The 93,395-nt window shown below is 59.3% G+C and carries 77 protein-coding genes; 20 read left to right on the top strand and 57 right to left on the bottom strand.

Annotated elements, in window-relative coordinates; all coding sequences use genetic code 11:
- Positions 1–313 precede the first annotated feature (313 nt).
- From QRN50_RS01085 to QRN50_RS00950, 28 genes are all read right to left on the bottom strand, one after another.
- Positions 314–1,717, bottom strand: a complete 1,404-nt coding sequence (locus QRN50_RS01085) for a flagellar hook-length control protein FliK (RefSeq protein ID WP_011268437.1) — start codon at positions 1,715–1,717, stop codon at positions 314–316.
- A 112-nt stretch (positions 1,718–1,829) separates the two neighbouring features.
- Positions 1,830–2,186, bottom strand: coding sequence for an Hpt domain-containing protein (locus tag QRN50_RS01080; protein WP_011268438.1), 357 nt, complete (start codon positions 2,184–2,186; stop codon positions 1,830–1,832).
- A 34-nt stretch (positions 2,187–2,220) separates the two neighbouring features.
- Positions 2,221–3,927 (bottom strand): fused response regulator/phosphatase, encoded by a 1,707-nt coding sequence (locus tag QRN50_RS01075; protein ID WP_011268439.1) that lies wholly within the window; start codon positions 3,925–3,927, stop codon positions 2,221–2,223.
- Complete coding sequence (locus tag QRN50_RS01070; RefSeq protein ID WP_004408073.1) at positions 3,887–4,234, bottom strand: STAS domain-containing protein; 348 nt, start codon at positions 4,232–4,234, stop codon at positions 3,887–3,889. The genes QRN50_RS01075 and QRN50_RS01070 overlap by 41 nt, the downstream gene beginning before the upstream one ends.
- Positions 4,235–4,318: 84 nt before the next feature.
- Positions 4,319–4,768, bottom strand: coding sequence for a flagellar export protein FliJ (gene fliJ / locus QRN50_RS01065; RefSeq protein WP_002554288.1), 450 nt, complete (start codon positions 4,766–4,768; stop codon positions 4,319–4,321).
- A gap of 6 nt (positions 4,769–4,774) precedes the next feature.
- Positions 4,775–6,133: a flagellar protein export ATPase FliI gene (gene fliI, locus QRN50_RS01060; RefSeq protein ID WP_011268440.1), complete on the bottom strand. Its 1,359-nt coding sequence runs from the start codon at positions 6,131–6,133 to the stop codon at positions 4,775–4,777.
- Positions 6,123–6,941, bottom strand: coding sequence for a flagellar assembly protein FliH (fliH, locus tag QRN50_RS01055; protein WP_024643117.1), 819 nt, complete (start codon positions 6,939–6,941; stop codon positions 6,123–6,125). The genes fliI and fliH overlap by 11 nt, the downstream gene beginning before the upstream one ends.
- Before the next feature lie 15 nt (positions 6,942–6,956).
- On the bottom strand, positions 6,957–7,973 hold the full coding sequence (fliG, locus tag QRN50_RS01050; RefSeq protein ID WP_011268442.1) for a flagellar motor switch protein FliG: 1,017 nt from the start codon (positions 7,971–7,973) through the stop codon (positions 6,957–6,959).
- Entirely contained in the window at positions 7,966–9,750 is a 1,785-nt protein-coding gene (gene fliF / locus QRN50_RS01045) for a flagellar basal-body MS-ring/collar protein FliF (RefSeq protein ID WP_004408062.1), read from the bottom strand. Before fliF ends, fliG begins: the two co-directional genes overlap by 8 nt.
- 15 nt (positions 9,751–9,765) lie before the next feature.
- Positions 9,766–10,095 (bottom strand): flagellar hook-basal body complex protein FliE, encoded by a 330-nt coding sequence (gene fliE / locus QRN50_RS01040; RefSeq protein ID WP_003344011.1) that lies wholly within the window; start codon positions 10,093–10,095, stop codon positions 9,766–9,768.
- Positions 10,096–10,337: 242 nt separating this feature from the next.
- Positions 10,338–11,750 carry a sigma-54-dependent transcriptional regulator gene (locus QRN50_RS01035; protein ID WP_004408060.1) on the bottom strand — a complete coding sequence of 471 codons (1,413 nt, stop codon included), beginning with the start codon at positions 11,748–11,750 and terminating at the stop codon, positions 10,338–10,340.
- Complete coding sequence (locus tag QRN50_RS01030) at positions 11,750–12,964, bottom strand: sensor histidine kinase (RefSeq protein WP_024643116.1); 1,215 nt, start codon at positions 12,962–12,964, stop codon at positions 11,750–11,752. The genes QRN50_RS01035 and QRN50_RS01030 overlap by 1 nt, the downstream gene beginning before the upstream one ends.
- A gap of 122 nt (positions 12,965–13,086) precedes the next feature.
- Complete coding sequence (gene fleQ, locus QRN50_RS01025; protein WP_003316803.1) at positions 13,087–14,562, bottom strand: transcriptional regulator FleQ; 1,476 nt, start codon at positions 14,560–14,562, stop codon at positions 13,087–13,089.
- Positions 14,563–14,739: 177 nt separating this feature from the next.
- Positions 14,740–15,036 carry a flagellar protein FliT gene (gene fliT, locus QRN50_RS01020; protein ID WP_003316802.1) on the bottom strand — a complete coding sequence of 99 codons (297 nt, stop codon included), beginning with the start codon at positions 15,034–15,036 and terminating at the stop codon, positions 14,740–14,742.
- 24 nt (positions 15,037–15,060) lie between these two features.
- Positions 15,061–15,450, bottom strand: coding sequence for a flagellar export chaperone FliS (gene fliS, locus QRN50_RS01015; RefSeq protein WP_003316801.1), 390 nt, complete (start codon positions 15,448–15,450; stop codon positions 15,061–15,063).
- A gap of 123 nt (positions 15,451–15,573) precedes the next feature.
- On the bottom strand, positions 15,574–17,025 hold the full coding sequence (gene fliD / locus QRN50_RS01010) for a flagellar filament capping protein FliD (RefSeq protein ID WP_004408053.1): 1,452 nt from the start codon (positions 17,023–17,025) through the stop codon (positions 15,574–15,576).
- Between the two features lie 83 nt (positions 17,026–17,108).
- Positions 17,109–17,501 (bottom strand): flagellar protein FlaG, encoded by a 393-nt coding sequence (locus QRN50_RS01005; protein WP_004408051.1) that lies wholly within the window; start codon positions 17,499–17,501, stop codon positions 17,109–17,111.
- 72 nt (positions 17,502–17,573) lie between these two features.
- The gene (locus QRN50_RS01000; protein ID WP_003417847.1) at positions 17,574–18,422 is read right to left on the bottom strand and encodes a flagellin domain-containing protein; all 849 of its coding nucleotides are present in this window, start codon (positions 18,420–18,422) and stop codon (positions 17,574–17,576) included.
- A 327-nt stretch (positions 18,423–18,749) separates the two neighbouring features.
- On the bottom strand, positions 18,750–19,676 hold the full coding sequence (locus tag QRN50_RS00995) for a ketoacyl-ACP synthase III (RefSeq protein WP_004408049.1): 927 nt from the start codon (positions 19,674–19,676) through the stop codon (positions 18,750–18,752).
- A 306-nt stretch (positions 19,677–19,982) separates the two neighbouring features.
- Complete coding sequence (locus QRN50_RS00990) at positions 19,983–22,889, bottom strand: TIGR00180 family glycosyltransferase (protein WP_053275546.1); 2,907 nt, start codon at positions 22,887–22,889, stop codon at positions 19,983–19,985.
- A gap of 114 nt (positions 22,890–23,003) precedes the next feature.
- Positions 23,004–26,576, bottom strand: coding sequence for a glycosyltransferase (locus tag QRN50_RS00985; RefSeq protein WP_096104517.1), 3,573 nt, complete (start codon positions 26,574–26,576; stop codon positions 23,004–23,006).
- Positions 26,577–26,665: 89 nt separating this feature from the next.
- The gene (locus tag QRN50_RS00980) at positions 26,666–28,258 is read right to left on the bottom strand and encodes a flagellar hook-associated protein 3 (protein ID WP_003404348.1); all 1,593 of its coding nucleotides are present in this window, start codon (positions 28,256–28,258) and stop codon (positions 26,666–26,668) included.
- A 13-nt stretch (positions 28,259–28,271) separates the two neighbouring features.
- Positions 28,272–30,332 (bottom strand): flagellar hook-associated protein FlgK, encoded by a 2,061-nt coding sequence (gene flgK / locus QRN50_RS00975; protein ID WP_003404346.1) that lies wholly within the window; start codon positions 30,330–30,332, stop codon positions 28,272–28,274.
- Positions 30,333–30,342: 10 nt separating this feature from the next.
- The gene (gene flgJ / locus QRN50_RS00970; protein ID WP_024639346.1) at positions 30,343–31,587 is read right to left on the bottom strand and encodes a flagellar assembly peptidoglycan hydrolase FlgJ; all 1,245 of its coding nucleotides are present in this window, start codon (positions 31,585–31,587) and stop codon (positions 30,343–30,345) included.
- A 10-nt stretch (positions 31,588–31,597) separates the two neighbouring features.
- Positions 31,598–32,707 (bottom strand): flagellar basal body P-ring protein FlgI, encoded by a 1,110-nt coding sequence (locus QRN50_RS00965; protein ID WP_003404340.1) that lies wholly within the window; start codon positions 32,705–32,707, stop codon positions 31,598–31,600.
- Between the two features lie 13 nt (positions 32,708–32,720).
- Complete coding sequence (gene flgH / locus QRN50_RS00960; RefSeq protein ID WP_011268457.1) at positions 32,721–33,434, bottom strand: flagellar basal body L-ring protein FlgH; 714 nt, start codon at positions 33,432–33,434, stop codon at positions 32,721–32,723.
- 84 nt (positions 33,435–33,518) lie between these two features.
- Positions 33,519–34,307, bottom strand: a complete 789-nt coding sequence (flgG, locus tag QRN50_RS00955; RefSeq protein ID WP_003412455.1) for a flagellar basal-body rod protein FlgG — start codon at positions 34,305–34,307, stop codon at positions 33,519–33,521.
- 46 nt (positions 34,308–34,353) lie between these two features.
- Positions 34,354–35,094 (bottom strand): flagellar basal body rod protein FlgF, encoded by a 741-nt coding sequence (locus QRN50_RS00950; protein ID WP_003316785.1) that lies wholly within the window; start codon positions 35,092–35,094, stop codon positions 34,354–34,356.
- A 283-nt stretch (positions 35,095–35,377) separates the two neighbouring features.
- On the opposite strand from QRN50_RS00950, the gene QRN50_RS00945 reads away from it, so the two are divergent.
- On the top strand, positions 35,378–35,569 hold the full coding sequence (locus tag QRN50_RS00945) for a hypothetical protein (protein WP_024639345.1): 192 nt from the start codon (positions 35,378–35,380) through the stop codon (positions 35,567–35,569).
- Here the strand turns inward: QRN50_RS00945 and QRN50_RS00940 are convergent, their stop codons facing one another.
- The 7 genes from QRN50_RS00940 to cynS form a co-directional block, all read right to left on the bottom strand.
- Positions 35,570–37,318 carry a flagellar hook-basal body complex protein gene (locus tag QRN50_RS00940; RefSeq protein WP_096126795.1) on the bottom strand — a complete coding sequence of 583 codons (1,749 nt, stop codon included), beginning with the start codon at positions 37,316–37,318 and terminating at the stop codon, positions 35,570–35,572. It lies immediately after the preceding gene.
- Between the two features lie 197 nt (positions 37,319–37,515).
- Positions 37,516–38,844: a flagellar hook protein FlgE gene (flgE, locus tag QRN50_RS00935; RefSeq protein WP_003404334.1), complete on the bottom strand. Its 1,329-nt coding sequence runs from the start codon at positions 38,842–38,844 to the stop codon at positions 37,516–37,518.
- A 25-nt stretch (positions 38,845–38,869) separates the two neighbouring features.
- Positions 38,870–39,559: a flagellar hook assembly protein FlgD gene (gene flgD, locus QRN50_RS00930; RefSeq protein ID WP_003404333.1), complete on the bottom strand. Its 690-nt coding sequence runs from the start codon at positions 39,557–39,559 to the stop codon at positions 38,870–38,872.
- 15 nt (positions 39,560–39,574) lie between these two features.
- On the bottom strand, positions 39,575–40,015 hold the full coding sequence (gene flgC, locus QRN50_RS00925; protein WP_002554316.1) for a flagellar basal body rod protein FlgC: 441 nt from the start codon (positions 40,013–40,015) through the stop codon (positions 39,575–39,577).
- A gap of 3 nt (positions 40,016–40,018) precedes the next feature.
- The gene (gene flgB / locus QRN50_RS00920) at positions 40,019–40,426 is read right to left on the bottom strand and encodes a flagellar basal body rod protein FlgB (protein ID WP_003370068.1); all 408 of its coding nucleotides are present in this window, start codon (positions 40,424–40,426) and stop codon (positions 40,019–40,021) included.
- A 278-nt stretch (positions 40,427–40,704) separates the two neighbouring features.
- Entirely contained in the window at positions 40,705–41,178 is a 474-nt protein-coding gene (locus QRN50_RS00915) for a nuclear transport factor 2 family protein (protein ID WP_004416966.1), read from the bottom strand.
- 10 nt (positions 41,179–41,188) lie between these two features.
- Positions 41,189–41,656 carry a cyanase gene (gene cynS, locus QRN50_RS00910; RefSeq protein WP_003404332.1) on the bottom strand — a complete coding sequence of 156 codons (468 nt, stop codon included), beginning with the start codon at positions 41,654–41,656 and terminating at the stop codon, positions 41,189–41,191.
- Positions 41,657–41,729: 73 nt separating this feature from the next.
- Here cynS and cynR point away from each other — a divergent pair, with 73 nt between their 5' ends.
- On the top strand, positions 41,730–42,644 hold the full coding sequence (cynR, locus tag QRN50_RS00905) for a transcriptional regulator CynR (RefSeq protein WP_054091707.1): 915 nt from the start codon (positions 41,730–41,732) through the stop codon (positions 42,642–42,644).
- 93 nt (positions 42,645–42,737) lie between these two features.
- On the opposite strand, the gene cheR is transcribed toward cynR, so the two are convergent.
- Both cheR and QRN50_RS00895 read right to left on the bottom strand, forming a co-directional pair.
- Positions 42,738–43,565, bottom strand: a complete 828-nt coding sequence (gene cheR, locus QRN50_RS00900) for a protein-glutamate O-methyltransferase CheR (RefSeq protein WP_003347319.1) — start codon at positions 43,563–43,565, stop codon at positions 42,738–42,740.
- A gap of 51 nt (positions 43,566–43,616) precedes the next feature.
- Positions 43,617–44,543 (bottom strand): chemotaxis protein CheV, encoded by a 927-nt coding sequence (locus QRN50_RS00895; protein WP_003316772.1) that lies wholly within the window; start codon positions 44,541–44,543, stop codon positions 43,617–43,619.
- Between the two features lie 77 nt (positions 44,544–44,620).
- Between QRN50_RS00895 and flgA the strand changes: the two genes are divergently transcribed.
- From flgA to QRN50_RS00875, 4 genes are all read left to right on the top strand, one after another.
- Positions 44,621–45,379 carry a flagellar basal body P-ring formation chaperone FlgA gene (gene flgA / locus QRN50_RS00890; RefSeq protein ID WP_011268462.1) on the top strand — a complete coding sequence of 253 codons (759 nt, stop codon included), beginning with the start codon at positions 44,621–44,623 and terminating at the stop codon, positions 45,377–45,379.
- 161 nt (positions 45,380–45,540) lie between these two features.
- Positions 45,541–45,855, top strand: coding sequence for a flagellar biosynthesis anti-sigma factor FlgM (gene flgM / locus QRN50_RS00885; protein ID WP_003404324.1), 315 nt, complete (start codon positions 45,541–45,543; stop codon positions 45,853–45,855).
- A gap of 49 nt (positions 45,856–45,904) precedes the next feature.
- Positions 45,905–46,372 carry a flagella synthesis protein FlgN gene (locus QRN50_RS00880; protein ID WP_003404322.1) on the top strand — a complete coding sequence of 156 codons (468 nt, stop codon included), beginning with the start codon at positions 45,905–45,907 and terminating at the stop codon, positions 46,370–46,372.
- A gap of 82 nt (positions 46,373–46,454) precedes the next feature.
- Entirely contained in the window at positions 46,455–47,201 is a 747-nt protein-coding gene (locus QRN50_RS00875; protein WP_003404320.1) for a flagellar brake protein, read from the top strand.
- 62 nt (positions 47,202–47,263) lie between these two features.
- Here the strand turns inward: QRN50_RS00875 and QRN50_RS00870 are convergent, their stop codons facing one another.
- From QRN50_RS00870 to QRN50_RS00860, 3 genes are all read right to left on the bottom strand, one after another.
- Positions 47,264–48,685 (bottom strand): MFS transporter, encoded by a 1,422-nt coding sequence (locus tag QRN50_RS00870; RefSeq protein WP_011268463.1) that lies wholly within the window; start codon positions 48,683–48,685, stop codon positions 47,264–47,266.
- A 54-nt stretch (positions 48,686–48,739) separates the two neighbouring features.
- Positions 48,740–49,981: a glutamine synthetase family protein gene (locus tag QRN50_RS00865; RefSeq protein ID WP_161936290.1), complete on the bottom strand. Its 1,242-nt coding sequence runs from the start codon at positions 49,979–49,981 to the stop codon at positions 48,740–48,742.
- A gap of 202 nt (positions 49,982–50,183) precedes the next feature.
- Positions 50,184–51,095, bottom strand: a complete 912-nt coding sequence (locus QRN50_RS00860) for a methyltransferase domain-containing protein (RefSeq protein ID WP_054091705.1) — start codon at positions 51,093–51,095, stop codon at positions 50,184–50,186.
- Positions 51,096–51,487: 392 nt separating this feature from the next.
- On the opposite strand from QRN50_RS00860, the gene QRN50_RS00855 reads away from it, so the two are divergent.
- On the top strand, positions 51,488–52,297 hold the full coding sequence (locus QRN50_RS00855) for a glycosyltransferase family 2 protein (protein ID WP_011268466.1): 810 nt from the start codon (positions 51,488–51,490) through the stop codon (positions 52,295–52,297).
- 63 nt (positions 52,298–52,360) lie between these two features.
- On the opposite strand, the gene QRN50_RS00850 is transcribed toward QRN50_RS00855, so the two are convergent.
- The 3 genes from QRN50_RS00850 to QRN50_RS00840 all read right to left on the bottom strand — a co-directional run bounded on the left by QRN50_RS00850 (position 52,361) and on the right by QRN50_RS00840 (position 55,731).
- Complete coding sequence (locus tag QRN50_RS00850; RefSeq protein ID WP_003404311.1) at positions 52,361–53,056, bottom strand: sensor histidine kinase; 696 nt, start codon at positions 53,054–53,056, stop codon at positions 52,361–52,363.
- Positions 53,053–54,654, bottom strand: coding sequence for a tetratricopeptide repeat-containing response regulator (locus QRN50_RS00845; protein WP_011268468.1), 1,602 nt, complete (start codon positions 54,652–54,654; stop codon positions 53,053–53,055). The genes QRN50_RS00850 and QRN50_RS00845 overlap by 4 nt, the downstream gene beginning before the upstream one ends.
- 402 nt (positions 54,655–55,056) lie before the next feature.
- Complete coding sequence (locus QRN50_RS00840) at positions 55,057–55,731, bottom strand: TIGR04211 family SH3 domain-containing protein (RefSeq protein ID WP_003316760.1); 675 nt, start codon at positions 55,729–55,731, stop codon at positions 55,057–55,059.
- 452 nt (positions 55,732–56,183) lie between these two features.
- Here QRN50_RS00840 and ppnN point away from each other — a divergent pair, with 452 nt between their 5' ends.
- Positions 56,184–57,557 (top strand): nucleotide 5'-monophosphate nucleosidase PpnN, encoded by a 1,374-nt coding sequence (gene ppnN / locus QRN50_RS00835; RefSeq protein ID WP_024639339.1) that lies wholly within the window; start codon positions 56,184–56,186, stop codon positions 57,555–57,557.
- Between the two features lie 51 nt (positions 57,558–57,608).
- Here ppnN and QRN50_RS00830 read toward each other — a convergent pair whose 3' ends face one another.
- The gene (locus QRN50_RS00830; RefSeq protein WP_011268470.1) at positions 57,609–58,478 is read right to left on the bottom strand and encodes a helix-turn-helix domain-containing protein; all 870 of its coding nucleotides are present in this window, start codon (positions 58,476–58,478) and stop codon (positions 57,609–57,611) included.
- 153 nt (positions 58,479–58,631) lie between these two features.
- Between QRN50_RS00830 and pobA the strand changes: the two genes are divergently transcribed.
- From pobA to QRN50_RS00810, 4 genes are all read left to right on the top strand, one after another.
- Positions 58,632–59,816 carry a 4-hydroxybenzoate 3-monooxygenase gene (gene pobA, locus QRN50_RS00825; protein WP_024659438.1) on the top strand — a complete coding sequence of 395 codons (1,185 nt, stop codon included), beginning with the start codon at positions 58,632–58,634 and terminating at the stop codon, positions 59,814–59,816.
- Positions 59,817–60,020: 204 nt separating this feature from the next.
- Positions 60,021–61,346 carry an MFS transporter gene (locus tag QRN50_RS00820; RefSeq protein ID WP_096127362.1) on the top strand — a complete coding sequence of 442 codons (1,326 nt, stop codon included), beginning with the start codon at positions 60,021–60,023 and terminating at the stop codon, positions 61,344–61,346.
- Positions 61,347–61,653: 307 nt separating this feature from the next.
- On the top strand, positions 61,654–65,052 hold the full coding sequence (locus QRN50_RS00815; RefSeq protein WP_285427491.1) for a toxin VasX: 3,399 nt from the start codon (positions 61,654–61,656) through the stop codon (positions 65,050–65,052).
- Entirely contained in the window at positions 65,049–65,741 is a 693-nt protein-coding gene (locus QRN50_RS00810) for a permease (RefSeq protein ID WP_192873919.1), read from the top strand. The genes QRN50_RS00815 and QRN50_RS00810 overlap by 4 nt, the downstream gene beginning before the upstream one ends.
- Before the next feature lie 47 nt (positions 65,742–65,788).
- Here QRN50_RS00810 and QRN50_RS00805 read toward each other — a convergent pair whose 3' ends face one another.
- The 7 genes from QRN50_RS00805 to QRN50_RS00775 form a co-directional block, all read right to left on the bottom strand.
- Positions 65,789–68,026 carry an ATP-binding protein gene (locus QRN50_RS00805; RefSeq protein ID WP_032657005.1) on the bottom strand — a complete coding sequence of 746 codons (2,238 nt, stop codon included), beginning with the start codon at positions 68,024–68,026 and terminating at the stop codon, positions 65,789–65,791.
- Positions 68,023–68,637 carry a biliverdin-producing heme oxygenase gene (locus tag QRN50_RS00800; RefSeq protein WP_024652807.1) on the bottom strand — a complete coding sequence of 205 codons (615 nt, stop codon included), beginning with the start codon at positions 68,635–68,637 and terminating at the stop codon, positions 68,023–68,025. The genes QRN50_RS00805 and QRN50_RS00800 overlap by 4 nt, the downstream gene beginning before the upstream one ends.
- Positions 68,638–68,988: 351 nt before the next feature.
- The gene (locus QRN50_RS00795; protein ID WP_011268477.1) at positions 68,989–71,022 is read right to left on the bottom strand and encodes an LTA synthase family protein; all 2,034 of its coding nucleotides are present in this window, start codon (positions 71,020–71,022) and stop codon (positions 68,989–68,991) included.
- Between the two features lie 10 nt (positions 71,023–71,032).
- Entirely contained in the window at positions 71,033–71,653 is a 621-nt protein-coding gene (locus QRN50_RS00790) for a hypothetical protein (RefSeq protein WP_024641199.1), read from the bottom strand.
- Positions 71,650–72,948 carry a sialidase family protein gene (locus QRN50_RS00785; RefSeq protein WP_011268479.1) on the bottom strand — a complete coding sequence of 433 codons (1,299 nt, stop codon included), beginning with the start codon at positions 72,946–72,948 and terminating at the stop codon, positions 71,650–71,652. The genes QRN50_RS00790 and QRN50_RS00785 overlap by 4 nt, the downstream gene beginning before the upstream one ends.
- 38 nt (positions 72,949–72,986) lie before the next feature.
- Positions 72,987–73,532: a cytochrome b/b6 domain-containing protein gene (locus QRN50_RS00780; protein ID WP_011268480.1), complete on the bottom strand. Its 546-nt coding sequence runs from the start codon at positions 73,530–73,532 to the stop codon at positions 72,987–72,989.
- A complete protein-coding gene (locus QRN50_RS00775; RefSeq protein WP_003406383.1) occupies positions 73,532–73,795 on the bottom strand; it encodes a PepSY domain-containing protein in 264 nt (87 codons plus the stop codon). The genes QRN50_RS00780 and QRN50_RS00775 overlap by 1 nt, the downstream gene beginning before the upstream one ends.
- A gap of 167 nt (positions 73,796–73,962) precedes the next feature.
- On the opposite strand from QRN50_RS00775, the gene QRN50_RS00770 reads away from it, so the two are divergent.
- Entirely contained in the window at positions 73,963–74,625 is a 663-nt protein-coding gene (locus QRN50_RS00770) for a response regulator (RefSeq protein ID WP_003406384.1), read from the top strand.
- Positions 74,622–75,995 carry a sensor histidine kinase gene (locus QRN50_RS00765; protein WP_024652803.1) on the top strand — a complete coding sequence of 458 codons (1,374 nt, stop codon included), beginning with the start codon at positions 74,622–74,624 and terminating at the stop codon, positions 75,993–75,995. Before QRN50_RS00770 ends, QRN50_RS00765 begins: the two co-directional genes overlap by 4 nt.
- A gap of 11 nt (positions 75,996–76,006) precedes the next feature.
- Here QRN50_RS00765 and amaA read toward each other — a convergent pair whose 3' ends face one another.
- Entirely contained in the window at positions 76,007–77,293 is a 1,287-nt protein-coding gene (gene amaA, locus QRN50_RS00760) for an L-pipecolate oxidase (protein ID WP_060400487.1), read from the bottom strand.
- Positions 77,294–77,335: 42 nt separating this feature from the next.
- Positions 77,336–78,826 (bottom strand): L-piperidine-6-carboxylate dehydrogenase, encoded by a 1,491-nt coding sequence (amaB, locus tag QRN50_RS00755; RefSeq protein ID WP_003406390.1) that lies wholly within the window; start codon positions 78,824–78,826, stop codon positions 77,336–77,338.
- A 255-nt stretch (positions 78,827–79,081) separates the two neighbouring features.
- Between amaB and QRN50_RS00750 the strand changes: the two genes are divergently transcribed.
- From QRN50_RS00750 to QRN50_RS00740, 3 genes are all read left to right on the top strand, one after another.
- On the top strand, positions 79,082–80,329 hold the full coding sequence (locus QRN50_RS00750) for a 2-aminoadipate transaminase (RefSeq protein WP_024661224.1): 1,248 nt from the start codon (positions 79,082–79,084) through the stop codon (positions 80,327–80,329).
- Positions 80,330–80,352: 23 nt separating this feature from the next.
- On the top strand, positions 80,353–81,744 hold the full coding sequence (gene hglS / locus QRN50_RS00745) for a 2-oxoadipate dioxygenase/decarboxylase HglS (RefSeq protein WP_060400486.1): 1,392 nt from the start codon (positions 80,353–80,355) through the stop codon (positions 81,742–81,744).
- 1,099 nt (positions 81,745–82,843) lie between these two features.
- Positions 82,844–84,172 carry a DUF3100 domain-containing protein gene (locus tag QRN50_RS00740; RefSeq protein ID WP_096127482.1) on the top strand — a complete coding sequence of 443 codons (1,329 nt, stop codon included), beginning with the start codon at positions 82,844–82,846 and terminating at the stop codon, positions 84,170–84,172.
- Between the two features lie 24 nt (positions 84,173–84,196).
- On the opposite strand, the gene QRN50_RS00735 is transcribed toward QRN50_RS00740, so the two are convergent.
- Positions 84,197–85,108, bottom strand: a complete 912-nt coding sequence (locus tag QRN50_RS00735; protein ID WP_003314779.1) for a LysR substrate-binding domain-containing protein — start codon at positions 85,106–85,108, stop codon at positions 84,197–84,199.
- Between the two features lie 129 nt (positions 85,109–85,237).
- Between QRN50_RS00735 and QRN50_RS00730 the strand changes: the two genes are divergently transcribed.
- Entirely contained in the window at positions 85,238–86,614 is a 1,377-nt protein-coding gene (locus QRN50_RS00730) for an L-serine ammonia-lyase (RefSeq protein ID WP_024650715.1), read from the top strand.
- Between the two features lie 140 nt (positions 86,615–86,754).
- On the opposite strand, the gene QRN50_RS00725 is transcribed toward QRN50_RS00730, so the two are convergent.
- The 3 genes from QRN50_RS00725 to QRN50_RS00715 are packed head-to-tail and all read right to left on the bottom strand — an operon-like array spanning position 86,755 to position 90,328.
- The gene (locus QRN50_RS00725; protein WP_011268489.1) at positions 86,755–87,912 is read right to left on the bottom strand and encodes a M20 aminoacylase family protein; all 1,158 of its coding nucleotides are present in this window, start codon (positions 87,910–87,912) and stop codon (positions 86,755–86,757) included.
- 4 nt (positions 87,913–87,916) lie between these two features.
- Positions 87,917–89,434 carry an aldehyde dehydrogenase family protein gene (locus QRN50_RS00720; RefSeq protein WP_096127481.1) on the bottom strand — a complete coding sequence of 506 codons (1,518 nt, stop codon included), beginning with the start codon at positions 89,432–89,434 and terminating at the stop codon, positions 87,917–87,919.
- 3 nt (positions 89,435–89,437) lie between these two features.
- Positions 89,438–90,328, bottom strand: coding sequence for an NAD(P)-dependent oxidoreductase (locus QRN50_RS00715; RefSeq protein WP_003406412.1), 891 nt, complete (start codon positions 90,326–90,328; stop codon positions 89,438–89,440).
- Between the two features lie 161 nt (positions 90,329–90,489).
- Here QRN50_RS00715 and QRN50_RS00710 point away from each other — a divergent pair, with 161 nt between their 5' ends.
- Positions 90,490–91,395 carry a LysR family transcriptional regulator gene (locus tag QRN50_RS00710; protein ID WP_024660739.1) on the top strand — a complete coding sequence of 302 codons (906 nt, stop codon included), beginning with the start codon at positions 90,490–90,492 and terminating at the stop codon, positions 91,393–91,395.
- A gap of 104 nt (positions 91,396–91,499) precedes the next feature.
- Positions 91,500–92,735: a zinc-dependent alcohol dehydrogenase gene (locus tag QRN50_RS00705; RefSeq protein ID WP_011268492.1), complete on the top strand. Its 1,236-nt coding sequence runs from the start codon at positions 91,500–91,502 to the stop codon at positions 92,733–92,735.
- Positions 92,736–93,395: the final 660 nt, after the last annotated feature.

Below are 93,395 nucleotides of genomic sequence, written 5' to 3'. Positions count from 1 at the left end.
CTTCGGGGGTCACACCACTCCGCGTGGGAATGCAGTTCGTGACGCTCTGCGTCACACGGCGGTTTTTCTTTGCCAGGTGGATTGAGGTTCGACTCAGGGCACCTTTTCGTCCCTCGGCGACCTACTTTGATGGGGCCAAAGTAGGCAAAACCTTTCGCTCCGGCTTCCGGCCCGACTTCGTCGGGTTCCTTCGCCCTGTCACTTACGTCGCACTCTGCGTCGTCAGTGCCATCGCGCTCAAAAAGCATTTCTGCGCCAAGACGTGCAGGCAATGCATGACGTCGCGTCGCGGTTGCCATGTGACGCAGGAGCCTCACGCGTAATAATCGATCTCACTGGTGCCGATCACACGTGCTGCTGGCTGGCTGACCGGGATGGCCGCATCGACGCCTGCGATTTCATCGGAGCTATCGCCGGAGCTCATGCCACCGCCACGACCGCTGCGCTGGGAGCGGCTAGCCTGTTCCTGAGCCTGTTGCTGGGCCTGCTGTTGCGACTGATCGGAGACATTGACGTCGACGTTGCCAAGCCCCTGCTGCACGAATGACTCACGCAACTTCGACATCTGACTTTCCAGCGCATCACGTACGCCCATATGGGCGCTCATGAATGTCACCTGGGTCTGCTGTTCAGGCGCCATGTTGATACGGATATCAAGACGACCGAGTTCGGCAGGTTCCAGCTTGATATCGGCGGTCTTGAGGTTCTGGCTCGACAGGTACATGACGCGATCGACGATGCCTTCGGTCCAGCCGCTTTGATGCATGGCCAACGGTTGGTTCATCAAGGGTGCGGCAGGTGCAGCCGCTGCGCGTGCAGGTTGCGCGGCCTGACTGAGCGCTGCGAGGCGATCGGCAAAGTTGTCGACGCGAGTATCACCGGCGGCGCCTTTGACATCCTTCAGCCCCTCGCCGATCAAACCGCTGAACGACTTGTCACTGCTTTCGGTGCTGCCGCCTTCGGACGGAAGCTGCTCGCTCAGGACCGACAGGTTATTGACGATATTCTGATTCGGGTCAGCTTCAGCATTGCTCGGCGTCGCCTTGTTGGCAGCCTGGGCATTCTGCGCAGCCAGTTGAGTCTTGGCAGTGGCGTTTTCCAGCGCCAGCTGCACAGCATCCAGACCATCAAGCGGATCGGCGTCCGGATCGAAGGCTTCTTTAGCCACTGCTGGCGGGGCCGCCTGCGTAGTGGTGAGCGCCGAGACCGCTGGCGCAGTGACAACTTGTGCACTTGGCGCCTTGGCTACAACAGGTGCCGCGGGAGCCTGTGCGGTCATTGCCTGCAATGCCGGATCAAGGACGGGATCGACGATCGCCTGGCCGTCATTCAGCGCCGGATCGGCAGAGGCCTGCGCATCATCCTGCTTCGAGTCAGAATGGGCTGCGTCATCATCTGCAGCAGCCGGCCTGGCTGGCAAATCATTGCCGCTATCGGCAACGCCAGACTTGTCGGCGGCATTTGCCTGATCGCTTGCAGGCTTGTCCTTGCCGGCGGCAACCTTGTCCTTGTCAGGCGCGGTCTTGTCGCGGGCTGGCTTTACTGGCGCATCTTCGCGCGCAGGCACGGTGTCTTTCGCCTGCTTTGCATAGACATTGGAAAAGCTGGAGGCCCCGTCCTTGCTGCTGTCAGCAGACTTGACCGCATTGTTGGCCACACCGGACCTGGCGGTCACAGAGGTTGTGGCCTGAAGAAGCGCATTGGTAGCAAGGGGCATTTCGGTCTCCGCATCAGCTGCTGGTTATCGCCTTACCGAAATAGTTAGCAATATACGGGCCAGTTATCTAATGATTCCCCATAGCGGGGATCGAGGGTATGACTCTAAGGGCTCAGATGACGAACAGCTGCCGCTCGGAATTGAACAGCCCGCGAATCGTCATGTATTCGCTATCGATCGTGCCAATCAATTCTGCCAGACCTGCGAACTGCTCCTGACGGGCCTGCTCCTCGAGCTGACGGCACAGCTCGGAAAGCTGCAAGGCCCCCATGTTGCTGCTGCTGCCCTTGAAACTGTGAGCGGTAAGGCTCAACTCCTGAAAGTCAGGATTGCGGGACCCGGCAGCCAGACGCAGCTGCGCGATACGCTGCTCGGAATCCTTGAGAAAGACATCCAGCAAGGTTGGATATTCGTCTTCCATGACCTCCTGCAAGGTATTCAACACGCTGTAATCCAGATGAATCGACACTTGTTCACTCCTTGATCAAGACTCCAGGCGGGGATTATGCCACTCCCTCCCAGGAAAATTCCACGCAGGCGGTCCTGCCATCCCTGGACCACCTGGCCTCGCGACTCAACTCACAGACCAGATGCAGCCCGCGACCATACAGTTCATTGCCGGCAGGCGTCAGCGTCCGGGTCTTTTCCACATCAAATCCCTGGCCGCTGTCCTCGACACCGAGGGTCAGCCGACCGCCCTGCGCGACCGTTTCAACCTGCAGGGTCATGCGGATGAAGCCGGACTGCAGCCTGTCGAGGCGTTCTGCCCGCTGCTGATAATAGAGCGCGAAGCCTGCTGCGTCGTGCTTGAGCGCCGAATCCAACCCTAGCACACCATGCTCCAGCGCATTGCTGTACAGCTCGCCGAGCACCATATGCAGTGCAGCGCCCTGATCACGCAGGCCGTGAACCTCCAGCAGCAATTGCAGTACGTAAGGCAGGGGGTTGAAACGCTTGAGGGTCGAGGCGCGAAACTCGAAGCTGGCCGACCAGTCCAGCGGGCTGGAGGCGCCGCTGTCCGAATACATCATGGCAGGCAGACTTTGCAGCGGCGCTTCGACAGCGCTGACTTCCAGCAGACTGACATCGTCACGCGCCTTGCCGCCAAATTCGTTGAGCGCCTCGAGGATCTCTTCGATCAGCAACTGCGGTTCGCGATTGGCCGACAGAACCTGTCGCAGACGCTGCGCACCGAACAGCTCCTCCTGACTGTTACTGGTGTCGAGCACGCCGTCGGACAACAGAAATATGCGGTCACCCGGCGCCAACGGATACACGTCGGTGCGCGCGTCGAAGGCATCGACGCTCAATACGCCCAAGGGCAGATGATTCGAGGCCAGCGGCACATGCTCGCCCTGTGCGCCGCGCAGCAGGTAGCCGTCCGGCAAGCCGCCGCTCCATACCTCGACCTGCCGCTGCGGCAGATTGATACACAGCAGCGTCGCACAACAAAACATGTCGACCGGGAGGATGCGTTTGAGCTTGGCGTTCATTTCACGGAGGATTTCAACCAGGCCATAGCCCTTGGCTGTCATGCCATAGAACACTTCTGCAAGCGGCATCGCGCCAACGGCAGCCGGCAAGCCATGTCCGGTGAAATCACCGAGCAGCACCTGCATGTGCCCGGCGGGGGTGTAAGCAGCCAGCATCAGGTCGCCGTTGAACAGTGCGTAGGGGGACTGCAGGTAGCGGATATTGCTCGCCCCCAGGCAACCGGCGTGGGCGATCTGATCGAACACCGCCTTGGCGACACGTTGCTCATTGAGCAGATATTCATGGTGCCTGGCGATCTGGTCACGCTGCTGGCGAACAGTCTCGTGCAATACCCGCAAACGGTTCATGGCGTTGAGCTTGGCGGCCAATACCAGCGGGTTGTAAGGCTTGGACATAAAGTCGTCACCACCAGCGTCCAGGCAGCGTGCAAGCGCCTCGCCTTCGGTGAGCGAGGTCAGGAAAATGATCGGCACCAGCGATTCGCCGGCCATCGCCTTGATCCTTCGCGCGGCCTCGAAACCATCCATGACCGGCATCATGGCGTCCATCAGAATCAACTGCGGGCTTTCGGCCTCGAAGATGGCAACCGCTTCGACACCGTTGCCCGCGCTGAGGACCCGGTGACCCTGCCGCGCCACGATGGTTGACAGCAGCAAGCGGTCACTGGTGCTGTCATCAGCGATCAGAATGCACAGTTTGTTCGGGGCTGGCTGCACTGGGTATGCTCAATTCGAACAGCTTCGAGAAATTGGAAATGGCCAGAATCTTCAGCACATCAGGCGTGCAGTTGACCAGGCGTACCAATGCCTTGTCACCTCCGGCGTGATCGCGCAGCAGCAACAGCATGCCCAGCGCAGAACTGTCCAGATAATGCGTACCGCGCAGGTCGACCACGTAGTTCAGCGACTGCGGATAGTCCTCATAGGCAGTGCGAAACGCCTGATGGGAATTGAAATCGAAACGCCCTTCGATATAAAGGGTCAGCGTCTGGCCATCGGCAGAACGTTCGGAAGTGACAGTCATGGGAACCTCGAGGTGTTTCATCACCGAGACATTGATAGCGTAGACCAGCCAGAGAGATCACTGCGGGTCTGATTGAGTCAAACGTCAGAATTGTTCATGACGAGGCAGGCGCTGCGACAACTCGTCGAGCAATTTCTGCTCGCGCTTGTCTTCCAGCCTGCGCGCCTCGTCCATGTACCGCTGCACCAGCTTGCGCAAGCCCTCTACCCGCGCGTAGCAATCCTGCCAGGCGCTGCGCGCCCGATCCAGATTGGCTTTGTGCCATTCAAGACTTTTGTATTGCTGGGCAACGGCGACATCGAGCTGACTGAGAAAGCGTTGATAACCCAGCAGCCACTGCCCGGAAACCCCGGCACTGCCGCGCTGCAACCATTGTTGCTGATAATCCTGACGAAACTGGTCAAGTTCCTGCAGCTTGTTGTTGGCAAGATTGACCTGCCCCTGGAAGTGCCCAAGGCGCTGGGCGGCAGTTCGCTCGGCAGCCTCTGCCATCTCGACCACCGGCGCCAGACGCGCCGCTCGACTCTGCGCCATGGGTTATCAGCCGCCAGGCGCTGGTGCGAAGATCGACGCCAGCGCCTCGCTGCTGCCCTGCATGCTTTCGTTCTCGCGCAACGCCTGACGCTGATAGCGCACCAGTACCGGATGCAGCGCGATCGCCATGTCCGTCTCGCGATCACCACCGGCCACGTAGGCGCCGACGCTGATCAGATCGCGCGTCTGCTGATAACGCGACCACAACTGTTTGAAATGCTGCGCACGCGCCATGTGTTCGGGGCTGACCACGGCGGGCATGACCCGGCTGATCGACGCTTCGATATCGATAGCCGGGTAATGCCCCTCTTCGGCCAGACGCCGGGACAACACGATGTGACCGTCCAGCACACCGCGCGCCGAGTCGGCAATCGGGTCCTGCTGGTCATCGCCTTCGGAGAGCACGGTGTAAAACGCGGTAATAGAACCACCGCCCTTTTCAGCGTTGCCGGCGCGCTCGACCAGTTTGGGCAAGCGGGCAAACACTGATGGAGGATAGCCCTTGGTGGCCGGCGGCTCGCCAATGGCCAGCGCGATTTCCCGCTGAGCCTGAGCAAAACGGGTCAGGGAATCCATCAGCAACAGGACATTCTTGCCCTTGTCACGAAAGTATTCGGCGATTCGCGTGCAATACATCGCTGCGCGCAAACGCATCAGAGGCGCATCATCGGCTGGCGAAGCGACCACCACCGAACGCTTCAGGCCCTCCTCGCCGAGGATGTGCTCGATGAACTCCTTGACCTCACGGCCCCGCTCCCCGATCAGGCCGACGACGATGATGTCCGCTTCGGTGAAGCGCGTCATCATGCCGAGCAGCACACTCTTGCCCACGCCCGTACCGGCAAACAGCCCGAGACGCTGACCGCGACCCACCGTCAATAAACCGTTGATGCACCGAATGCCGACATCCAGTGGCTGACTGATGGGGTCACGCTTGAGCGGGTTGATGGTCGGGCCATCCATCGGCACCCAGTCTTCAGCCTTGATCGGCGAGCGACCATCCAGCGGACGACCGGCACCATCAAGCACCCGGCCCAGCATGCTCATGCCCATCGGCAGACGACCGGTATCGGCCAGCGGCACAACCCGCGCGCCAGGCGCGATGCCGGCCACGCTGCCGACCGGCATGAGAAACACCTTGCCACCGGAAAAACCCATCACTTCAGCTTCGACTTCCACCGGGTGATGGCTGTCGTCATTGATAACCACACACCGGCTGCCCATTGCCGCGCGCAGGCCCTCGGCCTCAAGCGTCAGACCCACCATGCGCAGCAGCCGACCTTCCACTACGGGCTGGGCAGGCAGGCTGATCGACTCGGCATAGGAACCGAGGCGCTTGGCGAAACTGGTGCGATCAAGGCGCATCGAGGGTGTCCGCGTCAGATTCTTCAGCATTGGAGGCTTTGCCTGGCGAAACATCCAGATCAACGCTCAGATCCGCTGCAGCAGGATGAGTGACCTGTTCATGCAACTGGTCGTGCATCTTGGAAATCGCCAGGGCAATGCGTGTTTCGACGCTGGCGTCGATACGGCTATGCTCGGTTTCGATCCGGCAACCGCCCGGCAGCAAGTCTTCGTCTTCGACGATCTTCCACGACTCCTCGTGACGTTCACGCATGGCCTTGACCAGCAGGAAGTCCTGAGGGTTTATGAAAATTCGCACATTCTGCGCGCCCATCGGCAATAGCTTGAGGGCATCGCGCAGCACGCCGGCAATCTGTGCCGAGTCCGTGACCAGCTCGCGCTGAATGACCTTACGCGCGATGTGCTCGACGAGGTAAATGACGGCCTTTTCGATCTGGGTGTCCTGCTCGGCGATAGGTGCCAGCAGGTTACCCATCAGTTGTTCCAGGCTGGCAACTTTTGCCGCAAGAACGACCTCCGCCTCCTGACGCACTTTTAGTTGAGTGCTGTGAAAACCTTCCTTTTCACCGGTGGCGAAGCCTTCGTTCCAAGCCTCCTGGCGGATGCTTTCCAGCTCTTCCAGAGTCAGTGGCTGGACTTCATCCAGCGGCACTTCTTCCATCTCGGCCGGTTCGTCGACCAGCTCGGGTTCCGGTTCAGGTTCGGGCTCCACGTGTGGATCGAAGCTGGGCAGCGCCCAGATGTCGAGCAACGCGGCGTCCTTGGCGCGAATGAGGTCGCTGGCCGATTCTTTATTGGAACTGGACATGAGTCGGCTGAATCCTTAGATCATTTCCTCGCCACCCTTGCCACCGAGTACGATCTCGCCGGCCTCGGCCATACGACGCGCAATGGTGAGGATTTCTTTCTGGGCGGTTTCCACATCGCTGACACGCACCGGACCTTTTGCTTCCAGATCGTCGCGCAACAGCTCAGAGGCACGCTTGGACATGTTCTTGAAGATTTTTTCCTTGATGCCTTCGTCCGAGCCCTTGAGCGCGAGTACCAGCACGTCCGAGGATACTTCGCGCAGCAGCGCCTGGATACCACGGTCGTCGACATCGGAAAGATTGTTGAAGACGAACATGAGGTCCTCGATCTGCACCGAGAGGTCTTCGTCGACCTCGCGGATCGAGTCCATGAGCGAACCTTCGATCGAGCTGTCGAGGAAGTTCATGATATCGGCCGCACGCTTGATACCACCCAGTGTGGTACGCGACGTGTTGGCGTTACCGGAGAACTGCTTCTCGAGAATCTGGTTCAATTCCTTGAGAGCCGCTGGCTGTACGGTGTTGAGCGATGACACGCGCAGGATGATATCGAGGCGGACCTTGTGATCGAAATGCCCAAGCACCTCGCCCGCCTGATCGGCGTCGAGGTAGGCGACCACGATGGCCTGAATCTGCGGGTGCTCGAAACGGATCACGTCGGCGACGGCACGCGGCTCCATCCACTTGAGGCTGTCCAGACCGCTGGTATTGCCACCCAGCAGGATCCGGTCGATCAGGCCGTTGGCCTTGTCCTCGCCCAGTGCCTGGGTCAGCATCTTGCGGATATAGCCATCGGAACCGACGCCAAGGCTGGTCTGATCACCGACGATGTCGACGAACTCGCTCATGACCTCTTCGACCTGCTCGCGATGCACGTTGCGCATCTGCGCCATCGCTACGCCCACTTTCTGGACTTCCTTGGGGCCCATGTGCCGGAGCACCTGAGCCGCATCGGTTTCGCCCAGCGAGAGCAACAGTACAGCCGCTTTTTCAACTTTGGAGAGTTTGGCTACCATGGCTCGTTCATTCATCAGTGTTGATCCACTCTTTCACAACCTGAGCCACACGGCCAGGATCCTCAGCCACCAAACTCTTGATTGCGTTCAGCTGTGCGTCATAGCCTTCGGTCGGGCTCGGCAGCAGAATGCTCTGCGGGCCGCCCAGGCTTACGCGATCGTTGGACAATTCGCCGTCCAGACCGCCCATGCCACCCAGTTCGGCGTCGCCACCGAAACCTGCCAGTTCCTTGCGCTTGCCGTTGGTGATGTTGTTCAACACCGGGCGCAGTACACCGAACACCAGGATCAGGATGAAAATCACGCCCACCGCCTGCTTGACGATGTCCCAGAACCAGGGTTGCGAATAGAACGACGCCTCAGGCAGCACTTCAGCGCGTTCGCTGGAGAACGGCACGTTGATCACGCTGACGCTGTCACCGCGGCTGGCGTCGAAACCCACGGCATCCTGTACCAGACGCGTGAAGCGAGCCAGATCCGCCGCGCTCCACGGAGCACGCGTCACTTCGCCATTGGCCGCGTTGGTCTTGACCATGTCGTCGACCACCACCGCGACCGACAGGCGGGTCAGACGGCCCTGCTGCTGCTTGGTGTGACTGATCGAACGGTCCAGCTCGAAGTTCTTGGTCGACTGCACGCGCTTGTCGGCGGGGTATGGCGCCAACGCGGGCTGACCGGTGGCCGGGTCCATGATCTGCTGACCATTGGCATCCAGCAGTGGCTGGCCTGGCGCGATGGGGCCGGCAGCACCGGCGGCACCACCTCCAGCAGTCTGCGGAGCCGTCGCCGGGCCGGGTGGCTGGTTGCTCAGCGCACCTGGAACGCCGCCCGAGCTTGAGCTGCTGGAACGTTGTTCATTGACCGACTGCTCGCTGCGCAAGGCAGGCTGGTCGGGGTTGAAGCTTTCGGCAGTCGATTCGACAGCGCTGAAATCAACCACTGCCGAGACCTCGGCCTTGTAGCGATCATTGCCCAGAATCGGCTGCAGAATGTTCTGCACGCGCTGGGTCAGCATGCCTTCCATGCGACGGCTGTAGTCGAATTGCTTGCCGGCCATGGTCAGTTCGGAGTTTTCCGCCTGATCGGAAAGCAGAGTGCCCTTCTGGTCGACGACGGTAATCTGCGACTTGCTCAGCTCGGGAACACTAGTGGCCACCAGATTGATGATGGCCATGACCTGACTCGGCTCCAGCGAACGACCGGCGTACAACTCGACCAGTACCGATGCACTTGGCTTGCGGTCATCACGGACGAACACCGAGCTCTTCGGAATGGCCAGGTGCACGCGGGCACCCTTGACGTTGTTCAACGCAGAAATGGTACGCGCCAGTTCGCCTTCCAGCCCGCGACGATAACGCGTGGCTTCCATGAACTGGCTGGTGCCAAGGCCCTGATCCTTGTCGAGGATTTCGAAGCCGATGTTAGCGTCGTTCTGTACCACACCCGCCTGGGCCAGTTGGATACGCGCACGCTGCACATCATCGGACTTGACCAGCAGCGCACCGGAGTTCGGCTCGACGGTGTAGTTGATGTTCGCCGCAGTCAGGGTGTCCATGATCTGCTTGCTGTCCATGCCCGCCAGACTGCCATAAAGCGGACGATAGTCAGGCTGCTGGGACCAGAGCACCACGGCGAAGCCGATGGCCACGCTCGCGGCAAGACCGACCATGAGGCCGATCTGACGCAGCATGGTCATTTCGGAAAGATTTTCCAGAAAAGACATACCGAACAACGGTTTTCTTTCGGAATCGCCCGTTCTTGCAGGAACGGTATCGGCAGCTGCTTCGGCCATGACTCAGTACGTCCCTTAAACCGGCATCTGCATGATGTCTTGGTAAGCTTGAACCAGCTTGTTGCGCACCTGGGTCAACGCCTGAAAAGACACGCTGGCTTTCTGCGACGAAATCATGACGTCGGTCAGATCCACGCCGCTCTTGCCGACTTCAAATGCATTGGCCAACTGGCTGGAAGCCTGCTGGGTCTGCGCGACCTTGTTGACGGCCTGACCAAGCATGTCAGCGAAGCTGCTGGCACCGGCTTCCTGCGCACCGGACACGGGCTTGGGCGCAGACATCGCATCCATCTGCATGGCCCGCATATCCAACATCAAGCGATTAAATTCAACACCTTGGCTCATGGACATATCTCTCGTAAGGCCCGCAAATTTTTGACACTGATTCAGCGGGTACAGAAGGTATAGCAACAACGATGCCAGCTAGATGGCGGCTATTTGCCACACCAGATGAGTGCATCATGTCGCTTGACACGAGTTCGCGCCGGGCCGCCCGTATCTACGGGGCGCCGGGATTATTTCAGGCTTGTATCACAGCAAAAATATTCAGTGACCGCCGATCGGGAGCGGCGATCCGTGTGTCTGGCTCACGTGGCAAACAGATAGGCTTCCACATCCATTCCGGCGTCACGCATCTGCGCCAGCTTGTAGCGCAATGTACGCGGGCTGATACCCAGGCGTTCTGCAGCCTCCTTGCGACGTCCCCGTTCAGAACGCAGGGTGTCGATGATCATTTGAAACTCGTGACGCCTGAGGTCATCGCCCAGCGCGCCGACAGATTCCGGACTGACGCCGGCACCTGCATTCTCCGCGGTGGTGCCAGTCACTGCCCCTGCAGCCTCGACAGAGGCAGCAACAGGCAGGCTGGTAACCGGCCCGGACAGACAGAAATCCTGTGCCTGAATCACCCCGCCCTGCTGCAGAATCAAGGCCCGCTGTACTGCGTTATCCAGCTCCCGCACATTCCCGGGCCATGGATAGCTCACCAGACACTGCTGCGCTTCGGCGGAAAGACGAACCGGCGCGTGCTTCATTTTATTGACGTGCTTGGCCAGAAGCCGCTCGGCCAACGGCAGAATATCGGCAGTCCTTTGACGCAACGCCTGCCATGCCAATGGAAATACCGACAGGCGATAAAACAGATCTTCACGAAAGCGCCCCGCCGCCACTTCACCCGCCAGATCGCGGTTGGTGGTCGCCACGACGCGGATATCCAGAACGATCGGCTTGCGCGCCCCTACGCGTTCGACTTCGCGTTCCTGCAACACACGTAGCAATTTGGCTTGCAGTCCCAGCGGCATTTCGGAAATCTCGTCCAGCAGGATCGTCCCGCCGTCAGCCTGCTCGAACTTGCCGGCCTGCGCCGCAATGGCGCCGGTAAACGAACCCTTTTCATGGCCGAATAACGTGGCTTCCAGCATATTGTCCGGAATCGCTGCACAATTGATCGCAATAAAAGGCTTATCGGCACGGGGCGAGTTTTGATGAATGAAACGCGCCAAAACCTCTTTACCGGTCCCGGACTCGCCGGAGATCAGCACGGTGGAGTCGCTTTTCGCCACGCGGCTGGCAAGGTTCAGTAACTGGATACTGGCGGGCTCGACCGCAATCGGCCCGTCGCGCTCGGCAGGCTCCAGACGACCCAGTGCATGCCGCGCAACCAGCGCGATCAGCGCCTTGGGCTCGAAGGGTTTGACCAGGTAATCCGCAGCCCCCTGGCGCATGGCATCGACAGCGCGCTCGACTGCGCCATGCGCCGTCATCAACAGCACCGGCAATTGCGGATGGCGGCTGCGTAACAGACTCAGCAATTGGTGGCCGTCCATGCCCGGCATGTTGACGTCACTGATCACCAGGCTAAAGGGCGTTGCCTCGGCAGCCACCAGTGCTTCTTCGGCGGAACCGACCGCCTGATAGTCATAACCGGCCAGCTCGAGGGTTTCCCCAAGCGCTTCCCGGAGCGAACGGTCATCCTCGACCAGCAGCACATTGATCGGCATCAGTGATTACCTGTCGAACTGGAAGCCGGGATCAACGGCAGACTGACAATGGCGCAGGTACCACGGCCGACCCGCGACAAATAATCCACGCGCCCCTGATGCGCACGCGACACCGCCGTCACCACGGCCAGGCCAAGCCCTGTGCCGGTGGTCTTGGTCGTAAAGAACGGCTCACCGATGCGCGCCAGCGCGGCCTTGTCAATGCCGCTGCCGTTATCGCTGAAGCAGATTCGCAGTTGGTTGCCGCGACTGTAGGCGTGAATTTTCAGCAGCGTCCGGCCAGCGCTGGCCTGGACGGCGTTTTCAATCAGATTGAGCAGTGCGCCGACCAGTGTGTCGCGATTACACAGCAGCTCGCCATCGATGCTGTCGCACTGCCAGCGCACCGCCACGCCCTGAACATGCGTCGCAGCCGCATTTTGCAGCGCCTGAAACAGAGCACCGGGCGTCAGGCGATCCGTCAGCGGCAGTTCGCCGCGGGCGAACACCAGCATGTCGCGAACCTGATGCTCCAGCTCATGTAAACGATCCTTGAGCCGCGCAGCGAAACGCTGCTGGGTTTCCACCGGCAGTTCCTGCTCGGTCAAATGGCTGGCGTAGATCATGGCAGCGGACAACGGCGTACGAATCTGATGCGCCAGAGAGGCTACCATACGCCCCAGTGAAGACAGGCGCTCGTGACGGGCCAGCTGTTCCTGAAGATGACGGGTTTCGGTCAGGTCATTGAGCAATACCAACTGACCTGGCTCGGCATCCAGCGAGCGTGTGGCAATCGAGAGCCTGCGACCGTCCTTGAGGGAGACTTCGTGGCCGTCGTCCTCTCGGGGTGCAAAGCAGCGGCTGATCACATGACGCCAGAGCATGCCCAGCAGCGGCTGCCCGAGCAGATCGATTGCAGCGGGATTGGCCTCGCGCACGACGCCCATGCCATCAATGACGATCACCCCGCCGGGCAGCAGATCAAGCAGATTCTGCAGGCGGTTGGCCAGGCGTTCTTTTTCCGCCAGCTCCTGAAGACGCTGGGCGCCGGCATGTGCCAGTTCGCCCTTGAGTTCGGTGACGCGCGCTTCAAGCACGCCATAGGAATCGGTCAATTGCGCCGACATTTGATTGAACAGCGAGAATGCGTGCTCAAGCCCCTGACGACTTTCCAGCTCCGGGGAGTACGGAGCCTGAACAGATAGGGCGGAAGTCAGTTGGGCGGCCTGGGACATGATTCATCTCTCTCGTGGCGAACCGTCAGTAAACGGTGTGTTAAGAGAGACTTAGCAATCCCCGTGCCTAAAAAAAACCCCTGAAAAATCAGAGGCTTGGTTTTTGGCACAAAAAACCGGCGTCAATCATCTGCCTGTTCATCGCCCTCACGACGGCTCATACCGTACTTGCGCATCTTCTCGACCAGCGTCGTACGACGAATGCGCAAGCGCTCCGCAGCGCGGGCAACGATACCGTTGGCATCGTCGAGCGCCTGCTGAATCAGGCCCTGTTCCAGACCACCGAGGTAGTCTTTCAGATCTAGCCCTTCAGGCGGCAGCATCGCGCCAGAGGCGAAGTTCGGCGTATTGCTGTTGATCGCCACACGCTCTTCGATCTCGCTGCGCATGCTGTCGACCATCTGCTCGTCTTCGTCGTCGACGTAGCGAAACTTCTTTGGCAGCTCAGCCACGCCAATCACACCGTACGGATGCATGATCGCCATGCGCTCGACCAGATTGGCCAGCTCACGGACGTTGCCCGGCCAGGCATGGCGACACAGCGACATAATGGCTGCGGAGTTGAAGCGAATCGAACCGCGCTTCTCGTGCTCCATGCGCGAAATCAATTCGTTCATGAGCAGCGGGATATCTTCGACACGCTCGCGCAACGGCGCCATTTCGATCGGGAACACATTGAGACGGTAGTAAAGATCTTCGCGGAAGCTGCCCAGCTCGATCATGGTCTCGAGATTCTTGTGCGTCGCGGCGATGATGCGCACATCGATGCTTTGCGTCTTGTTGCTGCCCACACGCTCGAACGTGCGCTCCTGCAGGACGCGCAGCAGCTTGACCTGCATCGGCAGCGGCATGTCGCCGATTTCGTCGAGAAACAATGTGCCGCCGTTGGCCAGCTCGAAGCGACCTGCACGGCTGGTGATCGCACCGGTAAACGCGCCCTTCTCGTGTCCGAACAGCTCGCTTTCGAGCAGCTCGGCCGGAATGGCACCGCAGTTGACCGGCACGAACGGCGCATCACGACGCTTGGAGTGGTAGTGCAGGTTACGCGCAACCACTTCCTTGCCAGTGCCCGACTCGCCCAGAATCAGTACGCTGGCATCGGTGTCGGCGACCTGCTGCATCATCTGCCGCACGTGCTGAATCGCGCGGCTGGTACCTACCAGACTGCGGAACAGGTTCGGTTCACGATGACGGCCGCGCTCGCGGGCCTGATCGTACATCTCGCGATAGACCTGGGCACGGTGCAGCGAATCGAGCAGCTTGCTGTAGCTGGGCGGCATTTCGAGTGCAGAAAGGACTCGCCTGCGCAAATCCTCGGGCAATTCGACAGAGGAATTTTCGCTCATCAGCAGCACAGGAAGGAACTCATCCCATGCTGCGATGGTCTTAAGAAGCCCTTGCAGGCTGCCCGGCGCGTTTACGCTGCCGACCAGTACGCAGAGTACTTCTCGTGGAGACGCCAGAGAGCCGACCACCTGCTGCCAGTCCTGACTGGAACAGGAGAGATTTTCTTCGCCAAGAAAATTCAGGATAACCGCCAGATCCCGGCGGCGCTGGCTATCGTCATCGATTAGCAGAATCTTGATTTCACGCCACATGCAATAGCAACTTCCCTAGTCAACTCAATGCCCATGATTGGGGGGCAGCTTGGCTTCTCAGCTGTATAAACCTTGAGACGCCAGAAAATAGTAAACATCACTAGTTAAGTCAAAAAAACGGACACAGTCAAATTTATGGCGAAATTCTTGTCGAACAATAAAAATGACAATTAAACATTAACCAAACAGATGGTATACCTTCGTCGCGCTCTTCGCATTCTGGATTTGAGTCATTTCTTCGACAACCGCTTGACGCTCACCGGTTGCAACATCAATCAGCTGCCTGTAGACACCCAATAACTCCTCAAGGTTGCTGCGCAGTGCAGGTTCGTCGTCGGGCGCTTCGCTGACCACCGCGTCAACACACTCGCGACACGCCAGGTCCAGCTTGACGATAGCCTCCCAGTCACGATCTGCCAGCGCGCCTACCAAGGCTTCGCGGGTTTCTTCGATACGCTTGAGCGCAGCACTCATTATTGTTCTCCTCAGGCCAGCAGATTATTGCAAGGTGCCGATAGCGTCCCAGCCTTCCTTGACGGTGATCAACAGGCCGGCGACTTCATCGAGCATCTTCTGATCATTACGGGCGTTGGCTTCCGCCAGACGCGTCATCATGTAGTGATAGAGGCTGTCCTGCCTGACCAGCGCATCGCTGGGCGAGTTTTCCAGATCAAGCCCCTCACGCAGGCCGCCCACGATGTCGATGGCCTTGCTGATGAGCACGCCCTTGCTGGCGATATCCCTGCGCGCCATGGCGCCCTTGGCCTGAGCAATGCGGTCGAGGCCACCTTCCATCAACATTTGAACCAGACGATGAGGACTGGCCTCCGAGGTCTGAGCCTGGGAGCCGATCTTCTGATACTGCCGCAACGCTAACATCGGATTCATAATGGGCCTCGTAACAAATCCAGAATACTGATACTCAAGCTATCGACGCAGTGCGCAGAAACTTTAGCCCAAAAGCAAGAACCCGACACAGCGTCGGGTTCCTGGTACTTCTGCACTGGTTTTTTACGAGGCGTTTTTCTGCGCGTTCATCGCTTCAAAAATCGAAGTAATGCTTGAAGCAGTTGCCTTTAACTGCCCGACGACCAGGTCCATTGCGTTGTATTTCTTGGTGAGGGTTGCCGTCAATGTCGTAATACGACGGTTGAGCGCCTCCTGATCACTGGCCAGTCGCGTCTGCACCTTATTAAGACTGGTGGTCTTGCCAGCCAGAACGCCGTCAGCTTTCGTGTATGGCTCAAGCGCCTTGTTCATGCGCGCAATCAAACCATCCGAGGTTGTGCCATCAGCATTGGTCACACCGGTGAACATCGCCTGAATCTGGCTGCCCAGCTTCTTGTCGCTCAGCGCTGTTGTGAGTTCGGTCGTGCTCAACGTCAACTTGCCGTCAGACTGTTGAGTCTTGATCCCCAACTGCGCCAGGGAACTCAAACCGGCATTCGACGTAGCCGTGGAAATCTGGTCGCGTATCGTTGCCAGCAGTGCACGCGGGGTGGAGTCGCCGGTCAACGCAGCGGCAGCGTAAGTGCCATCACTGCCGACAGTACCCTTGGTCAACGACGACACCAGTGAAACCAGCGTGTTGTAAGAGTCGACGAATGACTGCAATGAGGTTTTCAGACCATCGGTGTTGGTGGCTACCGTGACCGTGGTCGATGCCGAAGCAGCAGAAGAAGCGCTGGGCGCGACCAATTCGAATGTCAGACCGGAAATCGCCGTACTTACGGTATTGGTCTTGCTGGTCAGACTCAGGCCATCGACCGTGAATGCGGCGTCCTTGGCGACAGCGGTAATCGCACCAGCGCCGGTACTGGATTCACTCATCAACTTGGTGCCATCGATGTTAAGTGCTTCCTGGCCGGAAGCACCCGTCACCGAAATGTCACTGCCCTTGCCGGTGGTCGTCGAACTGAACACCAGCCTGGAACCGTTGTTGTCGTTGATGATGTTGGCGGTGATGCCTTTACCCTGCAGCGTCGAGTTGACCTTGTCGCGCACTTCCTGCAGCGTCGAGGTCTTGTCGATCGCCACGTTGTAATCAGTGCCATTTTGAGTGATTTTCAGAGTACCACTCGGAATAGCACTCGCCTGCGTCGAGTCCAGCGCGGCGGTAGCCACCTTCGAAGGTGTTGCCAGCTGGCTTATGTTAATCGCGTAGGAGCCGTTAACTGCCGTGTTGCCCGCTGTGGCCTTGACCACCGATTCATTGGCAGACGTGGCAGCAAAGCCCTGGAAAGCAGGCGTGGTGGAGCTGGCCAGGGTGTCCAGTGTTTTCTGAAACGCAGCCAGCGCAGACGTCAACTGACTGACACCCGACAGGGATGCAGTCGTGGAGGCGCTCTGCTTGTCGATCTGGTTTTGCTTGGGCGCTTTTTCAGCACCGACAAGACCTTCGACGATGGCGGAAATTGCCAGACCCGAACCCAGGCCTGTTGTAGAGGTAATCGGACTTGCCATGGTGCTTCTCCCTTCAAGAATGCCGCGGGGTTCGCCGCCCTTTCAAAAAGCGAATGACCCAACAACACATACCGTACCGGCGATCAGGCCTTGGCGCGGAACAACAAACTGTTCGCATCACTCAGGCTATCGGCCAGCTTCAGGATTTCTGCATTGGGAATCTGTCGTACTACTTCACCGGAATCGCTTGCAATCACTTTGACAATGACTTTGCCAGAATCTTCGTCAATCGAAAACTCGAGATTGCGCTTTACCGCGTGAAAGAACTTCTGGATGTCCTCGGCGGCTGCCTTGACTTTGGCATCGTCTTTGGAATCATCCTTGTGCAGACCGGAGCCTTTACTTTCAGCCGTGGCGGCAACACGCTCGACGGGCGCCTTATCGGCAGGCTTGTCAACGGACGCGTCCGCCACGGGGGCCTGACTCGCCGGTTGAACGGCCGGATAAGTCACGCTCAACTTCACACTCATATCCATGACCATCACCTCAGAAAGTAAAAAAGCGAGAGAGCACTGTTAAGTACTCCCCCGCTAAAACTCACGCTGATATTACTGAAGCAGTTTCAGTACAGCGGATGGCAGCTGGTTAGCCTGAGCCAGAACAGAGGTGGAAGCCTGTTGCAGAGTCTGTTGCTTGGTCAGCTGTGCAGTTTCAGCAGCGAAGTCGGTATCCTGGATACGACCCAGTGCAGCACTGGCGTTTTCGTTGATGTTCTGCAGGTTGGAGATGGTGCTGGTCAGACGGTTTTGTGCAGCACCGAGATCAGAACGAGTGCTGTTGATGGTCTGCAGCGCCGAGTCGATAGCGGCCATTGCAGCAGAGAAGTTAGTCTCTGCAGCAGCACTGTCGGAACCGACGATGGTGATGGCCGAACCGACACCCAGGGTGTTTGCGTCAAAGCTGGCGCTCAGAGTCAGAGTGATCTGGTTCGAGGCGCCGGAGTTGGAGCCAACCTGGAAAGTCATGGTGCTGGCAGAACCGTCGATCAGGTTTTTGCCGTTCAGGTTGGTACTCTGAGCGATACGGGTCAGTTCCGAACTCATCTGAGTGAATTCTTTGTTCAGTGCAACGCGGTCAGTGTCGCTGTTGCTGTCGTTTCGCGACTGAACAGCCAGTTCACGCATACGTTGCAGAATGTTGGTCGACTCTTGCAGCGCGCCTTCAGCGGTCTGGGCAATGGACATACCGTCGTTGGCGTTTTTGATCGCCATGGTCTGACCTTTGATCTGCGAGTTGATCTTGGTGGCGATGTTCAGGCCAGCAGCGTCGTCTTTGGCGCTGTTGATTTTCAGACCGGAAGACAGACGAGTCATCGAGGTCGAAAGGGCGTCGGAAGCGCGACCCAGGTTCTTCTGGACGTTCAACGATGCTACGTTGGTGTTTACTGTTAAAGCCATGATGAATTCCTCGTTGGTTTGGTACTACGTGGCTTCCGGCCCCTGCAAGCGCCGGGTGTGCCTAGAGAACCTTCGTAATAGTTATCGTCGCGATGGCAGGTTGCTTGAGTGTTTTTTTTTAATATTTTGCCATCACCGTGACACCCCTTATAAAACAAGGGTTTGGGGCGTAATCCCACGGCGGGAAAGAGAGAAATTCACGGCAGTCAGAAGTGGCGGCAGGCGAGCGCATTGCACCACGAAGTTCAAAGTGTGACGCAGATCACTATTTAATTTAAAAACGCCTGGGGTTTTATCCGCAGGCGTTCTTTGTAAGGCGAGGTGAACTCAGTCTTTATAGATAATTGCAGAGCCCCAGGACAACCCCACACCAAAACCACTCAAGGCAACCCGCTTCCATGAAGAACCGAGCACATGCTTTTCGATCAGCAGCGGAATGCTGGATGACACGGTGTTGCCGGTTTCGACCATGTCCTTGAGAAACTTCTCGGGTTTGTCTTCGAAGCGCCGCGCGACCGCATCGACGATCGCCGCACTGCCCTGGTGAATACAGAAGGCATCGATATCGTCCGGGGTCAGATCCGACTCGCCCAGTAGCTCATGCAAATGCGCCGGGACTTTCAACAGTGCAAAGTTGAACACCTGGCGACCGTTCATGAAGAAAACGCCGTTGCTGACCTTCAGATGTGGCGCACCGGAACCATCGGTACCGAACTTCGCCTTGCCCAATTGCCATTCGGCACCCTCGCCCATCCAGGTGGCTGTCGCCGCGTCACCGAACAGCATGGTGGTGTTGCGGTCTTCCTGATCGACAATTTTCGAATACGGATCGGCAGTGATCAACAGGCCATTTTTCAAGCCTGCCGCCTCCATGAAGCCCTTGATCGCATAAATGCCGTACACATAGCCGGAACAGCCCAGCGATATGTCGAATGCAGCGACGTTGGTCGACAGCCCCAGCTTGTCCTGAACGATGGCTGCGGTATGCGGCAGCCCTTCCTCGTCGCCATTCTGGGTGACGACGATCAGCACATCGATGCTTTCGCGCTTGAGCTGCAGGTTATTGGCAAACAGCGTGTTGGCCGCCTCAACGCACAGATCCGAGGTTTCCTGGCCGGCGTCTTTGCGCGGCAGGAAGGTGGAGCCGATCTTCCCAAGGATGAATTCTTCATCCTTGCCAAATCTGGCGCCTTGAGCGTAGTTATCAACACCTGCAACAGGCACGTAACTCGCTATGCTTTTAATGCCAATCATCATGGCTTCCCGATGAGTAAACAGGTCATTTTTCGTCCCGACGAAATCGGGGCGCTACCGAATAGGGTGATTTACGGACATTTTCAGGGCGCTTGGCAGGTTAAAGCAAGTCAGGCGCATGTCGCTCCCTGTAAAACAATACAGTGGAGATGCACTTTATGACCCGCAGGTCACTCTTGAGTGCATGCTTTAGGATAATTTGCGTCGAGGGAACATGCACTTGATGCTTGCCGGCAGCTTCCTGCGAAGAAGCCTTCAAAGTGACTAACCGGCCGCGAAGCAGCCGGTTTTACGGGGGTGAACGACTCAAACGGCCAGAGTGAAGCCTTTGCCGTGGAGATCCAGATTGACGTTGTAGGCTTCATCCTGCGCGAACTGCGATGACCACTTGTCCATCAATGCTTCGCGCGCCTGCTGCGGGGCATGCAGCACACCGGAATGCACCACCTGCACATGCGGCGTCCATACGGTCAGGTAGCCGGCTTGCGCAGCCTTGAGGCACAGGTCGACATCGCCCAGCGCTTCGGCGAATGCCTCCTCATCAAGACCACCCACTGTGTTGTACAGCTCCTTGGCAATCATCAGGCAGGCCGATGACACGGCAGAGTAGTTCTGCTCGACCACCAGACGCTGCATGTAGCCGGTGGCGGTCTTCGGCTCACCGACAAACCCCGAACCCACACCGCCATTGAGGCCCAGCACCAGACCGGCCTGAGTCACTGCGCCTTCGCCATCCACCAGCTTGGCGCCTACCACGCCCACTTCCGGGCGCTGCGCCTGGTTGAGCAGTGATTCGATCCAGCCGACATTGACGATCTGACTTTCAGCATCCAGCAGGATCAGGTATTCGCCACCGGCTTCCTGGCTGATCAGATTGCGCAGGGTCGCGGGACTCATGCGTTGTTCGGTACGGAATACCCGCACGCGACCCGACACCTGCTCCTGCCGGTCAAGCCAGGTCGACAGTTCGGCAGAGGTGCTGGCGTTGTCACCGATCAGCACTTCATAACGCTGATAGCGGGTGCGTTGCAGAATGCTTTGCAGGCAACGCTGCAATTGGGGCAGGTTGTCCTGGCTGTGCAGCAGGATCGAAACCACCGGCCGGTGGGCGTGGCGATAATCGATCTTGTAGGTGCCAGGCTGCGCCGAGCTGACTTCAGCCTGATAACCGCGCTTGCCAAGGTGGCGCTTGAGCGCTTTCTGTTCGTCCGGATTGTCTTTCAGCTCGGGCGCCTCACAGATCAGCAACGGTTCGCTCAAATGGGCCAGGCCGCTCATACCGCCCTGCTCGATCAGGCGCAGCAACAGATCGAATTCCAGCGCCTCGGGAAACTCGCGCGAGTATCCACCCGCCTCGACCAGCAACTCGCGACGCACCAGCCAGTGACGAGCCATCAGTGCCGGCAGGCTTTGCAGCAGATCAAGGTTGAAGCCGGGACGGAACACCGGCGTGAGCGTGCCATTGGCTTGACGCTGAATCTCGTCCACGGCAACGGCCCGGCACTGCGCGGCATCGATCAGCTCGGCGCTGGCCAGCAATAGACCGCTGCGGGTGAACTCTTCGCCGGCCTGCGCGAGCATCAGCCAGTCGCTGGGCGACTGTTTGACGACCTGGTTGATCTTGTCGACGTAGTTGCTTTCGGTGACTTTCACAAAGTGCAGGGTATTGTGCAGCGTAGTCACGGCTGGCAATTCTCCGGTGGTGAACACCACCACCCTGAACGCCTTGTAATGACTGTTGATCAGGCTGTCGAACGTGGCCTGCAGCTTGAATACATCCGCCTCCAGGTCCAGCAACAGGATACCGATCTGCGACCCGCCCGGTTTGCTGGCGAGCCTGTCGCTGATCTGCTTGAGGGCCTCAGGCGCCGGATCGCGCGATTCGAGCCAGTTGAGCAGTTGACCGGAAGCCATGCCATCGAGCAGCCGACCATTGTCGAAAGCGGATGCCGCCTGCAGACGCTGGCTCCAGGCCGAAACCTGTTCGATCTGCTTTTCGCTGTCCTTGCCTTTGCCGCTGATCAATTCCGCGATCAGGCTCTGCACGACGCCCAGATTGAAGGCGTAGGTTTCGTAGGCGTACCACAAGCGGCTGATGCGCGCCTCGGCGTCCGGGTTGCTCTGCTCGCGCAACAACTCGGCCTGCTTGAGCAGCGCCGCTTCCAGCCCTTCCAGCTGCAAACGGCCCGCTGGCATCAGATGGATGAGGAATTCGATTCTGGCCAGCTCATCGAACAACGCCTGGTTGTAGAACGGCATTTCGACAAACTGACGAGGCTCGAAGAGCGCGTCCGATTGCTCAAGGCCGACATTCCACACCGCGCTGATGATTTTCTCATCGCCCTGGAAGCCCTGGGTCTTGAGGCACTCGCCCATGGCGGCAAGACCGGCCTGAATCTTCTGTTCGCCCTGCGCGCCGTCGAAGCCAGAGCCCTCACCGAGCAGCGCGACCAGTTTTTTGGCGAACGCATCGCGGGCGGCCCTGGCCTTGGGATCAGTGTGCCTGACGGCGGCGGCAATGGCCGCGCCATGGCGTAGCTCGGCCTGCTTGCCCGAGGTGAAGTGCAGTGCATAAGCGATTGGCAGGATGCGCAGGCGGGCCGCCGCAACCAGATAGTTCATATGGCCGATTTCCTGCCAGTGCGGCTCGGTGTCATCGGTAACCGAAGTGAACCACTGCTGCGCCAGCTCCGCGCGCGTCACTGCGCTGAGCAGCGACAGGCTTTCACTCATGAAACCCAGAATCCGCTCACCCGCGTCATCCGCGGCATAGTCTTCGCAGGTTTTGCGATCGCGACGGAAATAGTCCACCTGACCGACCTGCGCCTGATAGCTCAGGCTGTAGCCCTGACAGGCGCCGTAGGTGGGGTTGGCCTCAAGAAAGCTCAGCGCTGCGCTCAGTGCATCAGGCAGCAGAAAACTGTCGACCGGAGCCTGAACCACGAAGGGCGTGGTCACCTGCTTGAGCCCCTCGGCGATCCTGACGCCAAGGCTGGCACTGGCCAGCGCGTCACTGTGCAGGTAATGCAGGCCGGCTGTGCCGGCAATCTCCGCATCAGGCTGGGCTGACGCATCGACCACTATGAGGGTGCACGGAAACTGGCTGTAATACTTCAAGGCGCGGCGCAGGAAGTCTGGCTGGTCCCTGGCCATCAACAGCAGGGTCAGACGCTGATTCAAAGCGGTGTGTTCATTTCCCGAATGGCTTTGCATGATCTTTCCTTATAACGAATCGATTGCGCCTTCAACCGCAGCGGGCGTTGAAGCAAGAGCGTAGCGTGACCGTGCCAGCGGGCAACCCGCTGGTGCGTGTTCAAACGGATCGGATCAGTCCGGCAACCAGCCGTTGGCCCAATACTGCAGGTTTTCGCCGCGCAACATGAAGTCACGCAGTACTGTCTCGCGCAACTCGTCGCCCATGCGGTAGCTGGCATTGGGGTCGGACAAGTGCATGCGGATCGCCTGCAACCATTCTTCGGAGCTGTTGGTGTACACCCGGGTCGCCGGCAGATGGCCGCGATACGCCTCGGTGTCGGAACAGATCACCGGATAGCCGCAGGCGCCGTACTCCAGCAACCTGAGGTTGCTTTTGCAGTCATTGAAAATATGGAATTCCAGCGGTGCCAAGGCCAGATCAAGGTTCAGGCTGGCGAGCTTGGCCGGGTAGGTTTTCAGGCTGACCCCTGGATGGAACTCATGGATGTAGGGCTTGAGCAGATCCGGGCACATGCCGAAGAACACCCACTCGACTTCATCAGCCAGTTCGCGCACCACATCGGCAATCAGCTCCAGGTCCCCCCGATGGCTGGTGCCGCCGCCCCAGCCGATACGCGGCTTGTCCGAGCTGCGACGCTGGGTCCTGAGGTTACTCCACAAGTGGGTCGCCAGCATGTTCGGCACGACGCGAATGTCGCTGTGCATGCTCGACAGCGCCTCGGCCAGCGGGTGAGTCGATACCACCACACGGTCACACAGGCCTATACCCTTGCGCAGCATGGCGCCGATGTTGTCCGGCATGTTGCGCTTGTGCTCGTTGCGCTCGGGGACATCGGCGATGTAGTCATCAAGCTCGAAAATACGCATGGCATTGGAGTAGTTCTTTGCCAGCTCGATGTCCGGGACCTTGGCTTCTGTGTAACGCCCCTGGAAAACGATGACATCTGGCGACTGGCGCTCTATTTCGACCGGCGTTGCGGTCTCGTAAGTCATCCGGCCAACCACCCGCCCGGCCGCCATCAACTCCAGGAGTGGCTGGCTGACCCGGTAGTGACCCACCGCCGAGGAGTTGACCGCCATACCGAAAATGGACGGCAGATGCCGGGTGCAGAACGGGCTCCAGCCCGCCAGCAGACCAGGGTCCAGGGTGAACGACAGCGCCTCGTTGAGGTACAGGTTGGGGTTGTAGGCCTGATCCCTGGCCATCTTCGGCAGCCACTTCTGGAAGAATGATTTCTGCTCGTTGTCGAGTACCTGACGAGACGTCTCGTTACGTTCGGCGGCAGCAGGCTCGGCCAGTACCAGCGATGAATCCGGGGTACCGACGATCAGGTAACCCTCGTGCCCGACACGCATGCACAGGTCCAGATCCTGCAGCCCCTGCGTGAAGGTCGCCGCCTCCAGTGCGCCGACGGCGTCGAACACGTCCTTGCGCACCATCAGGCAATTGCCGCTGACCGCACTCCAGTTCTGGGTCAATTGCAGGCGCTGCATGTAGCCACTGGCACCTGCAGGGAAATTGATGAACGGCCGACCGGCCAGACCATCCATGCCCATGACCATGCCTGCGTACAGAATATTGCCTTGTGGATTGAGGATACGTGGACCGACGATCCCGACCTCGGGGCGCTGGGCATGGTGCATCAGCCCCTGCAGCCAGTCCGCCTGATGGATCAGCGCATAGGCGCTGAGCATCAGCAGATAATCGCCACGCGCCTGACCGGCGGCATGATTCTGGGCGGCTGCCTCGCTGCCTGTTGCGGACAGGGAAAAAATCCGCAACTTGTCGCTGCCCAGCTCACTCATCGCCGTGAACCATGCCCGCGCTTCGGCGCTTTCGCTGGCGTTGTCGACGATCAGGACTTCGTAATTCGGGTAGGTGGTGTTGCTGAGCAGACTGTCTATGCAGCGCTCCAGGGCGCCCAGTTGATCCCTGGCGGTGATGATGATCGAGACCAGAGGCAGTGATGGGTGAACGTACTCGATGCGATTGAGCAACGGCAACTGATCGTGATGAATCACGTGTTCTCTGCCGATCCGTGACAGGTGGGCTGCAACCAGAGGCTCGCTGTGCTTGATGACACCAGGCAGCGACAGCCAGTCCGCGAACGCCAGACGCGACTCGACCTGAACTTCGGCAATGTGCTCGATGCTCTGCGGCCCGGCCCCTTCGACCAGACGCCAGATCACATCGTGCGGGGCGAGTTCATCGAAGGCCGGATCGAAACCGCCCATGTCGAGCAGATTTCGACGTTCGAACGCCAGCGTGCGCCCGACATAAGGGTAGGCACGCAGCAGGTCCAGGTTGAAGCCGGGTTTGAAAATCGGCTCTCTGGACTCGTCCTCGACCAGCGCGCCTTCGTCGCTGTAGACACACAGCAGCCCGGGGATCTGGGCGATACGCTCGGCCAGAATCAACAACGCTGGCTGCGTCAGCCGGTCACCAGCGCGCAACAGGTAGACCCAGTCGGCACTGTCCAGCAGTGGCAATACTTCGTTCAGTTGCCGAGCCCAGTCCGGCTGCAGAGAAAAACGCAACACCTGAGGGTCGTCGACACTGGCGTTGGTCAGCACTACCACCGAGTCTGCGGCATAGTCCTGTTCGGCCAGGCTGCGCAAGGTGATATCGAGGGCCTCGGCATCGCCATCCGGATCGATGATCACCGGCACGATACGTGGCTGCCAGGCCCAATTGACGATGCGCTGTTCCAGCAGTTTTTTTTGCGGCTCGGAAAACCGGCGGCAGGACAGCCATTCGGCGTAAAGCTCTGCATAGCTGTCACTGCTGCTGCCAACGCGGCTCATCATGATGCCCTGGCGACCAGCCATCACCCCGTAAAGGCCGACCTCATCCCACTCGCGCGGCTCTTCGTGCGCGCGGCGCAGAGGCAGAAAACGCACCCAGCCCTGAGCCGGTGCGTCTTCGCCGCTACGCGCCTTGAGCATTTCGTTCAGCCAGCCCCATTCGGTGGTGGCTTTCTGGTGCATATCGCCCTGACTGCTGAAGCGCCCCGGGTGCAGGCGTTCGGTGCTCTGGATGCTGTGCAGCACCACGAGATTGCCGCGTCGCAGCAGGCAGATAAACAACGTGAAATCCAGCAGCGCAACGAAACCCTGCGGCAGCGCAATGGACGGCAGGTATTCCTGGACATCGGCGCGACGCATCAGCGCGCCACTGAAACCGCCCAGATAATTGCGCGGCGTGCGCTCGAAAATCGCCAGCATGTCCTCGCCCTTGAACACGGCGTCGTAGGGCACGAGGCCGACGTTTTCCATGCGGGCCGGCAAGACATAATCATCGACATCCACCAGATGGCGCTTGCTGACGACGAGTTGGACGTCCTGGTAGGTATCAAGGGTTTGCGCCTGATGCGCAATGCAGTAGTTATAGAGGCGGTCGTCATCACAGAGAAACTTGATGTACTCGCCGCTCGCCTGCTCCAGCCCCTTGAGCAGGTTGCCCTGAAACCCCAGGCGCTGAGGATTGCGCAGGTAACGGGCCCGGTCGCTGTCGGGAGCCACCAGTTCGTCGAAAATCGCCTTGATCTCGTCGCTACGGCAATCGTCACAGACGATGATTTCGAGATTGTCGTAGACCTGGTCGAGCGCACTTTGCAGCGCTGCGCGGAAAAAACGCGGATTGAAGGCGGGAATGACGATACTGACGAGGGGGACTGAATTCACTATGACTGACTCGCGAGCGGCTGGGGACCCATCAGTCGAGTGGCCCCCCTCACCGCTGAAAAAAGACGGCGGATGCTCAACGTCAGAACTCAAAGCTGACTGAACAGGTTCAACTTGGATAGCATGGTAAACACCTGCTGAGAAGCGTCCAGCATGGTTTTCTGTAATGTCAGGCGGGTGGTCGCCTCGACGATGTCGGCGTTTACGTAAGTGCCTTGCTCAGTGGTGTTGTTGCCTTTGAGCAGATCGTTGGTCGTGCCTTGGGCGGTTGCCGCCAGCTGACGCGCACCGCCGTTGGAGCGTGCCGTAGAGGCCTGCTCGATGGCGCTGCTCATGTTGCCCAGCGCAGAGTTCAGCGCTGCCGTCATATTCTGCGAGGCCACCAGGTTGCCATCGGTGGGCGTCGACAGGGCTTTGATCGCCGCTGTCAGCGTATTGAGAATGTTCTCGGTCTGGTGCGTGCCAGACTCGACGATGAACTGATCGCCGGCAGCCGGCGTGCCGCTGATATTGAAGTTCACCCCTGAAGCATTGGCCGTCGAACCGGTCATGGTGCCACTGGACACTGGCTTGCTGCTGCTGGTCAGTGGCGCGGCGTACAGGTCGTAATCGGTCGGGCTGGTGAACTTGAGGATTGCGCCGTCTGTCGGGAAGGTATTGTTGAAAGCAGTCCGGTCCGCAGCGGTATTGCCCACGACAGAGCTGCTGACGGTCGCCGTTGACGTATTGCCGGCGCTGCGCGAGGTGGAAACACTGTCCGGTGTCGACGCCAACTGGTAGCTGCGATTGGCCAGCGCCGCATCTGCGGTAGCGTCCGAAACCCGGTCAGCGGCTGGCAGGTTGACGTTGAGGGTCATTTCCACGCCGCGGAAGGTGAACGTCTGGGCATCGAACGAGCCGTGGGAAAACTTGCCGCCAGACGACGTATCGGAACTCACGTCAGTGCCACTGGCGTCAGTGATCTTGAACTGCGTACCGCTGAGAAAGGTCAGCGTGTAGGGCTCACCGGCCTGGTAGCTGGCGTTATAGGTCGGAGTGGACGTCACCAGGCCACTGCTGAGGCCGATCTTGCCGTCATCGGTTGCAGGCGAGAGCAGTGTGGCAGACGTACGGGTTGTGTTGACCGACTGTTCGAAGGCCTCGAAACCTGACGTGTTGCTGGCCATCACCAGACCATCGCCTACCGCCAGATTGACGCTGGTCTGATCGCCCTTGTAGCTGTAGGAGCCGTCGGCGTTCAGCGAGTACGGTGGCGTAGAGGCCTTGGAACCGGAAAATATGTACTGACCGTTCGGGTCCTGGCTGTTCATCAGGCCCAGAATCTGACTCTGGTACTGCTTGAGGGCCGAAGCCTTGGCGAGCCGGTCCGAGTCGGTAAAGGCGCCACTGCCTGCAGAGACGATCTGCTCACGCGCGGCCTGCATCGTGTCGATGATGCTGGTCAGCGTCGTTTCGGTGGTCACCGCATTGGTATTGATCGTGCCGATATTGGTTTCGTACTGGGTCAGCATGGAGTTCTGCTGGGTCAGTTGCAGTACGCGCGCCGCACCCACCGGATCATCGCCCGCAGTATTGAGCTTGATGCCGCTGGAAACCTCTTCGCTGGTCTTGTTCAGGTTCGAATAGTTACGCTGATAATTGGTGTTCGTGGATTCGAAGAACTGGGTAGTCGAGATACGCATGGCTCACGATTCCTTAAAGACTGTTGATCAGCGTGCTGAAAATGGTTTGTGCCGCCTTGATGATCTGCGAAGAGGCGGTGTAGTACTGCTGGTACTTGATCAGGTTGGACGCTTCTTCATCGAGCGATACACCCGAGACCGAATCGCGTGACGACTTCGCCTGGCTGACAACGGCCGCTGTGGCGGTCACATCGTTCTTGCTCTGGCTCGCCAGCGTACCCACAACAGACACCGTATCTGCATACGAACCGGACAGGCTGGTACCCACACCACCGTTGACGACGCCGACAGTCTTGGCAGTCTGCAGGCCGACCACCGCCAACGCATTGCGGTTATCGGACGAGCCGCCGCCGGTCATGCCGATGCTGAACGTGTCATTGGCAACCGGCGAGCCGGAAATGGTCATTTGCAGTTCAAAAGCGGTTTTGCTGCTCGGCGTTGTCGTGGTGTCGGTATAGCCAACGTTCAATTTGACGGTGTTGGCCTGACCCTGAATGATCGAACCACTGACGGCGTTGCCATTCTGGTCAAGCACCGCCCCGCCACTCGCATTGATCAGGGTATAACTCTGCACGCCGGTGCTGCTGACCGCACCCATTACCAGTTTCATCGGGGTGGAGTCTTTGAGCGCATTGCGCAGGTCAGCGGTCTGGGTGCTGTCGTAGATATCGGACTTGGTGTTCAGCACCGGCTGAGTGAAGCCGCCGGTGCCGGAGTTGCTGCTACCCGCGGTTGCCGTCAACGGCGCGGCAGCTGCAATGTCCTTGGCATCGGTCAGCACCACCGAAATCCCCGAGGCGCCAGTACGGGTAGGGATGACCTTGAAACTGTCACCGGCGGCCAGCGTATTGCCGTTGAGGCTCACACTGAAGCCATCGAACTGCTTGGGCGGATTGTCAGCCAGCGAACCGGCACCCACGCTCTCGCCATTGGGCAGACGGCGCACGCTGAAATTCGATGAATCGCTGAACGTCACTTCATAATCGTTGGCGGTCAGCTTGCTGGTGTCGCCGATCGTCACGTTGAGGTTGCCGGAGCCGACACTGTTGGTGGTTTTGCCGACGCTGCGCTGGGTGATGGCATCCGCACTGTTGATGCTGGAGAACAGGTTCGAACCGAAGTTGCCCTTGCTGTCGATACCCTGGCTCATCTGGCTGTTGACCTGATCGGACAGCACCATCGCGGTACGGCCCAGTTCATTGGTCGCGGGCACCAGCACTTCGTTGCGATAACGCAACAGACCACCAATCGAGCCGCCAGTAAGCACCGAGGTCACATCGGTCTGGGTCTGGCCGTAGGCAATCTGCACGTTGTACTGCAACGGATCGGACGGGCTCGGGCTGGCCGACATCTTGTAGGACGTGCCGCCACTGACCAGCGATTGTCCGGTGCCGGTATAAATGTCGAAGTTGCCGTTGTTCTCGACCACTTTCACGCCAACCAGCTCGTTGAGCTGACGAACCGCTTCACTGCGCGAGTCAAGCAGGGTGTTAGGCGTGGCATTGCCCGCCGACGCTTGTGTAATCTGCTTGTTCAGGCTCGCCAGCGTGGTGGTCAGTTCGTTGACCTGTTTGGTGAAGGTGTTGAGCTGCGTGTTGACGTTATCGTTCTGCGTGGACAACTGCGACGACACCGAGTTGAAGCGTGCGCTCAACGCGCCAGCCTGGGTCAGGAACGACGAGCGTTCTGCCGACTGCGTGGCGCTGGTGGCGATGCCCTGCATCTTGGTGAAGAAATCCGCCAGCTGCACGGAGATCCCCGTCGCACTGTCGGACAGCAATGTATCGGTCTTGCTGGCCTGACCGGAATAAGCCACTGCATCCGCGCTGAGGGCGGTGCTCGATTGCAATTGGGTGTCCAGATAGCTGTTGTAGATGCGACGTACGTCGGACAGCGTGGTGCCGGTACCGATGTAGCCCACACCCTGACCAAGAGCGATCTGCGCCGAAGCCGTGGTCAGCACCTGCTGACGCGAGTAACCCGCGGTATCCACGTTGGCCGTGTTGTTACCGATGGTGTTGATCGCGGCACTGCTGGCATTGATACCTGAGAGCCCAATTGAAATCAGCGACATGAGTCAAACCTTATAAAGTCGTGGAAGAGCCCGCTGCAGCGGCGTAAGTCTGGTAACTCTTCATCTGCTTGGCAATCTGCGAAATCTTGCTGGCATAGTCCGGGTCAGTGGCGTAACCGGCTTTCTGCAATTCTTTTACAAACTGTTCCGGTTTATCGGCCGAATTGACCACTTCTTTATAGCGACTGTTGTTCTGCAACAGACTGACCAGGTCGTGGAAGCTGTCGGCATAGGAATCGTAGGAACGGAAGTCCGCGGTTTCCTTGACCATCTTGCCGTCGCGGAACTCGCTGGTGATCGCGCGCGCTTCGGCACCCTTCCAGCTGCCTGCCGCCTTGATGCCGAACAGGTTGTAACTGCTGCTGCCGTCCTGCTGACGCATGATCGATTTGCCCCAACCGGTTTCCAGTGCCGCCTGCGCCACCAGCATGACCGGGTCAACGCCGATACGTGCTGCGGCTTCCTTGGCCAATGGCAGCATGGTTTCGACGAACTGATCGGCGTTGCTGAACGCACGCTTGGCCGGTGCCAGCGGTGGCTGGGCCATGGAACGCACGTACTCGGGCGCTGGCGCCAGGTTCGGATCGAGTGTCCAGTCGCCGTTGTTGCCTGTGCTGCCGGCTGTCGCGCGAGCGGGTACCGGGCTGTTGCTGACGGCGGTTGTAGCGGACGGCACGATGCCAGCCAGCAGACGATCGGTGAGCTTGGCGGGCAGGGACAGACGGCGGGCGTTGAGCAGCGCCATGTCATTGCGCCCTTCTCCGGACGCCGATGCCGCAGCCGCCGCCTGATCGGCAGCCGCCGAGCGCGTGGCCCACAATGGACGCTGGTAGACACTGGTCGCCAGACCGGTCTTGGCCGGCGCAGCGTCAGTAGCGGCCGTTGCAGCGTCGGTCGTATTGACCGGCGCGGCATGGTTTATCCCCTTGTCTTTCGACAATTGGCGCATCAGCACATCCTGCAGACCGATACCGTTGCCACGCGTGGAGAGTGTGACCGCCAGCTGCTGGTCATACATATCCTGATACTGCCGCGTGGCCGGGGTGTTCATCGGATTGTCCTTGGCCAGCACTTCGTTGGCCGAGCGCATGGCCTTGAGCATCTGGCTGACGAACAGCGACTCGAACTCGCGGGCCACTTTCTTCTGGTTTTCCACACTGTCCTTGTCGCCATGCTTCAGCGACGCCAGACGGTTGACGTCGGTGTACGCACCCGAGTCGACCGCTGACGAAATTCCGCTCTTGGGCATATCCATGCTCGAATCCTCAGATCACGATCAGGTCGGCTTGCAACGCGCCGGCCTGTTTAAGCGCTTCGAGAATGGCCATCAGGTCACCGGGCGCAGCGCCCACCTGATTGACCGCGCGAACGATCTCATCCAGCGTGGTGCCTGGACCGAACTTGAACATCGGGTGCAGCTCCTGCTGGGCATTGACCCGCGAGCGAGGCACTACCGCAGTCTGACCGCCGGACAATGCGCCCGGCTGGCTGACGATCGGGTCTTCGGTGATGGTCACGGTCAGGCTGCCGTGGGTTACGGCAGCAGGCGACACCTTGACGTTCTGACCGATGACAATCGTGCCGGTACGCGAATTGATGATGACCTTGGCAGCGGTCTGGCCGGGATCGACTTCCAGGTTTTCCAGAATCGACAGGTAGTCGACACGCTGACCCGGATCAAGCGGCGCGGTCACACGCACCGAACCACCGTCCAAGGCCTGAGCGACGCCCGGGCCCAACAATTCGTTGATCTTGTCGACTATCCGCTTGGCCGTAGTGAAGTCGGAACGGTTCAGGTTCAGGGTCAGGGTATTGCCCTGATTGAAGCCGCTCGGCACCGAGCGCTCGACCGAAGCGCCGCCAGGAATGCGTCCCGACGACGGGACGTTGACGGTAATCTTCGAACCGTCACGGCCTTCCGCATCGAAACCACCGACCACCAGGTTGCCTTGAGCGATGGCGTAAACGTTGCCGTCGACACCTTTCATCGGTGTCATCAACAGCGCACCGCCGCGCAGACTCTTGGAGTTACCGATCGAGGAAACGGTGATATCGACCGTCTGCCCCGGCTTGGCGAAGGCAGGCAGATCCGCATACACAGCGACCGCCGCGACGTTTTTCAGCTGCACGGTGCCCGAACCCGACGGCACCTTGATGCCGAACTGCGACAGCATGTTGTTGAAGGTCTGCAGGGTGAACGGGGTCTGGGTGGTCTGGTCACCTGTACCGTTGAGACCCACGACCAGACCGTAACCGATCAACTGGTTGGCCCGTACGCCGGAGATGCTCGCGATGTCCTTCAGACGCTCGGCGTGGACGCCGAACGCTGTGGACAACAACAAGGTCGCCGCTATCAGTTGCTTGAGCTTGATCATGTCTATCCCGCTATCAGAAAGGGAACAACGGGCTGAGGAAGAAGCGGTCGAACCAGCCTGGCTGGCTGGTATCGGCGAAGGCTCCGGTCCCCGAATAGGTAATACGTGCATCGGCGATACGGGTGGACGACACAGTGTTGTCGGTCGCGATGTCGTCAGCCCGGACCAGGCCGGCAATCCGCACCAGTTCGTCACCGGTATTGAGGGTCATCCACTTCTCGCCACGCACCGCCAGAATGCCGTTGGGCAGCACATCCGCAACCGTCACGGTGACCGAACCGGTCAGACTGTTGCTCTGTGCAGCCTTGCCATCACCCTTGGTGGTCCGCGCACCGTTGTAACCGGCATTCAGACTCAGGTCGTTGCCGCCAATCGGGTTGTTGGTGGTCAGACCCGAACCGAACAGCGAGGTCAGACCAATGCTGTTGGTGCTGTCCTTGGACATTGCCGAAGTGGCCGCCTTGCTCGCCGCCATACGCTCGGAGAGCGTGATGGTAATGATGTCGCCAATACGGAAGGCCTTGCGGTCGCCGTACAGGTTCTGCTCGAAACCGGCCTGATAGATGGCGCCATTGTTGGCAGCCGCCGACATGGGCGTACGCGGCAACACCGGAGCGTAATAAGGGTCATTGGGCTTGGCCGTCGGCGCAACACAGCCGGACAGCAGGGTGATCCCGCACAATGAAGCGATCAACACTGAAAAACGCGGAACACTAAGGCGGTTCATGACACTTGAAACCTCGCGGTGTAACAGGCGCTTATCAGGCGCCCCATCGGATTGAGCGGTTCTACGAGCAGCGACATCAAGGCCTTACAGGTTCTGCGTCAGGTTTTGCAGCATCTGGTCAGCGGTCGAGATCACTTTGGAGTTCATCTCGTAGGCGCGCTGGGTAGTGATCATGTTGACCAGTTCCTCAACGGTGCTGACGTTGGAGTTTTCCAGGGTGTTCTGCAGGGTCGGACCCAGGCCGTTAAGGCCAGGGGTGCCGATCTGCGGCGCGCCGCTCGAACCGGTTTCCAGGTACAGGTTGCCACCGATGGCCTGCAGGCCGGCCGGGTTGATGAAGTCGGCGGTCTGGATATTGCCGATGATCTGCGGCGTAGCGGTTGCGCCTGCCAGCGTGACGGAAACAGTACCGTCCTGACCGACCGTGAAGGTCTGGGCGTTCTGCGGAACGACAATCGCAGGCTCAAGGGCATAACCGTTGGCCGTGACGATCTGGCCGTTGGCGTCGAGGTGGAACGTACCGTCACGGCTGTAGGCAATGGTGCCGTCCGGCTGGGTCACCTGAAAGAAACCACGACCGTTGACCGCCAGGTCCAGCGGGTTGTTGGTGGTCTGCAGGCTACCGGCAGTGAAGTTCTTCTGCGTGCCGACAATGCGCACACCGGTACCCAGTTGCAGGCCGGAAGGCAGTTCGCTGTCCTGAGTGGACTGGGCACCCGGCTGGCGTTTGATCTGATACAGCAGGTCCTGGAACTCGGCCCGGTCACTTTTGAAACCGGTGGTCGAGACGTTCGCCAGGTTGTTGGAGATGGTGGTCAGGTTGGTATCCTGAGCGGCAAGGCCGGTTTTGGCGACGTATAGAGCAGGAAGCATGTGTGTTCTCCTCGAGCGCCGGTTTGTCGGCGCAAGCTGTCATTGATTAGCCAAGTTGCAAGACGCGAGCCATAGACTGATCGTCTTCTTCGGCGGTCTTCATCATCTTGACGTGCAATTCGAATTGACGGGACAAGGCCAGTACCGAGGTCATTTCCTCGACCGCATTGACGTTGCTCGCCTGCAGAAAGCCGGACTCGACCTGAACGGTGGCATCTGCGTCGGCAGGCCGGCCGGTCTTGGTATGGATCAGACCGTCAGGGCCCTTCTCCATGGTCTTCAGGTCAGGCCTGACCAGTTTGATGCGGTCGACCTGCGCCATCACCTGCGGACTCTCGCCCAGCGAACGAATGCTGATCGTGCCGTCGGCGCCGATCTCGATCTGCTGCTGAGGCGGCACGGCAATCGGACCGCCGTTGCCCATAACCGGCAAACCGCTGCCGTCGCGCAACACGCCCAGGGCATCGATGTTCATGCCGGAACTGCGGGTGTAGGCTTCACCGCCGTCAGGCGTCTGCACCGCGATCCAGCCATCACCCTTGACAGCGATGTCCAGCTCACGACCGGTCTGCACCATGGCGCCGGCGGAAAAGTCGGTCCCGGGACGCTCGCTCATGGCGTAGGCACGCGATGGCATGACCTCGCCAAACACCGGCATCGAGCGGGCCTGTTCAAGGTCACGCATGAAACCGTTGGTCGAGACGTTTGCCAGGTTGTTGGCATGAGCCTTTTGCGCGATCGCGTTTTCGGATGCACCGCTCATTGCGACGTAAAGCAACTTGTCCACAGTCTTCCTCCTCCGACAGACGCTTGCCGCCTGTAGCTGTTCTGAAAGGGTTAAAGCAATTTTTGAACCAACTTGTCAGGCTCGATACAAATGCCTGATTAGCCAGTAAAAACCGGCATTCGCCGACGGCCTGAGGAGCGCGCGTCAGCCAATAGCGGCGGTGGACTGCCGCCTGCCGCTTGCCAGACCGGAAACACCGCCAAAAAAACTTCATCGAACTGCGCCGAGAACCGGATCGACAGTGATAACCTTGCCGACACCGCAACCCTGAACGGGAACCGTCATGCCTTTTCGTGCGTGCATCATCGGTATCGCGAGCGCGAGCCTGATGACCCTTGCCCTGCTCTCTCAGGCCGATCCCGCCCACTATTACAAATGGCAGGGCGACAGCCGGATCGTCTGCGCCCAGGCCAGCCCGGGCCCAGGCTGGAAACGCTTGAAAGGCCACTTCATCAAAGCCGACTGCTCGATCTGATCAGGTCGACTGAATCAGCGTCTGCATCAACGTCACTTCGGTGGATATCGCCTTGGAGTTGGCCTGATAGGCCGTCTGGGCCTGGATCAGCGCAATCAGCTCATCGGCCAGCACGACGTTCGAACCCTCCAGCGCGCCACTGACGATACTGCCCAGCGTACCGACGCCCGGCACATCATATTCAGCCACTCCGGAATCAGCGGTGGCGGCCCAGCGTGTATCGCTACGCGGCTGCAAGCCATGGGGATTGGCGAAACTGGCGAGCATCACCTGACCGATATCTTTAGTCATGCCATTGGTAAACCCGGCACGCAGAATGCCGTCCCGGCCAACGTCGAGACTTTTCAACTCCCCTGCCGAATGGCCATCCACGTAGGCGGCGGAGCGCGAACTGGCAGCGTTGTGCTGAAGCAGATGGGTGAAGTCGATGGTGATGCCGTCAGCGCTGCCGGCCGCCCCGTTGGCTATCCAGCGCTCATGACTGGTGCCAGGATCAACCGCCATCACCGGCGACCAGCCCGTGAGTTTCAGCTGATTGCCATTGCTGCTGCTCAGACCCGGACTGCCGGTCAACGACGCAACAGTGCCATGCGAATCGAAGACGATATTCGCTGTCAGCGGCGTGGTGGAAGCGGAGTTCTGCGGGTTTCGATCGTCGATCAGCACGTGCATGCGCCAGCTGTTGGTGCCGTCCTTCACGAAATACTGTTTCAGCTCATGGGTGTTGCCCTGACTGTCAAAAATCTGGTTACCGAACATCCTGCTGTAAGTGTTCAGGTCTGCGGGGTTGAAATCCGGAACCGGCCGATGCATGACCGTATCGCCCGGGTCGAGCAGACTGGCCCCGGCATCGCTCAACGGCAACGAAACAGCCCCGCCGTTCAGCGAGCCGTTCGCCGCCCACGCGCCATTGATCTGCGTGGCAGGTACCCAACCCTGCAAGGCAAATTCGGTGTCCGAGACTTTGCTCAGGTGCTGATCATTGCCGCTGTACGACAGGGAGCCGTCAGGCTTGAGCTCAAGACTCACCTGCAACGGCGCTACGCTGTCGGGATCCACCGGATTGCGCCCGTCCACCAGCACATACATGGACCATTGATTAGCCTCGGTCTTGACGAAATACTGTTTGAGCTCATGATCGGCTGCGGGCACCGGAGTGATGCCCACATCCTGGATGGTCCGGGTGGCGACCCGTGTGAAGGTCGCGGGGTCGGCCGGGTCAAAGGTCGGCAAGCGGGCGAGCGAAGGCAGCGAGGCATCCAGATTGATAGTTTCGGCCACCGTGGTCGTGGCCCTGGCACCGACGTTGGACGTATCGATCTGCAGGTCCGTGCGGATACCACTGGCAATCTCGCCCTTGTCGTTTGCGGCGTAACCCTGCAAGCGCCCGCCATCGCTGTCGACGACAAAGTTGGCAGCATCCTTCAAAAAGGCGCCGGCCCGCGTATAGGCCAGTGAACCCTGATCACTGACCACAAAAAAACCGTTGCCCTGAATACGCATATCCAGGGCATTGCCGGAACTGATCACGGTTTCACCCTGATTGAAATTCTGCTGCACCGAAGCAAGTCGTACGCCATCGCCGACAGCGTGCTGCCCGGCCCCCAACTGTGCGGACGCATATAAAGCAGAAAACTGCGCACGAGACGACTTGAACCCCAGGGTACCGACGTTGGCAATATTATTGCCCGCCACTTCCAGTCGTTTATTGGCAGCATGAATACCGCTGATCGCTGTATTGAATGACATGAGAACTCCCTTGCCGCAAAGGCAATTCATAGAGGAGTTTTATTCTCACATCATCGTGCGTAGGAAGTTTCCAAGTAGGATGCGGGAGCCATCCGTAACTTTCAGCACTAAAAAAGACATAACAAAACACTTTGCAGACACCCATAAAAAAGCCCCTTTTTACAGGGGCTCTTTCAACACGTATCAAACAACGCGTGTTACGTCATCTGAATAGTGGTTTGCATGATGGTGCTTTGTGTGGAAATGGTCTTGGCGTTAGCCTGATAGTTGCTCTGCGCCTTGATCAGGTTAACCAGTTCCATGGTCAGGTCGACGTTGGATTCTTCCAGCGCCTGACCGGTGATGTAACCCAGCGTACCCGACTGTGGAGCGCCGCTCACCGGGACGCCGGAAGCGAACGTTTCACGCCAGTTGGTGCCGCCGGCCTGCGCCAGGCCTTGCACGTTGGCAAAGCTGGTCAGCGACGTCTGGCCGATCACCTGCGACTTGCCGTTGGTGTAAGTGGCGAACAGGTTGCCGCTCGAGTCAACGTTCATGCCGCTCAGCTGGCCAGTGGCGTAGCCATTCTGATCCTGCTTGAGCAGACCGGATACCGAAGCGGTCTGGGTAGTGCTCGACATGTCCAGCTTGATCGAAGCAGCGCCCGTCGCACCGTTGGCTGCCCAGGTAGCTGTCGTGCCAGTACCGACCTGCACGCCAGGCACCCAGTTGCTCACGGCGAATGTACCGTCAGCGTTGAACTTAATGTTGGCGCTGTCGGTAGGAACAGAGCCGCCGGCAGTGGTCACCAGATTGCCCGAGGAGTCGAATGTCAGGTCATTCTTGTCCGGCGCGGTGGACGTCGGATCGGAAATGCTGCGCCCGTCCATCAGGGAATACATCGACCAGGTATTGGTGCCGGTCTTGACGAAATACTGATCCAGGGTGTGCGCATTACCCTGAGTGTCGTAAGTCGGGGTGCTGTACTTGACGTTATAGCTATTGGTATCGGTCGCATCGAACGTCGCAACGGTCGGCAACGCAGTCGTCGAGTTCAGGTTGGCGGAGTTGGTGATCGTGGTCGTCGCCTTGGGCTCCAGATTGGACGCGTTCACACGCAGATCGCTGAGCGCGCCGGTCACCACAGCGCCATTGGCGTCAACGTTGTAACCCTGCAGCTTCATGTTGCTGCTATTGACGACGTAGCCTTCCTTGTCGGTGTGGAATGCACCGGCACGGGTATACAGCTTCTCGCCGTTATTGCTCATCATGAAGAACCCGTCGCCATTGATGGCCAGGTCCAGACTATTAGCTGTTCCGGTGGTCAGGCTGCCCTGAGAGAACTGCTGGGAAACCGCAGCGGTTGTCACACCACTGCCGACGCTGGTATTGCCGGAAGTACCGCGAATCGACTGAGCATATTGATCAGCGAACTCGGCACGTGACGATTTGAAACCGGTTGTCGCGACGTTGGCAATGTTGTTGCCGGTAACGTCGAGACTTTTGTTTGCAGCATAGAGCCCACTAAGGCCGATATTGAAAGACATGTTTCACTCCTGCGCCGTAGCGGCTCTACAATCCGATAGTTTGAACTTTGGACAGGGCGACACTGCCGCTGGCCAGGTTAAGCGTTGTTTCTGCGCCATTGACACCCAGCGTGACACTGTTGACCGTGGCGGGCAGGTAAGTTGAAAACTGTGTGTTCTTGCCTTCGACCGAGCCTTCAGCCTTGAAGCTGTAAGTGCCCGATGGCAGCTGGGTACCGCTTGAGTCCGTACCGTCCCAGGCAAAGCTGGTGGTACCGGCTTTTTGCGTGCCCAGGTCGACACTGTCGACCAGATTCGATTGCGCGTCGTACACCTTGACCGTCGTTAGCGAGCTTTCGCTCGGCACCACGATCGAACCGGTCAGGCCTTTGGTGGTATCGACCGAGGTGCTGCTCGCATCGATGATCACTGAGCGACCGACCAGTGACGAGGCCTGCAAGGCCTGCGACGACTTGTAGCTGCTGGCGATCGTGTCCACCGTCGACGTCAGGTTCTGCATGCTTTCAAGGCTGCTGAACTGCGCCAGTTGCGCCACGAACTGCGTGTTGTCCTGTGGATCCAGCGGGTTCTGGTTCTTCATCTGCGTCACGAGCAACTGCAGAAAAGAGTCCTTGCCCAGCGTGCCGGTAGAATTCGTCGCGGTGGGCGTCGGATTCTGCAGCGTATTCAAAAATGTCGATGAAACGCTGTTTGCTGCGGTGCTATCAACGGCCATAACGTTCGCCTTCTATCACTGACCGAGGGTCAGAACCTTCTGCATCATGGATTTAGCGGTGTTCATGATTTCTGCGTTGGTCTGGAAAGACCGGCTGGCAGAAATCATGTCGGCCATTTCTTCCACGACATTGACGTTGGGGTAGTAGACATACCCGTCCTTGTCAGCGGAAGGATGATTGGGCTCGTAACGTGCTTCCAGGTTCGAGCTGTCTTCGATGATGCCGTTGACCTGAACACCCTGCCCGGCTTCGCCCTGGTCCTGGAACAGCGAACCACCTGTGGACTGCTGACCCTGCATCACGGTGGCGAACACCGGGTGACGGGCGCGATAGGTCTGGTCCATGCTCGAAGACACGGTCTCGGCGTTGGCGATGTTACTGGCCGTGGTGTTCAGACGCGTGGTCTGGGCACTCATGGCGCTACCGGCAATGTTGAACACATTGGCTAGTGACATGAATTATTCTCCGCGAAGGGCTGCAACCAGCCCCTTGAACTTGCTGTTGAGCAATGTGAAGCTGGCCTGGAAGCCCATGGCGTTCTCGGTGTAGCTGGCCTGCTCGACCTGGGAATCAACGGTGTTCTGGTCCAGCGAAGGCTGCGACGGCGTGCGATACATCAGCGTCCCGTCGTCATTGCCCATGCCCTCGGCTTCGATATGGCGGCTGTTGGTCTTGTTCAGCGCGAAGTGACCGTTCTGGACCTTGTCGTTTTCGGCAGCCAGCACCGAAGAGAAGTCCAGATCGCGAGCCTTGAAATTCGGGGTGTCGGCGTTGGAGATGTTGTTGGCCAACACCTCTGCACGCTGAGCCCGGAAGTTCAGAGCCTTTTCATGTATGCCTAGCGCTTTATCGAAGCTGATGCTCATTTCGGGAAACCTTTGCCGGTTGACCTGATTCTGTTGTTACTGACAAAGCAATCGGCGTGCCATGTTGTAAAAGCCAATGTTTGCAGGGTCCACAGGCGGCGGCGAGGCGGCAATGCCAGAAAAGCGGCAAGGCATTTCCGCTGTGGAGGGGTAAAGCGGCAAGGTGGGTGCCGTTTTTTTGCCAGTACCGGCTTGCCGCCTGGCAATCGTGGCCCTTCATCATTGCCTCAACCGGACACCCAATAAAAAAGAGACCCGAAGGTCCCTTTGACGATTGATCAGAGGCCAAGCTCGCTCAACCCCGGGTGATCATCCGGTCGGCGCCCCAGCGGCCAATGGTATTTGCGCTCGGACTCGGCGATCGGCAAATCATTGATGCAGGCAAAGCGCCGTTGCATGAGGCCGTTTGCAGCGAACTCCCAGTTTTCATTGCCATACGAACGGAACCAGTTGCCGGAGTCGTCATGCCATTCGTAGGCATAGCGCACGGCGATGCGGTTATCGGTGAATGCCCAGAGCTCCTTGATCAGCCGGTAGTCCAGTTCCTTACGCCACTTGCGTTCCAGAAAGGCCTGGGCCTCTGCGCGACCATTGACGAACTCGCTGCGGTTACGCCAGTAGGTGTCTTCGGTGTAAGCCAGTGCGACTTTCGCCGCATCGCGTGAATTCCAGCCATCCTCGGCGCCACGGACTTTCTGGACTGCAGTCTCCAGGGTGAAGGGTGGCAATGGCGGTCTTCCTTTATCACTCATCTCAGCGTCCTCAGAACGGTTTGTAGGGCAGGAATTTTCCATCGAGGGTGATCACGGCTCGCTCTCCCCCTTCCGGATCGTCGACTTTCTTGATGTCGAGCTTGAAGTTGATTGCGCTGATGATGCCGTCGCCGAACTGCTCATGCACCAGTGCTTTCAGCGTTGTGCCGTAGACCTGAACCATTTCATGGAAGCGGTAGATGGTCGGGTCGCTGGAGACGTCTTCGACATTGCCGCGCAACGGGATGGTTTGCAGTTCGGCGACCGCGTCCCGGTCCAGTCCGAGACGCTCGGCGACCACCTCGGCCACCGCCTGCGGCAAAGGGTGCTGCCCAAGCAATGCAGCGGTGACATACACCACGCTCAACCCCGTACCTTCTGCAAGTCCCGCCCAGGTCAGGTTCTTCGCAGTCTTGGCCTGCAGCACACGTTCAGTCAGATGCTGGCGCGGCGCTCGGGAAATATTGCTGTGCGGCATAGGTAACCCTCCGGAATGAATTCACATCACTCACAGGATCGGCAACTATCACCATAAGATCCAAGACTGATTTATGATCATCGCCATAACCCTGACTTATGGTGATGCTGTGCTGTTACGCCATATACGTTATTTGCTGGCAGTCGCCGACCATGGCAATTTCACCCGGGCGGCCGAGGCCCTGCATGTCTCGCAACCGGCGTTGTCGCAACAGATCAGGCAGCTGGAAAGCAGTCTGGGTGTGCAACTGTTCGACCGCACCCGCCGCAGCGTCGTGCCGACCGATGCCGGCCGCGTGTATCTGGACCACGCGCGTCGCTGCCTGCTTGAGCTGGATGCCGGGAAGCGTGCGCTCAACGATGTCAGCGACCTGTCACGCGGACAATTGCGCCTCGGCGTCACGCCTACCTTCAGTGAATACCTGATAGCGCCGCTGATCGACCGCTTCAGCGCGCTGTATCCGGGAGTGGCAATCATCCTCACGGAGCTGCCTCTGGAGCAGATTACCGAGGCACTGATCAGTGACGCGCTCGATCTGGCCATCGGTTTTGCCGGCAGTCACGCTGTCGAGATAGACAGCCAGCCGCTGTTCGATGAACAACTGTGCCTGGTCATGGCCAAACCTGCCTCCGAGAAGCAGGCCGCGCTGACACTTGAGGACCTGCAAGCGCTTCGCTTCGCCTTGCTGGCCCCCGGATTTGCCACTCGCCAGCTGCTGGATGCCTGGTGCCAGATGCAGAACTTCAAGCCGATCATTGGCCTGGAAGCGAACTCGATTGCCATTTTGCTCAAGGTCGTCGCCCAGGGCCGCATGGCGACCATTCTTCCCGATGCCATCGTTCGCAAGCAGCCCGGGTTGTGCGAAGTCCAGACGATCCCTGCCCTGCCTGGGCGAACGGTTGCGCTGCTGCGGCGTAAAAACGGCTACCAGAGCGCCGCCGCCAAGGCTTTTGCAAAACTGGTGAACGGCAGTAGTACGCAAACCTGAGCCCGATGGGCAGACGGTCAGAGCTATTTTCGACCGCGCACAAAAAAAGAGACCCGAAGGTCTCTTTGTTCATGACAGGCCACTGACAGACCGTCACTTGGCCTTGTAGATGATCCCGGGGCTGCACTGAACCATCTGATAGTGATCCGGCAAACCATTGAGCGCTTCGGAAGCCCCGAGAAACAGGTAGCCGCCTGGCTTGAGCGTGCCGTGGATGCGCAGCAGGATGTCTTTCTTCACTTCGGCGGAGAAGTAGATCAATACGTTACGGCAGAAAACGATGTCGAACTTGCCCAGCGAGGCGTAGCTGTCGAGCAGGTTGAACGAGCGGAACTCCACACGACTCTTGATCGGCGCCTTGACCACCCAGCGGCCCGGACTTTTTACGTCAAAAAAGCGCTGCAGACGGTCCGGCGACAGGCCGCGACCGATGGCCAGGCTGTCGTACTCGCCGGTCTTGCAGTTATTGAGCATCAAGCCCGACAGATCGGTTGCGACGATCTGCACGCCCGATTTGAGCTGTCCCTGATTGGCTCGCTCGAACTCATCGATGGACATCGACAGCGAATACGGTTCCTGACCCGACGAACAGGCGGCCGACCAGATGCGCAGACGCTGACCAGGACTGGCCTTGATCTGCTCGGGCAAAACCTTGTTCTTCAACACTTCGAACGGATAGGTGTCGCGAAACCACAGGGTTTCGTTGGTGGTCATCGCATCGACCACCTGCTCGCGCAAACCACTGCGCGGCTGGGTCTGAATGCGCTGGACCAACTCGCCAAGCGACTTGATGCTTTGCTGCTCCATCAATTTGTTGAGGCGGCTGGACACCAGGTACTGCTTGTTTTCCCCAAGCAGAATGCCACAGGCTTTTTCCAGAAATACCCGGAACTGATCAAAATCCAAATTACCCGTAGACAAAGTGCCGCCTCTCAAATCATGTGAATCACCGGGGACGACGCCCCCGGCTGGTTATTCTGCTGCCTTGATCCGCGCAACGACCCTGGCCGCCAGATCATCAGGCCTGAATTTCGCGAGAAAATCATCCGCGCCGACTTTCTTGACCATCGCCTGGTTGAATACCCCTGACAGCGAGGTATGCAAAGTGATGTGCATCTTCTGCATGCGTGGATCATTGCGTATTGCTGCGGTAAGGGTATAGCCATCCATCTCCGGCATTTCAATGTCGGAGATCATCATCAGGAACTCTTCTTCAGGTTTTTTGCCTTCTGCGACCATCTTGAGCAGGTAATCCAGCGCCTGACGACCATCGTTGAGCGCTACGACTTCCACCCCGACGGTTTCCAGGCAGCGGCTCACCTGCTTACGGGCCACCGACGAGTCGTCGACCGTCAGCACGCGAAGGGAGACAGCCTTGTGCTGAACCTCGGCGTCAATGACACCGACCGAGATTTCTTCGGACACTGGCGCGACTTCGGCGAGAATTTTCTCGACGTCGATGATTTCCACCAGCTGGTTATCAACCCGGGTCACGGCGGTCAGGTAATGATCGCGCCCGGTGCCCTTGGGTGGTGGATGAATCTCTTCCCAGTTCATGTTGACTATGCGTTCGACAGAATGCACCAGAAAGCCCTGAACCTTGGTGTTGTACTCGGTAATGATGACGAAGGAATTAACCAGCGAAATCATCCCTGTGGAACCTGTCGCCATTGCCAGATCCATGATCGGGATCGTGCCGCCACGAATATTGGCCACGCCCCGAACGATCTTGCTCGATTTGGGCATGATGGTGAGTTTCGGGCATTGCAGTACTTCTTTTACCTTGAAGACGTTGATCCCATAGAGCTGCTTGCCGTCGAGACGGAACAAGAGCAGCTCCAGGCGATTCTGACCCACCAGCTGAGTTCGCTGGTTTACCGAATCCATTACACCTGCCATGCCGAACCCCCTTACAAAATGACCGCCGCCCAGACACCAGATCAACAAGCGGCACGGGCTTTGCTATTTATTACTTCATGAACGCAAAGACGACAATTTCTCGACACCTCGCATTAGAAACCCGCAGGCTTCTGTGCGCAATCGCCCTGCTGTGCCTTTCCAGCACGGTGACCCTCGCTCGTGCCGAGAATTTCACACTGCCTGAGCAGCTTATCGGCGTCACCCAAGGGTTTCTTGAGTTCACAGTAGAAGACTATTTGGCAACCAACCAGATTGACGGGCGTCATGAGATACAGGTCAAGCAGCTCGACCCGCGTTTAAGGATGGGTGCCTGCGACAAGGATTTGACAGCCACACTGGAAAGTCCGCGCCCGGTTGGCCGGGTTACCGTGCGGGTACGCTGCGAAGGTTCTTCGCCCTGGACGGTGTTTGTGCCCGCCCAGGTGTTGCTGTATCGCAACGTCGTGACCGTGATGCGCCCGCTCAAACGTGACGCGATCGTCACCGAAGAAGACGTTGCGATGCGCGAGCGGGATGTCAGCAGCCTGGGTCAGGGTTTCCTGGCATCGCTGGATCAGGCAGTCGGTCAGAAGGTTGTCCGACAGATGGTCATCGACCAGGTCATCACCCCGGTGGCGCTTGAGCAGCCACAAATGATTCACAAGGGCGATCAGGTGGTGATCATCGCCCGCAGCGGCTCGCTGGCGGTGCGCATGCCCGGCGAAGCGATGTCCGATGGAGGCTTCAACGAACAGATACGGGTGAAAAACCTCAATTCCCAGCGGGTGATCAAGGCAAGTGTCACCGGCCCAGGGCAGGTGGAAGTCGCTATGTAGTGCATTGATGGTGGCGCGAAGGGTGTGTTTTTTTTAGACTGCGGGGAATGCCCGACGGCAAATGTCGTCTATTGGGAAGCTTTCTCACAATCAGCCTAAAGTTTGATGGGGGTTGGCCGAAAACAAGGCAAGCGTCCAAACACCCAGAGGTTTTTTCAATCATGGTCATAGATTTCAGTCGCCTTAACAACTCACAGTCTGTTGCCGGTGCTTCACGTACCAGCGCCAGTAAAGACACCGCCAAAACCGATGCTCCAGCCCCTGCCGTCACCGCAGGTGTCAAAAGCACCGGGGAAACTTTTTCCTTGAGCAGTGAGGCTCAACAGTTGCAGAAAATCACGGACAAGCTGACCGATCTGCCAACCGTCAACAGTGCTCGGGTTGCCGAGCTCAAACAGGCCATCGCCGACGGTAGTTACACAGTGGACAGCAACCGTGTCGCCAGCAAACTGTTGAATTTCGAAACCCAACGCTAAGCCAAGGCTGGCGCTGGATATTCTGGACGCTTAAAAACCAGAGCATGCGATGCAAGACACTACTTTGCTGCAGATGATCACTGACGACATGGTTTCGGCCCGACAGCTTCTTGAGCTGTTGCAGGCCGAATCACTGATTCTTCACGGCCGCGACATGGGCGAGATGGAGCAGGTGCTGGCGCAGAAACAGGCGCTGGTCATTCTTCTCGACCAGCATGGTCGCAAACGTAGCCAGGTGCTTGCGGGCATGGGGCTGCCTGCCAATCGCAGTGGTCTCCAGCAACTGGCCAGCCAGTCGGATATCGGTGAGCAATTGCTGCTGGCCGCCGACGAACTGAATACGTTGATCAACGAATGCCAGACGCTCAACGAGCGCAATGGTAGTCTGATCCAGTTGCAACAGGTCAGTACCGCTCACCAGCTTCGCATCCTGAACGGTGGCGATACGCCTACACTCTATGACAGCCGCGGATCGACTGCGCTTAGAGCAAAACCACGCCCTCTGAGCCAGGCGTAACTTCCTGTATCAAGGTTTCGTGCATAGTGGCAGAATGCCTGCTGTTGCGTTGCCGTAGTATTTTGCCTGGAGATTCAAGAACGTGAATGGCTCAAGCGCGGACGATGCTCCGCAGCCCCCGAAGGTTCTCAATACACCTTTGGAAATTGCCGCTAACCTGCGGCTGCTACTCGAGAGTCATGATCCTCTGATCATTACCTTTCACGAGCGTCCCCAGCGCTTTCAGAGTTATCTGCTTGAAGTCGACCGTGACAACAACGTCATGGCCCTCGACGAAATGATCCCCCGCGATGGCGAACGCTTTCTGAGCAACGGCGAATCCTTCCGTGTCGAAGGCTTTCATGACGGCGTGCGGATTGCCTGGGAAAGTACTGCGCAGATGGACATCCTCAGCACCGACGGTCAACGCATGTACCGCGGCCCGATGCCTGAGGAAGTGGTTTATCACCAGCGCCGCAACGCCTTCCGGGCCGCGCTGAAGCTGGCGCAGCTGGTCGACGTCGAAATCGGCGGTGACCGCCTGAAATTCACGCTGGCCGGCAAGCTGCTGGATATTTCTGCCACCGGTTGCAAATTGCGCTTCGAGGGCGACGTGTCCGATCGCATGCAATTGGGCCAGGTATACGAGCGTTTCGTTGCCAAGCTGCCTTTCGGCGCCATGACAGCACCTGTCGAGTTGCGCCACCTGCATTTCGAAGAACGATTCAACACCACCTTTGCCGGCGTGCGCTTCCACAACATGAGTGGGCTGGTGCAGCGTCAGGTCGAACGTTTCGTCTATCAGTTACAGCGCGAAGCACGGCGCTTCGACAAAGACGACGACTTCTGACGCTCACCTGAATCCCCCGGCGATTGCGGCATTGCTGCCGCAATCGTGCACTGCCCTACCCCTCAGGCCTTCCAGGTCTCGCTTTCACGCTCGCGTTCATGCTCATCGGCTTCGGTTGTTTCCGCACCTGCAGCCGGCTCGCTCTGCGCCAGAACCTCGCTTTCTGCCTCGGCCTCTGCTTCAGACACCACCTCGGGATCCGCCTCTGGCTCAGGCTCAACGGTTGCCTGCATCTGCTCCTGAACCACCTGCTCATCGACACGCGGGTCAAGTGCAACCACCAGTGGCGAACTGGACATACTGTCCGGCATCGCAACGTGGTGCAGCGGTGCGTTTTCGACCTGGTGCAGGTGAGTGACCGCCTTGGGCCTGATCAGCAGCACCAGAATCACACCCGCGCCACAGACGAACGCATAGAGCATGTGCCCGCCAAACAGCTTCATCACCACACCTGCGGCCAACGGACCGATACTGGCGCCAATGCCATAGGTCATGAGCAACATGGCCGTCAGCGACACCCGGCGCTCGGCCTCGACGTGGTCATTGGCGAAGGCCACTGCCAGTGGATAGAGGCAGAACTGCATCAGCGAAGCCAGAAACCCGACACCGAACAGCACCTCGACCGGCACGCTGGGAAACACCGCCAGCGGTAACGACGCCACCACCAGGGCGGCGGCAAAGATACGCATCAGTACGGAACGGTCATAGCGGTCGGACAGCAGGCCCAACGGCCACTGCACCAGAAACCCGGCCAGAATGCAGCAGCCCATGAACAGACCGACCTGCTCGGTGGACAGCCCCTGCTCGGCGGCGTAGACCGGCGCCAGGCCGTAGAACGAACCGATTATCAGACCGGCGCCCAGTACCGCCGTCAACGACTGCGGCACACGTTTCATGAAGAAGCGCGGCTCCAGTGGTGCCGGATGCAGAGGCGCCGGGTGAATCGCCCGGGTCATGGCGACGGGCACCAGGCACAGTGCGAAACACAGCGCTACCAGCATCAGCAGCTCAGGCCCCAGTTGCGGGTGCACCACCAGCACCAGCTGACCCAGTACCAGCCCCAGGTAGGATGCAATCATGTAGCCGCTGAAGACCATGCCGCGCTGTTTGGCGGCCGCCTGCTCGTTCAGCCAGCTCTCGATGACCATGTATTGGCACATCATGCCCAGACCGACGATCACCCTCAGCACCAGCCAGGCGGGCAACCAGCTGATCAGGCCATGCCCCAGCACCGCCGCACCGACAATGCCGGCACAGGTGGCGTAGGCGCGAATATGTCCGACACGGCCGATCAGGCGGTGACCGATCTTGCCGCCCAGCACCAGACCGAAATAGTTGGCGGCCATCAACGCACCGACCCACAGGCTGTCAACCTGATCGGCCGCCAGGCGCAGGGCCAGATAAGTGCTCAGCAGACCCGAGCCGATCAACATCATCAACGAGGCAAAATAAAGCGCTCGAAAGGACTTCCAGATTTGGCGCATCAACTTTCCAAAAATAGGGAGTCGCCCGACTGGGCGAGCCCGACACTGCGATTCTTAAACCTGAGCAGCCAGCACGCGCCGTTCCCAGGGGGTTATCTCGTCGAAAAAACTGGTCAGTTCCAGGGCCTTCGACGCAATGTAGCCTTCGATGAATTCATGACCAAACAGTTCCTTGGCCAACTGACTGCTTTTCAGACGCTCCAGAGCAGCGTGCAAGGTACACGGCAGTAACAATTCTTCCGGCACCTCCAGTTCGCCCTGCAGCGGCGGCGTCGGTTCCAGTCGCTGCTCGATGCCGTGCAACCCGGCCGCCAGACTTGCAGCGATGGCCAGATAGGGATTGGCGTCAGCGCCCGGCAGACGATTCTCCACCCTTCTGGCCGCCGCTGCACTCGACGGAATACGTAATCCGGCAGCGCGATTGTCGTAGGACCAGCAAGCGTTGTTGGGCGATGCATAAGGATGGCACAGGCGCTGGTAGGAATTCACATTGGGCGCGAACAGCGCGGTGAAGTCCGCCATGCAGGCTTGCTGGCCGGCAATGAAATGACCAAACGTGTCGCTCGGCTCACCCTGCGCATCACTGAATACATTCACTGCGCCCTCTGCTGCCACCACGCTCTGATGGATATGCATCGAACTGCCCGCCGTATGGGCGAGCGGTTTGGCCATGCACACCACGATGAGCCCGTGTTTGAGCGCAACCTCCTTGAGCAGGTGCTTGAACAGAAAAGTCTGATCGGCCAGCAGCAGCGGATCGCCATGCAGCAGGTTGATCTCGAACTGGCTGACACCCATCTCGTGCATCACCGTGTCACGCGGCAGCCCCAGCGCTGCCATGCAGGCATACACCTCGGCAAAAAAAGTCCGCAAGCCGTTGTTGGAGCTGACGCTGAATGCCGAGTGCCCCTGTTCGCGTCGCCCGTCCAGCCCGGTCGGCGGCTCGAATGGATAAAGCGGCTCGGGATTGGGCGCGAAGACAAAAAACTCGAGTTCGGTGGCCACCACTGGCACCAGGCCCCGCTCGGCATAACGGCCAATAACTGCCTTGAGCTGATTGCGGGTGGAGAGCATGCACGGCTGGCCATCGAGGTCCTGCGCATCACAGATGGCCAAGGCACGCGGCGAGGTGCTCCAGGGCAGCCGGTGGAGCTGCTGCGGATCACTGATCAGTGCCAGATCGCCGTCGTCACTGCCGTAAAAGCGCGCCGGCGGATACCCGCCCATGATGCATTGCAGCAACACGCCGCGCGCCAGCTGCAAACGGCGACCTTCGAGAAAACCTTCAGCCGTCATTACCTTGCCGCGCGGTACACCGTTCAAATCCGGGGTTACACACTCCACTTCATCAATGCCCATCAGCATTTCTTTCTGCGAATGGGGGTCATTGCCTGTCATGGGTCAGTCCTTTTAGTTGAGCAGCAGACGCCAAGCTTCAACCTTCAGACTGCAATCTTCAAGCACCGCGCTCCAGGCTGCCGGCCTGCCGCTAAGCGTGTCAGAGAACCGGGTTATGGAAAGGTGTCCCGGTCACTTCGATGAACTCCTTTCGGTAGTCTTCGTTTTCCGGGTCGACCACAAGGGCCTGGCGCAGGAATTCGACGCCTTCGGCCACATTGCCCAACTGACGACTCAGGGCGCCGGCGAGGTGCAGCCTGGTGGCATCGAAAAAATTGAATGACAGCATGATCTTGGTCAGCGTCAACGCGTTCTCGAGCTTGCCCGCCATCAACAACTGGTTGAACTGGGTATTGAAGTCGCCGAGATCCTGCCACTTTTCGGCAGACAACCCTTCGACTTTGCGGAGCACGACGGTGTGGCCGTTGCCCACTTTCGAATCGGTCTCTTCGACGCACTCGATGTACCAGCAACCCAGGCCTGACGAGTTAACGTAATTCACAGCACGAAGCATGCTTTGCAGGGAAAAGACCTGATAGTGACCGCGCCATTCACCTTCCGTGACGGTGGTCATGTCGACCTTGTTTTCATAGTCCTCGATCATCTGCGTCAGCGTCGTCAAACGACGCGCCCGATCGGTCTTGGCTGCCGTGCGCTTGGGAAAGATGCAGAAGAATACCCCGCCGTTCTTCAGCACTCTGAAGGATTCGACGTACGCAGAAAACAGATTGGGGACGTGCTCGATGACGTGCGAGCTGATCAGATAGTCAACCGACGAGTCTGGCGTATGGATGCATTGAAAATCGCCCAGCATGTCGACCTTCGAAACGTCGCCCGACACTTTCATCTGCTCGACGAAGTACTGCTGATAGTCTTCCATGTCGCGGGGGTGCAGAAAATCGACACCGTTGCACGGCGCAACGTTGAGGCAATGGGCAAGGTTGAACGCGTTGTGAGCCGCTGCGCCCAACTCTATTCCGTGCCCCTGGCAGTACTTTTTAGCTAACAGCATCACCCACCCACCGCTCATCGTGATATCGAATACAGCCTTTCAACGATTTCGGCGGTGCCCGCTAAAACTTTAACCGGCGCCTCCCCCTGGCCTTGGCGCACCAGCAATTGGCGCAAATATTGCAAACCACCGCGTACATACGTCGATTTACGTCAGCGCAGGCCTGAACTGACCGCCACGCTGCGACGCCAATCAACAACAATCACGCTAGGCTCTGTACGAAAAGTCGGCGAGCGAAGGTCAGGCGAGGCAAAAACAGGCGAGGAACGGCCGGGGTCGCGTTCGACTCTACGTGTTGTAAATGAGCATTCCGAGCCTGTTTTTAACGAAGCATCACCGAGCGCAGCCACTTTTCGTACGGAGCCTAACGCCCAAGAGAACAGAGGATCACCATGATCAATGGTCAAAAGGTTGGCTGCGGAATCGTCACCTACAACCGTCCTGCGCTGCTGAAAAAACTTTACGATTCCCTGCCTGCCGAGATCATCGACTGCGTTGTCATCATCAATGACGGCGATGTATATCCGGAGTTTTCCGCGTATGACAGCGAGGTCTTCTTCAACAACGAAACCAACCTCGGCGTTGGAAAATCCAAGAACAGAGCCTTGTCGCGACTCATGGATGCCGGGTGCGAGCACCTGTTCCTGATTGAAGACGACATCTATATAAAAAGCCCGGAAGTATTCGAGCTTTATATTCTGACCTCGACGCTGACCGGCATTCAGCACCTCAACTACAGCCAGCATGGTCTGATGAACAAGACGCCGTCCGGCGAGGCCAACGCGGTGTACCGGATTGACTACGGCAATGGCATCAACCTGCCCTTGTACCGCCATTGCGTCGGTGCGTTTTCCTACTACTCCAGACGCAGTCTGGAAGCCGCCGGCCTGATGGACGAGACGTATCACAACGCCTTTGAACACGTCGATCACACACTGGCCATCATCAACCAGAACATGCACCCGCCTTTCTGGTTTTTTGCCGACATCGATAATTCGCAACTGTACCTGGGGGACGAGCCCTGGACGCTCGAAGGCTCAACGATTTCGTCCGACACCCTGCACCGCAAAAACGCCCTCGCGGCCATTGAACACTTCACGCTCAAGCACGGCTGCGAACCGGTCAGACATCCGTTGGCGTCTGATCAGGAACTGATGGACAGCCTGAACAGCATCAAACAGAACTTCGGATTGAATATCTAAACGCCGAACCAGCCCCGCAATCCTGACAAGGCGTTGCGGGGTACTCGTTGCAAGGCCGCTGCCTCAGGGCAGGGTCATACTGAACATCGCCCCGCCCAGCACCCCGCCGTTGGCGATTTCAATGCGTCCGCGCATGCCGTTGCGTACATGCAACTGGGCAATGTGTGCAGCGAAGTACAAGCCCAGGCCAGTACTGCCGCTGCCCTGGTTGATGCCCTGCACGTATTCGGTCTGGCGCTCGATCAGATACGCCGGGTAACCGGGGCCGTCGTCATTGATGGTGATCTTCAACTGCCCGCCTTCATCACCAACACTGACAACGATCTGCTCACGGGCGAAACCGATGGCGTTGACGATGATATTGCCCACCACCGAGCCGATCAGTTCGCGGTCGAAAAAGCCCAGGGGGCTTGCCACATCGATCGCATGACGGGCGGCAATGCCGCGGCTGCCCAGCACGTCCTGATGATGGGCCAGTTGCGCTTCGATGAAATCGTCCAGTTCGTGGTAATCCGGACGCAACGGCATCTGGTTGACACCCAGTTTATAGAGGCCGAGCAACTGCACGAGCATGCCATTGAGGTTGGCAAACTCATAGTCGATGACGCCGTGCTCCGGCGTGTCACGCTGCTGCACCGAAAGCTTCGCCTGCCATTGGCTGTGCGCCTGGGTCAGCGTCGCCAGCGAGTTCTTCATGTCGTGCACCGTGGAGGCGATCACCATGGAAAAGTCGAGGCCCTGCTCTGTCTCTTCATTCATGCGCTGAACGCCCTCTCCCTGAGTTTGTGGTAGCGCTCATAGCGTGGATCGCTTTCCGGGATCTTGCCCAGCATGGTCAGGCTGGCACGACACTCGTCAATTCCGGCCTGGCCTAGATCCTGTCCAGGGTGAAGCAGCGACTGCACCATGTTCAGCACGATACTGATGTTCTTCGGCTGCAAGCCAAGCGCACTGCGGAAAAATGCCTGTGCTTCGGTGAGGTTGCCGGCCTTGTAGCTGCGCACGCCTTGCAGGTTGAAATCGACAGCCGCCTTGCTGGCCCCCAGAATCGCCGGATCATCGGTCATGCTGGCAATGCTTTTCATCACCGCAGGATCGTCGCCATAGGCTCCCGCACAACTCTTCAAGACGCCGGCACCGGCCTCTTCCTGACCGAGCTGCTTCAGTTGCGCAGCCACCATCAGTGCGGCGTCGGCACTGAGCACCTGCTCCATGCCATCCAGTCTGGCCATTGCCTGCTCGGTGAGCTTGGCTGCGGCTTCCGGGTCCGAATGCTGCAGGCTGGCCGCCTTCATCAGCCGGGTGCGCACTTGCAGACCTTGATCGTCGCCATGCTCCTTGGCAACGTCGACGAGGGCGTTGTTGATCTCGACGCGGGTGCGCGCATCAAGACCCTGATCGCCGCCCTTGCTGATCAACGCGTGAGCCAGCCCCAGATTGGTTTCCGGATCCTTGAAACGCGAATGCTGACCTTGGGAGACGGCCTGGCGATAGGCCTTGGAGGCACTTTCGAAGTCCTCGTTGCCCAGCGCTAGCTTGCCCAGCAGCTTCTGTCGACGCACCGCCAGCGGCGACAGGCGCACTGCGCTTTCCAGCACAGACTGCGCGCGTTTGCCATCGCCAAGCGCCACCAGCACATCAGCGAGGCCATCGAACAGCGCAGGCATGGTCGGAAACGCCTTGATCGCCTGCTCGTAGACAGCCTGTGCCTCGGCGGTCTTGCCGCGCTTGAGCAGCAGGCTGCCCAATGCACCGTAAGCCCACGGCGTGGCCCGATCAGCCAGAATGGTCTTGAGGAACGCTTCCAGGGGCTCGTTCTGCTTCAGATCACGCAAGGCATCGGCCTTGTAACGCAGGCACAACGGCGCATAACGCGGGTCCTGCTCGATCAGCTTGTCGCACGCGGCCAGCACCTCGGCCGGCTTGCGACGGTCGAGGGCCTGCAGAATCGGCTTGAGCAAGGTCTTGCGCTGCACCAGCTTTTCCAGCCGCTGGGCCAGCCCGGCGCGGTTGAACGGCTTGGTCAGGTAACCATCCGGCTCCCACTCAAGCGCACTCATGACCATCGCCTGACTGTTTTCGGCAGTGACCATGATGAATACGCTTTCGTAACTCAGCAGCCGCTCGATCATCAGGTCTTCCAGCACCTGCTGGCCGTTCTTGCGGCCATCACCCAGGTTGAAATCGTGCAGCACGAAGTCATAACGCTTTTGCGAGCACATGCGCAGAGCCTGCTCACCGGTATCGGCGGTGTCCACTTCCTTGACGCCCAGCTCACGCAGCATCGATCTCACTGAACTGCGAAAGTCAGAGAAATCATCAACGATAAGAAAGCTTTTTTGGTTGTACGCCAGCATCCGGATTCCTGCACAGGAGAGGGGTGAAAATATGAGACCCGTGGCCTGAAAACGATTCAGGCCCGACTCGGCAGCCCATTTTTCAGGACGCACATAATAACTGATGGCAAAGCGCCACAATACGACTTGCCGGTACCCTCCCCCTATGCGTCAAAGCGCGAGGGTGAGGGCAACACTCAGTTTTTCGACCATCCACGCAGAAACTGTAGAACGAACATCAACTTCGCACACGGACTCTGTGCCAGGCAGGCCTGAAGAGTGTGGGCCGGGTCGTGATTGCGGCAGGGGAAAGGCATTTTCGGAGAGGTTTGTCACACATCGGCTGTGCATTCGATACAACGCACAGCGTGGCGGAACGGCATGCCAGCGCGGCGCGCTGGCATGCGAGGTTGCACAGGTGGTTTACACCCAGCCGTCGTTCTTCTTGCGGCCCTTGGTCAGCGCCGGAAGGATCAGGCCGACCAGCAAGCCAGCACCGGCAATGCTGCCGCCGTAGACCATGTAACGCATCATCACCTGCTTGTTCTCGTCGCCAAGTCGCGCCTGAGTCGCACGCAACTCAGCCTGAGAGTCGGCCAGTTGATCGTTGAGGGTCTTGGTGCGCGCCTCCAGTTCGTCGACCAGCTTCTTGCGCGCGTCCAGCGTTTCCTGCATGCCTTGCACGCGGGTCTTCCAGGTGTTGTCGATGCCCGCCAGCTGCTCGGTCAGGTCGGCAACCTGCTGAGTCAGCTGCGGCACACGCTCGGCCTGGCCAGGGACTTCCTGCAAGTCGCTGCTGGGGATCCACACGGTGGAACCGCCTTCGCCACGCACCTGGCTGAACTTGCCCGAAGCGCTGAGCAGCTCGACCTTCTGCCCGGATTTCAGCGTCCCCACAATCCGATGATCATCGGTTGGTCCGCTGCGTACGTAGGTAGTGAGGCTGTCGCTGACCCAGCGATCGCTGCCGGCGGCCTGTGCGCTGCCAGGCATGACAACGGTCAATGCAGCGCCAACCAGGCCTGCGCCGAGCAAGCGACGCGAAACGGCGAACAGGCCAGGGGCTCGGGAAAGAAGTGCGGAAAAATGACGAGACATGGCGATAATTATCTTTATCTGAAATGAAAATAAAGCCTCGTTTAACGGGCCGGCTAAGGATGGGAGCGGCAAGTGATCAACGGTTTTGCAACTCCTGCCCGGACGGAATGTCTGCCTATCAGGCGCGTTGAAAAAGCACCTGATGATCCCTTTCATGCAGGCCGTCCAGAAAGTCCATCAGCTAACAGACTCCGTTAAAGGGGTCAGGTTCACTATTGCCCGTTGTCCGCGTCAAAATTCAGCCGCACGGTCATGCGAAGCAAGTGCCTGCTTTCAAAAGAATTCGCCTGCCGATTCAATCCTGCGATGACGCACAAGGGCTCAAACGAGGGACGTCGGCAGTCCGGCGTTTGCTTTCCCGGCCAAGTGCTGTAGAAAAGGCCCCACAGGGGTGAATCTTCTCGATATTCACCATCCTGATGCTCGACTGCATCGCTCTAATGGAAAATAGAATGATCCCAAGACAAGTGATTAACGCCACCGTAAGCCCGAAAGGCAGCCTTGAAACCCTGTCCCAACGTGAAGTGCAGCAGCTCAGCGCGGCCGGTTCAGGCAGCACCTATACCCTGTTTCGCCAGTGCGCCCTGGCCATTCTCAATACCGGCGCCCACGTCGATAACGCCAAGACCATTCTTGAAGCGTACGAGAGTTTTGAAGTCCGCATCCATCAACAGGACCGCGGGGTTCGCCTGGAGCTGCTCAACGCTCCGGCCGATGCCTTCGTCGACGGCGAGATGATCGCCAGCACCCGCGAAATGCTGTTCAGCGCCTTGCGCGACATCGTCTATACCGAAAGCGAACTGGACAGCCAGCGCATCGACCTGAGCAATTCCCAGGGCATCACCGACTACGTGTTCCATCTGCTGCGCAATGCTCGTACCCTGCGTGCCGGTGTCGAGCCGAAGATGGTGGTGTGCTGGGGCGGCCATTCGATCAATACCGAAGAATACAAATACACCAAGAAAGTCGGCCATGAACTGGGCCTGCGCAGCCTGGATATCTGCACCGGCTGCGGCCCCGGCGTGATGAAAGGCCCGATGAAAGGCGCGACCATCGCGCACGCCAAGCAGCGCATCGTCGGCGGTCGCTACCTGGGCCTGACCGAGCCGGGCATCATCGCCGCCGAAGCGCCCAACCCGATCGTCAATGAGCTGGTGATCCTGCCGGACATCGAAAAGCGTCTCGAAGCCTTCGTGCGCGTCGGCCACGGCATCATCATCTTCCCCGGTGGCGCAGGCACTGCCGAAGAGTTCCTGTATCTGCTGGGCATTCTGATGCATCCGGACAACAAGGATGTGCCGTTCCCGGTGATCCTGACCGGCCCGAAAAACACCGAACCGTACCTGCAGCAGTTGCACGCGTTTGTCGGTGCCACGCTGGGTGAAGAGGCGCAGCGTCACTATCAGATCATCATCGACAACCCGGCAGACGTTGCCCGGCAGATGACCCAGGGCCTGAAGGAAGTGAAGCAGTTCCGCCGCGAGCGTAACGACGCGTTTCACTTCAACTGGCTGCTGAAGATCGAGGAAAGCTTCCAGCACCCTTTCGATCCAACCCACGAGAACATGTCGAAGCTGCAGTTGAACCACGATGTGCCGACTCACGAACTGGCCGCCAACCTGCGCCGGGCGTTTTCCGGCATCGTCGCCGGCAACGTCAAGGACAAGGGCATTCGCCTGATCGAACAGCACGGTCCGTATCAGATCCACGGCGACCCATCGATCATGGGCCCGCTGGACAAACTGTTGCAGGCCTTCGTCGATCAGCACCGCATGAAGCTGCCAGGCGGCGCGGCATACGTGCCGTGCTATCAGGTCGTAACCTGACCGCATAGCGACGTACGGCAAGCCGACGGGGTGCGCTTGAGCACCCCGTTTCTATTTTTGCTGGCGAAATGCCTTGGGTGATTGCCCGGTAGCACGCTTGAAGAAGCGCGAAAAATACGCCGGTTCGGAAAAACCCAGGCTGTCTGAGACCTGATTGATGGTCAGGGTGGTGTAGATCAGGTTGCGCTTGGCCTCCAGCAACAAACGCTCACTGATGATCTGCAAGGCCGACTGGTTGCACAGCCGCCGACACAGTGCATTCAAGTGCGCGGCGCTGATACCCATCGCCTGAGCATGCTGGTCGATCGACCAGTGCTCGCGAAAACTCGCTTCCAGTTGATGCATGAACACCTGCAAATGCTCGCGGCCGCGATCCATCGCATGAGTCTCTTCGCCGGCATGCTCACTGCTGCGCCGACTGAGCCACACCGCCAGCACATTGACCAGCGAGTGCAGCATCAGATCGCGGCCCGCTCTGGGCTGCCGGTATTCATTGGCAATGGCATTGAACAGCGTGTCCACATAATCGCCATCCGCCCCGAGCGCATAGCAGCGTGCCGCGCTGAGGGCTGAGACGTCGAGCGCAGCCTCGAGTTGCTCCACCAAGGGTCTGGCCAGGCTGAGAATATGGCCCTGAATATCTCTGGAGAACCTGAAGGTGTGCACGCTCAGTGCGGGAACGACCTGCAACGAAGGCATCTCGACCTCGCTGACCCGGTCCTCGACCTTGAGCATCGCCTTGCCCGACTGCACGTAAAGCAACTGGACCAGATCGCCATGCCGATGCGGCTTGATCTCCCATTCGTGAATCCTGCTGCGCTCGGGGATCGACTCGCAGTGGATCAGGTCCGGGGTCGGCCAGGCCGTGGTTTCCCCATAGAGCTTGAACACTGGTATCGCTGCTGTGGCAGGTCTGGCCATGTCGCCCTCTCTCGTCCAGACCCTCGAAAAGTCCAGATAATGCAGCGGATATTGCCTTCTTATCTCGACGGCATCCATTAAAAATGCAGGAGACAAAAATAAACACTTCCCGCTGATTAAACCTGGCAGGGATCAAAAGACAGGACTATCGCCATGAAGACCAAGGTTGCCATTATCGGTTCAGGCCCTTCCGGGCTGCTGCTGGGCCAACTGCTGCAGCGTGCCGGCATCGACAACGTCATCGTCGAGCGTAAGGACCCCGATTACATCCTTTCGCGCATCCGCGCCGGCGTGCTGGAACAAGGCATGACCGACCTGTTGCGTGAAGCGGGGGTCAGTGAACGCATGGACGCAGAGGGCATGATCCATGACGGTTTCGAGCTGGCGTTCGCCGGTCGCTGCGAGCGTATCGACCTCAAGAGTCTTGCCGATGGCAGGACGGTGATGGTCTACGGCCAGACCGAGGTCACCCGCGACCTGATGGCCGCGCGCGCCGCGACCGGAGCAATGACGATCTACAACGCTACGGACGTCAAAACGCACGAGCTCAAGAGCGATAGTCCGTACCTGACGTTCGTGAAAGACGGCGAGACCGTGCGCCTGGACTGCGATTACATTGCCGGCTGTGACGGCTTTCACGGGGTCTCACGGCAATCGATTCCCGCTGACGCCCTCAAGGTATTCGAACGCGTCTATCCGTTCGGCTGGCTCGGCGTACTGGCTGACACGCCGCCGGTCAACGAAGAGCTGGTCTACGCCAATCACCCGCGCGGCTTTGCCTTGTGCAGCATGCGCTCGGCCATTCGCACCCGCTATTACGTGCAGGTCAGTGCCGACGAGAAGGTCGAAGACTGGTCGGACGAGCGCTTCTGGGATGAACTCAAATCCCGTCTGCCCGAGCATCTGGCAGAGCGACTGGTCACCGGCCCGTCCATCGAGAAAAGCATCGCGCCGCTGCGCAGCTTTGTGGTTGAACCCATGCAGTACGGCCGCCTGTTCCTGCTCGGCGACGCCGCGCACATCGTCCCGCCGACCGGTGCCAAGGGCCTGAACCTGGCGGCCAGCGATGTCAGCACGCTGTACCGCATCCTGCTCAAGGTCTATCAGGAAGGCCGCACTGACCTGCTGGAAAAGTATTCACAGATCTGCCTGCGCCGAGTGTGGAAAGCCGAGCGCTTCTCCTGGTGGATGACGTCGGTGCTGCATAACTTCCCCGACACCGACGCCTTCAGCCAGCGCATCCAGCAGACTGAACTCGACTACTACGTCGGCTCGGAAGCCGGGCGCAGGACCATTGCCGAGAATTATGTAGGCTTGCCGTATGAGGCTGTCGAGTAGAGCGTTGGCCCCGGCGCTGTGATTGAGCTGCGTACTCACAAGCCATAGGCTGCCCGTCGACATGCGTTGTGCAATCACACAACGCATGCTCCCCGCCGCCGTGCAAAACCCCAAAGCGTTTTCGACACTGCCCGCCTATGATCAGACGTGCGTCCAATAGCTATCTGGCTATATAAAAACAACAAGCACAGAGGAACACCCGCCATGACACCTGTTTCGACCCACGAGGTGGGCGACGCCGAAGGCAATCCTGTCTACCGTCGCATCACCCTGCGCCTTATCCCGTTTATCTTCATTTGTTACCTGTTCAATTACCTCGACCGCGTGAACGTCGGCTTTGCCAAGCTGCAGATGCTCGATGCCCTGAGTTTCAGCGAGACGGTCTATGGCCTGGGCGCCGGTATTTTCTTCATTGGCTACGTGCTGTGTGGCCTGCCCAGCAATCTGGCGCTGAACCGCTTCGGGCCGCGTCGCTGGATCGGTCTGATGATGATTACCTGGGGAATCTTCTCGACCTGCCTGATGTTCGTCACCACGCCGGTCGAGTTCTACGTGCTGCGCTTTCTGACCGGTATGGCAGAGGCCGGTTTCTTCCCAGGCATCGTGCTGTACCTCTCGCGCTGGTATCCGGATCAGCGTCGCGGGCGGATCATGGCACTGTTCATGTCGGCCATCCCGGTCTCCGGCCTGCTGGGCGGCCCGTTTTCCGGATGGATTCTCAATCATTTCGCTGCGGGCCAGGGCGGCATGGCCGGCTGGCAATGGATGTTCCTGATTCAGGGCGTGCCGACCGTGGCGCTGGGTGTGCTGGCCTTCGTTCTGCTGTGCGACAAGGTCGAGGATGCCCGCTGGCTGACGCCCGGGCAGCGTCAGCGGGTCAAGACCGATATCACCAACGATGAACTGAGCCGTCCGGTGCACGGCAAAAGCTCGGTGGCTTCCGTGCTGAGCATGCCGTTCATATGGATCCTGGGCTTTATCTACTTCTGCATTCAAAGCGGCGTCTACGCGATCAATTTCTGGCTGCCGTCGATCATCAAGAACCTCGGTTTCAGCGATGCACTGGTGATCGGCTGGATCAGCGCCGTGCCGTACCTGATGGCGGGCGTGTTCATGCTGCTGGTCGGCCGCTCCGCCGACCTGCGCAATGAGCGCCGCTGGCATCTGGTGGTCCCGATGCTGATGGGCGCTACCGGCCTGATCATCGCCGCCAACTTCGCGACGCTGCCCATCGTTGCCATCATCGGGCTGACTATCGCGACCATGGGTGCGCTGACCATCCTGCCGATGTTCTGGCCATTACCGACCGCCCTGCTGAGCGCCAGCGTTGCCGCAGGCGGGCTCGCGCTGATCAACTCGATTGGGCAGATGGCAGGCTTTCTCAGCCCTTACCTGGTGGGCTGGATCAAGGATCAGACCGGCTCGACTACCCTGGCGCTGTATTCACTGGCCGCGCTGACCATCGTCGGCAGTCTGGTGGCACTGCGGGTCAGTCGGTCGTCGGCAGTCAAGGTGGCAGGGACCGCCTGAGCGCCATTGCCGAAGACAGCTTGATCCTGCGCAGCTGGCGTGGAGCGGGATGCGCAGATTTTTGCGCACCCGATACCCGCATGAAACTGACCAAGGCTTGTATTTAAAGCGCTGCAACACACAGGTATGAGTCAGCGCATGTGCGCAGATGTTTGCGCACTATTTCATGCTTTTTTTGCTCGATATCTTTGCTTTAAATCTCTATCTCTTTGTTTTATATCGATAAATAGACAGTCGGCACATATCTTGGAATGCACCTCTGTATACAGCGGGCGATATCGCCCGTTTCTGCGCAGAGATTCCATGCATGACCGACAAATCCGGCACCCATACTCAACGACGTGCTGCAACGTTCGCCAAAACTCCCGCCACGGCCACCAGCCTGTGTCCCTTCCGGGGACCTGACGTCGCCATCGTGCCAGTGCGCTACGCGCTGGACCGCTCCCGCTACGATGCCGCGCCCGAGAAGCTGAAACCGCTGCTCAAGGGCAGCCAATGGGCAGTGATGCCCAAGCTGAAAACACGAAGCTATACCCTTCGCCAACTGTATGACGGCTACGTGTATGTTTATGACGAAACGGCCGGGACCTTTCATGAGTACGTCTCGTCAGCTGCCAATGGTTATCTGAGCCGCATCATCTGGACAGACGCACAGATCGGCAGTGACCGGCGAAGCGGTGCCGACGATGGCAAACCCTTCCTGCTCTATCCGCGAAACAACCGGCTTCACATCGCCTTTTCAGCGCAGCAGTGGACCTGGCGAATCTGCGAACACCTGCGCTCGAATCCGGCAAGCCGCGCGTCATGGATGAAAGCGCTGGATCTGAAACGCTACTGCATGACCATGGCCGAGCCGGATACCTTGCCGTTGAACCACATTGCCGAAGCGGTAGCGGACATCGACAAGGAGCATGTGGTTGATGATGACCGCTTTGCAGACTCGGCGATTCCTGCTGCTCGCCCGCCTTCGGATAGCGATGAAGGTAAGGCACTGTTTTCACCAATCGGCGCTGACGTTTTCTGGCAGGGTAGCGTTGAAGACAAGAACAGCTCCCTGCTTATCGCCCTTGATGACCCTCTGGCCATTTTCAACGATCTGGGCATGCAACTGGCCGCCGATCAGGCCGCTTACCGCAACTGGCAAGCCGAGCACGAACACAAGATCCAGATTGCCCAGACCGTCACCACGCTATGTGGCGCTGAAGGTGAACCGGAGAAACTGCCGGCATCGGTACGCGGCAATGCCGCGCTCACTCACCAGTATCTGGGCGAGCTCGAAGCTTACTTCGAGCAGTGCATCCTTGAGGAAGCGCAGATCAGCAGCAGTAACGTTCCCGGCGATTTTCTGCTGATGCCGGACATGTTCAAGAGCCTGGATATGCGCAAATCGATTGAAATGCGATACGGCAGCGCGCCCTCCGACCAGGCCCTGCAAGCCTGGAAAGATCGCCACAAATGGCGTCGCGAGGTCGATCTGAGTGGTGCGCGTGCGTACCTTCAGCAGCACCTGCCAACCGGCGACACACTTCTGCAACAGGTGCGTGACACGCAAAGCGATTTCCGGCAATGGTCGACTCATCTGGGTACAGAACCCCTCAAGCTGTTTATCGACACCTCTCACCCTGAAAGCCTGCTGTACCTGCAAACGCTCATGCTCAACCTGCAGATCATTTACGCTCAGGACAACGCCGCCAGCGCCTGGCTCGCCGAACAGGAAGCCAACGACAGCAGCCTGTTTGGCACGTTGCGCTACGGCTTCTCACCGGCGCTCAAACACGCGCTGCATCAGGAGGCCAACGCGCTGCTGAACGGCCTCGGCGACATCACCAACCTGGCCACCCGCATCGGCGAACTCAACGGCACGCTCAATCACCAGGGCTTTGCCGACAAGCCGTGGATGAAGGCGCTGAAACAACCCGTTCAGGAAACCTTCAAAGCCCTCGGCCAACTGGCCAGCAGCGCAGGCAAGGCAACGTTCGAAAGTATCCTGCTGGCCTGGGTGCCCATTGACAGCCGCCTGGCAGTGGGCAAGCAGCAGAACATCGTTGCACTGATTCGCACGCTGTTGATCGGCCAGATCCTGCTCGGTTCGACGGCGCGTATCGCGATCGATCACAACATGCTCGCGAAGCTGAAAACCTGGATCAGTGAGTGGCAGGTACTCAACAAACAGATCAGCGATACCCGCCGCAGCTGGCTCTACCCAACCGCTTACAACCCCCGCAAAAGCATCGCCAGCCACCTGCGCGCGCTCGAGGAAAAACTTCGCCTGCACGAACTGAGCATGCCCGCCCTGCTCGACTATCAGAACAATCAATACGCCAAGCAGTTGCAGGACGAGATTCGCCTGCACTTCCAGTCCGGCAAAGCCATCACCAAAGACTGGCTGACCGGCGCCAGGCGCTGGCTCGATGGACTGGGAGGCATTGCCGGCTCGATCACCTGGGGCGTGATCATGCTCAACTTCATCAACACCGCCTTCACCTATCGCGACCTTACTCGAGACGGAGACTTCAGCACCAAGGACATCGGTAAGGTGACGTATGGGTTGGGGTATAGCTTTAACTTGTTGATGGCGGTATTTGTTGAAGCGCCGTGGGCGGTTATCAGGGATGCGAAGCCCCTCTCTATTGGCGGCTATAACATAGGCATTCTCGATAAGTCGGCGGCTTACTGGAAAGCACGGGGTAATGCGGTTTGGGGGGATGCTATACGTGGGTTTAGAGGTTCGATGGTGGCGATGGGGGCGTTTGGGATAGCGGCGGCCACATTAGAATTGAAAGATATTCTTGAAGACTTTGACGCAGCTAGAACATTAGAAGAAAAAACTGCACTCAGCGTAAAGGGCGCCTCTGTCTTCGTAATGGGAGCAGCTTCAACAGTTCAGTTAAGCGCAGGAATATCCCCAGCCAGCACAATTACAACTATTGCAATGAGCTCATGGTTAAGCATTGTCTTACTAATGACCGGCTTTATTTATCTTTTCGCTACAATAGCTTTAAATCATTTCAAACAAGACAGTGTAGGCTGGTGGCTACGTAGGTGTTGCTGGTCGAAAACCGTAAACTTCCGTCACCCCGAAACGACCAAGGGTGAGCATGAAGAAATACAGACATTACTGGAAATCCAACTATCCCCTCAAGTTTATGTAAAAAGCACCGTACATTACGAAGACCGTTACCTTGGAAAAGGTGATTACATGAGGGTAGCAGTACAAAATGGCGCAGGAGTACAAGTGCGCTTACCAAATCTGGTACGTGGAAACTCCTTACATTTCAACGTCATTAGCAGCAAACGACCATGGGGGCTACTACCTGTAGAAAAAATAGACCGACCAATACAGGATAGCTTTCTGAATCGCGGGCAATTCAGGAGGGTGGAGCAATTCAAGATGTTCAGCAACGAGCCTACTGGCAAAGCAAGTGAAGACTTCACTTATCCTCTCATGCCGCCTGAAGACGAAGACCTCATCTGGGAAACCTGGGTGCCGCTCGACAAGGACGCAACATATCTTGAGCTGCAAATCTGGTACCCCAGCAATCTGATACATGCTGGCGAGGAGGATCGAGGCTATCTGTTTCAGATAGAGCTGGGCACAAGAGGCGACACTGAGAGTGATGGTTTGGCCGCTGTAGAACTTGAAGTAAAAGCATTAAGCAGGACTGGAGCCTTAACACTTGAAGTTGCAGAAAGCAAGCCACTATGATCCCACAAGAAAAAATCTCAACCTTGCCACAAGGTAAAGATGTTATGAACTGGAAAATCAAAACACTTGCTAGCTCGCCTAGAGAAATAATGATCATACAATCCATATTTATCACACTTTACTTAGCTGCGAGCTCACTTTATATTTGGGGAGGCTGGAAACCGTTTTTAGAAACACCTCATTTACTAGTAGGTACGATATTAGCGCTCGCCGGCATTCTTGCCTATTTCGTAGGCCTGCTCATCCGCCAAAAAACCATCTACAACTACACCCTGAAAACCGATGGAGCAACCGTCGAGTATTACCTCCACTACCCCGACTTCGCCTCAAGTTTCTTCAAAGGCATCGCCATTTTCGTCATGCTGGTATTCGGATTCGTCGCCATCCTGACCGGATCGTTGCTCTTTCTGGTCGGTCCGGTGGCGATGGCCTTCATCGCCGCCATCAAACTGCTGAATTGGGAAAACCCTGTCCACCATCGACAAACCGCCCCTTGGCAACTGCACGAATTTGTCACGGTCGATCACAAACGCCTGATGGTCATTATCCATTGCGACGATATCACCACCGGCTTCGCCGCGCGCTTTCCCAGCAAGGCGTTGATGGACAAGTACCTCGCCTTCCTGCGCGAGGTACTTCCAGCGAACGTTGAATACATCGAAAAGGCCACCCACTGGTATCAGGGCTGATGCGACTCAGGCTTGAGCTGAAACTCACTGCAAGCCTGAGCAAGCGATCAAACCGCCATGGGCACCGTGAAGCGGAACTCGCTGCCCTCGCCCACCCGGCTTTGCGCTACCAGTTCTCCACCATGGGCCTTGACGATGCCCTGGGAGATGTAAAGGCCCAGGCCGGTGCCGGTCGGGTTGCCTTCCTTGACGGTCCAGTAGCGCTCGAAGATGTGTGGCAACTGCTCGGGAGGGATGCCCTCGCCGGAGTCCCGTACGGTGAATACGATTTCAGTGCCGTTGGACATTGCCGCCACACCGATCGTACCCATTTTCGGGGTGAACTTGATGGCGTTGCCGATCAGGTTGGACAGCACCTGGAAAAGACGCTCCGGGTCGGCCTGCACCTTGAGGTCAGGCTCGGCGTTGAAGGAGATCTCGATGGATTTGTCCATCGCCAGCGGGGCCAGCAAGGTATAGGCCTCCTCGAATATCTGGCTGACTTCCAGTGGCTGCGGCGTAATCGTGTAGCGGCCCGCTTCGATTTTCGAGGTGTCGAGCAGGTCTTCGAGTAACACATTCATGCGGCTGGCCGCTTGCTGCATGGTATCGATTGCCGTGGAAATACGTCGCGACGTATGCGGCCCATCGGAGCTGAACGACTTCTGCATCATCCCGCAGAGCATGGAAATGACCGTCATCGGGTTACGCAAGTCATGGGACACGACCGCTACCAGCTCGTCACGCGCGCGAACAGCCTGTTGCTCCCTGCGCACCTGACGGGCGAGGTCATTTTCCAGGGCGGAGCGGCGCAGGTCATTGGCGGCGAACACATCGCCGTAGCTCCACTTCGTAGCGATCCCGGTCATCTCGACCTTCCAGATCTCAAACGAGGTACGCGGCCGAAGACGCATGCCGCCCGCCGAGCTTTCCATGTTCAATGGCTTTTTAGGATCACCGCTCCACTGGACCGTTTCCTTGACCTCGGGACGAAACCAGATAACGCCATTGTCGACCGGCTTTGGCAGGCTCATCGCCAATACGCCGCTGGCGACTGGCTGATAAGCCTCGGCAGGCGCATAGACACTGGATAGATGATGACTGGCATACACTGGTTCGCCACCAGCGATCATCCAGGCATGCAATGCACGTATGTCGGACGGCTCAGGGCAGATGCCGAAACAATGCGTTTGCCGGTCTTCGATGATGGCGACGCCGGTCGCGCCGACCAGATCCATCAACAACTGGGGTTGCTGCGCCAGGCCATCGAAGACGTTTTCTTCGGACCCGGCCATGGCCAGATTCAATTGCTCGAGCGCCCTGACCTTCGCCTCTCGCTGACGGCTTATTTCCAGCGCTTCCATGGCGCTGATCTGCAGCGACAGCACCTGGCCTATCGCCTGGCAGGCACTGCGCAATTCGTGAGACACGTACAGCGGCGTGCGGTTGCCGCAACTGATCAATCCCCACAACTTGCCGCCCTGAATCAGCGACACACTCATGGACGACAGCACGCCCATGTTCTTCATGTACTGGCAGTGGATCGGTGAAACACTGCGCAACGTCGAAAAACTCAGATCAAGCTGCTGCTGAGTGTCCGGGCGCAGTTGAGGCACCAGGGGCACCGGGATGTAATCGGCATCGGGAATAATGCGCAGCCAGTTGCGGCGATACAGTTCGCGTGCCTGCTCGGGAATGTCCGATGCCGGGAAAAACAGACCGTTGAAAAGCTCCATGGACGGCGCCGACGCTTCGGCGATCACCTGGCCATGGCCCTCCTCTTCGAAGCGGTAGATCAGCACCCGGTCGTAACCGGTCATTTTCTGGATCTCGCGGACACTGACTTCATACAGGGTCTGCAGATCACTCGCAGCGTGCAGTTGACGCAACATGCGCCCCATGTTGCCGGTGCGCTCGGAATAACTCACCGACTGCGCATCCTTGCCCTGAATTTCGAGTTCCAGCACCAGAACGCCCTGATGACGGTGTAACAAGGCTTCGAACTCGATGCCGTTGATCGACATCAGCAGGCGTTGCGCGTCGATGAACGAATCATGGGCACTGGCGCTTCTGATCACCTCGGCCCAGCCAGCGCCCAGCACACAGTCCAGCCCCTTGCCGAGCAACTGCTCGGGCACATGACCGAGCACAGTCTGCACGTTGGCGCTGACTTGCAGGATCGTCAGCTCGGGCTCTGCAAGGGTAAACAGCAGGCCATGGGGTTGAATGGCGCCGGGAAACTGAATGGGCTCATCCGCACAATTGGCCAGAAGGACTTCAAAGGCGTCTTTGTCGAGTTGGCTCATAACAGTACCTTTTGACCCTCGAGCCAGTGCTCGAAACATGCAAATGTGGAGTGCGCTGCAAACGCGGCAGCATCATTAAAAGCAACTTCCCGCGACACTTCATCCAGATGGTTCAGAAACGCCTTCCAGCGAGGTCCGGTGCGGGCACCGTACACATCGAGAAAGGCCGCGCCACTTTGCTCATCGAGACCCAGGCGCCGGTTTATTTCGCGTCGCAACACCTGCCCGCCCAATGTCGCCCCTTCCAGTACATACATCACACCCAGGCAGGCGCCGGGAGAATCAATGGCGGGCAATTGTTGGCAGCGGGGCAATTGCCCGATGTCGTGATCGGACATCCCCAGCGCACGAAGATCCTCGACCAGCACAGGTGTTTTGACCCTCTCGGCCGGGACAAGCTCCGCAGGTACCAAGGCACTGCCGTGCAATACCGCTTCAAGCGGTGCATAAAAGCCGTAATAGGCCTGAAGCAGGCGCAGGTAAAGAGCGTGATCGAGAGCGGATGAAAAAAACGGCATGCGTTTTTCAAGCCTGACGTGCAACTGACTGGTTTCAGCACGCAGTGCATCAAGCAGTTTCGGCGGGGTAACACGTGGAAAACTTGCCGGCATCCAGGAAGGCTCTTGAGTGTGCAATGGGCAGAAAACGCATCCGAGCGAAAACAGGCCGCCAAAATACAGATTCAGAGCAAAATCTGACAGGTTTTTCCTGCGTTTGCGATGAAATACCACAATCCATAAAGAAAAACAGTCAGCGAAATAAGACGACGGCTTGCCACCGCCCGAAAATCCGCTATCGACCAAATAACGATAGTTGAAAACCGAACCCTATACGCGCCAGATGCGCGAGCGGTTCACAGAGGCAAGCACTTTAACATCATCCAATAACGATGCCATCCTCACGCAAGCCACTGACTCGACCAGCGGCTTGCGTGACAACGCTGAAAAGGCCAGCTCGCGTGGTCAACGCACGTTCTGATACAGCATCATTCGCGAGGTTTCATGCAGACCGCGGGTCAGGTCGCGCAGCCGCTCGAACTCTTGCGGATTCTGTTCGGCAACGTTATCCAGCGGCGTGGGCGAAGACAGGTCGTGGAGCGTTGGCGAACTGCCGTCGTGTTCCATTTGCAGCAGGTAGTTGCGCGTGACACCGCCGATCAGCGGGAACGTACCTTCGCGCAGTACCAGCGGCACTACGCGTTCACCTTCCGGAGCCGCCTGCTGAATGTCGCGGCCCATGGTGCCGCTGGTGAAGTCCATACCGGCCATCCCGGCGAGTGTCGGCAACAGGTCGGCGAGGCCGACCGCTTCGTCGACGACCCGCGTGCCCAGCAGGCCAGGGGCGTGAATCAACAGCGGAACGTTGTTGCTCTCCAGGCCCAATTGCTCGAACGCTGGCGCCATGTGCGGGATCTGGCTGATGCGCGTGTTGTGATCGCCAAACAGCACGAAGATGGTGTTTTCGTAGTAACCGCCCGCCTTGGCCAGCTCCATCAACCGCCCGATATTGAAATCCAGCAGGCGCACCGCGTTGTACTGCTCCACGCTGCGCGAACCGGCGGCCTGGACCTGCTCCACGGTCTTGTCGCTGACCTGAAAACCGTCGTTGTCTTTGGGAATGGTAAACGGCCGGTGATTGCCCGCAGTCTGCACGTAGGCAAAGAACGGTTTGTCGGCTGGCAACGCACGCAGGATCCGGTCACTCTCCTTGAATAGATCCAGGTCGGAAATCCCCCAGACATCCACCTGCGGTGACTTCCAGTCGCGCTCGTCATACAGCCGTACGTCGTCGATACTGCGACGGATCAGGGCGTTCATGTTGGCCCAGCCGGAATTGCCGCCAATCATGTACAGCTTCTCGTACCCTTTGAAGTCGTTGATGATGGTGTTTTGCCGGGTGAGCAGCGGATGACGTGTAGCCGTTTCCTGCCGGGTCACGTCGGGTACCCCGGTGATGCTCGCCCAGACCGTTTTCGCAGTGCCGGTAACCGGCACGTAAAAGTGCTTGAAGAACCAGCTTTGGGTGGCCAGATGGTCCAGGTTCGGCGTCGGGTTCAGCGGGTTGCCGTAGGCGCCGACAGCGCTGGTGCCCAGCGATTCGAGCATGACGAACATGACATTCGGCGGCCGCTCGCCCGGCAGCCGGTAAGGCTGCACGGGCTGATGACGTTTGAAACTCAACCCCTGCACGTCTGGCTGGCGGACGCCCAGATAACGCGCGACTTTTTCATAATGCTTGCGCACCTGAGGCTCATCGAAGTTCGACTGCGAGACCTTGAGCGTGTCGTACAGAAACAGCGCCGGATTAAGCCCCAGCGCCGCCACCTGACTGTTGCCGGAGAAGAACGCATCGCTCCAGCGCAGCGGTACCGGGTTTTCCAGATTGAGATTCTCCACCCGGCCCAACAGGCCGAGGAAGGTTGCACAGATCATCAGTGCCGAACCCCAGACCGCGGACCAGCGTTTGATCGGTCTGGCCTCACGGTCCAGGGTGACACGCTCAAGCCTGATCAATACCCAGCCGAGCACTGCGACCGTGAGCAGCCAACCGACAGTGATCCACACCACTGGATAGGTCTGCCAGAGCATGTCCCGGGAAATCTGCGCATCCTCCAGATAGCGCAGCACACTGGCGTTGAGCCTGACGCCGAGATAGGCGTAATGACCGAAATCGACGATGTAGATCATCGTCAGAATCGCCAGCGTCACGATCAGATAACCTCGCGCCAGCCAGCGCAAGGCACGCACGCTGATCAGGTTCCAGCCCGGCAACCAGAGCAGCACCGCGACTGGCAGCAGTATCAGCAGCGCCAGGCGCAAGTCGAAACGCAAACCGATGCCCAGCGTCTGGGCGACCTCGCCATGCGTGAACAGCGTGCCCGGTTCGATGCCGGAAAACCCGTAGAAGAACACGCCCCTCAGCAACGCCGACAGCAGGAACACCACCATGACCGCGCCCAGCCAATAATGCAGGCGTCGCGATTGCAACCAACTCATCGTCATTCCTCTAGACATTGCCGACAGACAGAGCGGCCGGACGGCGCGTCTGCATTGCCCGGCGATAAACAAAACGGATAGCCAGAATCAGCAAGGCCCCACAACAGTAAAGGCCAAGCAGCGGATCAATCAGGTAATCCCAATAATTTTCCGATGGCTTGATGCGAAAAGTGAAGGCCAGCGTCGCCGCGCTGAGCATCACGGCGGCCAGCGCATTGCGCATAAAGACCAGCCCCAGCGCGATGACAGCGACAATCATGATCATCGGCCGCGGGTTGTAGCCCCAGCGGTACGGATCGAAATAGGTCAGGCCCAGCGTGGCCGGGTACAGGGTCAGTGCCAGCGCAGCGAACACCACCAGCATCACCCCGCGTCTGGGCGCTGCCAGCGGCTGGAGCACACCGAGTCGCTGCAGGGTCAGCCAGCCTAGGAGCACCAGGCTGCTGATGGCCAGGTCATCGGTCAGGCTACGGGCATAGGACGCCATCGACAGCCCGTCGATTGAGATCACACTCAATAGCGAGGCGGCGGCCAGCAAGCCGCAGCGCCACCATAACGATGCGGTCAAGGGTGCCAACAGCACAAACAGGGTCCAGGCAAACGCCAGATGAGCCAATCCCAAAGCGATCATAAAAGTTGCTCCGCCAGCCAGGCCTCGTTGAAGCTGACATGCTTGATGAAGGTGTTATTCCATGAGTAGACCAGGTGATACAGGCCGTCCGGACTGCGGATGAAGTACGGGTATTCGTATTCGAAATCGCAGCCCTGAGGCGAGCAGACGCGTTGGTCCAGATTGCTCAGAAACGCCTCTTCCATCGGTTGACGCAGGGCACCACTGGAGCTGCGGAAGCCCTCGCCGATCACCTCCTTGTACGCCTCAAGGGTAAACGGCGTGCCCAGCGGATCGGGCGACTTGTCGAAATCCATCAATGGCCGCCAGACGTTCATCTCCTCGTCAGTCCCGTACAGACTGAGTTTGAAGCGCCCCTCGCGCAAGTCATTGAGCGCCACCAGCAGGCCCTTGCCCGGCACACCGACCGCAGCCAGCGAAGAATTGGGGTTGCTCGGGGTCAACGGATACGGCTCGCTCCAGCTCTGCCCGCCGTCTTCGGTGCGGCTGGCCAGCACCCGGTGGAACGTCTCGCCGGCATAGCGCAGCAAGGCCACGGCACGCTGCCCATCCAAAGGCACGACGGTGGGCTGCAGGGAATTGTTGCCACGGCTGAGGCGAAACTTGTCGATGACCTCACCGTCGGCGCTCAGGTACAGGTATTCGGCAAACTTGCCGAGAAACTCGTGGTAGACCGGCAGGCCGATCGAACCGTCGGCATGAAACACCGGCGCACCGCGTACCAGCGTACTGATGTTCAGAAACGGTGTTGTCACCAGTTGCCACGGCGGCGACCAGCTGGCGCCCATGTCGCTGGAGACCATGGCGTTGACCGTGCTGCCCGCCCAGCCGCCGACCGAGACTGAAACGTAGAACAGCCACAGGCGATTGTCCGGAGCCAGGGCGATCACCGGATTGCCCAGTTTGCGGATGTATTTGCCGGTGCCCGCCTGGGTGGACTCGCGGGTTGCCAGCACCTGCTCGCCGCCCCACTCGCCACTGGCCGCATCGAAGCGCGAGGTGCGTATTTCGACGTCCCCCGCTCCTTCGCGAGAGCCGGCGAACCATACCGACATCAGGTCGCCGCCGGGCAACGCCGTCACGGCTGAAGAATGCACGAAATCGTCCAGGTCGGAAGACGCGAAGCGCGACATATAGGACGCCTTGGGCGCCACGCTCTCAGCGCCAACTGGCGCCGGGCTGACCGCAAAGGGCGCAATACGGTGCTGTGGATGGCTGAGCCACGCACTGAGAAAAATCGCCACAACAATCAGGCCTGCGCTCCATGCAGCCACGTTTCGGGAAATAACACGCATCGGGAGGCATCACTGTAAAGAGGAACAAAGGTGTGGTTTCAGCGATGGCGATCTTCGGGCAACGGACGTCGCTTGCCTGTCAGCATCGACAAGGGCAGGTTGTCACGTACCTGAACGCTTTCGAAGATGGCGGCGGCCATGTGCAGCACCACCAGGGCACACAATGTGTTGGCGAGAATTTCATGGATGTCCTGCGGCCAGTCGGCGCCCCACAAGGCATCGACCTCTTCCATCAGAAAACCGGTCAGGCCCATGCCGAAGATCAGCACCATCATGAGTACCATGACCAGCGCGCCGAGCGGGGAATGGCCGAGCCGATGCATCGGCCGCCGCTCGATCAGCGAGCGGATGTGCGTACGCAGGCGCGCCGGATTTGGCCAGAAATCACTCCAGCATGCGCTGCGTGGCCCGATGAATCCCCACACCACTCGCACCGCCAGCCAGGCAACCGCGTAATAGCCCAGCCAGATATGCCAGTCGCCACCGGCTTCATTGAAGAAATAATTGGCAACAAAAACACCCGCGATCGAGACGTGAAACAGCCTGACCAGCGGGTCCCACAGGCGCAGGGAACCACGGTTCATTACTTGATCTCGGTCTTCACCGCTTTACCCGTCACCGGATCGTGATAGATCTCGACCTTGCGCTTGTCCTTGTCGAAGCCATAGATTTCGTAGCAGTTGCCATCGGTCACCTTGAACTTGCTGATCTCGTAACCCTGAGCCTTGAGCTGCTCCTGGAATTTGGCCTGATCCTGCCATTGGGACTTGTCAGCGGTGGTGCATTGCGGGCCGGCAAGTGCCAGCGGGCTGGCCAGACACAGGGAAATCAGCAGGACTTTACGCATGACAGAGACTCGCAAGCAGTTAAGGAGCGCATACTGTGCGAAACGAATCTTAGGAAAAGCTTAATACGTAACAGCTCGTAACATCTTCCCGGACACACGGCACTTCGCGCTGCTGTCTGCTGACGGCATCATGGCGCCCTTCTCCCCACACTCACCGGTCAAACCCTATGCGCCTGCTTCTCGTCGAGGATGATCGAGCCATTGGTCAGGGCATCCGCGTGGCCCTGAATACCGAGGGCTATACCCTCGACTGGCTGGAGGACGGACTGAGCGCGCTGCACGCTTTGCGCAGCGAGCCATTCGACCTGTTGCTGCTCGACCTCGGCCTGCCGCGCCTGGATGGCCTGGACCTGCTGCGCCAGTTGCGCGCCGAAGCACTCACCCTGCCGGTGCTGATCCTGACCGCGCGCGACGGGACTGCCGACCGTATTGCCGGTCTGGATGCCGGTGCGGACGATTACCTGATCAAGCCATTCGACGTCGATGAACTGAAAGCCCGGGTCCGCGCCCTGCTCAGGCGCAGCCAGGGCCGTGCGCAACCGCTGCTGGAACATGCCGGCATCAGCCTCGATCCGGCGTCGCAGCAGGTCAGTTTCCAGGGCAGCGAAGTACCGATGACGCCCATGGAGTACCAGTTACTGCATCAACTGATGATCCGCCCCGGCAAGGTGGTCACCCGCGAGCGCTTGTCCAATACCCTGTACGGTTGGCAGGACAAGGTCGAAAGCAACACGCTGGAGGTACTGATTCACAACCTGCGCAAGAAACTGTCCACCGAGCTGATCCGCACCGTGCGCGGCGTCGGCTACCTGCTGGAGCTCAAGGCATGACCTCGGTACGCGCGCGCATTCTGGTCCCGGTGCTGATGCTGTTGCTGCTCGGCGACCTGACCATCAGCCTGCTCGCCCTGCGCGACAGCCATCACGAAATCGAAGAAGTCTACGACGCACAGCTGGCCCAAAGCGCGCGCCTGCTGCAAGGCGTACTGCATCAGCGCGCAGCGGGTGAACAGGACCTCGACAAGCTGTATCAGGCGTTCGATCAGGCCATGAGCCGGGTCGGCACCAGTGGCGTGGCCCATCCCTACGAAACCCGGCTGACCTTTCAGGTCTGGCGAACCTCGGGCGAGCTGCTGGTGCGCTCGGCCGAAGCGCCGCTGCTCAGCGCACCTCCGGCAACCGAAGGCTCCCATGATCTGGTCGAGAACGGCCACGAGTGGTGCGGCTTTCTCCTCGCCGATCCACAGCAAGGTTTTCTCATTTGGGTGGGTGAGCGCGATGACGTGCGCCAGGACCTGATTCAGCGCATTGTCAGTCACACGCTGTGGCCGACGCTGATCGGTGTGCCGCTGCTGGTGGTGGCGATCTGGCTGGCCATCGGCTGGGGCCTGCGCCCGCTGCAAGCGATGGCCAGAGTCATCCGCAAGCGCGATGCCGAAAGCCTCGAACCGCTTGCTGTAACGCCCCTGCCCAAAGAGCTGGAGCCCATGCAGTACGCGCTCAACCGCCTGCTGACCCAGATCGAGAGTGTGCTGGAACGCGAGCGACGCTTCATCGCTGACGCGGCGCACGAACTGCGCACACCACTGACCATCCTGCGCATCCACGCGCAGAACGCGCGCCAGGCCGAAACCCCGGAGCAACGCCTGGAAGCACTGGATTTCCTTGTGCATGGCGTCGACCGCGCCGCCCGCCTGGCCAGTCAGTTATTGACCATGGCACGCCTGGAACCGCGCCTTGAAGTCAGCCAGTTACAGACCTTCGAGCTGAACACGCTGGTACGCGAGGAAATGGCCGAACTCACGCCGCTGGCCCTGGAGAAGCGCGTCGATCTGGTGTTCGAGGAAGGCGAGAATTGCGTGATCCGCAGCGACCCGGCAGCCATCACCATTGCCCTGCAGAACCTGCTGACCAATGCGCTGAATTTCGCCCCGACCGCCAGCGAGATACGCGTCGCTCTGCACACACAGGAAGATGGCAGCGCGCACCTTTCAGTCGAAGACGCAGGGCCGGGTATCGACGAACAACAGAAGGCGCGCCTCTTCGAACGCTTTTACAGTCAGGGTCACAGCAATGGCGCAGGGCTAGGGCTGGCGATCGTCGACATGATCGTGCGCAAACTGGAAAGCAGCCTGCACCTGCGCAACTCGGCGCAGGGCGGACTGTGTGCAGAGCTGCGCATCAAGAGCAGGACGAGCTGAACCCGCTCGGTTCAAAGCACCACGCGCAGGCATTGCCCGGCGTGATACAGGGTGAAACCCGTGTCGTAGGCGAGGCTGCGCAGCGAACTGCCCGAGACCTTTTTGCCGCTTGAAAAACTCATCGGCAACGCGGTCGCATCGTTGCTCAGCAGGTAATCGGCAAAGCACTTGCCCACCAGTGTCCCGGTGGTCACCCCCCGACCATTGAAACCGGTCGCCGCCAGCAAGCCTGGCGCGGGTTCGAAAAGGCGCAACAAGTGGTCCGGCGTAAAGCCGATGCGCCCGGTCCAGGTGCTCTGCCACTCGACCCGGCCCAGTTGCGGGAAGTAATGCTGCTGGACGCGATCCGCCCACTGACGAATGAACCACAGCGGATAATTGCCGGCGTTACCCAGGCTGCCCAGCAGCAGGCGCCCGTGAGCGTCGCGACGAATGTTGCTGAGCACCGTGCGCGTATCCCACGAACCCTGCCCGCCGCGCAGAATCTGCGCCTGCTCGGCACCGCTGAGTGGCTGGGAAGCGACCTGATAGTAGTAACCCGTGAAGATATGATCCTTGATGTCGGTCCACTCGCCTTCGGTGTAGGCATTGGACGCGATGATCACTTTCTCGGCGCGCACACTGCCCGCAGCAGTAGAGACCTTCCAGCCGTCAGCGGTGCGTTGCAAGCCGTTGACAGGAGAATCGCCGAACACTTGCCCACCCTGCGCCACCACGTTGAGCGCCATGCCCGAGACATAGGCCATCGGGTTCACCGTGCCGGCGCGGTGATCGAGCAAGGCACCGCTGACCTTGTCGGTGCCACAAGCGTCTTCGCAGGGTTTGCCGGTCAGCAATTCGACGTTGGCACCGCGCCGTTGCCACTGTTCGGCACGGCTGCGCAGGTCAGCCAGACCCTTGGCGTTATGCGCCATGTGCAGGTTGCCGGTGCGCGTGTCCTGGCAATCGATGCGGTACTGGTCGATGGTCGCGAACACCAGTGCCGGTGCCGCGCCCAATGCGCCATTCAGTCGGCTGGCCTCGACGCTGCCCAGTACCTTGTCCAGTTGATCGGGCGCCACCCAGGTCCCGGCATTCACCAGACCGACGTTGCGTCCGGAACCGCCATGGCCGACCTGGTGCGCTTCGACCACGCACACCGACTTGCCGCCTTCCAGCAAGCGCAACGCCGCCGACAGACCGGTGAACCCGGCGCCAATGATGCACACGTCGGCGCTCCGCTCACCGCTCAGGGCCGGGCTGACCGGACGTTGCGGAGTCAATTGTTCCCACAGACAGCCTTGAGCAAACTGCACCATCGAAAAACTCCAGCAATGTCGGTAATAAGTGCCCGGTTCACATCAGTCGAAAACAATGCCCTGAGCCAGCGGCAACTCGCGGGAGTAGTTGACGGTGTTGGTCTGCCGGCGCATGTAGGCGCGCCACGAATCGGAGCCGGACTCGCGACCGCCACCGGTTTCCTTCTCGCCGCCAAATGCCCCGCCGATTTCGGCACCGCTGGTGCCGATATTGACGTTGGCAATCCCGCAATCGCTGCCCGCGGCACTCTGGAAAGCCTCGGCCTCACGCAGATCAGTGGTGAAAATGCACGACGACAGGCCCTGCGGTACTTCGTTGTTCAGGCGCAGGGCCTCTTCGAAGTCGTCGTAGGCCAGCACGTAGAGAATCGGCGCGAAGGTTTCGTGACGCACGACTTCGCTCTGCCCAGGCATTTCGGCAATGGCCGGCGTGACGTAATAGCCGTTCGGGTATTTGTCCTGCAACTGACGCTCGCCACCGAACACTTGCCCGCCTTCGTCGCGGGCCTTGGTCAGCGCGTTCTGCATGGCCGAAAACGCTTGCTGGTCGATCAGCGGACCGATCAGATTGCCTTCGCGCGGATCACCGACGCGCACCTTGGCGTAGGCGGCCTTGACGCGGGCGACCACTTCGTCCTTGATCGAACGGTGCACAATCAGGCGGCGCAACGTGGTGCAACGCTGACCGGCGGTGCCTACCGCACTGAACAGAATGCCGCGCACGGCCAGGTCCAGATCGGCGCTGGGGGCCAGAATCATCGCGTTGTTGCCGCCCAGTTCCAGAATGCTGCGCCCGAAACGCGCGGCGACACGCGGCCCGACTTCACGGCCCATGCGAGTGCTGCCGGTGGCGCTGATCAGTGGCACGCGCGGGTCATCGACCAGCGCTTCACCGGCATCACGATCACCGATGACCAATTGCGCCAGTGCTGCGGGTGCATCACCGAAAATCTTCAGCGCCTTGTCAAACAGTGCCTGACAGGCCAGTGCCGTCAGCGGAGTCTTTTCCGAAGGCTTCCAGATCACCGGGTTGCCACAGACCAGCGCCAGCGTGGTGTTCCAGGCCCAGACTGCGACCGGGAAGTTGAACGCGCTGATCACGCCGACCACACCCAGCGGGTGCCAGGTTTCGCGCATGTGATGACCGGGACGCTCGGAGGCAATGGTCAGACCGTACAGCTGACGCGACAGACCGACGGCGAAGTCGCAGATGTCGATCATTTCCTGCACTTCACCCAGACCTTCCTGAGTGATCTTGCCAGCCTCGACCGACACCAGTTCGCCCAGATCAGCCTTATGCTCACGCAGTACTTCACCAAAGATCCGCACCAGCTCGCCACGCCGTGGGGCCGGTACTGTGCGCCACTTCAGAAACGCGCTGTGGGCGCTGTCGATACGCGCTACGACCTGTGCCTTGCCTTCAAGCGTGACCGAGGCAATCCGGCTGCCATCAATCGGGGTGTAAACCGGATAGTCCCCTTGGGTGTGGGCACTGTTCGCCACGCCCAGACGTGCTAGTAACTCGGCAACCATGTTGATTCTCCTGTCATGAAACCACGGTGGAAATCATCGATGAGCTCAGTATCAAGCCACTCGGGGCTGACCTACAAACGACGTTTTTGAAAAACATAATTCCTTTTAGGAATGAACTTTTGATCATTAGCAGCCAGAAAGACCACTACATTGGGAATTATTGGAATGACCCGGTGATTTTATTTCGTTTGCGAGCGGTGCCCGATGTTTGTTTGGATAAGGCCATCATGATCACCCGGAGTCGGGGCCAGACCGATGAGCGAACACATCAGCGAATCCATTTCGTTTGTCCACAACATGACGCTGTCCCACGGCCGCAACGCTGAAGTCTGGGACACCGCCGGCAAGCGCTACATCGACTTTGTCGGCGGCATCGGGGTGCTCAATCTGGGGCATTGCAACCCGCAAGTGGTCACGGCCATTCAGGACCAGGCGGCAAAACTGACCCACTATTGCTTCAACGCCACGCCTCACGACCCGTACATCCGCTTCATGCAGCAGCTCACGCAGTTCGTACCGGTCAGTTATCCCCTCAGCGGCATGCTCACCAACAGCGGTGCCGAAGCAGCCGAAAATGCCCTGAAGATCGTACGCGGCGCCACAGGGCGCACGGCGGTCATCGCCTTCGACGGTGGCTTTCATGGCCGCACGCTGGCGACCCTCAACCTCAACGGCAAGGTGGCACCCTATAAACAGAAAGTCGGCGTGCTGCCCGGCCCGGTCTTTCACGTTCCGTTCCCCAGCAAGGACAACGGCGTGTCCACCGAGCAGGCGCTCAAGGCCATGGACCGGCTGTTCAGCGTCGAGATCGACGTCAACGACGTGGGCTGCATCATCTTCGAGCCGGTGCAGGGCGAAGGCGGTTTTCTGGCCATGCAGCCGGACTTTGCCCAGGCATTGCGAGCGTTCTGCGATAAACACGGCATCGTACTGATCGCCGATGAGATCCAGTCCGGCTTCGGCCGTACCGGGCAGCGTTTTGCGTTCAGCCGTCTGGGCATCGAACCGGATCTGATTCTGCTGGGCAAAAGCATTGCGGGCGGCATCCCGCTGGGCGCGGTGGTGGGTCGCAAGCCGTTGCTGGACAACCTGCCCAAGGGCGGCCTGGGCGGCACCTATTCCGGCAACCCGATTGGCTGCGCAGCGGGCCTCGCGTCACTGGCGCAGATGACCGATGCCAACCTTTCCAGCTGGGGCGAGCAGCAGGAGCGCGCCATCGTTTCACGCTATGAAGCCTGGCGGGCGAGCAAACTGTCGCCGTATCTGGGCAGGCTGACCGGGGTCGGCTGCATGCGCGGTATCGAACTGATCACGCCGGAGGGCGAGCCCGGCACCCGACCGCTCGCCGAACTGCTGAGCTCAGCGAGGAACGCCGGGCTGCTGCTGATGCCCAGTGGCAAATCGCGGCACATTATCCGCCTGCTGATCCCGCTGACCATCGAACCCGACGTGCTGCACGAAGGGCTGGATATTTTCGAGCGCTGCCTGGCAGCGCTGGCTTGAACCCGTACGGAGAAAACACCCTGATGAGCACAGCACGCTTTGCCGACCCGGACCAGATCCGCGCGGGCTTTTCTCGCGCCATGTCGCAGATGTACAAGCACGAAGTGCCGCTGTACGGCACGCTGATGGCGCTGGTGAGTGAAGTCAACGAACAGGTCATGAGCCATGACAGCAGTGTGCTGGACAGCCTGCGCCAGACCGGTGAAATCCAGCGCCTGGACATGGAACGGCACGGTGCGATCCGCGTCGGCACGGCACAGGAACTGGCCACCCTCGCCCGCCTGTTCGCGGTCATGGGCATGCAGCCGGTGGGTTACTACGACCTGAGCGCGGCCGGCGTGCCGGTTCACTCCACCGCCTTTCGCGCCGTGCATGAGCAGGCGCTGCAGGTCAGTCCGTTTCGGGTGTTCACCTCGTTGCTGCGTCTGGAACTGATCGAAAGCGACAGCCTGCGTGAGTTCGCCAGTCAGGTGCTGGGCAAACGCAGTATCTTCACGCCCGGCGCCCTGGCGTTGATCGAGAAGCATGAAGCAGACGGCGGCTTGAGCGAAGCCGATGCGGCCGAGTTCATTCAGCAGGCGCTGGAAACCTTTCGCTGGCACAACACGGCGACCGTTTCGCTGGACGACTATCAGAAGCTGAACACTCAGCATCGCCTGATCGCTGATGTGGTGGCGTTTCGCGGCCCGCACATCAACCACCTGACGCCTCGCACGCTGGACATCGATGCGGTTCAGGCCGGCATGCCCGGCAAGGGCATCACCCCCAAAGCGGTGGTTGAAGGGCCGCCACGTCGCCAGTGCCCGATTCTGCTGCGCCAGACCAGCTTCAAGGCGCTGGAAGAACCGATTGCCTTCATCGGCCAAGGTGGCAGTCGGTCGGGCAGCCACTCGGCACGCTTCGGCGAGATCGAACAGCGTGGCGCCGCACTGACGCCCAAAGGCCGCGAGCTGTATGACCGGCTGTTGAGCGAAGCCCGCGACGCGCTGGGCGAGTTCCCCAATGAGGCCAATGCCGTGCGCTATGCCGGGCTGCTGGAAGAGACGTTCAAGGCGTTCCCGGACAGCCACGCTGAAATGCGCAGGCAGGGTCTGGCCTACTTCCGCTATTTCCCGACCGAATCAGGCATTGCCGAGCGCGCACCCGGCAGTCTGGAGCAGCTTGTCGAAGCCGGTCATGTGCGCTTCGAGCCACTGGTGTACGAAGACTTTTTGCCGGTCAGCGCGGCGGGTATCTTCCAGTCCAACCTGGGCGATAACGCACAGGCGCATTACGCGACGAATTCGAATCAGCAGGATTTCGAGCGGGCGCTGGGACGCGGGACGCTTAACGAACTGGACCTGTATGCCGATACCCAGCGGCGCTCCCTGGAGGAATGCGCCAAGGCGCTGGAGCTGAGCAGTCCCGCCTGCTAATTAGTGAGAGCGAGCTTGCTCGCGAAGACGATGTTTCAGGCGATGCATTTTGGCGCCCATACCGACTTTTTCGCGAACAAGTTCGCTCCTACGGCCTTCGGCCAGAATCAAACGCGCACTTGTGTATAACGATGAGCGCTCTGCGTCACATTCCCGGTTCGCTACCCCTTGGGCAAAAGGCCGTTTTGATTCTGCCCAACGGGCGTAGGAGCGGACTTGTCCGCGAAGGGGCCGCAAGCCTTCCCGAAAATATATCGCCTGAAAAATCGTCTTCGCGAACAAGTTCGCTCCTACGGCCTTCGGCCAGAATTAAAAGCGCACTTGCGCATAATGATGAGCGCTCTGCGTCACATTCCCGGTTCGCTACCCCTTTGGCAAAAGGCCGTTTTGATTCTGCCCAACGGGCGTAGGAGCGGACTTGTCCGCGAAGGGGCCGCAAGCCTTCCCGAGAATGTATCGCCTGAAACATCGTCTTCGCGAACGAGTTCGCTCCTACGGCCTTCGGCCAGAATCAAAAGCGGACTTGTGCATAACGATGAGCGCTCTGCGTCACATTCCCGGTTCGCTCCCCCTTGGGCAAAAGGCCGTTTTGATTCTGCCCAACGGGCGTAGGAGCGGACTTGTCCGCGAAGGGGCCGCAAGCCTTCCCGAGAATGTATCGCCTGAAACATCGTCTTCGCGAACGAGTTCGCTCCTACGGCCTCCGGCCAGAATCAAAAGCGGACTTGTGCATAATGATGAGCGCTCTGCGTCACATTCCGGGGCGTTCTGTGTTCTGTTTAAAGCAACGATAAATAAAATTCGCAATATTGGTGTGCAACCTCGCGCTATGCATACTGCGATTGCGTGTGGACAGCAAAGTGCCGTATTCAAAGGCTCATCCCTTCAAATAGCGCACCCTGTGATCCCCTTGCGAAGGCTCGAAGCAGCCTGGGTCTGGATCACATTCAGACCTCATAAAAATACCTGGCCGGATAACGGTCTCCATGACTTCATGGACTTTCCAACGCTGCCCTGGCGCTTCACCGCGCCGACCTGAAAAACAGAATAACGATTGATAAGGCCTGAAAAAGGTCATTCAGCAGGCAAGGGGATCATCATGCAAAACTCACACGCTGCAGTGTCGGGTGACAATCAGGCCGTTTCATCGACGGTGAAACTGTATGTCTGGGCCGCCATTATCCTCACCATTGCTGAAATGATCGGTGCAGTCAGTATTCCGCTGGGCCCCGGCAAGGTGGTGCTGTTGCCGATGGTCTGGGCGCTGCTGCTGGGCGCGATGATCGGCCTTGCCAGCCGTCGTATGCCGGGCACCATTGGCATCGACCACGGCACGCAATTGCGCTCGGCCTCCATCCTGCAACCTGCCCTGCTGCTGTTCATCGCCAAGCTCGGTCTGGTGGTCGGTGGCTCGCTGCCGGTGGTGTTCGCTTCCGGGTGGGCGCTGATGTTTCAGGAGTTCGGCCACTTCGTCGGTACCGTGATGCTCGGTCTGCCGGTGGCGTTGATGCTCGGTATCAAGCGCGAAGCCATTGGTGCGACCTTCTCGGTCGGCCGTGAGCCGAGCCTGGCAATCATCGGCGAGCGTTATGGCATGGACTCACCGGAAGGTCGCGGCGTATTGGCCGAGTACCTGACGGGCACCCTGTTCGGCGCGCTGTTCATCGCGATCGTCGCCGGGTTTATCGCCAGCCTGGGAATCTTCCATCCCAACTCGCTGGCGATGGGCTCAGGCATCGGCTCGGGCAGCATGATGGCCGCCGCTGCCGGGGCGATTGCCGCGCAACAGACACCGGAAGTCGCCAAGGAAGTCATGACCCTGGCAGCAGCCTCGAACCTGATCACCACCACCATCGGCACCTACTTCACCCTGTTCATCTCCCTGCCCCTGGCGGTCTGGGGCTATCGTGTGCTCGAGCCGCTGATCGGCCGTACCACCAAAGCCTCCATGAGCGAGGAAGGCCTGCGCCACAGCGACGTGTCGCTGGAGGTGCCGGAACTGGGCTGGTCGGGCAAGATCAGTGCCTGGCTGGCGGCGGGGGCACTGGCGCTGATTGCCAACTATGTCGGCTACAAGACACTGTCAGGCGATGCCTTCACCGGCATGGGCATTATGATTTTCTGTGCCTTCGCCGGTGAGGTGCTGTGCAACCTGCTGCGCCGCAAGATCCCGGCGGTGTGCATGGTGTCGCTGGTAGCGATGTTCCTGACGTCGCCGGCCTGCCCCTGGGCCGCCGAGATTGCGCGGATCACCGGCTCGATCAACCTGCTGGCGGTCATCACCCCGATGCTGACCTTCGCCGGCCTGTCGATTGCCAAGGACCTCCCGGCCTTCCGCCGCCTGGGCTGGCGGATTGTGCTGGTGTCGTTCCTCGCCAACTTCGGTACGTTCATCGGCGCGGTATTGATCGCCGAGCTGTTCCATTGATCCGCATCGCCTGATTCGGCGCAGTCAGCCAAGCGCCTCGTTCACCAGCCAGTCATGCACTGCGCGACGTGACGGGGTGCTGAGCGCCCCTTCACGATAGGCCAGCACGTATTTCTTTCTGGCCTTGATAGGATGACCGAACGGCACGATCAACAAGCCCTGCTCCAGCTCATCGGTGATCAGCGCCTTGCGCGCAATAGCCACACCCATGCCCATACGCGCGGCGTCGATGGTCAGGTGATTACGGTTGAACGTGTGGCCGCGACGCACGTCAATGCCATCGGCACCGATGGCCGTCAGGTAGAACTCCCACTCCGCATACTCATAGCTGCCGCGCCAGGCAGTGATGTCGTGCAACAACGGAAAGTGCACCAGCTGACTGGGCGTATCCAGCGGTGGCTTGCCCACCAGCAGGTCTGGCGAGCAGACCGCGAACAGCTCCTCCTCCAGCAAGGGCGTAGTCGACAACCCCGGATAGCTGCCGTCGTTCAGGTCGATGGCCAGATCGAAATCGTCATCACGCAACGAGCCGCTGCTGTCCTCGGCAATGATCCGCAACTGGATGTCCGGAAACGCCGCCTGCAGGCGTGGCAGGCGCGGCATCAGCCATTTGCTCAGGAATGATGGAATGCAGCGCAGCTTGAACACCCCGCCGATACGCCCGGAATACAGCAGGCGCAGTTCTTCGCTGATACGGCTCTGCACTTCGTTGGCGACCACCGCCAGACGCTGACCTTCAGCGGTCAGCTCAAGCCCGCGCCCGACCCGGTGAAACAGCGCAAAGCCCAGGCGCTCTTCGAGCTGGCGCATCTGCTGGCTGATCGCGCCGGGGGTGACGTGCAATTCTTCCGCGCAGCGGGTGAAGGACAGGTGACGGGCCGCGCAGGCGAACACCTGTAGCCAGGCGTGCATCTGTGCGTTGAAGATTCTGCTCATTGAAGAGTTCCGCTAAAGCGTTGCATAGCAACAATCGTTTGTCGTTTCGACAGCCGAAGCCAAAGATGAGTAACAGAAAAAGGGGAATACCAAATTCCCGTGCATCATCTCACCTGAAGGACCTTCGTGATGGCTATCAGCGTCTTCGACATGTTCAAAATCGGCATCGGGCCGTCCAGTTCCCACACCGTCGGGCCAATGCGCGCCGGTGCGCTGTTCGTGACCGAGCTGCGCAACCACAACCGGTTGCACAGCGTAGAACGGATCGAGGTGCGATTGTACGGTTCTCTATCGGCCACGGGCATTGGTCACGGCAGCGATCGCGCAACGGTCATGGGCCTGATGGGCGAATGGCCGGACCAGATCGACCCCAGCCAGGTCAACCAGCGCATCGACACGCTGCGTGCCGATAACCAGCTGATGCTGGCGGGCGAACAGGCCATCACCTTCGTCTGGGAGCGGGACATGTGCCTGCTCGATGAAAGCCTCCCCTACCATCCCAACGGCATGACCCTGTGTGCCTACGGCAAGAACGGCGAACTCCACGAGCAGACCTACTATTCGGTGGGCGGCGGCTTTGTGATCGACGCCGAACAGGCCGCCAGCGGCGTGCTGGACAACGACACAACCGTCCTGCCCTATGATTTTTTCAGTGGCGCGCAGTTGCTCAAGCTGTGCAAGACCCACGGCATGAGCATTTCCGAGCTGATGATGGCCAATGAAAAGGTCTGGCGCAGCGAGGAGGAAATCCGCGAGAAAATCATGGTGATCTGGGCCGCGATGCGCGCCTGCGTCGACAAGGGCCTGGTGGAAACCGGCATCCTGCCCGGTGGCCTGAACGTGCGGCGGCGTGCCTACCGCCTGCATCAGAACCTGCAGAACCTGGATAACCCCAACGTGATCGGCTCGACCCTGAGCGCCATGGAATGGGTCAACCTGTTCGCCCTCGCAGTCAACGAAGAAAACGCCGCAGGCGGGCGCATGGTGACCGCGCCCACCAACGGCGCAGCTGGCATCGTGCCCGCCGTGCTGCATTACTTCATGAAATTCAAGCCCACGGCCAATGACGATGACGTGGTGCGCTTTTTCCTGAGCGCCGCCGCGGTCGGCATTCTGTGCAAGAAAAACGCCTCGATTTCCGGTGCCGAGGTCGGTTGTCAGGGCGAGGTAGGATCGGCCTGCGCAATGGCCGCCGCCGGTCTGGCGGAGATCCTCGGCGCGACGCCCGAGCAGGTAGAGAACGCTGCCGAGATTGGCCTGGAGCATAATCTGGGGCTGACCTGCGACCCGGTCGGCGGGCTGGTGCAGATCCCCTGCATCGAGCGCAATGCGATTGCTGCCGTAAAGGCGATCAATGCCGCCCAGATGGCCCTGCGCGGCGACGGCGAGCACCACATATCGCTGGACCATGCCATCCGCACCATGCGTGACACCGGCGCCGACATGCACGACAAATACAAGGAAACCTCACGCGGCGGGCTGGCGGTCAACCTGATCGAGTGCTGACAGACATCCACCGGCGTCGCGACGTATTCGAGAGCGTTCGGGGCGGTACATCCCCTGCGGAGGTACCGTCCTTTTCGCGAACCGCGTCGCTCCTATGACCTACGGCCAGCATCAAAGGCAGGCGTAAGCGCGAGAGCCATTCAAGCCACCGGCAAACACTGCTCCACCAGCGAGGTCCAGACCGCAACGCCGGGCTCAATCACCTGGTCGTTGAAGTCGTAGTACGGGTTGTGCAAAGCCGCCGACGGCTTCTCGCCGTCGACGCCCATCCAGATGTAAGCACCGGGGCAGGCATGCAGCATGAAGGCGAAGTCTTCAGAGGCCATCGACGGGTTGCAGCCCCACTGCACGTTGGCCTCGCCGACTGCGGCGACTGCTGCGCGACGGATCGTGGCAGCCGCTTCGACGTGGTTTTCGGTCACCGGGTAGCCGACGTTGTAGACCAGCTCGCCGCGCACGCCGAAGGCTGTCGGCAAACGCTCGACGAACTCGCCGATCAGTTGCTGAACCTTTTCGCGCACAGGGGTTTGCAGGCAGCGCACGGTGCCACGCAACGTGGCGGTTTCCGGGATCACGTTGATCGCCTCGCCGGCATTGAACTGAGTGATGCTGACCACCGCCGAATCGAGCGGCGACAGGCGCCGGGAGACAATGGTTTGCAGCCCCAGCACCAGCTCGGCCGCGGCCACGATCGGATCATTGCCCTTGTCCGGCATGGCCGCGTGGCTGCCTTTGCCGGTCAGGGTGATTTCAAAGGTGTCGAGCGACGCCATCATCGGCCCCGGATTGATCACCACCTTGCCCGCAGGCACGCCCGGCCAGTTGTGCAGGCCGTAGATGGCTTCCATCGGAAAGCGTTCGAACAGCCCGTCTTCGATCATTCGCTGTGCGCCGCCGAGGTTCTCTTCGGCAGGCTGGAAGACGAAATGCACCGTGCCGCGAAAGCGCCGAGTCTCGGCCAGATGCCTCGCGGTGGCCAGCAGGATAGCGGTGTGGCCATCATGGCCGCAGGCGTGCATGCAGCCCTTGTGGGTCGACTTGTGAACGCTGTCGCCCAGCTCCTGAATCGGCAAGGCATCCATGTCGGCACGCAGGCCGATGGTCGGACCGTCACCATTACGCAGGGTGCCAACCACGCCAGTGCCGCCCAGCCCACGGTGAATCTCGATGCCGAAACCGCTCAGCAACTCAGCCACCTTGTCAGAGGTTTTCAGCTCCTGAAACCCCAGTTCCGGCGCGGCATGGAGGGTGCGGCGCCACACAGTTGCTTCGTCAATCAACGTCTTTGAAATGGACATGTGCTTACTCCAGACTCGCGCCGTAGCCAAAGCTGGCGGCTGGCTTGGCGGCGGTTTCGACCCAGACGCTTTTCACTTCACTGTACTCGCGCAGGGCATCCAGACCGGAAGACCGGCCATAACCACTCTCACCATAGCCGCCGAACGGCGAACTGACGTGAATAGTCTTATAACCGTTGACCCAGAAGGTCCCGGCCCGCACTTGTCTGGCAACGCGGTGAGCGCGGCCGACATCGCGGGTCCAGACACCACCGGCCAGGCCGAAACGGCTGTCGTTGGCGATGCGGATCGCGTCCTCTTCGTCTTTGAATGGAATCGCCACCACCACCGGGCCGAAGATTTCTTCCTGCGCGCAGTACAGCGCGTTGGTGCCTGCCAGGACGGTCGGATTGATGTAGTAACCGGGTTTTTCCGGGATCGGATCAGCGTGCTCGCCCACCAGCTTCGCGCCGTCTTTGAGCGCCTGCTCGACCATGTTTTTCACGTGGTTGTATTGCTTGGCGTTGTTGATCGGGCCGATCTGGGTTTCCGGATCGCTCGGGTCACCAACCTTGAACTGCGTCGCAGCCACCGCCAGGGCATTGGTGAACTTCTCGAAGATCGATTCCTGCACCAGCAGCCGCGAACCGGACACACAGCTCTGCCCGGCACCGGAAAAGATCGCGGCCTGGGCACCGCGCAAGGCGACTTCCAGGTCGGCGTCGTCGAACACGATGTTGGCCGACTTGCCGCCCAGCTCCAGAACCGCAGGAATGCAACGCTGCGCCGCTGCCACGGCGATATGCCGGCCAGTGGCTGGCGAGCCGACGAACACCACCTTGCGAATGTCAGCCTTGGCGATGAACGCCTGGCCGATGGAATGACCGAAACCGGCAATCACGTTGACCAGCCCTTTCGGCACGCCGGCCCGCTCGATCAGCACGCCGACCATCAGCGAGCTGAGCGGGGTCAGCTCCGACGGTTTGAGAATGACCGCGTTGCCCGCTGCAATCGCCGGGGCGATCTGCCAGCCACAGGTGAAGATCGGCGCATTCCAGGGCGTAATCTGCAACACCGTGCCCAGCGGTTCGTAGGTCACATAGTTCAGATGCGTGGTCGGCACCGGGATGATCTCGCCGTGCAGCTTGTCCGCCCAACCAGCGTAATACTCGAACATCTCGGCCACTTTGAGCACTTCGACGCGGGCGTCACGGATCGGCTTGTTGGCGGTCAGGGATTCGATCTGCGCGAGGTTTTCCAGCTCGTCACGAATCAGATTGCCCACCTGATACATGGCACGGCCACGCGCCTGAGCAGTCAGCGCCCACCATTGTTGTTGCGCAGCCCTGGCAGCCTTGTCGGCCACTTCAACCAACGACTCGTCGGCGTCCGGGAAACTCAGCAGCAGGCTGTCGTCATGGGCATTGCGCACTTCGACGGGCGCGCCGTGACCTTCGATGAACTGGCCGCCGACGTAACTGGCGATGACACTGCGATCGCCCCAGTAAGGACGCATCAGTTCGAGGATTTTTGCAGTGCTCATCGCTTATTCTCCATGACCGTAAAGTTTGCCATCGGTGCGTTGCACGATGGCGCAGAAGTCTTCGTTGTCCGCCAGGGTTTCACTGCTGGCCTGCCACAACTGCGCGACGACGCGCGACAGCGGCAGGTCCATGTCCAGGCTGTCCGCCAGATCGCTGGCCAGGCCGACGTCCTTGCGCATCAGGCCCATGGTGAAGCCGGAGTCATAGGCCTTGTTGAGTACCCAGGTCGGGAACATCACTTGCGTGGCACCGCTGCGTCCGGAACCGGCATTCAGACCCTGCAGAAGTTTTTCCGGATCGACCCCTGCACGCGCGGCCATCGCCACGGCTTCGGCAGTGCTGATCAGGTGACAGGCGGCGAGCATGTTGTTGGCGATCTTGGCCACGTTCCCTGCGCCACATTGCCCGACGTGCACACGTGTCCCGCTCATGCCTTCCAGGACCGGCATGGCGCGCGCCAGGTCAGCATCCTCGGCACCGATCACCATCGACATGCTGCCGGTGGCAGCGCCTTTCGGGCCGCCAGACACCGGCGCGTCGATGAAGGCGATGCCGTTCTTCGCCAGTTCGGCGGCGACCTTGCGGCTCATTTCCGGCGTCGACGTCGTGGTATCGACGACGATAAGGCCCTTGCGCCCCACCTCGTTGATGCCACCCGCGCCGAGGCACACCGACTCCACGTGCTCGGCCTTGGGCAGCGAGAGGATCAGAATGTCCACGCCTTGAATCAGTTGCGTGCGATCGGCAACCGGCTTGACGCCCTTGCTTTCGGCCTGGGCCAGCGCGGCCTGCGACAGGTCGAAGCCGCTGACATCAAAGCCCTTGCCGGCCAGCGTGGCCGCCATGCCGCCGCCCATGTTGCCCAGTCCGATCACACCTGCTTTCAAAGTCATGTCTGCATCCCGATCAAAGATTTTGTACGAATTAGAGGATGACGCTGCGGGCCCCTGCGGCCGGCAATGTGCTGGTGATTCGAGTATGGACAGCGCTCTCCCCTCTCAGCAATAATCCAAAAATCGAATTTATGTTGCCTTTAGCGCAACACTGGAAGCCCATGAGCCTCGTTCAAGATCGACGCATCCTGTACTTTTTCGAAGCCGTACGATTGGGCAGCGTCCGGGCTGCCGCCGACTTCCTCAACGTTGCGCCTTCGGCGGTGAGCCGCCAGATCGCGCAACTGGAACAGGAGCTGGGTTCCCCCCTGCTGGAGCGCCATCGACGCGGCGTCAAACCGACCGAGGCGGGCGACAAGGTGCTGGCCTATTACCGCCAGCGACTGACGCAGCAGGAGGTCCTGCTGGATTCGATTCAGGCGCTGAAAGGCTTGCACAGCGGCTCGGTGACGCTGGTCTCCGGGGAGGGTTTTCTGGAAAGTCTCGCGCAGCCGCTGGCCCGGTTTTCCGAGCTGTACCCCAGGATCGAACTGATCGTGAACGTCTGCGGCAGCAACGAGGTGATTCGCCAGGTGGTCGAGGATGAAGCGCACATCGGTCTGGTCTTCAACCCGGCTGCCGACCCGAAAATCCGTTCGCATGCGCATCAGCGTCAACCGGTCTGTGTGATCACTGCGCCTGATCATCCGCTGACCGACGAACCAGGCCCGATACAGCTGCGGGCACTTGAGGACTACCGTGTCGCCCTGCCTGCGGTGTCTTACGGTATCCGCCAGATTCTGCTGCAAGCCGAGCACCAGCTGGGCATCACCGTGCAGCCGACGCTGACCTGCAGCACCTTCGCGATGCTCAAGCATTTCGCCATGCAAGGGGGCGTCACGCTGCTGCCGACCTTTGTCGTGGAGGAAGAGATAAAAGCCGGCACATTGCGTGCCCTGCCCTTGCAGCATGAGGTGTTCAGCAGCCCGCAAACCCACCTGATCAGCCGCCTGGGCCGTCAACTGAGCGTTGGTGCCAACCGCCTGATGGGCATGCTGTTGCAGGATATGACAGCGTTCCGCAACTGACCTACCGTTAGTCCGCGCGTCAAGCAATCGCGCTGAACCAACAAAAAGCTCATGGTTCATCTTCAGTAACGGAGCGGAATTCCTGCTGCCACTGAGGATTGATCATGAGAGCTTTGACTTACCACGGCGCGAACAGTGTAAAAGTCGATACAGTGCCGGACCCTGTGATCGAGCAAGCGGATGACATCATTCTGCGCGTAACGGCGACCGCTATCTGCGGTTCCGACCTGCACTTGTATCGCGGCAAAATCCCTACGGTTGAACACGGCGACATCTTCGGTCACGAGTTCATGGGCGTCGTTGAAGAGACCGGCTCGGCCGTCACGGCTGTAGCCAAAGGCGATCGCGTGGTGATCCCGTTCGTCATCGCCTGCGGCAGCTGCTTTTTCTGCAACCTCGACCAGTTCGCGGCCTGCGAAACCACCAACACCGGACGTGGCGCGATTCTCAACAAAAAGTCGATTCCACCAGGGGCGGCGCTGTTCGGCTTCAGCCATCTGTATGGCGGCGTTCCGGGCGGCCAGGCTGAATACGTGCGAGTGCCCAAGGCCAACGTTGGTCCGTTCAAGGTGCCAGGCACGCTGGCTGACGAGAAGGTTCTGTTCCTCTCCGATATTCTCCCCACCGCCTGGCAGGCTGTACTCAACGCCGGGATTGGCCAGGGTTCGACGGTTGCCATTTACGGTGCTGGCCCGGTCGGCCTGATGAGCGCGGCGTGCGCAAAAATGCTCGGTGCGGAAAAGATCTTCATGGTCGATCACCATCCGTATCGTCTGGCCTATGCGCAGAAAACTTACGGCGTGATCCCGATCAATTTTGATGAAGACGATGATCCGGCTGACACGATCATTCGCCAGACCGCCGGCATGCGCGGGGTGGATGGCGTAATCGACGCGGTGGGTTTCGAGGCCAAGGGCAGCACCACGGAAACCATTCTGGCAACGCTAAAGCTGGAAGGCAGCAGCGGCAAGGCATTGCGTCAGTGCATCGCAGCAGTACGCCGCGGCGGCGTGGTCAGTGTGCCAGGGGTATATGCCGGGTTCATCCATGGCTTCATGTTCGGCGATGCGTTCGACAAGGGCCTGACCTTCAAAATGGGCCAGACCCACGTGCATCGCTTCATGCCTGAATTGCTGGAACACATCGAGGCCGGCCGCCTGGAACCCGAAGCCATCATCACGCACCGGATGTCACTGGAAGATGCCGCAAAGGGCTACAAGCTGTTCGACAAGAAGGAAGAGGATTGCCGCAAGGTTATCCTGACGCCTGGCAACAACACCATTGTGGTGCCGGACGACACGACCGAAGCCCTGGTCGGGGGTGGCGTGCCGGCTATGTAAGGTACGGGTTCGCCTTTGATTCTGGCCTAAGGCCGCAGGAGCGAACGTGTTCGGGAACGGTATTGCAGACGATGTATGTTCATCGTTCATGCCACCCCTTTCGCGAACAAGTTCGCTCCTACGCCCTGCGGGCAGAAGCTTGAAAACGGTGTTTCAGACGATGTATGTTCATCGTTCATGCCACCCCTTTCGCGAACACGTTCGCTCCTACGCCCTGCGGGCAGAAGCTTGAAAACGGTGTTTCAGACGATGTATGTTCATCGTTCATGCCGCCCCTTTCGCGAACACGTTCGCTCCTACGCCCTGCGGGCAGAAGCTTGAAAACGGTGTTTCAGACGATGTATGTTCATCGTTCATGCCGCCCCTTTCGCGAACACGTTCGCTCCTACGCCCTGCGGGCAGAAGCTTGAAAACGGTGTTTCAGACGATGTATGTTCATCGTTCATACCGCCCCTTTCGCGAACACGTTCGCTCCTACGCCCTCCGGGCAGAAGCCTGAAAATGGTGTTTCAGACGATATATGTTCATCGTTCATACCGCCCCCTTCGCGAACAAGTTCGCTCCTACGCCCTGCGGGCAGAAGCCTGAAAACGGTGTTTCAGACAATGTATGTTCATCGTTCATGCCGCCCCTTTCGCGAACACGTTCGCTCCTACGCCC

The organism is Pseudomonas sp. MEJ108, assembly GCF_030208985.1.
GTDB classification, from domain to species: domain Bacteria; phylum Pseudomonadota; class Gammaproteobacteria; order Pseudomonadales; family Pseudomonadaceae; genus Aquipseudomonas; species Aquipseudomonas fragariae.
This window is presented reverse-complemented; position numbering and strand designations above follow the sequence as displayed.

Bases quoted from the DNA above. Each gene is read 5' to 3' on its own strand.
- flgD (WP_003404333.1), bottom strand. From the start codon at position 39,559: ATGGCCGTTGATAGCACCGCAGCAAACAGCGTTTCATCGACATTTTTG.
- flgK (WP_003404346.1), bottom strand. From the start codon at position 30,332: ATGTCGCTGATTTCAATTGGGCTCTCAGGTATCAATGCCAGCAGTGCC.
- QRN50_RS00980 (WP_003404348.1), bottom strand. From the start codon at position 28,258: ATGCGTATCTCGACTACCCAGTTCTTCGAATCCACGAACACCAATTAT.
- QRN50_RS00820 (WP_096127362.1), top strand. From the start codon at position 60,021: ATGACACCTGTTTCGACCCACGAGGTGGGCGACGCCGAAGGCAATCCT.
- QRN50_RS00945 (WP_024639345.1), top strand. From the start codon at position 35,378: ATGCCTTTTCGTGCGTGCATCATCGGTATCGCGAGCGCGAGCCTGATG.
- QRN50_RS01030 (WP_024643116.1), bottom strand. From the start codon at position 12,964: ATGTCCCAGGCCGCCCAACTGACTTCCGCCCTATCTGTTCAGGCTCCG.
- fliG (WP_011268442.1), bottom strand. From the start codon at position 7,973: ATGAATGAACGAGCCATGGTAGCCAAACTCTCCAAAGTTGAAAAAGCG.
- QRN50_RS00810 (WP_192873919.1), top strand. From the start codon at position 65,049: ATGATCCCACAAGAAAAAATCTCAACCTTGCCACAAGGTAAAGATGTT.
- QRN50_RS01000 (WP_003417847.1), bottom strand. From the start codon at position 18,422: ATGGCTTTAACAGTAAACACCAACGTAGCATCGTTGAACGTCCAGAAG.
- QRN50_RS00775 (WP_003406383.1), bottom strand. From the start codon at position 73,795: ATGCGTAAAGTCCTGCTGATTTCCCTGTGTCTGGCCAGCCCGCTGGCA.
- QRN50_RS00785 (WP_011268479.1), bottom strand. From the start codon at position 72,948: ATGCGTGTTATTTCCCGAAACGTGGCTGCATGGAGCGCAGGCCTGATT.
- QRN50_RS00850 (WP_003404311.1), bottom strand. From the start codon at position 53,056: ATGAATGAAGAGACAGAGCAGGGCCTCGACTTTTCCATGGTGATCGCC.
- QRN50_RS00995 (WP_004408049.1), bottom strand. From the start codon at position 19,676: ATGATTGGCATTAAAAGCATAGCGAGTTACGTGCCTGTTGCAGGTGTT.
- fliD (WP_004408053.1), bottom strand. From the start codon at position 17,025: ATGGCAAGTCCGATTACCTCTACAACAGGCCTGGGTTCGGGTCTGGCA.
- QRN50_RS00880 (WP_003404322.1), top strand. From the start codon at position 45,905: ATGCAAGACACTACTTTGCTGCAGATGATCACTGACGACATGGTTTCG.
- QRN50_RS00855 (WP_011268466.1), top strand. From the start codon at position 51,488: ATGATCAATGGTCAAAAGGTTGGCTGCGGAATCGTCACCTACAACCGT.
- QRN50_RS00915 (WP_004416966.1), bottom strand. From the start codon at position 41,178: ATGAGTGATAAAGGAAGACCGCCATTGCCACCCTTCACCCTGGAGACT.
- QRN50_RS00800 (WP_024652807.1), bottom strand. From the start codon at position 68,637: ATGCCGGCAAGTTTTCCACGTGTTACCCCGCCGAAACTGCTTGATGCA.
- QRN50_RS00940 (WP_096126795.1), bottom strand. From the start codon at position 37,318: ATGTCATTCAATACAGCGATCAGCGGTATTCATGCTGCCAATAAACGA.
- QRN50_RS00770 (WP_003406384.1), top strand. From the start codon at position 73,963: ATGCGCCTGCTTCTCGTCGAGGATGATCGAGCCATTGGTCAGGGCATC.
- QRN50_RS00805 (WP_032657005.1), bottom strand. From the start codon at position 68,026: ATGAGCCAACTCGACAAAGACGCCTTTGAAGTCCTTCTGGCCAATTGT.
- QRN50_RS00730 (WP_024650715.1), top strand. From the start codon at position 85,238: ATGGCTATCAGCGTCTTCGACATGTTCAAAATCGGCATCGGGCCGTCC.
- amaA (WP_060400487.1), bottom strand. From the start codon at position 77,293: ATGGTGCAGTTTGCTCAAGGCTGTCTGTGGGAACAATTGACTCCGCAA.
- fliE (WP_003344011.1), bottom strand. From the start codon at position 10,095: ATGAGCCAAGGTGTTGAATTTAATCGCTTGATGTTGGATATGCGGGCC.
- cynS (WP_003404332.1), bottom strand. From the start codon at position 41,656: ATGCCGCACAGCAATATTTCCCGAGCGCCGCGCCAGCATCTGACTGAA.
- QRN50_RS00815 (WP_285427491.1), top strand. From the start codon at position 61,654: ATGACCGACAAATCCGGCACCCATACTCAACGACGTGCTGCAACGTTC.
- QRN50_RS00860 (WP_054091705.1), bottom strand. From the start codon at position 51,095: ATGCTGTTAGCTAAAAAGTACTGCCAGGGGCACGGAATAGAGTTGGGC.
- QRN50_RS00965 (WP_003404340.1), bottom strand. From the start codon at position 32,707: ATGATCAAGCTCAAGCAACTGATAGCGGCGACCTTGTTGTTGTCCACA.
- QRN50_RS00725 (WP_011268489.1), bottom strand. From the start codon at position 87,912: ATGTCCATTTCAAAGACGTTGATTGACGAAGCAACTGTGTGGCGCCGC.
- flgC (WP_002554316.1), bottom strand. From the start codon at position 40,015: ATGTCACTAGCCAATGTGTTCAACATTGCCGGTAGCGCCATGAGTGCC.
- QRN50_RS00750 (WP_024661224.1), top strand. From the start codon at position 79,082: ATGAGCGAACACATCAGCGAATCCATTTCGTTTGTCCACAACATGACG.
- fliS (WP_003316801.1), bottom strand. From the start codon at position 15,450: ATGAATCCGATGTTAGCGTTGCGGCAGTATCAGAAGATCGGCTCCCAG.
- flgA (WP_011268462.1), top strand. From the start codon at position 44,621: ATGAACGCAAAGACGACAATTTCTCGACACCTCGCATTAGAAACCCGC.
- QRN50_RS01035 (WP_004408060.1), bottom strand. From the start codon at position 11,750: ATGCCGATCAATGTGCTGCTGGTCGAGGATGACCGTTCGCTCCGGGAA.
- QRN50_RS00840 (WP_003316760.1), bottom strand. From the start codon at position 55,731: ATGTCTCGTCATTTTTCCGCACTTCTTTCCCGAGCCCCTGGCCTGTTC.
- fliT (WP_003316802.1), bottom strand. From the start codon at position 15,036: ATGAGTGCTGCGCTCAAGCGTATCGAAGAAACCCGCGAAGCCTTGGTA.
- QRN50_RS00715 (WP_003406412.1), bottom strand. From the start codon at position 90,328: ATGACTTTGAAAGCAGGTGTGATCGGACTGGGCAACATGGGCGGCGGC.
- QRN50_RS00830 (WP_011268470.1), bottom strand. From the start codon at position 58,478: ATGGCCAGACCTGCCACAGCAGCGATACCAGTGTTCAAGCTCTATGGG.
- QRN50_RS01070 (WP_004408073.1), bottom strand. From the start codon at position 4,234: ATGACTGTCACTTCCGAACGTTCTGCCGATGGCCAGACGCTGACCCTT.
- QRN50_RS00720 (WP_096127481.1), bottom strand. From the start codon at position 89,434: ATGAGCACTGCAAAAATCCTCGAACTGATGCGTCCTTACTGGGGCGAT.
- QRN50_RS00740 (WP_096127482.1), top strand. From the start codon at position 82,844: ATGCAAAACTCACACGCTGCAGTGTCGGGTGACAATCAGGCCGTTTCA.
- flgJ (WP_024639346.1), bottom strand. From the start codon at position 31,587: ATGGATATGCCCAAGAGCGGAATTTCGTCAGCGGTCGACTCGGGTGCG.
- flgM (WP_003404324.1), top strand. From the start codon at position 45,541: ATGGTCATAGATTTCAGTCGCCTTAACAACTCACAGTCTGTTGCCGGT.
- flgE (WP_003404334.1), bottom strand. From the start codon at position 38,844: ATGTCTTTCAATATCGGCCTTAGTGGGCTCTATGCTGCAAACAAAAGT.
- QRN50_RS00735 (WP_003314779.1), bottom strand. From the start codon at position 85,108: ATGAGCAGAATCTTCAACGCACAGATGCACGCCTGGCTACAGGTGTTC.
- QRN50_RS00865 (WP_161936290.1), bottom strand. From the start codon at position 49,981: ATGACGGCTGAAGGTTTTCTCGAAGGTCGCCGTTTGCAGCTGGCGCGC.
- flgH (WP_011268457.1), bottom strand. From the start codon at position 33,434: ATGAACCGCCTTAGTGTTCCGCGTTTTTCAGTGTTGATCGCTTCATTG.
- QRN50_RS00990 (WP_053275546.1), bottom strand. From the start codon at position 22,889: ATGCAAAGCCATTCGGGAAATGAACACACCGCTTTGAATCAGCGTCTG.
- QRN50_RS00870 (WP_011268463.1), bottom strand. From the start codon at position 48,685: ATGCGCCAAATCTGGAAGTCCTTTCGAGCGCTTTATTTTGCCTCGTTG.
- fliF (WP_004408062.1), bottom strand. From the start codon at position 9,750: ATGGCCGAAGCAGCTGCCGATACCGTTCCTGCAAGAACGGGCGATTCC.
- QRN50_RS00765 (WP_024652803.1), top strand. From the start codon at position 74,622: ATGACCTCGGTACGCGCGCGCATTCTGGTCCCGGTGCTGATGCTGTTG.
- QRN50_RS00790 (WP_024641199.1), bottom strand. From the start codon at position 71,653: ATGATCGCTTTGGGATTGGCTCATCTGGCGTTTGCCTGGACCCTGTTT.
- QRN50_RS00705 (WP_011268492.1), top strand. From the start codon at position 91,500: ATGAGAGCTTTGACTTACCACGGCGCGAACAGTGTAAAAGTCGATACA.
- fliJ (WP_002554288.1), bottom strand. From the start codon at position 4,768: ATGGCGCAGAGTCGAGCGGCGCGTCTGGCGCCGGTGGTCGAGATGGCA.
- fliI (WP_011268440.1), bottom strand. From the start codon at position 6,133: ATGCGCCTTGATCGCACCAGTTTCGCCAAGCGCCTCGGTTCCTATGCC.
- QRN50_RS00895 (WP_003316772.1), bottom strand. From the start codon at position 44,543: ATGGCAGGTGTAATGGATTCGGTAAACCAGCGAACTCAGCTGGTGGGT.
- QRN50_RS00710 (WP_024660739.1), top strand. From the start codon at position 90,490: ATGAGCCTCGTTCAAGATCGACGCATCCTGTACTTTTTCGAAGCCGTA.
- QRN50_RS00780 (WP_011268480.1), bottom strand. From the start codon at position 73,532: ATGAACCGTGGTTCCCTGCGCCTGTGGGACCCGCTGGTCAGGCTGTTT.
- flgB (WP_003370068.1), bottom strand. From the start codon at position 40,426: ATGAGCATCAGCTTCGATAAAGCGCTAGGCATACATGAAAAGGCTCTG.
- ppnN (WP_024639339.1), top strand. From the start codon at position 56,184: ATGATCCCAAGACAAGTGATTAACGCCACCGTAAGCCCGAAAGGCAGC.
- fliH (WP_024643117.1), bottom strand. From the start codon at position 6,941: ATGTCCAGTTCCAATAAAGAATCGGCCAGCGACCTCATTCGCGCCAAG.
- amaB (WP_003406390.1), bottom strand. From the start codon at position 78,826: ATGGTTGCCGAGTTACTAGCACGTCTGGGCGTGGCGAACAGTGCCCAC.
- hglS (WP_060400486.1), top strand. From the start codon at position 80,353: ATGAGCACAGCACGCTTTGCCGACCCGGACCAGATCCGCGCGGGCTTT.
- QRN50_RS01085 (WP_011268437.1), bottom strand. From the start codon at position 1,717: ATGCCCCTTGCTACCAATGCGCTTCTTCAGGCCACAACCTCTGTGACC.
- pobA (WP_024659438.1), top strand. From the start codon at position 58,632: ATGAAGACCAAGGTTGCCATTATCGGTTCAGGCCCTTCCGGGCTGCTG.
- fleQ (WP_003316803.1), bottom strand. From the start codon at position 14,562: ATGTGGCGTGAAATCAAGATTCTGCTAATCGATGACGATAGCCAGCGC.
- QRN50_RS00795 (WP_011268477.1), bottom strand. From the start codon at position 71,022: ATGAGTTGGTTGCAATCGCGACGCCTGCATTATTGGCTGGGCGCGGTC.
- QRN50_RS01005 (WP_004408051.1), bottom strand. From the start codon at position 17,501: ATGGATATGAGTGTGAAGTTGAGCGTGACTTATCCGGCCGTTCAACCG.
- flgG (WP_003412455.1), bottom strand. From the start codon at position 34,307: ATGCTTCCTGCTCTATACGTCGCCAAAACCGGCCTTGCCGCTCAGGAT.
- cynR (WP_054091707.1), top strand. From the start codon at position 41,730: ATGATCATCGCCATAACCCTGACTTATGGTGATGCTGTGCTGTTACGC.
- QRN50_RS00845 (WP_011268468.1), bottom strand. From the start codon at position 54,654: ATGCTGGCGTACAACCAAAAAAGCTTTCTTATCGTTGATGATTTCTCT.